The following is a 115,343-nucleotide window of genomic DNA, read 5'->3' as shown; positions in this document are numbered from 1 at the left end:
GCGGATAGCGAGGCTGTTTTCGCTCATAACGGCTCTTTAACGCGGAAGCATCCCTTCCGCAATTGAGCTGCAGCGCCGCGCGTCCTTTAGACGCGCAAAGGTCGCTGTAGCACTTTGAATTGCTGCTAATTTTAGCCTTGGATCGAATTCGATCTAAGGAATTATGCAGTGGTCAATCACGATCGCGTCAACGCATGTCGCACTTCTCAATCGGCCGAATGCCTGAGCGCGGCGGCTGCCGCGACCGGACCGATCACCGCGAAGAACAGGGTTATCGCCATCAATATCATGAAAGGCGGCAGAAACGGGGCGGGATCCTCGATCGCCGCATAAACCGCGCTGACGCCGAAGATCAGCACGGGGACGGCAAGCGGCAGAACAAGGATCGAGACGAGCAGGCCGCCGCGCGGTAAGGCGACCGCGACCGCCGCACCGACCGCGCCGATGAAGGTGATCGCGGGCGTTCCGGCGAGAAGCGTGAGCATGGTAGCGCCGATCGCCAGCTCGTTCATATTCATGAAAAGGCCGAGCAGCGGCGAGGCGATGACAAGCGGCAGGCCCGTCGCGGCCCAATGGGCCGCACACTTGACGAACACTGTCATGAGCAGCGGTGTTTCCTGCATCAGCAGGAGATCGAGTGAGCCGTCCTCGCGCTCCGCCTGGAAAAGACGATCGAGGCCGAGCAGCGAGGCCAGCAGCGCGCCGATCCAAAGCATCGCCGGGCCGATGCGCGACAGGAGATTGAGGTCCGGCCCGACCCCGAAAGGGACGACGGCAACGACCGTCATGTAGAACAGCACGCCGATCATGGTGCCGCCACCGGCACGCACGGAGAGTTTGAGGTCGCGGAAGAAGAGGGCGATCAATGCGTGAAACCCTTCATCTGCAAGCTCTGCGTCGACCCGAGCCCCAAAGGCTGATGGGTCGCGGCAATGATGATCCCGCCACGTTCAAGATGAGCCGTCACGAGCGCGGCGAACAGCCTGTCCGCCCCCGCATCGAGCGCGGCGGTCGGCTCGTCGAGCAACCAGATCGGCCGGTAGGCGACGAGAAGCTTGGCCATGGCCATCCGCCGCTGCTGGCCGGCAGAAAGATAGCCGAATGGCAGGTGCGTGATGCCGGCAAGCCCGACGGCTTCGGCGGCGGCGTTGACGTCGATGCCGGAGCCTCCGGGCGAATCGCCCATGAAGCGCTGCCAGAAGGAAAGATTTTCCCGGACGGTCAGCTCCTGCTTCATTGCGTTGCGATGGCCGAGATAATGGCTGAGCTCGTAGGGATGAGCGAATTCCGCCGGCCCTCCCTCGATTCTGAGCCTGCCCGATTCGGCCCGCAACAGGCCCGCCAGAACCCGGAGCAGGGTCGACTTGCCGGCGCCATTCGGCCCGGTCACCACAAGGGCCTCACCGGCGCCGAGCGCGAAGGAAATATCGTTAAAAATCAGGTCCTCGCCGCGCCTCGCACTCAAACCTTCAGCCAGCAGGCGCATGTAATTTCAGCTTCCCTTGACGCTCGTTGCCGCACAGCAAAAAAAGTTCCGATTGAACCTTGGTTGGTCTGGTACCATCGGGAGAAATTATCTATAACGCGGCCAACACGCCAGCGGTCGGCGTGAATTTCATCCAAGCGCCGAACATGGAATGACATTCCACGTACGGACAGCGGAAATGGCCGCACCCGCATCCCAATTCGCGCTTCCTGCGCTCGGGCGTTCGTACGTCAGTTTTTGGCGATCAGACGGAACGGGGTATTATCCAGTGTCCAAATCCCTCGACAGCTTCAATTGTCGCTCCACGCTTACCGTCAATGGCGTGGATTATGTCTATTACAGCCTTCCAAAGGCGGAAGCGAACGGCCTTGCCGGCGTTTCGAAGCTTCCCTATTCGATGAAGGTGCTGCTGGAAAACCTGCTGCGCAATGAGGATGACCGCTCGGTCACCAAGAAGGACATCGAGAACGTCGCCGCATGGCTCAGCGACAAGGGCACCGCGGAAAACGAAATCGCCTACCGGCCGGCGCGCGTGCTGATGCAGGACTTCACCGGCGTTCCGGCCGTCGTCGACCTCGCGGCTATGCGCGACGCCATGGTCTCGCTCGGCGGCGACCCGGAGAAGATCAACCCGCTCGTCCCCGTCGACCTCGTCATCGACCACTCGGTCATTGTCGACGAATTCGGCACGCCTCAGGCCTTTGCCCGCAACGTCGAACTGGAATACCAGCGCAATGGTGAGCGCTACCGCTTCCTGAAATGGGGCCAGCAGGCCTTCAAGAACTTCCGCGTCGTGCCGCCCGGCACCGGCATCTGTCACCAGGTCAATCTGGAGTATCTCGGCCAGACGGTCTGGACCCGCGAAGAGAACGGCGAAGTCACCGCCTATCCGGACACCTGCGTCGGCACCGACAGCCACACCACCATGATCAACGGCCTCGGCGTGCTCGGTTGGGGTGTCGGTGGTATCGAAGCGGAAGCCGCGATGCTCGGCCAGCCGGTCTCCATGCTTCTGCCGGAAGTCATCGGCTTCAAGCTCACCGGTAAGCTCAAGGAAGGCGTCACCGCGACCGACCTGGTGCTGACGGTCGTCCAGATGCTGCGCAAGAAGGGCGTGGTCTCGAAGTTCGTCGAATTCTTCGGCCGCGGTCTCGATAACATGACGCTCGCCGACCGTGCGACGATCGGCAACATGGGCCCGGAATACGGCGCGACCTGCGGCTTCTTCCCGGTCGACCGCGAGACGATCAATTATCTCACCATGTCCGGCCGTGAAGAGAGCCGCATCGCGCTGGTCGAGGCCTATTCGAAGGCTCAAGGGATGTGGCGCGAAGGCGACGGCTCAGATCTCGTCTTCACCGACACGCTGGAACTCGACCTCGGTGACGTCGTGCCGTCGATGGCCGGCCCCAAGCGCCCGGAAGGCCGCATCTCGCTGGAAGACATCGCCTCCGGCTTCGCGACCGCCCTCGAAGGCGACTACAAGAAGCCCGGCCAGCTTTCTAACCGCTACGCGGTCGAAGGCTCGGACTTCGACCTTGGCCACGGCGACGTTGCGATCGCGGCCATCACCTCCTGCACCAACACCTCGAACCCGTCGGTACTGATCGCCGCCGGGCTGCTCGCCCGCAATGCGGTCGCCAAGGGCCTGAAGACCAAGCCGTGGGTTAAGACCTCGCTCGCGCCCGGATCGCAGGTCGTTGCCGAATATCTGGCGAAGTCCGGCCTGCAGACCGACCTCGACAAGCTCGGCTTCAACCTGGTCGGCTTCGGCTGCACCACCTGCATCGGCAACTCCGGACCGTTGCGGGGCCCGATCTCGAAGACGATCAACGACAAGGGCCTGATCGTCGCCGGCGTTCTCTCCGGCAACCGCAACTTCGAGGGCCGCATCTCGCCGGACGTCCAGGCGAACTACCTCGCCTCGCCGCCGCTCGTCGTCGCCTATGCGCTCGCCGGCACGGTCCAGAAGGACCTGACCAAGGAGCCGATCGGCGAGGACAAGGACGGCAAGCCGGTCTATTTGAAGGACATCTGGCCGACCTCGCAGGAGATCCAGGACTTCATCTTCAAGTACGTCACCCGCGAACTCTACGCGACGAAATATGCGGACGTGTTCAAGGGCGACGCCAACTGGCAGGCGGTTCAGGTGCCGGCCGGGCAGACCTATGCCTGGGACGAGGCTTCCACCTATGTCCAGAACCCGCCTTACTTCGTCGGGATGGGCAAGAAGGGCGCCGGCATTTCCGACATCAAGGGCGCCCGCGTCCTCGGCCTCTTCGGTGACAAGATCACCACCGACCACATTTCTCCGGCCGGTTCGATCAAGGCCCAGTCGCCGGCGGGCTCTTACCTGCTCGGCCATGGCGTCGGCGTCGCCGACTTCAACCAGTACGGTACGCGTCGCGGCAACCATGAGGTGATGATGCGCGGCACCTTCGCCAACATCCGCATCCGCAACCACATGCTCGGCCCGAACGGCAAGGAAGGCGGCTACACCATCCACTATCCGTCGAAGGAGGAGATGTCGATCTACGACGCCGCCATGAAGTACAAGGAAGAGGGCGTTCCGCTCGTCATCTTCGCCGGCGTCGAATACGGCAACGGTTCCTCGCGCGACTGGGCGGCCAAGGGCACCAACCTGCTCGGCGTCAAGGCGGTGATCGCCCAGTCCTTCGAGCGTATCCACCGTTCGAACCTCGTCGGCATGGGCGTCATCCCGTTCGTCTTCGAGGAGGGCATGACCTGGGAATCGCTGGGCTTGAAGGGCGACGAGGTCGTGACGATCGACAATCTCGTCAACGTCCAGCCGCGCGAGAGGCGCGTAGCCCGGATCACCTATGGCGACGGCTCGGTCAAGGAAGTTCCGCTGATCTGCCGCATCGACACGCTTGACGAAGTCACCTACGTCAACAACGGCGGCATCCTGCAGACGGTTCTGCGCGACCTCGCAGCCTGAGCCTGCTGACCATAGACCGCTTGCGAGCCGGGGCATCGAAGGTGCCCCGGCTTTTTCACGTCCCCGTACCGGTAAGCGGCGAAATACTCACTCCAACGTGACTTTCCGTTGAAGAACGCCCGTCGTATGTATGAATTCCAGCATTCGAGCCTGCCTATCATAAAGTGACGCCATGACATTCGCCTATAAGACAACCATCCGGCGTCTCGCCCTGACGATAGCGATTCTGGGAGCAGGCTGCGGAGCGGTTGCGGCGGACGACGGGAAGACAATCAAAGGCGTGGTCGAGCTCTTCACCAGCCAAGGTTGCTCCTCCTGTCCGCCGGCGGATGCTGCGCTCAAGAAGCTCGTCGATGAGGGTGACGTCGTCGCGCTCGCCTATCACGTCGACTACTGGAACTATCTCGGCTGGGCAGACACGCTCGCTTCCAAGGAAAATACCGAACGGCAATATGCCTATGCCCGCATGCTCGGCCGCAACGGCGTCTATACGCCCCAGGCTGTCCTCAACGGTCGCGATCATCTCAACGGCGCCAATCTGCAGGCGATCAGGAGCCGGCTGGACGCGATGAACGCGGAGGGCCGGGGACTGGCTGTTCCGGTCCACGCGGCGATTGGCGACGATGGAATCTCGATCAAGGTCGGGGCTGGAGAGGGCAAGGCAAATGTCGTCGTCGTCTATTTCGAACGGGCCAAGGTCGTCGATGTCGAGAAAGGCGAAAACAGCGGCAAGCAGATCGCCTACTGGCACGCCGTGCGCGACATACAGACGATCGGCATATGGGATGGCAAGCCGGCCGAATTCACCTTGCCCGCCTCCGTCCTGATCGAGGGAAATGGCAACAGTGGCTGCGCCGTCCTGCTGCAATCGATGAAGGACGCGGAAACGCCGGGGGCCATCGTCGGAGCGGCAGCCGTTCTTGCCGGCCCGCAGGGCAAGCTTTGACCCGGTGATTTCTGACACAGGGGATTTTCTGAGTCGGGGGTGGTTCGGCCCGGCAGCATCGAGGGGCTGGGGCTGAGGGTTCGAAGTTACCGGACCGAACCGGTCATGTCTGCGTTCGTAATCTCCCGCAGCATGACGACCTGTCCGGACATACGGTGGCAACGACTCTGTCCGGCAGCGGTGGAAGTCTTGCCGTGAATTGGGGCGGCGATTTGACTGAATTGCGGCAACGGAAAGAATTGCGGGCATTGTTCACCGGCTTCCGACTTGCTTTTCCGCTCCTGTCAGGCACACTGTCGTAGTCCTGTCACATCAGAAGGCCGAAATACTGATGACTGATCAACCGGATTTACCGGAAGGCGAGACGCGTCGCCAGGGCCAGACCACATCGCAAGTGGTCGACTTTCACGAATACAAGAGCGCCAGGAATCCCCCTCCCGTTACATTTCATCGCCGCGAGCTGGACCAGATTTTGCGGGTCTATGGCCGCATGGTCGGCGAAGGCGAATGGCGCGACTATGCGATCGACCACACGAAGGATCGAGCCGTATTCTCCGTGTTCAAGCGATCGGGGGAAACGCCGCTCTACCGGATCGAGAAAAACCCGAAGCTTGCGGCAAAGCAGGGTGCCTATAGCGTGCTCAACGCCCATGGCACGATATTGAAGCGTGGCCATGAGCTTGCCCTGGTGCTCAAGGTGTTCGACAAGGTCCTGAAACTCGTCGAGACCTAACGCGATATTTCCGTTGGAATTGCCCCTCATCCGCCTGCCGGCACCGTCTCCCCGCAGGCGGGCGAAGGGTGATGCCGCGCCTTCAGTCCGCTCTCCGTGCGAACGGAAAGAGGGGCGAGGGGCAAGCCACCACTCCAAGAGGACCTACAGCGACGCGCGTCTTATCCAAACGCGTAAAGGACGCTGCAGCACTTTGAATTGCTGCATGTTTCAATCGAGTACAATTTAAGAAAATGCAGTGACTCAGCTTCGGTAGAGGGTATCGGGGTAGACGCCTTCGACCGGGTCTGTGGCCGTTCCGTCTCCGAGCGCGAGCTGCATGATCGCCGTGTCGAGCCAGCGGCCGTGCTTGAAACCGGTCGCCTTCATCAACCCCTGATGCTCGAAGCCGAGCGCGCGATGCAGCGCGATTGATGACGGGTGCGCGCCGCCGATCACCGCCACCATCTGGCGGAAGCCAAGCGCGGTGCATCGCTTGATCAGCTCCGCGAGCAAGGCCCTGCCGACGCCTTTGCCTCGGGCCTCCGGCGCGAGGTAGATGGAATCCTCCACCAGGAACCGATAGGCCGTTCGCGTGCGGAACGCGGAAGCATAGGCGTAGCCGATGATCGCTCTGCCGTGGTTCTCTTGTGCCACGATGTAGGGATAGCCGTTGCCGGTTATCGTCGAAAACCGCATTGCCATCTCCGCCTCGGAAGGCGGCGTTATCTCGTAGGTCGCCACGCCGTTTAAAACGGACTCGCGATAGATTTCGGTAATTGCTGGAAGATCGGCAGCGACGGCGTCGCGTATAGTGACAGGCATTGGACTTCGTGATGTTGGCTTATCCCGATCAAATCGCATGGATCGGAAGGGGCGATCAAGGCCGTTCTACTTAGGCTTCTTTGAATCGGAGTCGACTTGGCATCAATTCCCGTAGCGATTCAAAGGTCTTACAGCGACCTTTGCGCCCGAAGAGACGCCGACGCTGTGGCAACAAAAAAGGCGGCCGAAGCCGCCTTTTCCGTGAATGCGCGTCTGACTACTCGTTCCTGTTGCCCAGGAACTGCAGCAGGAACATGAACAGGTTGATGAAGTCGAGATAGAGCGTCAGCGCGCCCATGATGGCCTTGCGGCCAGCAACCGCGACGTCATCGGCCTCGAAGTACATTTCCTTGATCTTCTGCGTGTCGTAGGCGGTAAGGCCGGCGAAGACCAGCACGCCGATGACCGAGATCGCGAAGGCGAACGCCGAAGACGCCAGGAAGATGTTGACGATCGACGCGATGATCAGGCCGAAGAGGCCCATGATCAGGAACGTGCCGAAGCCCGACAGATCCTTTTTCGTCGTGTAGCCGTAGAGCGACAGGGCGCCGAAGGAGGCGGCCGTGACGAAGAACGTCTGCACGATGCTCTGGCCGGTGAAGACCAGGAAGATCGAGGACAGCGAGAGCCCCATCAAGGCGGCGTAGATCCAGAACGTCGTCTGCGCTGCGGAGACGCTCATCGAATTGATGCGGAAGCTCATGAAGAACACCAGCGCCAGCGGCGCCAGCATCACGACCCACTTCAGGGGCGAAACGTAGATGAGCTGGGCGAATGCCGGATTGGAGGCGGCAAGCGCATAGGTGCCATAAGCTGCTACACCTGTTATCGCCAGCCCGAGAGCCATCAGGTTGTAGACCTTCAGCATGTAAGCGCGAAGGCCTTCATCGATCACGGCACCCGCCTGAGCGCCGGCGGGCGACATTCGGGTTTGGTAGTTTCTCAGATCAGCCATTGTTTCCTCATTTAAGCCCCGGTTGAATTGACGGTGTCGGGCGGTAAGTGCTTGTCGTTCAAGCGCCCAGGCGCCGCTGCGGGGCTCCAGCATGCCTGCCGACAAATATGATGTCGAAAGCCTTCGCGCACAAGACCCGGAAGGCCCGGAATCGCGCAAAGCCAGGCCCCGGGCCATCAAACAAGGGTGATTTACGGTTAAATTGCCGTCCTTACAATTCGCGCAGCACCGGAGCGGCTTTCTGGCCGAGAATACGCCAGGTCCCGGCAAGTCCGATGCCGACGGTCATGACGAGCGCGACGACGATGGTGGCAACCGCGACATCCGGAAGGAAGTCGGACGGCAGCGTCATCACGCGGCTGACGACGAACCAGGCGGAGACACCCCCGGCGAACAGCGCGAACACGGCGGTTGCGAAGCCGAGAATGATGTATTCGTAGCTGAAGGCGCGGATCAGCGTGCCGCGCGTGGCACCCAGTGTCTTCAACACCACCGCATCGTGAATGCGCGCACGGTTGCCAGCGGCAAGCGCCCCAGCAAGAACGAGAACCGACGCGATGAGGGCGACGGCGGCGGCGGCCCGGACGGCTGTGGCAAGCTGCGCCAGAAGCGTATTGACGATATCGAGCGCATCCTTGACGCGCACGCTAGTGATCGTGGGATAGGTATTGGTGACCGACTTCAAGACCGCCGCTTCCTCCGTGGCCGTGGCATCCGGATCGATGACGGTTGCGAGCCAGGCATGCGGCGCGCCGGCAAAGGTATTCGGCGAGAAGACCATGACGAAGTTGATCGACAGTGATTCCCATTCGACGTTGCGGAAATTGACGATCTTCGCGGTGATGTTGCGGCCGAGCACGTTGACGGTCACCGTGTCGCCGAGTTTCAGGCCGAGATCGCGGGCTTCCTCCGCCGAGAATGAGACCAGCGGTTCACCCTGGTAGTCCTCGGGCCACCAGCTGCCTTCGGTGAGCGTCGAGTTTTCCGGCCGATTTTTGGCATAGGTGATGCCACGGTCGCCGCGCAGCACCCATTGCCCGCCGGGCGGTACGTTGCGGCTGTTCACGTCCTCGCCGTTGAACGCCACGATGCGCCCGCGCAGCATCGGCACTTCAACGACCTTGCCCTTCGGCATCGCCTGGGAAAGCAGCGACCGGAACCCTTCGATCTCGCTGCCCTGGATGTCGACGAAGAAGAAGTTCGGCGCCCGCTCGGCCATGTCGCCGGTGAGTTCGCGCCGGAGATTGCCGTCGATGAGCGCCAGTGTCACGAGCAAGGCGAGACCGAGACCTAGCGACAGCACCACTGACGGCGTCAGGGCGCCCGGGCGATGGATATTGCCGATCGCCAATCTCAGTGCCGGCGAATTCACCCGCGGGCTGCGCCGCGCCAGCCAAGAAATGAGCCAGGACACGCCGCGCAGCAGGATGAAGGCAAAGGCAATTGCGCCGAGGAAGATCAGCGAAATGCTGCGATCATAGGCCGTCCAGACGGCAAGTCCGGCGAGCGCCGCTAGGCAGGCGAGCGCCCCTGCGAGATAGGGCCAGGCCGGAAAGCCGGTCGGTTCGAACCCCTGTTGCCGGAAAAGCGCCGTTGCCGGCACCCGGCGCGCGCGGCCGAGCGGCAGGATGGCGAAGGCGAGCGCCGTCAGCAGGCCGAAAAGCGCCGCTAGGCCGAGCGCCGACGGGTAAAGCTGGAACGACGTCGGAACGGGCAGCACATCGGCGAGGAACTGGGCCGCGACAAAGGGGATCAGCGCGCCGAAAACGAGGCCGATGCCGATGCCTATCAGCGCAATCATCAGGATCTGCGCGAGATAGACCATGGCGACCAGTGTGGCCGGAGCGCCGAGGCATTTGAAGGTTGCAATGACGCTGCGCTTGCCATCGAGATAGGCGCGCACGGCGTTGGCGACGCCCACTCCACCGACGATCAGCGCCGTCAGGCCGACGAGGGTCAGGAACTGCGAGAAACGCGTGATATTGGCGTTGAGCGACGGCGCCGCATTGCGGCTTGTCCGGATCGACCAGCCGGCCGACGGGAACTGCTTCTCCGCCTCGGAGCGAGCCGATGCGACACGCTGAGGATCGGCAAGCCTGACCTTGTAGCCATGCTCGACGAGGCTGCCGGTCTGCACGAGCCCGGAGGCAGCGAGCGCGTCGGCCGAGACCATCAGCCGCGGCGCAAAACCGAACCCGTCGGAAAGCGCGTCCGGCTCCCGCACGATCGTAGCGTTGATCCGAACCCGCGCATTGCCGATCAGGATTTCGTCGCCGGGTCTGATACCCAGACGCTCCAGCAGCAGCGGCGCGGCGACCGCACCGAACGCCTCCCCCTGTTTGGACAGGAGTTCGCCGAGCGACCTGGCCGGCTCGCTTTCGAAAGTGCCGTAGAGGGGATAGGCACTGTCGACGGCCTTCAATTCGACGAGCGCCTGGTTGGAACCATCGGGGAGGCGCGCCATGGAGCGCAGGCCCGAGGAAACGGAGACGCTGCCGAGACTGTCGAGAAAGGCGCGCTCCTTAGCCGTCGCCACGCGATTGTTGAGTTCGAAGCGGATATCGCCGGCAAGGAGCTCTTGCCCTTGCGACGCGATCGTCGCGCTGATCGACTGCGAAAGCGAATTGACGCCGGCGATCGCCGCCGTGCCAAGCGCAATGCAGGCAAGAAAGATGTAGAAGCCCTTGAGCCCGCCGCGCATTTCGCGCAGCGCCAGTCTAAGGGCGAGAAACGGGCGAAAGCGATTGATGACGCCCGTCTCGCTCATGCCGAAGCCGCCTCGTGCTGAACGGCAGCGGCACTCGGTTCGGCATGCCCGCCCGAGACGATCTCGCCGGAGCGCACCTGCACCTGCCGCCCGCAGCGCCCGGCGAGCGCGGCATCATGCGTAACGAGAACCAGCGTCATGCCGCGTTCGCGCTGTTCCGCAAAGAGAAGATCAGCGATCTGCCGGCCGGTCTCGGCGTCGAGATTGCCGGTCGGTTCGTCGGCGATCAGTAGCTTCGGTGACGGCGCCAGAGCACGGGCGATCGCGACGCGCTGCTGCTCGCCGCCTGAAAGCTGCCCCGGATAGTGCGTCAGCCGGTCGCCGAGGCCGACCGCGACAAGTTCCTGGCGCGCGACGTCGAAGGCGTTGCGGACGTTCGCAAGCTCAAGCGGCACCGCGACGTTCTCCAGTGCGGTCATGTTGGGGATGAGGTGAAAGGACTGGAAGACGATACCGACGTTGCGACCCCGGAAATCCGCAAGCCCATCCTCGCTCATGCCGTGCAAGGGTGTCCCGTCGATGACGATCTCGCCGCTGTCCAGCCGCTCCAGGCCGGCGAGCACCATCAGCAGCGTCGATTTTCCCGATCCGGACGGGCCGACGATACCGACGGATTCTCCGGCGTCGACTGTGAGGCTCACGGCCTTCAGCACATGGACTGCGGCCGCGGCCTCGCCCAGCGTCAGGTCGGCATTTTTCAGCTCGATGATGGTTCTTGCCACGCGGAAACAGCCCTATATGAAAACCAGACTTGATGACGAAACGATTGCCCTCGGGGATTTAGGAACGAGCCTATGGCATTAAAAGATTTTCTGCGCTTTTTCTTGAGCCTGGCAATGACAATTGCGTTATCGTCGGCGGTGCGCGCCGAGAGTGTGAGCCTCGTCGGCTTCGGCGACAGCCTGATGGCCGGCTATCAGCTCCCGCCTGAGGACGCCTTTCCTGTTCGCCTCGAAAAGGCTTTGAAGGACAAGGGCTTCGACGTTACGGTCGCCAATGCCGGCGTTTCCGGAGACACGACTTCCGGCGGCCTTGCCCGCATCGACTGGTCGGTGCCGGATGGAACGAAGGGCGTGATCCTCGAACTTGGCGCGAACGACGCGTTGCGCGGCATTCCGCCGGAAGAGTCGCGGAAAAATCTCGAGGCGATGATCGCCCGGCTGAAGGAGCGCGGCATCGCCGTGCTGCTCGCTGGCATGATGGCGCCGCCCAACATGGGAACCGACTATGCCGCCCGCTTCAACCCGATCTACCCGGAGCTGGCGGCGAAATACGATCTCGAATTCTATCCGTTTTTCCTCGACGGCGTGGCGATTGACGGCGCGCTGAAGCTCGAGGACGGAATGCATCCGAACAGCCGGGGCGTCGGCGAGATGGTCGAACGCTTCCTGCCTGTCGCCGAGCGATTCATTGCCAAGCTTGCGAAAGGAGACTGATCAATCGGTCCACAGTTAAGAGAAAGTTAACGCTCTGTCGCGCTAAATAACAGTTGCGTGCAGACTCGATGCGTGATTCGCTAAGACATCTGCAAGAGATTCGGGGAGCTCGCCATGCCGAGACTATTCACCGCCCTCGAAATTCCGCGCAATGCAGCAATGAGCCTTTCTTTGCTGCGCGGAGGTCTTCCCGGAGCTCGATGGATTGATGTGGAGAACTATCACATCACTCTGCGTTTCATCGGCGATGTCGACGGACGTACCGCCGACGAGATCGTCGAAAGGCTCGACCGGATCGAACGCCCCGAATTCCAGCTGCAATTGACGGGCACTGGTGCCTTCGGCTCGAAAAAACCGCATTCGGTCTGGGCCGGCGTCAGCAACGAGCCGGAAATGTTCGCGCTCCAGGCGGAAATCGAACGCATCTGCCAGCGCCTCGGCCTGTCGTCGGATCCGCGCAAGTTCACGCCTCACGTGACGCTCGCGAGGCTGCGTTCCTCGCGCGTCGAGGATGTGGTGAATTATCTCTCCGGTCGCGGCGATTTCCTCACCTCACCCTTCACGGTCTCCCGCTTCGTTCTCCTGTCGTCGCGCGATTCTGTCGGCGGCGGCCCTTACCTGACCGAAGAGGTTTTTCCACTTCACGAGGCGCGTTCCTCAAGCCTTGCCAGCAAGGACAAGCATCCCGCCTCCAGCATCTGGTAGAGCGCTTCGAAGACGTCCGCCGTTTCGTAATAGGGATCCGGAACGTCTCCCGCGTGACCCGTGGCATAACGCATGAAAAGATGCACCTTGCCCGCCATTGCCGCAGGCGCAAGCGCGCTGAGGTCGCGGACATTACTCATATCCATGCCGAGGATCAGGTCGAAGGCCGCAAAATCCGCCGCGCTGATCTGGCGCCCGCGCAGGCCCGTAATATCGATGCCGTGCGCCTTCGCCACCGAAATCGACCGCTGATCCGGCGGAGCACCCACATGCCATGCGCCGATGCCGGCGGAATCGATCGAGACCGCGTGCCCGTGGCCGGCCTTGTGCACGATATCCCGCATGACGCCCTCGGCCAGCGGCGAACGGCAAATATTGCCAAGACAAACGAAGAGAATTCTGACCGGCTTCATATTATCCAGTTGGTCGAGAGTTGTGCGGCATGGCATCGACGGAGTTTATCCGCGGCGACGGCGCCGCGTGTCTCACACGGATAAAGGCGGCTGTAGCACCTTTGAATTGCAGCATGTTTTTATCCTTAAGTCGGAACCGATTTAAGGATAAAAACTTGTTCTAGTCCGTTGTTAAGCACGAAAGATCACAGGGAGAAACAGCATGAGGCCGGAAAAACTGGACGCCGAGGCTGTCGCCGAACATTTGCACAAGATGGAAGGCTGGGTTCTCGCCGAAGATGGCGCATCGATCTGGAAAGCCTTTCGCTTCAAGAATTTTGCGGAGGCGTTCAGCTTCATGACGCAATGCGCGCTTGCCGCCGAAAAACTCGACCACCACCCCGAATGGTTCAACGTCTACAACAGGGTCGACGTCACGCTTTCGACGCATGATGCGAACGGGCTGACGGAGCTCGATTTCAAGCTGGCGGCGAAAATGGACCGTGCGGCGGCCGGCCGGATGCCCGACCATTTGAAATAGCCCGTGCCCTTCCCATATCAGGCTACTGCATGTCTCCTTAAATCGTAGCCGATTTAAGGATAAGAAGTGCTACAGCGACCTTTGCGCGCCTGAATAAGACGCGCAGCGCAATCAATCGGAAACGGACGCGATGGACGATATCAAGATCGGTGAAATTCTCCTTCCCGGCGAGGAATCCGAACAGGAGCGCCGGGAGCGCAAGGTTCGTCGCCGGTTCTGGCCGACCTTTCGCCGCGCAGCCCGCCAGATTCCCTTCAGCCGTGATGTCGTCGCCGCCTATTATTGTGCGGTGGATCCGAAGACTCCGACGCGTACGCGCGGCATTCTGCTCGCAGCCCTTGCCTACTTCGTCCTGCCACTCGATCTCGTACCGGACATGCTGGCCGTCGTCGGCTTTTCCGACGACATCGCCGTGTTGACGGCTGCCTTCGCCGCGATCAGCGGCCAGATCAAGGAAGCACATTACGACAAGGCCGACGAAGCCCTACACGACAGGCCGGATGAGGAATGATCGCTACAGCGCCGCGCGTCTAATCAGACGCGCAAAGGTTGCTGTAGAGCTTCGAGTTTCTGCAGAATGCGGGACTGCCGCATTTCTGCCGGAAAGACAAACTCTTGCCTGATTCTTTATGACATAGATTCCGCAAACGCAGCGGCTGTGGGCGAATAGGTTGCAGGACAGTGTGTTGCGCGAGATTTGAGACAGGGGACTCCTACCGGCCACGGCCCTCCAGAATTGACGATCGACCGCACCGACAAATCCGCAGGCATGAAGAGCGGCCGAACAGGCGGCCCATCTCCGACTGATCGGATGTGTCGCTGGCCTGTTTCGGGGCGGAAACGAGCGGATTGCAGTGATCGTTGACGGTTTAGTAACCTGAATTAAGTCAAAATAAATCAAATCGTGACTATGCGTTGTCCGTCCCACCTGTTTCGGGCGATCGCAAGCAAGACAAGCGGCAGGACCTCATGTTTGTAAGAAAGATCGCAACTGCAATCGCACTCGTACTGGTAGCAGCAGGCGTTGCTTCCGCTCAATCTCCGACACGGATCCAGCAGTTCAATGCCTGGGGCGCCTATTCCTACCAGGCCGGCCCCGGCAAGGTCTGCTACGTCCTATCGGTTCCGAAGGAGAAGAGCCCTGCCGGTGTCGACCATGGCGATATCTTCTTCCTCGTCTCGCAGCGCCCGGGGCAGAACATCAGCTACGAGCCTCAGGCGATGATGGGCTATCCGCTGCAGGACAATTCCAAGGTCAATGTGGTCATCGACGGCAAGACCTTCGTGATGTTTACCAAGGGTAATTCCGCCTGGGTAGAAAACGCTGCGGAAGAACCGGCACTGGTGGCGGCGATGAAGTCGGGCAAGGACATGTCGGTCAACGCGAAATCCCGCAAGGGGACCGCGACTACCTATTCCTATTCTCTCTCCGGCATTTCCGCCGCGCTGAAGCAGATCGAAGCCTGCAAGTAACCCCTACAGCGCCGCGCGTCTAACCAGACGCGCAAAGGTCGCTGTAGCACTTTGAATTCCTGTATGATTTTGTCCTTAAATCGATTCCGATTTAAGGAATCATGCAGTTAGCATCGCGCAACCGATGCTGAGGCCGGCCATCGCGCCGGCCTTTTTGCATTGGAGCCGCGGCGTCATGTCGACTCGCAGCGAAAAGAATGCTAAAGCGCCGCCAAATTCAGAGCCCCGCGCCCCATTGCCGCGCTCGAAGGCTCGCCAGTTTTCAATTCGAGCATCGGAACATGATCCGGAACCTTCTCCGGACGGGCCTTCGCTGTATGACAGGACATCACAAGCATGGCAGCCACTGAGATCTTGAACAGGGTGGACATCGTCAAGGCGCCGCAGGTGCGCCTTATGCCGCAAACCGAAAAGCCATCGCTGATCGGCCTTGCGCGCGAAGACATGGCCAAGCTGCTCGTCGAAAGAGGCGTGCCCGAGCGCCAGGTCAAGATGCGCGTGAGCCAGCTTTGGCACTGGCTTTATGTCCGCGGCGTTTCCGATTTCGATCAGATGTCGAATGTCTCCAAGGACATGCGCGAGATGCTCAAGGAGCATTTCACCATTGCCCGGCCGGAGATCGTCGAGGAACAGATTTCCAACGATGGCACGCGCAAGTGGCTGCTGCGCTTCCCGCCGCGCGGCGCCGGCCGGCCGGTCGAGATCGAGACCGTCTACATCCCGGAGGAAGGCCGCGGCACGCTCTGCATCTCGAGCCAGGTCGGCTGCACGCTCACCTGCTCCTTCTGTCATACCGGCACCCAGAAGCTGGTGCGCAACCTGACGGCCGAGGAAATCCTCGCCCAGTTGCTGCTCGCCCGCGACCGGCTCGGCGACTTCCCCGAACGCGATACGCCGCAAGGCGCCATCGTGCCTGCGGAAGGCCGCAAGATCACCAATATCGTGATGATGGGCATGGGTGAGCCGCTCTATAATTTCGAGGCCGTCAAGACCGCGCTCCTGATCGCGTCCGACGGCGACGGTCTTTCGCTCTCCAAGCGCCGCATCACACTCTCGACCTCCGGCATCGTGCCCGAGATCTACCGGACCGGCGAGGAGATCGGCGTCATGCTGGCAATCTCGCTGCATGCGGTGCGCGACGACCTGCGCGACATGCTAGTGCCGATCAACAAGAAGTATCCGCTGAAGGAACTGATGGAGGCCTGCCGCGCCTATCCGGGCCTGTCGAATGCACGCCGCATCACCTTCGAATATGTGATGCTGAAGGATGTCAACGACAGCCTCGAGGACGCCAAGGAACTGGTGAAGCTCTTGAAGGGCATCCCGGCAAAGATCAACCTCATCCCCTTCAATCCCTGGCCAGGCACCAACTACCAGTGCTCAGACTGGGAGCAGATCGAGGCTTTCGCCGATTTCATCAACCAGGCCGGCTACGCCTCGCCGATCCGCACCCCGCGCGGCCGCGATATCCTCGCCGCCTGCGGCCAGCTCAAGTCGGAATCCGAACGCATGCGCAAGGTCGACCGCCTTGCCTTCGAGGCGATGATGATTGCCAATCACGGCGAGGACTGAGGACCGGACGAAGCGGTCTGCCGCACCGCCTGAGTCCCCTCTCCCCGCCCGTGAAGAGATGGCTAGGGGTGGGGGCAATCCTGATCCCAAGGTGAAGGGCAACGCTCGATCGATGAAGAAGTTTGATGGATGAAGCTCTTTCCATCGATTGATTTCATCGCTTCGCTTTCCTAAGAAGGCGGCGAATTCATCTGGAGCGGGATGAGAAACATGCGAAGCGGTTCATCCGCCGGCATCCCGTTCGCCAAACGGAGGACATCCATGCGCCCACTTCTCATAGCTCTTGCCGCGACCGTGGCGCTTTCGCTGCCGGCGCGCGCCGACGAGGTTACCGTTGCCGTGACTGCGATCGTCGAGCATCCCGCACTCGATGCCGCCCGCGACGGCGTCAAGGACGCGCTCGCTGCCGCCGGCTACAAGGAAGGCGAGAACCTCAAGTTCATCTACGAGTCGGCGCAGGGCAACCCGGCGACCGCGGCGCAGATCGCGCGCCAGTTCGCCGGCGAAGCGCCGAGCGTCATCGTGCCGATCTCCACGCCCTCGGCGCAGGCGGTGGTTTCCTCGACCCGCGACATCCCCGTGGTCTTCACCGCCGTGTCCGATCCGCTCGGCGCGCAGCTCGTCAGGGACATGGAAAAGCCCGGCGGCAACGTAACCGGTCTTTCCGACATGTCGCCGGTTGCCGAGCACGTGGCGCTGATCAAGGAGATCCTGCCGAACGTCAAGTCGATCGGCTATCTCTACAACTCCGGTGAAGCGAACTCCGTCTCGCTGCTTGCTGCCCTCAAGGCCGAAGCCGAAAAGGCAGGCCTGACCGTGGTCGAGTCCGCCGCAACGAAATCGGCCGAAGTCCAGGGTGCAGCCCGCGCCCTCGTCGGCCGCGCCGACGCGATCTACGTTCCGACCGACAACACGATCATCTCCGCGCTCGAAGGTGCTGTCGCCGTGGCCGAGGAAAGCAAGCTGCCGCTCTTTACCGCCGATACCGATTCCGTTTCCCGCGGCTCCGTCGCGGCCCTCGGCTTCAACTACTACGACGTCGGCAAGCAGACCGGCGACGTCGTCGTTCGTATTCTGAAGGGTGAAAACCCGGGCGACATCGCGGTCAAGGTCGCCGCCGGCACCGACCTCGTCATCAACAAGGCTGCCGCCACCAAGATGGGTGTGACCCTGCCGGAAAGCGTGGTCAAGCGCGCAACCCGCACGATCGAGTAACAATCCCGATACGTCCGGACCGGAATTGTTGCCTTTTTGCCGCCCTCGTTCCATACGGGGGCGGTTCGCTTATAGAGCAGATGAGAAAGCCCGCGCGGCATTCCGCCCATCGCCCTGAAATTGGAACAGCAGTTTTCGCGTGCGTTGCGGTGAGCCCGCGGAACATCGAAGAAAAGGACTAGCGACGTTGAGTCAAATCGCTTTTTGGGGAGCCGTGGAACTAGGGCTCGTCTATGCCTTTGTCGCCGTCGGCGTCTTCCTTGCCTTCCGCGTGCTCGACTTTCCTGACCTGACGGTCGACGGGTCGTTTCCGCTCGGCGCGGCGGTCACCGCGGTCCTGATCATTGCGGGCGTCAATCCGTGGCTCGCCGCAGCCGTCGCGATGGTCGCCGGTGCCGCCGCCGGCATCGTCACGGCGCTCCTCAACGTGCGCTTCCGCATTCTCAATCTACTCGCCTCGATCCTGACGATGATCGCGCTCTTCTCGGTGAACCTGCGCGTCATGGGCAAACCGAACGTCGCGCTGATCAATGCCGACACCATGCTTTCGCCATTCTACGGGCTGGGCGTCAGGGACTTCTACGTTCGCCCGCTCTTCGTCGGCATTCTTGTGCTTGTGGCCGTCCTCATCGTCTGGCGCTTTCTTGAGAGCGACGCCGGCCTCGCCATGCGAGCGACCGGCGCCAATGCCCGCATGGCCCGCGCCCAGGGGGTCGATACCAGCCGCCAGATCTATCTCGGCATGGCGATCTCCAACGCGCTCGTTGCCTTCGGCGGCGCGCTTTTCGCCCAGACCAACGGCTTTGCCGACGTGACCTCGGGCGTCGGCACGATCGTCGTCGGGCTCGCGGCCGTCATCATCGGCGAAACGCTGTTCGGCGCCCGCGGCATCCTGATCGCACTCGCCGGCTGCGTGCTCGGCTCGATCCTCTACCGCATCGCCATCCAACTCGCGCTCTCGACGGACATGCTCGGTCTGCAGGCCTCGGACCTCAACTTCGTGACCGCGGCTCTCGTCACCGTAGCGCTCGTCCTTCCTCGTCTGCGTCGCGGAGGTGCCGCATGATCAGCGTCAAGAACATCAAGGTCGTTTTCGGCAAGGGCACACCCTTGCAGAAGCAGGCGCTGAACGGCGTAAACCTGACGATCGAGCAGGGTTCCTTCGTCACCGTGATCGGCTCGAACGGAGCCGGCAAATCGACCCTGCTCGGCGTGCTCGCCGGAGACGTCCTGCCGAGCGAAGGCGAGGTGACGATCGGGCACGCGGACGTCACCCGCAAGGGAACAGCGGCGCGCGCCGGCCTCGTTGCGCGCGTGTTCCAGGATCCGCTCGCCGGCAGTTGCGGCGCGCTTTCGATCGAGGAGAACCTGGCGCTTGCCGCCAGGCGTGGTGAAAGCCGCGGTCTGACGCCGGCACTTGGCGCGAAACGCCGCGAGCATTTCCGCGAGCGGATCGCCGAGCTCAATCTCGGCCTCGAGAACCGCCTGGGCGACCGCATGGATCTCCTGTCAGGCGGCCAGAGGCAGGCCGTCTCGCTGGTGATGGCCACACTTGCCGGATCGGAAGTTCTGCTTCTCGATGAGCACACCGCGGCACTCGATCCGGGCATGGCGGAATTCGTCATGAGCCTCACCCAAAAGATCGTCACGGAGCGCAAGCTGACGACGATGATGGTCACCCATTCGATGCGCCAAGCGCTCGACTACGGCCACCGCACGATCATGCTTCACGGCGGCGAGATCGTGCTCGATGTCGCCGGCGACAGCCGCAAGACGCTGCAGGTCGAGGACCTTATCGCCATGTTCCGCCGCATCCGCGGCCAGACGCTGGATGACGATGCACTGCTGATTGGTTGAAGAGCCGATCGGCTCACCGCGCCTGCGTCAGGAAGATCTTGACTGCAAAGACCGAGAAGACGCCGGCAAAGCTGAAGTCGAGGGCGCGCATGAAGCGCTTGTTCTTCTGCAGCCAGGCGGCAAGCCAATCGGCGGCAAGCACCACCATCGCGTTCACCGGCATGCCGATGACGATGAAGAAGAAGCCGAGGAACAGGAGCTTGCCTGTCACCGACGGATCGTTTGCGCTGACGAACTGCGGCAGGAAGGTCATGAAGAAGATCACGACCTTCGGGTTGAGAATGTTCACCCAGAAGCCGGTCGCGACGTTCGAGACGGCCGTTCCCTTCGCTCCCTCGATCTTCTTCACCGAGAGCGTCGAGCCGTGGCGTATTGCCTGGACGGCGAGCCAGAATAGATAGGCAGCACCACCTGTCTTCAGCACCATGAAGGCGGTCGGCGACGCGGTGATGAGCGCTGAAATGCCAAAGGCGACGAGCATCGTGTGCACGACGATGCCGAGGCCGGTGCCGAGCACGACGAAGAGCGCGGCTTTCCTTCCCTGCGCCAGGGACCGGCTGATCGAAAGCGTCATGTCCGGTCCGGGCGTTGCCGCCAGAAGCAGGCTGGCGGCGGCAAAGGCGAGCAGCGTCGGCAGGCTGGGCACGAAATCCATGGCGAATTCCTCAATGAGATGACTGCCGGTGATACCGCCGGACACGCTTTTTTACCAGCGGATTCGCGTGTCGGCTAGCGACACAGGCTGTTGCTGCGTACCGTGGCGTGTCAATTTTCGCCGGGCGCCGCTGTAATGCTTGTATCCCTTCAAGTTCTGGCTAAAGTGCCGCAGATTTTGCACGCGGCATTGCCGCTTCCCAGAGCAGACGGACAGACATCATGGCATCGCACAAAGACGTGAAGAAGGTCGTTCTCGCCTATTCCGGCGGTCTCGACACCTCGATCATCCTCAAGTGGCTGCAGACGGAACTGGGCGCCGAAGTGGTGACCTTCACCGCCGACCTCGGTCAGGGCGAAGAGCTGGAACCGGCGCGCAAGAAGGCCGAAATGCTCGGCATCAAGGAAATCTATATCGAGGACGTGCGCGAAGAGTTCGTCAGGGACTTCGTGTTCCCGATGTTCCGCGCCAATGCCGTCTATGAAGGCGTCTACCTACTCGGCACCTCGATCGCCCGCCCGCTGATCTCCAAGCACCTGATCGATATCGCCAAGAAGACCGGCGCCGATGCGATCGCTCATGGCGCGACCGGCAAGGGCAACGACCAGGTCCGCTTCGAGCTATCCGCCTATGCCTTGAACCCGGACATCAAGATCATCGCGCCCTGGCGCGACTGGTCGTTCAAGAGCCGCACGGAACTCCTCGAATTCGCCGAAAAGCACCAGATCCCGGTCGCCAAGGACAAGAAGGGTGAAGCGCCCTTCTCCGTCGACGCCAACCTCTTGCACTCCTCCTCCGAGGGCAAGGTGCTGGAAGACCCGGCCCAGGAAGCGCCGGAATACGTGCATATGCGCACGATCTCGCCGGAAGCCGCACCGGACAAGGCCACCGTCATCAAGATCGGCTTCGAGCGCGGCGACGCGGTTTCGATCAACGGCGTGCGCATGTCGCCTGCGACGCTGCTCGCCAAGCTCAATGAATATGGCCGCGACAACGGCATCGGCCGCATCGACCTCGTCGAAAACCGCTTCGTCGGCATGAAATCGCGCGGCGTCTACGAAACGCCCGGCGGCACCATCCTGCTTGCGGCGCATCGCGCGATCGAAAGCATCACGCTCGACCGCGGCGCCGCGCACTTGAAGGACGAGCTGATGCCGCGCTATGCCGAGCTCATCTACTACGGCTTCTGGTTCTCGCCGGAACGCGAGATGCTGCAGGCGGCGATCGACAAGAGCCAGGAGCACGTTGAAGGCGAAGTGACGCTGAAGCTCTACAAGGGCAACGTCATGGTCACCGGCCGCGAGAGCGCGAAGTCGCTCTATTCCGACAAGCTCGTCACCTTCGAGGACGACCAGGGCGCCTACGACCAGAAGGACGCGGCCGGTTTCATCAAGCTCAATGCGCTGCGCCTGCGCACGCTTGCGGCGCGTAACCGTTAAGAACCGGCATTTCGGACGAAACCCGCGGCGGAGCCATCTGCCGCGGGTTTTTCGTGGCTACTGCGCCGCGCGCTATTCCGCCGCTTTGCGAAATGGCGCTTCCGCGGCCGTCGGCGCGATGAGCGGCCTCAAGCGCACGGTCCTTCGATACCAGAAATAGCTCGCTATCGAGATGAGACCGAAACCCGGAATGATCGTGCCGAGCGCCAGCGCCGGGGCGCCGACGAGAGCGGCGAGCGCCCCACCGATGAGCCCCGAACTCATCTGGATGAAGCCCATCATGGCCGATGCCGTGCCGACGATATGCGGGAAGGGCACCATGCAGGCTGTCATCATGTAGGGCATCACAAAAGCAATGCCGAAAGCGTAGATGCCGACCGGCGCCATCACCGAGAGGAAGGTCGGCTCGAGCGCATGCATGGCGAAGGAGAGGACAAGGCTGGCCATACCGATGAAGGCGAGGCCAGCAGGCACGAGCGCCTGCGGCGTAAAACGCCGCATCAGGAGCCGCACCGTGACCGTGCCGGAGAAGAAGAGGCCGGATTGCATGAGCATGCCGACCCCGAATTCGGTCGGCGTCAGGCCCACCTGCCCAATCAGCACGAAGGGCAGCATCGTCGCCCATGCGTAAAGCGCGCCGACAGCACCGGCGATCACGAACGTCGAGGACAGGAAGCGACTGTCCGTCAGCAATTCGCCATAAGCCCTGAGGATCGGCCGCAAGCGCCCCTTGCTGCGGTCCGGCGTCACCGTTTCCACCATGAAGAACTGCACGGTGAAGCAAGCCATCAAGGCGAAGCCGACCATCAGGAAGAAAATTGACTGCCAACCGAAGAGGCCGAGCGCGATGCCGCCTAGCGTCGGCGAGACCGCCGGACCGAGCGCCAGCATCATGCCGATCATGTTCATGATCCGGGCGGCAGGCGTGCCGGTGAACTGGTCGCGCACGATGGCGCGCGCCACCGTCATGCCCACGGAGGCGCCGATCCCCTGCACCAGACGTCCGGCCAGCAAGACGCCGACCGACGGAGCGAAGGCCGCCATCAGGCTGCCAACGAGATAGATCGCCATGAAGATCAGTGTCGACGAGCGGCGGCCGATAACGTCGGAGAGCGTGCCCGAGACGAGCTGGGCGAAGGCAAAGCCGCCGAAATAGAGCGACAGCGTCATCTTGATCGCCGCTTCGCTGGTGGCGAAGGCGCGGACGAGCTCCGGCATCGCCGGCGTATAGAGCGCCATCGAAACCGGGCCGAGTGCCACCAGGAACGCGCCGATGATGCTCGTGCGCCGCTCGCTCATCCTGAGCGTCATTCGGATGCCCCTTTTTCCCCACCGGTTTCTTTGCCGGCAAGGCAGGGATCGAGCCGGCGAAGGTTGTCGCGCAGGATCCGGAGGTTGCCACGCAACAGTTCCAGCCCCCCCTCGCCCAGTCCCTCGGTATAGGCGCCCATCATCTCGCACAGGCCCGCCATCATCTCGTCAATGAGCGGATCGGCCCGGTCGCTGACGACGACGTTCTTGGCGCGCCGGTCGGCCGGGTCCGGCACCCGCGCGACGAGCCCCAGCGCTTCCAGGCGATCGAGATAGGCCGAGAGCGTCATCGGCTCGATACCCATGCGGGTGGCGATTTCTGCCTGCTTGATGCCTTCCGTCGTGGCGACCTGGATCAGCGTGCGCGCCTCGCCGGGCGTGATCCCGAGCTGCATCGCGTTGATCTTGCGATCGAAGGCGGCGCGGAGCAGCCGGGAGACGTCGTTGAGAAGCAACCCGATCGTTTCGGATTCAAGTTTTCTCGGCATTTCAATCGTTCACAGGATATAGTAAGTTTTACTTATCATATACCTTGGGCACGTTCAACGTGGAGGATGAGCAAACGGAAGGCTGAAGCCGCGATCAAGGCCCCTCTCGTGACACAGGCGCCTCAGCCTTCGAGCTCTTCGCGCAGCATCTCCAGTTCCAGCCATTCCTCTTCCATCCGCGCGAGCCCTTCCTTGAGCTTTTCCAGTTCGGCGGCGATTTTAGCGAAGCCGTTCGGATCCTTCGAAAACAGATTGGGATCGTGCATCTTCTCTTCGCGCCTGGCGATCTCGGCTTCGGCCTTGGCGATCTCCTTCGGCAGGTTTTCCAGCGCGAACTTCTGCTTGTAGGAGAGCTTGCCCTTGGCCCTCGGCGCTTCGGATGCAGCCGCCGGAGTTTCGCCCGCTTTGGCCTTCTCCGACTTTTCGGCCTTCCGCCTGTCTTCGATCGCGCCCTTGCGCTGCGCCATCATGTCGGAATAACCGCCGGCATATTCGATCCAGCGGCCGTCCGGCGCCTCTGGATTGGCCGGCGCGATGGTCGAGGTTACCGTGCGGTCGAGAAAATCGCGGTCGTGGCTGACGAGAATGACTGTGCCGGCGAACCCGGCGACGATCTCCTGTAGCAGGTCGAGCGTTTCGATGTCGAGATCATTGGTCGGCTCGTCGAGGATCAGGAGATTGGTGGCGCGCGCCAGGATGCGCGCCAGCATCAGCCGCGCGCGCTCGCCGCCCGAAAGCTCGCGGATCGGTGTGCGGGCCTGCTCCGGTTGAAAGAGAAAATCCTTCATATAGCCGGTAACGTGGCGCTGCTCGCCATTGACGAGGAGGTTGTCGCCGCGGCCATCGGTCAGGTAGTGCGCCAGCGTCTCGTCAAGATTCAGACCCTCGCGCTTCTGGTCGAGCGTCGCCATCTCGAGATTGGTTCCGAGCTTGACAGCTCCGGAGTCCGGCTCGATCTGGCCTGTCAGAAGCTTGAGCAGCGTCGTCTTGCCGGCGCCGTTCGGGCCGACGAGACCGATCCGGTCGCCGCGATGCACGCGGATCGAGAAGGGCGCGACGATCGTGCGATCGCCGTATGCCTTGGTGATCTTTTCCGCCTCGATCACCAGCTTGCCGGATTCCTTGGCGTCGGCGGCCGTCGCCTGCACCGTACCTTGCGGCCCCTTGTGGCCGCGATAGCGCGTCCGCATGTCTTGCAACTCACCAAGACGGCGCATGTTGCGCTTGCGCCTTGCGGTCACGCCATAGCGCAGCCAGTGCTCCTCGCGCTCGATCGCCCTGCCGAGCTTGTGCTGCTCCAGTTCCTCGGCCTCGAGCACCTCGTCGCGCCAGGCCTCGAAATGGGCAAAGCCGCGATCGAGCCGGCGCGACTGGCCGCGATCGAGCCATACTGTCGCCGTTGAAACCTTCTCAAGGAAGCGCCGGTCGTGCGAGATGAGCACGAGCGCGGAGCGGCTGCGGACGAGCTCGTCTTCCAGCCATTCGATCGTCGGAAGGTCGAGATGGTTGGTCGGCTCGTCGAGAAGCAGGATGTCTGGCTCCGGCGCCAGCACGCGGGCAAGTGCCGCGCGCCGCGCCTCGCCGCCCGAAAGCCGCTGCGGATCCTCTCGTCCCGTCAGCCCCAGATGCTGCAGCAGATAGTCGACGCGATAGGGATCGTCGCTCGGGCCAAGCCCCGCTTCCGCATAGGCCTGGGCCGTGTCAAAACCCTCGAAATCCGGCGCCTGGTGCAGGTAGCGCACCGTCGCCGAGGGATGACGGAAGATTTCCCCCGATTGCGGCTCGACGAGGCCGGCGGCCATCTTCATCAGCGTTGACTTGCCCGAGCCGTTGCGGCCGACAAGGCAGATGCGGTCGCCGGGCTCGACCTGCAGGTTGGCGCCGGCGAGCAGCGGCGCGCCGCCGAAGGTCAGAAAGATGTCATCGAGCTTCAGAATGGGTGGCGCCAAGATTTCAGGCTCCGGAAAGATCATAGGGACGGGCGAGAATGACCCCCCGGCCGGATTTCAAGGAAAAGCGGACCGGCCCCTCCGCAACGTTGGAAATGGTCCGGGACGAGCCGAAGGGCAAGGCGAAGCCGTCGAGCGGATAGCGCGCGTTTTCGATGGAAAGTCCGGAAAGCGCGTTGAGTCCGAGGATAGAGAAAAGGCTGCCTTTGGGAAGGTCGATCTCCTCAGAGCCCGGCAGCAAGGGATAGGCCTCCTCCTCGCCGGAGGTCATCAGCACCGGCAACCCCTCTTCGGCGATTGCCACGGCGCGCAGCAGATGCAGGAAGGCATGGTCGCTTCTGGTGCCGCCGAGGGCACCGGCGAAGATCAGCGATGTTGCACCCCGCGCGAGCGCCGCCTCGACCCCGATCTCGCCGTCGGTCGCGTTCTTGGCCGCCGGATGGCGCTCGCGCGGCACCTCGGCGAATGCGGCCAACAAAGCGTCGTCGGTCGAATCGAAGTCGCCGACCCAGAGCTCGGGAACGACACCGAGCGCCTTCGCATGGCGCATACCGCCGTCAGCCGCGATGAAGCGACTGCCGGAAAGCTGGCTCGCAAGCCGCTCGGTGCGGGTGAGCGTGCCGCCGAGAAGTATGGTGAAGGTCTGTTGGGCCATGGCAGAAGCCCATAGCGCAAAGGGACGACCAGATCACGATGATTTTCGGTCGAATCGACCCAAAATCATAACCGCGATCGATTCTAATGGGTTAGAGCGGGATGCGGGCGGAAAACCGCGCGCACTCATCCCGCTCTAAGGAAAAGGCCGAAAGCCATATTGCGGCAGCAAGGGTTGCGCTCTTCGGCGGCCCGATCGCTCGCGATCAGCTTTCCGACGGAGCTTCGCCGGGAAAAAGCATACCGGCATAAACGCCGGGCGTCGAATCCGCTATCTCCACTGCGCCGACGGTGCGGGCGTAAAAATCCGCAGGCCCGACGCCGCCGATGACAGCGTAGCCGTAACCAGCGGCGCGCATCGCGAGCAGGCTTTCGATAAGCAGTGCCTCGCCGATCCCCTGACCGCGCATAGCCTCGTCGACGCCTGTCGGCCCGAAGAAACCAAGCGCCGTCACGTCGTGGCAGGCGAAGCCGACGATCCGGTCCTCGTGAACGGCGACATGGATCCTGGTCGGCGTCGACGAGAAGGCGGCCTCCGCTTCCGCCGCCCAACCGGCGCCGAACCGTTCTTCGATCCAGCCGAGCACGATCCTGCGTTCCGCAGCCATCGCCCGGCGAATGCTGATGCCAGGATCGAGCCGGGAAGCACGCCTTTCAGGCAGGGCGTAGAGACGAACGAGCATGTCTGGCATGAGAATACCTCCCGCTACGGCGCCGCGTTCAATCAGACGCGCGGTGTCGCACTTTGAATTGCTGCATGTCTCCATCCTCAAATCAGCCAAGACTGAGGAAGCATGCGGTAGGCGAACAAACGTCGCCGACAATCGTTTGGACTAATAGCGCAGATGGCTTGGACGGCAAATGTTTCCGCCGAAACTCGGCTTGCCAGACCTGCCGCCGAAAGCTAAATCTTTTGCTGCTCTAACGGGGTGCCTTCGGTCCGATTGCGGAACCAAGGCTGAGAGGCTCACGCCAACCCGCGGAACCTGATCCGGCTCATACCGGCGGAGGGATTAGAAGCGATCGGACCGATGCGCCCTTTTCCCGCAACATCAACAAGAGGGGGAGAGAGGTGCCCGTCATGCCCATTTACACCAAATTGTTTCGCCGGCTGGCGATTACCGCGATTGTCGCAGCTTTGCCGTTCGGCGCCAGTGCCGCCGAAAAGACGCTGACGATCTACACCTATGAGAGTTTCATCAGTGAATGGGGGCCGGGCGCGAAAGTCGCCGAGGCTTTCGAGAAAACCTGCAGCTGCGACGTCAATTACGTCGGCGTCGCCGACGGCGTCGAACTCCTGACGCGACTGAAGCTCGAAGGCGAGCAGTCGAAGGCGGACATCGTGCTCGGCCTCGACACCAACCTCGTCGCGGAAGCCAAGGCGACGGGCTTCTTCGCCCCGCACGGTCTCGACACCGCGGCCTTGAAGGTCCCGGGCGGCTTCTCCGACGACACATTCGTTCCCTATGATTACGGCCATTTCGCCGTGATCTACGACACCGAGACGCTGCAGAACCCGCCGAAGAGCCTGAAGGAACTGGTCGAGGGCGATCCTTCGCAAAAGATCGTCATCGAGGATCCGCGCACCTCGACACCCGGCCTCGGGCTGCTGCTCTGGGTCAAATCGGTCTACGGCGATGAGGCGGCCGCCGCCTGGGCCAAGCTCAAGGACCGGGTGCTGACAGTGACCCCCGGCTGGTCGGAAGCCTACGGCCTCTTTACCAAGGGCGAAGCGCCGATGGTGCTGTCCTACACCACCTCTCCGGCCTACCACATGGTGTCGGAAAACACCGAACGCTATCAGGCCGCTCCCTTCGCCGAGGGCCACTACATCCAGATCGAAGTGGCCGGCGCAACAAAGAACGCCAAGGACCGGGAGCTTGCCAAGACGTTTCTGGCTTTCATGACCGGCCCGGAATTCCAGTCGATCATTCCGACGACCAACTGGATGATGCCGGTCGCGGCAACCAAGGAACCCCTGCCGGACGCTTTCGGCAAGCTCGTCACCCCGGAAAAGACATTCCTGATGTCTTCCGAGGAGGTCGCCGCCAACCGCAAGGCCTGGATCGACGAATGGCTGGCGGCCATGAGCAAGAACTGAGGCAGGCTTGTCCGGTGCGGTCGAAAGACGGATGACGATTGCCGCCGGGGCTTTCAGCCTCGGCGGCATTCTGCTGTTCGTCGCCCTCGCCATCGTCGCCCTCCTTGCCCAGTCTGGCGGCGGTTATGCCGGCGCCCCGTTCGACGCCTATGTCTGGCGCGTCACCCGCTTCACGCTCGTTCAGGCGAGCCTCTCGACCATCCTCTCCATTCTGTTCGCAGTGCCTGTGGCGCGTGCGCTCGCCCGTCAGGCAAGCTTTCCCGGCCGCATCTGGTTGCTTCGGCTGATGGCGCTGCCGCTCGGCCTGCCCGCGCTCGTCGCAGCGCTCGGCCTCATAGAGGTCTGGGGCCGGCAGGGCCTTCTCAATAGCGTTCTCGTCGCGATCGGGCTCAACGACCCGATCAGCATCTATGGGCTCTTCGGCATTCTTCTCGCGCACGTCTTCTTCAACATGCCACTGGCGGCGCGGCTGATGCTTGCCGGGATCGAGCGGATTCCGGGGGAATACTGGCGCACCGTCGCCAACCTCGGCATGCCCTCGGCCGCAATCTTCCGCTTCATCGAATGGCCGGCGATCCGCGGACTATTGCCGGGCATCGCCGGTCTCATCTTCATGCTCTGCGCCACCAGTTTCACCCTCGTGCTGACGCTCGGCGGCGGACCAGCGGCAAGCACGATCGAAGTGGCTATCTATCAGGCGCTGCGCTTCGATTTCGACCCGCCACGCGCGATCGCTCTCTCCGCCCTCCAGATCGCGCTCACGGGCGCTCTGCTTCTCGTTCTGAAGATCGTGGCGCCGCCACCGCCGGAAAGCGAGACAACCGGCAAGGCAGTGAGGCGGTTCGACGGGGTGAGCGCACGGTCACGCCTCACCGACGGGCTCTGGCTCATTCTTGCGCTCGTCTTCGTCGGACTGCCGTTCGCCGCTATCGCCTATTCCGGCCTGCAGGCGGATCTGCCAAGGCTCGCCCGCGATGCTGCCGTCCACCATGCGTTCGCCACCAGTGCTGCGATTGCCCTTCTTTCGGCCGCGATATCCGTTGGGGCGACCGCCGTGATGATCCGCGCGCAGCAGGTTACCTTGAGGCGACGGCAGGCGGGAGCCGCCGCCCACGGGCTTGCCGGCATGATCAGCGCCAGCACCTCCCTCGTCCTGCTGGTGCCGCCGGTCGTTCTCGGTGCAGGCTGGTTCCTGCTGTTGCGTCCCTTCGGCGATGTGGCGCGTTTTGCGCCGGCCGTCGTCATCGCCATCAATGCGCTGATGGCGCTTCCCTTCGTCCACCGCGTGCTCGCTCCGGCAATGGTCACCCATGCGGCACGCACGGATCGACTGGCGGCGAGCCTCGGTATCGCGGGCTTTCATCGTCTGCGATGGATCGACTGGCCGCCGCTGCGCAAGCCCTTCCTCATGGCCTTCTCTTTCGCCATGGCCCTGTCCCTCGGCGATCTTGGAGCGGTAGCCCTGTTCGGATCGCAGGACATGACGACCTTGCCGTGGCTGCTCTACAGCCGCATGGGAAGCTACCGCACCGCCGACGCTGCGGGACTTGCATTGCTGCTCGGCCTCATCTGCCTGGTCCTCACCGTGCTCGGCACGGCGGGAGAGGACGGCGCGCGCGAAGGAAGAGACGCATGAATTCGCCAGCCTCCGTTTCCGCGGCCGTTTCACTCAAGGGCGTCGAAGTCCGTTTCGAAACGACGACGCTCCTGTTCGACTGCGTGATTCCAGCCGGTCAGATCGTTGCGGTCGTGGGTGCGTCTGGGTCGGGGAAATCGACACTGTTCAACGTCATCGCCGGATTTGAAGAGCCGGAGCAAGGCGCGGTGCATATACTCGGCGAAGACATGGCGGGCCGCCTGCCGGCCGAGCGCCCGGTGTCGGTCATCTTCCAGGAGCACAACCTCTTTGCCCATCTCGATGCCGCAACCAATGTCGGTTTCGGCATCAGCCCGGCCTTGCGCCTGTCCGCCGTCGACCGCGCCAAGGTGGCCGATGCGTTGAAGCGTGTCGGCCTCGACGGCTTCGGCGGAAGATTGCCGCCGACGCTTTCCGGCGGTGAGCGTCAGAGAGTCGCACTTGCCCGCGCTCTCGTCCGTCACCGTCCGCTGCTCTTGCTTGACGAACCCTTTGCCGCTCTCGACCCGGGCATGAGAGCGGAAATGCGCGAACTTTTGCGCGACCTCCACGACGAGGAGGGCAATACCATCCTGATGATCACGCATCATCCCGATGACGTGAGACTACTCGCCGACAGCGTGCTTTTTCTCGACCGAGGGCGTATCATCGCTCACGACCCTGTCGATCGTTTTGTCGAACGGCGCGACATCACGGCGATCAACCGCTTCCTCGGCCGCGAATGAGGCTTGCCGTCGGCCGGCCACCGCAACAATTCAAGCGCTGCGACGACCTTGCGCGTCTGAAAACACGCATGGGGGGCGGAGAGAATTTTTCGCCAAATTGCCGTTCGCCACAATTTGACCGCCGCGCTATGCGACGCGCGGGATATCCGACGGTGGACGCGATGTTCGCGCATCCGTTGCTGTGATACCACGGGGCAACTATTTCTACCGGGATCAGCTAGGCAGACGGCGCTGAAATCGATACAGCACAATGATGGCTGACAACCCAGACCGGAACGCTGTATCCGGCTGAAAAAGTAGGATTTTTCAACGTCGGCGCTCGAGTTGTGGCACGCGCCGGCGTAGGGGAACGGGCTGAGGCATGGTTAGGCATACAGTCATCGACGGCCGGATTCGGACGCGACGCGGCGGCAGGAATGCACGATTAATGGTTGCATTCCTGGCAGCCACGTTCCTGTCCGCCTGCCAATCGATGATCGAACAGACCTATGAGCCGACCGTTTCCCCCTCGTCAAATCCGCAGATCGTCGAGGAAGTGCAGAAGAACGACCCGCGTGCCCAACTCGGCGCACGTGAACACCCGCGGATCGTTGCGAGCTACGGTGGCGAATACAAGGACGCCAAGACCGAACGGTTGGTGGCGCGCATCACCGGCGCGCTGACGGCGGTTTCGGAAAATCCGCAGCAGTCCTATCGCATCACCATCTTGAATTCACCGGCGATCAACGCCTTTGCGCTGCCGGGCGGCTATCTCTACGTCACGCGCGGCCTTTTGGCGCTTGCCAACGATGCCTCGGAGGTCGCGGCCGTGCTCTCGCACGAGATGGCGCACGTCACCGCAAACCACGGCATCGAGCGCCAGCAGCGCGAAGAGGCCGAGGTGATCGCGAGCCGGGTCGTCTCCGAAGTGCTTGCCTCCAATCTGGCCGGGAAACAGGCGCTTGCCCGCGGCAAGCTGCGGCTCGCCGCCTTCTCCCGCAATCAGGAACTGCAGGCCGACGTGATCGGCGTGCGCATGCTCGGCGAGGCCGGATACGACCCTTATGCCGCCGCCCGCTTCCTGGATTCGATGGCGGCCTACGCCCGCTTCACGGCGGTCGATCCGGAATCCGACCAGAGCCTCGACTTCCTGTCGAGTCATCCCAATGCGCCGCAGCGCGTCGATCTGGCGCGCCGGCACGCGCGCGCTTTCGGTCCTGAAGGCACAAGCGGCGACAGAGGGCGGGACTACTATCTGGCCGGTATCGATGGCATTCTCTATGGCGACAGCCCGCAGGAAGGTTACGTCCGCGGCCAGACATTCCTGCACGGCCAGCTCGGCATCCGCTTCGACGTCCCGGTCGGCTTCCAGATCGACAACAAGGCCGAGGCGGTGCTTGCGACCGGCCCGGGTGACATCGCGATCCGCTTCGACGGTGTGGCCGATACGGCAGGGCGCAACCTCACTGACTACATCGCCAGCGGTTGGGTTACGGGCTTGCAGCCGGATACAATCCGTCCGATTTCCGTCGACGGCCTCGAGGCAGCCACGGCGCGGGCGTCCGCCGATCGTTGGGACTTCGACGTCACCGTGATCCGCATCGACAACCGCATCTACCGTTTCCTGACCGCCGTACCCAAGGGATCGAGCGCGCTCGAAGGCACGGCGAGCCAGTTGCGCGGCTCCTTCCGGCGGATGACGCAGGCGGAGGTGCAATCGTTGAAGCCGCTGCGCATTCGCGTAGTCACCGTGAGATCCGGCGACACGATGGCGACGCTCGCCGCCCGGATGATGGGAACGGATCGCAAGCTCGATCTCTTCCGCTTGATCAATGCGATGCAGATCACCTCCACCGTCAAGCCCGGCGACAAGGTGAAGATCATTGCGGAGTAGTCTGCGGTAGTCCTGGCTGCGTGATTCTTTGATGGTTTGGCTTAAGCGATGCCGGTCGCGGTCAGTGCATGCCGGCAGTCAGTGCCGGCGCCTTGGCGGCGAGCGCGGCGCGCAGCTTTTCCAGCGCCCGGGTCTCGATCTGCCTGACGCGCTCCTTCGAGATGCCGAGGTCGACGCCAAGCTCCTCCAACGTCGCGCCGTCTTCCGACAAACGCCGGGCGCGGATGATCTTCATCTCGCGCTCGCTCAACTCCCCAAGCGCGATATGAAGCCAGCGACGAGCACGTTCGCCGTCAATCATGTCGCTGACTTGCTCATCGGGCAGCGGCGCTTCGCTCGCCAGGAAGTCGAGTCGCTCGCCGCCGTCCGAATCTCCGTGGCCGACAGGCGCCTGTAGCGAAGCGTCGCTTCCGGACAGGCGCGCATCCATCGTCTGCACGTCGGCAAGGCTGACGCCCAGCGCCGCGGCAATCTCCTCATGCATCGCCTGCGAGGTCAGTTGCCGGTCGCCTTGCGCAAGACGCGCACGTAACCTCCTGAGATTGAAGAACAGCGCCTTTTGCGCCGAGCTTGTCCCCCCGCGCACGATCGACCAGTTGCGCAGGACGTAGTCCTGCATCGATGCGCGGATCCACCAGGTGGCATAGGTCGAGAAGCGAACGTCCCGGCTTGGCTCGAAGCGTGCCGCCGCCTCCAGCAGGCCGACATGCCCCTCCTGGACGAGATCGCTCATAGGCAAACCGAAGCTGCGGAATTTCGCCGCCATGGCGATCACGAGGCGCATATGCGCCATGGCAATCTTGTTGCGCGCCTCCTGATCATTGTTGTCCCTCCAGGCCTGCGCCAGGGCATGCTCTTCGTCGCGCGCGAGATAGGGCGCGTCCATGGCAATCTTGATCATGCGCCTGTCTGCTGTAAGGGTCTTCATCGATCGCTCCGTAGCTGGCGCCGGGCGCCGTTAACGATTGAACACGAAGGGCCAAACGCTTGTCGGAGCATCCGGCGACAGGAAACGGCGAGCGCCAGGATCATACTTGAAGAACCGGTGCAGCGCCCTAAATCGAAGACACGAACCTGAAACGGTGAAAAATCACAGAACCAAGTCGTCCGGGCAGCAAAGGTGAATACCTTCGTACCGGCCAATCCAAACGCGTGCCAGCGCAAAAGGTTCCCCTGCCTGCAATGATTCCGGGATGATTGTTTCTGCATGTCGCCAAAGCATGCGGGTGCTGCTACAGCGCCGCGCGCGTCTTATCAGACTCGCAAAGGCCGCCGTCGCACTTTGAATTGCTGCATGTTTTTATCCTTAGAGCCCTTCAGGGTTAAATGGAAACAGTTCTGTTGGCTCAAACGGAGTCGGATGGTCGACCGGCCGGCGCGCGGCGTAGCCAAAGCATACGGCCAAGCCGGCCGGTCGATCAGGCGGCCCGTTTCAGCCAACCCGAAGGGCCGGGCATCTTTCCGCCAGGCTCAGAGGCGATCGGCTCGGACGTACATCCGGGTACGCCCCTTCGCCGATCGCCTCTGCCCTGACGAAAACCTGCTCCGGCAGAACTGCTTCCATCTAACCCTGAAGGGCTCTTAATCGAGTACGGTTTAAGGAAACATGCAGGAGCCATGCGAGCAAAGAAAAAGCCCGGCGCGAGGGCCGGGCTTTTGGGTCGTGGCTTTCGGGTTGTCTCTACAGTGCCGCGCGTCTTATCAGACGCGCAAAGGACGCTGTCGCACTTTGAATTGCTGCACGTTTTTGTCCTTGGATCGGCTCCGATTTAAGGAAACATGCAGTGGGACTGCGGCTCAAGCGGCCTCGTCCTGGGTATCCTCTTCTTCGATGGCCTTGCCGCGCTTCGGCCCCTTGTTCAGGTTGGCTTCGACGAGACGGACCGCCTCCGTTTCCGACATCTTGTTGACGGCAGCGATTTCGCGCGCCATGCGATCAAGGGCGGCCTCATAAAGCTGGCGTTCGGAATAGGACTGTTCAGGCTGGTTTTCCGCGCGATAGAGATCGCGCACCACTTCCGCGATGGAGATGAGATCGCCGGAATTGATCTTGGCATCATATTCCTGGGCACGGCGGGACCACATGGTCCGCTTCACGCGTGCCTTGCCCTGCACGACCTTCAGCGCACGATCGACGAAATCGGTTTCGGACAGCTTGCGCATGCCGATCGTGACGGCTTTCGCCACCGGCACCTTGAGACGCATCTTGTCCTTCTCGAAATCGATGACAAAAAGCTCGAGCTTCATGCCAGCGACTTCCTGCTCCTCAATCGCAACGATCTGGCCAACACCATGAGCCGGATATACGATCGATTCACCGGTCTTGAAGCCTTGGCGCGTTGAAGATTTTTTCTGCTGGGTCGTCATTCGTTTCAAAAACTCCCTATTTCGCACCCGGCCTCTCAAAGGCCGGGGCCGGGTCGGTCAGGCCCGGGATAGACGGGGATACCGCCGGGTGGGGTCAATCCTGGTCCGTCCAACGGAACGCATACGGCCTCATATATCGCGGTCGCAAGCAACGGAACGTTGCGTATTTGGGAAGAGCCGCGCCGTGGAGATCGTTTGCTTTCGTGATGGTTTTCGGGCGCGCAAAAGCACCCTCGGTGGATCAGTGTCAGAAACCTATCACAAAAAATTGCGCAAATCAATAATTTGCTGCACGGCAGCGATCAAGCTGCCACGCTCGCAAGTGTGAAGCCGAGGCCGGATTTCCCCAGATTTCGGCCCTCGCTTTGTATCCGTTCGTCAGCGTCGGCGAACCAAGCACAGGACGAATGCGTCAGTCGCCCTGTCCCGGCTCGTCAGAGAAATACTTCTCATATTTTCCCTCGATGCCGTCCATCTCCTTGGCCTCCGGCAAAGGATCCCGCTTCACCGTGATATTCGGCCACTTCGTCGCAAAATCAGCGTTCAATTTCAACCACATGTCGAGGCCCGGCTCGGTATCCGGCTTGATCGCCCCGGCGGGACATTCCGGCTCGCACACCCCGCAATCGATACACTCGTCGGGGTGAATGACGAGGAAATTCTCCCCTTCATAGAAGCAGTCCACCGGGCAGACTTCCACGCAGTCCGTATACTTGCAGCGAATGCAATTGTCGGTCACGACATACGTCATGAGGTACTCCAGCCAAAGCTCACATTTGATGGCAAACGGCAATCAATGGTGATGCCCATCGTCCGTGCATGCTAGGAATGTCCGACGCGCATAGCTGCCGAAGCAGACCCGAATGCCACCTAACTTGGCTTGTCACGTAAAGGCTTTGGGCGCCCTTTGCAAGGATAAACCATGCGCGTTTTGTGGCGAAACGGGCAGAGTTTTCCAGCGTTGCTCCGGTCAGGGATCGAAGCGTGCAAAATGTGCCGCGAAGCCCTGCGACGCGAGCGTGGCGACAGCGAAGACGGAGTGCGCGTTCGGCGGCGCCCGCTCAAATCCCTCGCCCCACCTGCGGGCGGCGTATTGCTGGGAGGAGGGTCAGGCGCGCGGCCCGTTAATCCCGTCCCCCCGCCTGCGGGCTAGAGCCCTTCAGGATTAAATGGAAACAGTTCTGTTGGCTCAAACGGAGTCGGATGGTCGACCCGGCCGGCGCGCGGCGTAGCCAAAGCATACGGCCAAGCCGGCCGGCCGATCAGGCGGCCCGTTTCAGCCAACCCGCAGGGCCGGGCATCTTTCCGCCAGGCTCAGAGGCGATCGGCTCGGACGTACATCCGGGTACGCCCCTTCGCCAATCGCCTCTGCCCTGACGAAAACCTGCTCCGGCAGAACTGCTTCCATTTAACCCTGAAGGGCTCTAGGTAGGGGCAAACGCCGCATTTGAATTAATCGTCATCATTGAGACCGGGCTTCAAGCGATCCGTGTCGCGCCGCTCCCGTTTCGTCGGTCGCCCTGCGCCCCGTTCACGCGTCGCCTGCTCGAAGGCCGTGAGCCTCTGGGAGGAGGCCGGCGGGGTCAGATCCTCGTAGAGCAGGCGGGCCTCCTCGTAGGGACCCCGCCGTGCGCCGGGTAAGAGCACGCGAACGACGAAGTCACGTCGCTCCAGCGACAGTTCGAGCGTATCGCCTGCCTTTACCTGAGCGGAGGATTGCGTCACCCGCGCGCCGTTGACCGCGACATGGCCAGCCTCGATCGCCTTCTGGGCAAGCGAGCGCGATTTGATCAGCCGAGCGAAGAACAGCCACTTGTCGAGCCGCTGACGAGGTGCAGGCGCAGACGTTGGCTGTTTCTCCATTGCCTTCCTACTTTTTCAGCTGCTCCTTGAGAGCGGCAAGTTTCGCAAAGGGCGAATCCGGATCCAGCGGCTTTTCTTTGCGCGGCGGGCGCCCTTCGAACTTCGGACCGCCCGGCTTGCCGCCCCGATCGTGGCGATCGGGCCGATCCTTGCGCTGGCCGCCGCCACCCGGCCTGTTCTCCTGTGCCTTGCCGCGCATGGGCGCTCCGCCCTTGCGGCCGCCCTCCCTGCCTTCGCCCTGACCATGCCGCTGGCCACCACGGCGATGATCGCCCTGGTGGCGGCCGGCCTGGCGCTGGTTGTCCTGGCGCGTCCCAGGACGCCAGAGGAGGACGGGCCTGGCTTCGGTAGGCTCTTCCGCCGGGCTTGCTTCAGCCGGCGCGTCGTTGGTTGCTTCGGCTGCGGGCGCTTCCGTCTGCGTCACGCCGGCCGGCTCGCTCTCGGCCTTCGCATCCGCATCGACGTTCTCGGCCGCGGCACTTTCGACCGGCGTCTCCGCCGGGGTCGCATCTCCGCCCTGGCTTGCGAGGAAGGCTGCCGCCTCTTCGGCGGTCACGCTGTCGGCGCGATAGCCGAGCCCCTTCAGGATTTCCTCCATGTCGTCGGGCGTTGCGCCGAGAATGGACAGCATCGCTGTCGTCGCCATGAAGCGGCGGCCGTCGTATGCGCCGTCCGGACGCGGCTCTGCGCCCGGCTTCCACTGCAGAAGCGGACGGATGAGATCGGCGAGCCGCTCAAGGATGTCGATCCGCACGGCTCGCTTGCCGAGGAAACGGAAGCCCGCAAGCTTGTAGAATGTCCGCTCGAACGACGGATCGGTGACGACAGAGGTACGGCCGGCAGCAAGCATCGGAATGAGTTCGCCATAGCCGGGCTTGTCGAGTCCGTCGTTCTTCAGTGCCCAGAGCAGCGTGATGAGCTCCGCTGGCGCCGGTTTCAGGAGAGCCGGCAGGAAGATGTGATAGGCGCCGAAGCGAACACCGTATTTGCGGATAGACGCGCGACCGTCCTGGTCGAGCGACTTCACCTCCTCGGCGACGTCACGGCGGAATAGCACACCGAGATTCTCGACGAGCTGGAAAGCCAGGCCCTTGGCGAGACCTTCGAGGTCCTCCGCACGGGAGATGTCGTCAAGCGGCTTCAAGATCGTGCCGATATGGTGGTTCACGAATCGTTCGATCCGGGCCAGCACATGGTCGCGGGCATTGGCCTGGAGCTGCTCGTCGGCGAGCAGGATGACGCGGGGACGCATGACGTGATCGCTCGCAGCAAGCCGCGCCACGGGATCACCGAGCCAGCGCACGAGGCCATCCGACGAAAGCGCAAGATCACCGTTGCCGGCCGCATGCAGGCGTGCGGCACGCGCCTCGAATTCCAACGCAAGCGCCTTCTGGGCAGCACCTTGCACCGCCTTCGCATCCGACCCTTCGCCACCGGCTGCCAAAGTGAACCGGAAACCGGCTAATTGGCCTACGTGGTGCCCCTCAACGAAGACATCACCATTCACACTGATTTCAGCTTCCAGCATCGCATTCTCTCTCAGGCGCTTCATGAGCACAGATGTCCTGCGATCAACAAAGCGTTTCGTCAACCTTTCATGTAGCGCGTCGGACAATCGATCTTCGATTTCCCGCGTCTTTTCTTGCCAGTGTGTCGGATCGGCAAGCCATCCGGGCCTATTGGACACATAGGTCCAGGTCCTGATCTGCGCAATTCGCGCCGAAAGTGTGTCAATCTCGCCATCGGTGTGATCCGCGCGGCGAACCTGCTCGGCCATGAAGTCTTCGTTGACCGTGCCGTCGCGAACGAGATCGGCGTAGATCGTCGAAATCAGGTCCGCGTGTTGCGCCGGCGTTATGCGCCGGTAGTCGGGTAGGGCGCAGGCCTCCCACAGCGTCTCGACCCGCTCGGACGTGGTCGCAACGTCCACGATTTCGGGATAGCGCATCAGGTGCTCCAGCGCCTGCTGATCGACAGCCGGAAGGGCACGCGTCAGGCCGGCAACGGCCGGCGCTGCCTCGAGGCTTTTCTTGAGCGCCTTCAGCGAGGAATAATCGACCGCCTTGGACCGCCATTGCAAGACCCTGACGGCATCGAATTCGTGCGACTCCATGCGATGCACGAGTTCGTTGTCGAAGGGATCGACGCGCCCGGTGACACCGAATGTTCCGTCCCGCACATGCCGGCCCGCCCGTCCCGCGACCTGGGCGAGCTCCGCGGGGTTGAGATTGCGGTACTGGTAGCCATCGAACTTGCGGTCCTGCGCGAAGGCGACATGATCGACGTCGAGATTGAGGCCCATGCCGATGGCATCGGTCGCCACAAGATATTCGACGTCGCCCTCCTGGTAGAGCGCGACCTGGGCATTACGGGTACGCGGCGACAGTGCCCCGAGCACGACGGCGGCGCCGCCGCGCTGCCGCCGGATGAGCTCGGCGATGGCATAGACCTCGTCGGCCGAAAAAGCGACGATTGCGGAACGATGCGGGAGCCGGGTGATCTTCTTTGATCCCGCATAGAGAAGCTGCGAGAGGCGCGGACGCTCGTTGAAGGTGATCCCCGGCAGGAGCTGGTGGAGAATGGGCCGCATCGTCGCGGCGCCGAGCAGCAGCGTTTCGTCGCGGCCGCGCAGATGCAGCAGCCTGTCGGTGAAGATATGGCCACGCTCGAGGTCGGCGGCGAGCTGCACCTCGTCGATCGCTACGAACGACGCCGTCGTTTCGCGCGGCATGGCTTCGACGGTGCAGACCGAATAGCGCGCCCGATGCGGCGTGATCTTTTCCTCACCCGTGATCAGCGCGACGTTGCGGTGGCCCACCTTCTCGACCAGACGCGTATAGACCTCGCGCGCAAGCAGCCGCAGCGGCAGGCCGATGACACCGCTGTCATGCGCAACCATGCGCTCGATCGCGTAGTGGGTCTTGCCGGTATTGGTTGGCCCGAGCACCGCGGTCACACCGCGACCGCTCAGGATCATGGATTGAAAGGACACGTCATCGATCCTGGCATTCTCAACGAGCCGGCGCGGTTTCGCGAGCCGGCTGGGAACACATGCCCACGCGCCGGGCCAAACGCAAGGGGTGCGGGCAATTAAAACCGCCTGCGGCCTCCTCCCCGAGCCACATTTGGTGCCTCCAACATTAACATTCGGAACAGCGGTGGAACGAATCAGCGACGAATCGCTGACTCGCGTCGATTCACTGTATGTTCACGGCTATATCTAGACTGCCGTAGAAAGACTCGCACCACATGCTGAATCTGCCGGAACATCGCGCAAACGAATGCCGTCAGCCCCGTTAACTTTCCTTTCCGGAGCGTTAATTGTGATCAAGGATTCGGAATCCAAGACTCTGGAAAGTTTGGAAAATTTTAACCCAGATTCGTCTTGGGACTCGGCGAATCAAGGAATATGAATCGTCGCATTAACCTTTCGATCAAAGCCGGAACGAATCGGCGACGAATCGCTGACACGATAGTTTTCTCGTTTTGTTCACCACAACATATAGTGGCTCCGGTGCTTACGGATCAATAGAATCGCGGTTGGATTTTTCGCAACCGGTGCACTGAAAGGCTGTGTCGTTAACCATTGCATCGAGCGATGAATTCCACTTCCGCAACAAAAGCGGCGCCCAGGAAGGCGCCGCGAGAGATGACATTGTCTTGGAGTTTGGGTCTTGGCGTTTGGCGGGTTCAGACGAAGAACTGGCCACCATTGGCCGAAATCGTCGAGCCAGTGATGAAGCCTGCGTCGTCGGACGCCAGGAACACGACGCAACGCGCAACTTCTTCCGGTTCACCGAGACGCCCGACCGGAATCTGCGGAATGATCCGTTCGTTGAGCACCTTTTCCGGCACAGCCCTTACCATCTCCGTGCCGATATAACCCGGGCAGATCGCGTTGACGGTGATGCCTTTTGCCGCCCCTTCCTGGGCGAGTGCCTTTGTGAAGCCGAGATCGCCGGCCTTGGCGGCGGAATAATTCGCCTGGCCCATCTGCCCTTTCTGACCGTTGATCGAGGAGATGTTGATGACACGCCCGAAGCCGCGGTCGCGCATGCCCGACCAGAGTGGATGCGTCATGTTGAAGACGCCGGTCAGATTGGTGCTGATCACTTCACCCCATTGTTCCGGCGTCATCTTGTGAAACATCGCATCACGCGTGATGCCGGCATTGTTGACAAGAACGTCCACCGGCCCGAGATCCGCCTCCACCTTGGCAATGCCCTCGGCACAGGCCTGGTAATTGGAGACATCCCACTTGTAGACGGGGATGCCGGTTTCCTGCTTGAAGGCCTGGGCCTTCTCGTCGTTGCCGGCATAGTTTGCGGCCACCTTGTAGCCTGCCGCTTTCAGAGCCACCGAAATGGCTGCACCGATGCCGCGGGATCCACCCGTAACCAACGCTACCCTGCTCATGCTCGCCTCCCACAAGATTGATTTCAATGTTGCATAGGTGATCGGCATGCGGCCCGGCATAGACGGGCCACATGTGCTTGATCAATTTCGCCGATGTCACATAGGGACAGCAGGCCAGCAGACCGGCAAATGCACCGGAAAACTGTTCGGCCGGCCTGCTGCATAGGATCCGGCCGGCTACAGGCGCTCGACGCACATGGCGACGCCCATGCCGCCGCCGATGCACAAGGTGGCCAGCCCCTTGGAAACGCCGCGCCGCTTCATCTCGAAGAGCAAGGTGTTGAGGACGCGGGCACCGGAAGCGCCGATCGGATGGCCGATCGCGATCGCACCGCCGTTGACGTTGACGATCGACGGATCCCAGCCGAGATCCTTGTTGACGGCACAGGCCTGTGCCGCGAAGGCTTCGTTCGCCTCCACGAGCTGCACATCGCCGACCGACCAGCCGGCCTTCTCCAGTGCCTTGCGGGAAGCTGGGATCGGCCCGGTCCCCATGATCTGCGGATCGACGCCGGCCGTCGCCCAGGAAACGATGCGGGCAATCGGCTGAATGCCGCGCTTTTCCGCCTGCGCTTCGGTCATCAAAAGCGTCGCGGCCGCACCGTCGTTCAGCCCCGATGCGTTTCCGGCGGTCACGGTTCCCTCCTTGTCGAAGGCCGGGCGCAGCTTCGCCATGGAATCGAGCGTCGCACCGTGGCGGATATATTCGTCCTGGTCGACGGTCACGTCGCCCTTACGGGTCTTCACGATGAAAGGAACGATCTCGTCGGCGAAACGGCCGGCCTTCTGCGCAGCTTCAGCCTTATTCTGCGAAGCGAGCGCGAATTCGTCCTGCTCTTCGCGGGTAAGCTGCCACTTGCGGGCGACGTTCTCGGCGGTGATGCCCATGTGGTAGCCGTAGAAGGCATCCATCAGGCCATCCTTGATCATCGTGTCGATCATCTTGTAGTCGCCCATCTTCACGCCGCCGCGGAGATGCGCGCAGTGCGGTGCCATCGACATCGATTCCATGCCGCCGGCCACGATGATATCCGCATCACCGGTGACGATCTGCTGCATGCCGAGCGCCACGGCGCGCAGACCCGAACCGCACAGCTGGTTCATGCCCCAAGCCGTCTTTTCCTGCGGGAGGCCTGCCTTCATCGCTGCCTGACGGGCCGGATTCTGCCCTTCACCGGCGGGAAGAACCTGGCCGAGGATCACCTCGTCCACCTCTCCCGCGTCGACGCCCGCCCGCTCGAGTACCGCCTTGATGACGCTCGCGCCCAACTCGTGCGCGGGGGTGTTGCCGAAGGCACCGTTAAAGGATCCGACGGCGGTGCGAGCCGCGCTGGCGATCACGACGGAGGGATTGCTCATGGGACGTTACCTCATATTTCGTTTGCCTGATGTAGCCAGACTGGCAAAGCCTTGAGCGCAAGTCAAACGCCTTGATGCGCTGCCGCAAAAGCTTCACGTTTCGCCCGGTGACCATATTTCGCACCTGCGTCGCCGCATTGCACAAAGAGATTGTCAGAGCCTCGATTTTGCGGATACTCTGAAAAATACAATAAAGACGGGATGATGGGTAAGAGGAGACCCTGATGGCGAAGAACGAAGGCCAGATCGTTATCAAGAAATATGCGAACCGGCGCCTCTACAATACCGGGACCAGCACCTACGTGACCCTCGACGACCTGGCCGTGATGGTAAAGAAGGGTGAAGAATTCGTGGTGCAGGACGCAAAGTCCGGCGAAGACATCACCCACTCCGTATTGACGCAGATCATCTTCGAGCAGGAATCCAAGACCGGCAACACGCTTTTGCCGATTTCATTTCTGCGCCAGCTGATCTCCTTCTATGGCGACCAGATGCAGATGGTGGTGCCGAGCTACCTCGAGCATTCCATGCAGGCCTTCACCGAACAGCAGGCCCAGATGCGCGAGCAGATCAACAAGGCATTTGGCGACACGCCGCTTGGCAAGAACCTGCAGGTGCCGCTGCAACTGGTCGAGGAGCAGGTGCGGCGCAACACCGAAATGTTCCATCAGGCCATGCAGATGTTCTCGCCCTTCATGGCCGCGCCCCCGGCCAAGGAAACGAGGAAGGCCGAGGCCAAGGATATCGACGAGCTCAAGGAACAGTTGCGCGCGCTTCAGACGAAGCTCGACAATCTCGGCTGAGCCCCCGGCCCCATATCATTCAGGAGATCGAGGGCGGAATGAGGTTTGCCCTCAACTCCGGCCCTCTCCCCGCAAGCGGAGCGAGGGGGATTTGCGAGGGCGCGTCTTCACGGGCGGGCGGTGCCGGCAGGCGGATGAGGGGCAGCCGGCCCGGCGATTCGGACGGCAAAGTCCAACGCATCAAAGAAAAAGGGCCGGCAAAGCCGGCCCTCAAACTTCATCCGTAGACAGGAACGCTTATGCGTTTTCCTTCGGCGTCAGAACCTGGCGACCGCGGTACATGCCGGTCTTCAGGTCGATGTGGTGCGGACGGCGCAGTTCGCCGGAGTTCTTGTCTTCGATGTAGGTCGGAGCCTTGAGGGCGTCAGCGGAACGGCGCATGCCACGCTTGGACGGGCTCGTTTTTCTTTTCGGTACAGCCATTTCATTCTCCACTTATCGGGCAAAACACTGTTCAGCAGCCGAAAATGGCCGGGTCAAACAGATGTCGATCTCGGAATTTCGCGCGCTTATACATGGCCAACCGCAGTTTGACCAGTCCCCGCACACAAATTTTCGATTCGAGACGGGAACCGAGCGCCCGCCCGCTCTTCGTCAGTGTCAGGCTTCGTCCTCCGGCACGATCCAGGGTTCGGCCCTTGCCGCTTCCTCCCATTTGCGGAAGGCGGGGTGCGTCTTGACGGCATCCATATAGGCGAGCGTGGCAGGGTCTGTCACCAGCTCGTAGACATCGAAACGGTTGACGACGGGCGCAAACATCGCATCCGCCGCACTGAAGCGGCGGCCGAAGAGAAACGGTCCGCCGGAGCGGGCGATCGATTCCCGCCAGATCTCTTCGATGCGAGCGACGTCGGACTGGACATCGTCCGGCAGCGCAATTGCCCGGCGCGGTCGGCGTATGTTCATCGGGCAGGCGCCGCGCAGGGCACGGAAGCCGGACAGCATCTCCATCGAATAGCTGCGGGCGCGGGCGCGATCCTCGCGGTTTTCGGGCCAAAGTCCGGCCTCGGGGAAAAGCTCTGCCACATATTCGATGATCGCCAAGGATTCCCAGACACGGACATCTCCATGATGGAGCACCGGCACCCGTCCGGTCGGCGAAATCTCGCGGAAGCGCGGATTTCCAGCAGGGAAATCGAAGGGAATGACGACATCCTCGAATGGAACCCCGCAGGCTTCGAGCGCCAGCCACGGCCGAAGAGACCAGGACGAGTAATTCTTGTTGCCGACATAAAGAACGAGTTTGTCCACGATGCTGCCTCCGCCTGGTTCGTCGTGCGGCAGACTTGCCATATCAACGGCTGCAAGACCAATGAATTGGCTTCATCCTAGTCATAAAGGCATGTGATGTAACCGCCGGAGCGGCTGGCGCGCCGCTCGATGAGCGATGCAAGCCGCCTTAAGCCCCGTGCGGGCTTGCCGGCATTGCGGTCGATCGGATTGGGCAGCGATACGGCGAGCAAAGCAGCCTGGCGGCGCGAAAGCCTGGCGGCCGAAACGCCGAAGTGGTGCTGCGCGGCCGCCTCGACGCCGTAGATGCCGTCGCCCCATTCGGCGACGTTCAGATAGATCTCCATCATCCGGCGCTTGCTCCAAACGAAATCGGCCGCTATCGCGAGCGGCAGTTCCAGCGCTTTGCGGACAAAGGAGCGGCCGTTCCAGAGAAACAGGTTCTTGACCGTCTGCATCGGGATCGTGCTTGCGCCGCGCGTCTGTCCGCCATCCAGCGCATCCTCGACGACGCCGCGCATCTGGTTCCAGTCGATACCGGCATGCGAGCAGAACTGGCCATCCTCCGACATCATCACCGATTGGACGAGCACCGGGGCGATGTCGTCGAACTCGACCCATTGCCGGTCAAAGCCACGCAAGAGCACGAGGTCGCGCAGCATCAATGTCGAGATCGGGCGAACGAAGTCCAGGGAATAGAAGACGATCAGCACATAGGGCAGCACGAAGAGGGTGAGGACGGCAAGAAGGATGCGGCGGAACCTCGCCCGCCATGTGGCGGACCAGCGATTGGCGGACATCTCCCCCTCCTCCAACGCTTCCGGAACGACGTCCACGCTCTGACTGTCCACCTCTTTGTCCATCCGCCTCTCTTATTTCATGGGTGAGCAAAGTTGAATGGCGTTTCTTACAAAAGGCAAGACGCTTGCACGCTCATCCCACGTAAAGCATCAATCGGACGCACTAAGGTCGCTGTAGCACTTTGAAATGCTGCATGATTTTGTCCTTAAATCGATTCCGATTTAAGGAATCATGCAGTAGCCTGCGACGCGAATGCCCGTTGAAAGCCGTTCTCCCGCATGCCAAAGAGCGCTGCATGAAAGAGACGTCATCCTTTTCCGCACACCTGAAGGCCAATGCGCTTGCAGTGGAAGAACTGCTTTCTGACCTTCTGGGGCCAGTCGTCGGCGCAGATGAAATTGCGCGGCCTCCAAATCTGCTCGCCGCGATGCGCCATGGCGTGCTCAACGGCGGCAAACGCCTGCGCCCCTTTCTCGTGAGCGAATGCACCGCGCTTCTCGATGGCGACGCCGATGCGGCACTCAGGATCGGCGCCGCGCTCGAATGCGTGCATTGCTACTCGCTCGTCCACGACGACCTGCCGGCGATGGATGATGACGATTTGAGACGCGGGCAGCCGACAGTGCACATCGCCTTCGACGAGGCAACCGCCATTCTGGCCGGTGACAGCCTGCTGACCTTCGCCTTCGACATCATCGCCGCACCGGAAACGCCGCTTTCCGACCGGCAAAAGACGGCGCTGATATCGGCGCTTGCGCGTGCCTCCGGACACGGCGGCATGGCTGGCGGGCAGGCGCTCGACCTCGCCGCCGAGAGAACGGCGCCCGGCGAGGCCGGCATTGTCACGCTGCAGGCGATGAAGACCGGGGCACTCATTCGTTTCGCCTGCGAGGCGGGCGCAATCATCGCCGATGCGTCGGACGAGGATCGGCGGCGGCTACGCGCCTTCGGCGAAAAGATCGGTCTCGCCTTCCAGCTCGCCGACGATCTGCTCGATCTGACAGCGGATGCGGAAGCGATGGGCAAAGCCACCGGCAAGGATGCCGCACGCGGCAAGGGCACGCTCGTGGCCCTTCACGGGCAAGCCTGGGCCGAGCGCGAACTCGAGGAACTCGTGGCGCAGGCGGAAAATCTACTTGCGCCCTATGGCGCGCGATCGGCCATCCTCGTCGAGACCGCCCGCTTCATCGCCAACCGCAGGAGTTAGAGCCTTTCATGTCTAAATGGAAGCAATTCTGTTGGCTCAAGCGGAGCGGAATGTTTGCCCGGCTGGCGCGCGGCGTAGCCAAAGCATACGGCCAAGCCAGCCGGGCAAACAGGCCGCCCGCTTCAGCCAACCCGAAGGGCCGGGCATCTTTCCGTCGGGATAATAGGCGATCGCCTCGGCCGTACGTCCGTGTACGCCACTCGACGATCGCCTATTATCCTGACGGAAACCTGCTCCGGCAGAATGCTCCCATTTAGACATGAAAGGCTCTAGCCCGTGAGCAAATACTGGTCGCCGATCGTCTCCGCGCTGAAACCCTATGTCCCGGGCGAACAGCCGCGCATGGCGAACCTCGTCAAGCTGAACACCAACGAAAACCCCTACGCCCCTTCCGACAAGGTGATCGAGGCGATCCGGGCTGCGGCAAGCGCCGATCTCAGGCTCTATCCGGATCCGCTCGCGATCGACCTGCGGAAAGCGATCGCCACGAGATATGGCGTCGGACCGGAGGAGGTCTTCGTCGGCAACGGCTCCGACGAAGTGCTGGCGCACAGCTTCGCTGCGCTGTTGAAACACGATCGGCCGCTGCTCTATCCGGATATCTCCTACAGCTTCTATCCGACCTATGCGGGCCTTTTCGGCATCGACGCGATAGAGGTGCCGCTCAATGACGCCTTCGGCATCGACATCGTCGATTACCGTCGCCCCGCCGGCGCGATCATTCTTCCCAACCCGAATGCACCCACCGGCATCGGCCTGCCGCTCGCCGACATCGAGGCGCTGGTCGCCGAACACCCCGACCAGCCGGTGGTGATCGACGAGGCCTATATCGATTTCGGCGGCGAATCCGCGACGGCCCTGGTTCCGAAATACGAAAACCTGCTCGTCGTGCAGACTTTTTCGAAATCGAGGGCGCTTGCCGGATTGCGGGTCGGCTTCGCGATCGGCCGGCGGCCGCTGATCGAGGCTTTGGAGCGCGTCAAGGACAGCTTCAACTCCTATCCGCTCGGACGGGCGGCCCAGGCAGGCGCCATCGCCGCGATCAAGGACGAGGCCTGGTTCGAGACGACGCGCGGCAAGATCATTGCTTCGCGGGAGAAGCTGGCAGGCGAGCTCGAAGCGCGCGGATTCGAGGTCCTGCCATCGCAGGCGAACTTCGTCTTCGCCCGGCATCCGAAACATGCGGGCCAAGCGCTGGCGGCGAAGCTGAGGGAGAGAGCCGTGATCGTCCGCCACTTCGCCAAGCCGCGGATATCCGATTTCTTGCGCATCACCATCGGTACCGACGAGGAATGTGCGAGACTGGTCGAAGCCCTCGACAAGATTCTTTGAGGCTAACGCCCGGACGGCGCCAACCTTGCCTTGCCCCTCACCCTAACCCTCTCCCCGCAAGCGGGGCGAGGGGACCGGGCCGCCGGAGTGCCCTTTTCCATCTAGATGCCCGTAGGGGGAGAGGGATTGGCGTGATTGCCACTTGCGCCTTCGCCTCGCTTGCGGGGAGAAGGTGGCCGGCAGGCCGGATGAGGGACCGATGGCACAGCGCCCCTTTTTCCCGCCCGCAGCCCGAGCGGTAGGGGCGAAGCGGTTTGAGACCCGCATGCCGCCTCCCATTGGCATCCACAGAGGCCTCGGCTACTGTTTGCACGAACCAAAGACGGACGCCGCACCATGCTTGACCTCACGCCCTATCTGCCGCAGCTTCTCGTCGCCTGGACCGCCTATATCATCGCGGTCGCGTCGCCGGGGCCGGCGGTTCTGGCGATCATTGCAACGTCTGTCAGCCAGGGGCGAAAGGCCGGTCTCGCGCTTGCGTTCGGCGTGCTGAGCGGCAGCTACACCTGGGCGATGCTGACGGCATCGGGTCTCTCGGCGCTGATCCAGACCTATGGACAGGCGATCATCGTCCTGAAGATCGCCGGCGCCTGTTATCTCTTCTGGCTTGCCTACAACGCGCTCAGGGCGGCGATGCGCGGTCAGTCACAGGCATCGCTTCGCGTTCCGCTGGAGATGTCGTTGAAGAAGCTCTACCTCAAGGGACTCGGCATCCACTTGACCAATCCCAAGGCGATCTTTGCCTGGATCATGCTGGTCTCGCTCGGCATGCCGGAAGGGGCGCCGGTCGGCGTTACCGCCGCTTTCATCGGCGGCTGCATGCTGATCGGGCTCATGACCTTCTGCGGCTTCGCGATCGTCTTCTCGCTGTCGCCGGTCCACCGCGCCTATCTCAAATCGCGGCGCGTGATCGAAAGCCTGATGGCAGGCTTCTTTGCATTCGCCGGTCTGAAACTGCTGACGGCGAGACTCTGACTGTTCCGAGCTATTCCGCGGCCGCCTGGCCGCGACCGTAACGCTTCTCGATATAGTCGGCGACGAGAAGCTGGAACTCCTCGGCGATCTTCGGTCCGCGCAACGTCATCGCCTTCTGGCCATCGATGAAGACGGGTGCTGCCGGCGTCTCGCCGGTTCCGGGAAGCGAAATGCCGATATCGGCATGCTTGCTTTCGCCCGGGCCATTGACGATGCAACCCATGACGGCAACCTTCAGCGCCTCGACGCCCGGATATTTCTCGCGCCAAACCGGCATGCTGGCGCGGATATCCTCCTGGATCTTCTGGGCGAGTTCCTGGAAGACCGTCGATGTCGTGCGGCCGCAGCCGGGACAGGCGGCAACCACAGGAATGAACTGGCGGAACCCCATGACCTGCAGCAATTCCTGCGCCACCTGCACCTCGCGGGTGCGGTCGCCGCCCGGTTCAGGCGTCAGCGAAATGCGGATCGTGTCGCCGATGCCCTGCTGCATCAGGATGCCGAGCGAGGCGGAGGACGCGACGATGCCCTTCGTTCCCATGCCGGCTTCGGTAAGCCCGAGATGCAACGCATGATCGGAACGGGCGGCGAGCATCGCATAGACGGCGATCAGGTCCTGCACGCCCGAAACCTTGGCGGAAAGGATGATGCGGTTGCGCGGCAGGCCGAGCTCTTCGGCCAGCTCCGCCGAGAGCAGTGCCGACTGCACGATCGTCTCGCGCGTCACCTGCTGCGCCGTCAGCGGCGAGCCCTTGGCCTGATTCTCGTCCATCAGCCGGGTCAGCAGTTCCTGATCGAGCGAACCCCAGTTGACGCCGATGCGCACCGGCTTGTCGTAGCGCATCGCCATCTCGATGATCTCGGCGAACTGCTTGTCCTTCTTGTCCTTGAAGCCGACGTTGCCCGGGTTGATGCGATATTTCGCCAGCGCTTCGGCGCAAGCCGGGTGATCGGCCAAGAGCTTGTGGCCGATATAGTGGAAGTCGCCGACAAGCGGAACGTCGATGCCGATGCGCAAAAGCCGCTCGCGAATCTTCGGTACCGCCGCGGCACTTTGGTCGCGATCGACCGTGATCCGCACCAGTTCGGACCCCGCCTTGTGAAGTGCCGCCACCTGGGCGACGGTCGCGTCGACATCGGCCGTATCCGTATTCGTCATCGACTGGACGACGACGGGAGCGCCGCCGCCGACGATCACGCCGCCGACATCGACGGCGACCGAGGCGCGGCGTGGCTGTGGCTCGAAATCGAAGGCAGAAGACATGAAGGCCTCTTCTTGGGTCCCGTTTCGCCCGAGCGGCATGCCGGCCGCACCGAGCTTTCGCCTTTCAGGTGGCGGAGGAAAGCTTGCTTGTCAACGGCAACATCACGCGCTGACGGCGAATTGATGGCAGGCGACCGTCTGGGCAGGCGATTGGCCCCTCAACCCGTCTGCCGGCGCCCGGCGACACGCCCCTTCTCCCTGCTTGCGGGGGAAGGTTGCGGCAGCGGGATGAAGGGCCTTTCTCGCACTGTTGAGCGGGCAAGAAAACGTGCGTGTCCGCACCCCGCGCAATCCTAATGTCCTTTCCCGTGATCCGCATGGACGGCGTGATGCGAGAGCAGGAGCACGACGATGAAGAGCGCGGGAACGGACATGAAGATGATCGCAAAGCCCGAATGCTCGGCCACGAAGCCGATCAGTGACGGCGCGAAGAGCATGCCGGAATAGCCCATGAACGTCGCGACCGAGAGCCCGATGCCGGGCTGCAGCCCCGGCATGTTGCCAGCGGCTGAAAAGGCGATCGGCACCATATTGGAGATACCGATCCCGGCGATTGCGAAGCCGAGAATTGCCACCAACGCATTTGGCGCGAGGCCCGCAAGCACAATGCCGACGAGCGCCGTCACCGTGCAGATACGCAAGGTCCGCTTCGCCCCGAGCAGATCTCGGACATGGTCCCCGGCAAAACGCATCGCGGCCATCGTTGCCGAGAAGGCGGCGAAACCAAAGCCCGAGAGTTCGACGGAAGCGCCGAGCTCGTTGCGCAGATAGAGTGCGCCCCAATCGAGCACCGTGCCTTCCGGCACCATCGAGAACAGGGCCATGATGCCGATCAGCCAGGGAAGGGGCGTGAGCGGCAGGCGCAGCTTCTCCCTCGTCGCTGACGGATGAGGCTGGTCGGCGAGGATCATCGGCCAGGCGACGGCGAGAAATGCCAGAGAAAGGACCGTGACGACTAGCACGTGCGGCAGCACGCCGAAGCGCGCCATCAGGAAGCCGCCGATGCCGGCGCCGATCAACCCGCCGAGGCTCCAATAGGCGTGGCAGGAGGACATGATCGCGCGGCGCATCGACCTTTCGACCTCGACCGCATTGGCGTTCATCGCCACATCCATGGCGCCGACGAAGCCGCCAAGCAGGAACATGCCGATCGCCGCCGTCCAGACATTCGGGGCCAGTGTCAGGAGCAGCAGCAGCGGCGACAGAATGATCGCCGTCACCTTCACCACCTTCTGCGAGCCGACGCGGGCAATGAAGCCGCCGGCGATCGGCATCAGCACCAGCGAGCCGATGCCGAAGACCAGGATCAGGAGGCCGAGCACGCTCTCGCCGATGCCGAGCCGGTCCTTGAACTCCGGAATCTTCGGCGCCCAACTGCCGGTGACGAAGCCGTTCATCAGGAACAGGAGCGATACGGCAAGCCGGTTCTTCGACATGTAACGGTGCCGGACATGGCCCTGAGAGGCGGTTTGCTTGCGCTGATCCGTTCGCTGATCCATGAGTAACCTTCCCGCGGCCGGAACCGTCCGGCTCAAATGGTGATTTCGATGCGATTGCCGTCGGGATCTCGGATCACGGCCTCGTAGAAGCCGTCACCCGTCCAACGGGCTTTCGAAACGAGAATGCCCTTTCTCTCAGCCCGGTCCGCCATGTCGTCCACCGCCTCGCCGCTGCCCAGCGAAAGGGCGAGATGCGCATAGCCGGCGCGTTCCACCGCCGCCGCGTCATGAGGAGCAAGCCACGGCCCCTCCATCACCTCGATCGATGGCCCGCCGCCAAGCGTCAGGAAACGCGAGCGGAAACCGGGACGGCGGCTGCTTTCATAGATCTCGCCGACTCTGGCGTCGAAGAGATCGGTCCAGAAGGCGGCGATCCGGTCGATATCCTTCGTCCAGAGAGCGATATGCGCGACATTCATCGGGCCGGCCCCTTCGCCAGGACGACATCGGCTCCGCGCGCGCGGAGGGCGGCGATCGCGGCTTCGGGCGCATCGGCCTCGAGAACCAACGTCGTCACTCCCTCGATGCCGATGACCGCATGTGGCGCGGCGGTCCCGAGCTTGTCGCTTGTAATGGCGGCGAGGACCGAGCGGCTTCGCGAGGCGATGAGACGTTTGAACGCCGCGTCCTCGAAATGGAAGGCTGTCAGTCCCGCTTCCGGGTCGGCGCCGCAGGCACCGAGAACACAAAGGTCGGGGCGGAGAAGCTCGGCATCGCGTTGCGCCCGCGCGCCGACGGCTGCGCCGACCGCGCGGTCGAGCGGCCCGCCGACAAGGATGAGTTCCACGCCCGCCTTGTCCATCAGGGCAGCCGCAATGAGCGGCGTGTTGGTGACGATCGTCACCGAAAGGTCCGGCTCGATCGCCTCGGCAATCGCCAGATTGGCCGAACCGGCGTCGAGGAAAACCGTCATGCCTTCACGGATGAAGCCGACCGCGGCCCGCGCAAGCGCCGCCTTGCGCTCCGGGGCGAGCGAGGCGCGCTGGCTGAGCGAACCGGCCATCGGCGCGAGCGGCAAGGCTCCGCCATAAACGCGCTCACACAGGCCCGCGGCAGCCATCTCGCGCAGGTCGCGACGAATCGTGTCTTCCGAGACGCCTAATTCACGCGCTAGATCGGCGGCCAGCACACGGCCGTCGGTTTTCAGCCGTTCCTGGATCAGGAATTTTCTCTCGCGCAGCAGCAGGTCCGTGGCCATATTTCAAATCGTGCATAAACGTGCATGAATCGGTTGAAACGTGAATACCAGTCTTTCGTGGAGAATTCAATTGCTACCGCGCGAGGAACTTCACCCGCTCCTGGAACTTCGATTGAACCAGCACATTCACCAACGGAGTGTTTTCGATGAGATTTCGGTCTGTTTGGGAAAAAATCTTCATCGAAAGCCGGATGAATTGGTGTTTTATGCGCTCAGATGCGCCCGGTTTTATGCGAATCTCGCCGCAATCCGGACGACGGGCCGGAGAACAAAAGATGGAAAACAAGACAATGAAATTCCTTCCGACGCTTTTCGCCGCCGCCCTGCTGCAAATCGCCGCCTTCGCTCCCGCCCATGCGGAATCGAACCTCGATCAGATCAAGTCTGCCGGCGTTCTGAAAATCGGCACCGAGGGCACCTATGCCCCCTTCACCTATCACGATGCCAGCGGCGCGCTGGTGGGCTTTGATGTCGAAATCGGCCAGGAAGTTGCCAAGCGCCTCGGCGTCAAGGCCGAATTCCTTGAAGGCAAGTGGGACGGACTGATCGCCGGCCTCGACGCCAACCGCTACGACACGGTCATCAACCAGGTCGGCATCACCGAAGAGCGCAAGAAGAAGTACGATTTCTCGGAACCCTATATCGCCTCCAAGGCCGTGCTGATCGTCAAGGGCGACAACGAGGAGATCAAGGGCTTCGCCGATCTCAAGGGCAAGAAATCCGCCCAGTCGCTGACCAGCAATTTCGGCAAGCTCGCTCAAGCCTCGGGCGCCGAGCTCGTCGGCACCGACGGTTTCGACCAGTCGATCCAGCTCGTGCTGACGGGCCGCGCCGACGCGACGATCAACGACAGCCTGTCCTTCCTCGACTTCAAGAAGCAGAAGCCGGACGCGAACGTGAAGATCGCCGCCGAACAGGCCGACGCGGATTATTCCGGCATCATCATCCGCAAGAACGAGCCAGAGCTGCTGGCCGCGATCAACAAGGCGCTTGCCGAGATCAAGGCTGACGGCACCTACGACAAGATCTCGCAGAAATATTTCGGCGCCGACGTCTCCAAGTAAGTTCGCCCAAAAGGCAGGCCGATCGGTTTTTCTATCGGCCTTTCTCGGCTATGAATCGCGATCCGTTCCGCCCCCCCGGAGCGGATCGCGCTTTTTGAAAGGCTTCCCCTTGCCCAACTGGCTTCACCTGATGGCGGAATCGCTGCCGACCCTGCTTTGGGCCGGGCTGATCTTCACGGTCCCGCTGACGCTGCTTTCCTTCGCCCTCGGGATTTTGCTGGGACTTGTCACCGCACTCGTCCGTCTCTTCGCACCGGCTCCCTTCGTCGCCGTGGCGCGGTTCTATGTCTGGGTGATCCGCGGAACGCCGCTCCTCGTCCAGCTCTTCGTCATTTTCTATGGCCTGCCGAGCATGAACATATTGCTCGATGCATTTCCCGCTGCGTTGATCGGCTTCACGCTCAACATCGGTGCCTATACATCTGAAATCATCCGCGCCACGATCTCCTCCGTGCCGCGCGGCCAGTGGGAAGCGGCCTATTCGATCGGCATGAGCTGGAGCCAGGTCATGCGACGGACTATCCTGCCGCAGGCGACCCGGGTCGCAATCCCGCCGCTCTCGAACACGTTCATTTCGCTGGTGAAGGACACTTCGCTCGCCGCAGCCATCACCGTGCCCGAGCTCTTTCAGACGGCGCAGCGCATCGTCGCAACCACTTATGAACCACTGATCCTTTATATCGAGGCGGCGCTGATCTACCTTGCCATGAGCTCCGTACTATCGGCCCTCCAGGTGAAGCTGGAGCGCCGCTTCGCCCGCTATGGCGGTTTCCTGGAGGCGCGCGCATGATCGAACTCACCGACATCGAAAAGCGCTTCGGCACCAATTTGGTGCTCAAGGGAATCAGTGTGACGATGGCCGAAGGCACGGTAACGGCGCTGGTCGGCCCATCCGGCGGCGGCAAGAGCACGCTGCTCAGATGCGTGAACCTGCTGGAGATCCCGACACACGGGGCGATCCGGCTTGGCGACGAGCGACTGGAGTTCGCCCCTCACCGCACGGTCGGCTGGAGGGCGATACAAAAGCTGCGCCGGCAAACCGGCATGGTGTTCCAGAATTTTCAGCTCTTTCCCCATCAGACCGCGCTCGGCAACGTGATGGAGGGTCTTGTCACGGTTCTCAAATGGCCGGCCGACCGCGCCCGCGCCCGTGCACTCGAACTCCTGGAAAAGGTCGGCATGGCGCACAAGGCGGATGCCTGGCCGTCGACACTTTCCGGCGGCCAGCAGCAGCGCGTGGCGATCGCCCGGGCGCTCGCGCCGTCCCCGCGCGTCCTTCTCTGCGACGAGCCGACTTCCGCGCTCGACCCGGAGCTCGCCGAGGAAGTGGTCGAAGTCCTAAGCCGGCTTGCCCGCGAGGGCACGACGATGATCATGGCGACCCACGACCTTCGCCTCGCCTCGCGCGTCGCCGATCACGTGATTTTCCTCGACGGCGGCGTCATCGTCGAAAGCGGCCCGCCGCGCAAGATCTTTTCGACGCCCGAGCGCGAGCGCACGAAGAAGTTCATTGCGTCACTGAGTGCACCGATGAGCTATGATATTTGAGCGAGGCTCGAATAAGCGGACTGCCAGTTGCGCTGCTACGCACGCCACGCCCCCTCTCCACCGTCATCCTCGGGCTTCCCGAGGATCCAGACGCAAGGATGCCGCTCCCGCGGCGTTGTTATTTGCGGAGGGGCGCGCCTGTCCTCCCAGGGGTCAAGCCCGAGGATGACGACGCGAGCGGGAAGAGACTGACAGGAGCAAACGTCGTCAGACAGGTGCAGAGTAACGGCCGGTGCGCTCCCGCCCTTGCTTCCCTCAAGCTGGCTTAGCGGCTTCCCGGCGCTCGTCCCAACGATCAAACAGCAGTCCAAAGTGCTCCGGATTGCCCGGATATTGAAGGCACTCGCTGTTTATTCCGCTCCAAGGCTGCGCGCTGTCTAGCCAGATATGGGCCACGGGAGCCAGGGACGAGGTGTCGTCGAGCGTTCCGGGCTTGATGCTGATCATATCGGGCCGGTTCTCCTGGCGGTGGAAGAGGCGAGTGCCGCATTCAGGGCAGAACTCACACATCATGTGCCGGCCGCTCGGGGTCTCGCGTGTCCATGAAGCGAGCTTGCCGGACAGAAGTGTGATTTCAGAGTGTTGAATCCATAGCGCCATGCCAAAGGCGCTGCCCGACTGCCTCTGGCATTCGCGGCAATGGCAGGCAAACAGCGATAACGATTTTCCCGCGATGCGGTAACGGCAATGCCCACATTGGCAGCCGCCCTCGAATACCTCACTCATGCGGTACCTCGGCTCAGGTTAGGCGGATCGGCCCCTTTTGTGAGGAGCCGGTCGGCGTTGCTATGCCTGTAACTGAGTCAACCACCAAACACGATCAGCAAATCCTTCGCATCGATCTGGTCGCCGGCGCGGACCAGGACTTCGGCGATCACCCCGTCCTTCTCGGCATGCAGCGCCGTTTCCATCTTCATCGCCTCGATCGACAAGAGCACGTCGCCGGCTTTGACCGGCTGGCCGGTTACGACCGCGACTGTCGAGATGACACCCGGCATGGGCGCGCCGAGATGGGCGGCATTGCCGGCTTCCGCCTTGCGCCGGATGGCCGCGGAGGCGCCGCGGTTGCGGTCCGGCACCTTGATCGAGCGCGGCTGGCCGTTCAGTTCGAAGAACATCTTGACCATGCCCTTCTCGTCGATCTCGCCCTGCGCCTGGTTGAGGATGACCAGCGTCTTGCCCTTCTCGATGTCGGCGAAGAGCTCCTCGCCCGGCGTCATGCCGTAGAAATAGGCGGGCGTCGGCAGCACGCTAACCGGGCCGTAGGTCTCGGCGGCGAGCGCGTAGTCGGTGAAGACCTTGGGATACATGAGGTAAGAGGCGAATTCGAAGTCGGTGACCTCGCGGCCGAGCTTCTCTTCGATGCTCTTGCGCTCCGCGTCGAGATCGGCTGGCGGCAGCAACGAGCCCGGCACGGCCGTATAGGGCGCTTCGCCCTTCAGCGCCTTCTTCTGTAGGGCTTCCGGCCAGCCGCCCGGCGGCTGGCCGAGGTCGCCCTTGAGCATCGAAACGACCGATTCCGGGAAGGCGATGTCCTTCGCCGGGTTCTCGACGTCGGCCACCGTCAGGTCCTGGGAAACCATCATCAGCGCCATGTCGCCGACCACCTTGGAGGACGGCGTCACCTTGACGATGTCGCCGAACATCTGGTTGGCGTCCGCATAGGCCTGCGCCACCTCGTGCCAGCGGGTCTCGAGCCCGAGCGAGCGGGCCTGCTCTTTCAAGTTGGTGAACTGGCCGCCCGGCATTTCATGCAGGTAGACTTCCGAGGCCGGCCCCTTGAGGTCGCTTTCGAACGCCGCATATTGATGACGCACCGCCTCCCAATAGAAGGAGATGCGCCGGATCCATTCCGGATTGAGGCCCGGATCACGCTCGGTGCCGGATAGCGCCTCGACGATCGAGCCGAGGCAGGGCTGCGAGGTGTTGCCGGAAAGCGCATCCATCGCCGCGTCGACGATATCGACGCCGGATTCGACCGCAGCAAGAACGGTCGCGGCGGCGATGCCCGACGTGTCGTGCGTGTGGAAGTGGATCGGCAGGTCGGTCGCTTCCTTCAGCGCCTTGAACAGCACGCGGGCCGCTGCCGGCTTCAAAAGGCCTGCCATGTCCTTGACGGCGATGATATGGGCGCCGGCCCTCTCCAGTTCGGCGGCAAGCGCCGTGTAGTACTTCAGATCGTACTTCGGCCGGGCAGAATTCAGGATGTCGCCGGTATAGCAGATCGCCGCCTCGCAGATCTTGTTCTCTGCGGCGACCGCGTCCATTGCGACGCGCATGTTCTCCACCCAGTTCAGGCAGTCGAAGACGCGGAAGACGTCGATGCCACCCTTGGCCGCTTGGGCGACGAAGTATTTTACGACATTGTCGGGATAGTTCTTGTAGCCGACGCCGTTGGCGCCGCGCAGAAGCATCTGCAGGAGCAGGTTCGGCGCACCCTCGCGTACCATTGCCAGCCGCTCCCACGGATCCTCGGTGAGGAAGCGCATCGACACGTCGAAGGTCGCGCCGCCCCAGCATTCGAGCGAGAAGAGGTTCGGCAGCGCCCGGGCATAGGTGCCGGCGATGCGGGCGATATCATAGGTGCGCATGCGGGTGGCGAGCAGCGACTGATGGCCGTCGCGCATCGTCGTGTCGGTCAGCAGCACCTGCGGCTGCGCCTTGACCCATTCGGCGAATTTCTTCGGTCCGAGCTCATCGAGGAGCTGCTTGGTGCCTGGCTTCGCCTCGCCATTGATGAACGGCACCACGGGAGCGGCGATGTCGTCGCTGGGCTTCGGCCGGCCCTTGGCCTCCGGATGGCCGTTGACCGTGACGTCGGCAAGATAGGTCAAGAGCTTGGTGGCGCGGTCCTGGCGCTTGACCTGCTGGAACAGTTCCGGCGTCGTGTCGATGAAGCGGGTGGTGTAGCAGTTGTCCTGAAAGGACGGGTGGCTGATGATCGCTTCCAGGAAGGTGAGGTTGGTCGCGACGCCGCGGATGCGGAACTCTCTCAGCGCACGGATCATGCGCTTTATCGCCTCGTCCGGGTTCGGCGCCCAGGCCGTTACCTTTTCGAGCAGCGGATCGTAGTAGCGGGTGATCACCGCGCCGGAATAGGCCGTGCCGCCATCAAGCCGGATACCGAAACCGGTTGCGCCGCGATAGGCGGTGATGCGGCCGTAGTCGGGGATGAAGTTCTGCTCCGGATCTTCGGTGGTGATGCGGCACTGCAGCGCATGGCCGTTGAGGCGAATGTCCTCCTGTTTCGGAACGCCCGATTCCGGCGTGCCGATGGCAAAGCCGTCGAGGATGTGGATCTGCGCCTTGACGATGTCGATGCCGGTGACGACTTCCGTCACCGTGTGCTCGACCTGGATGCGCGGATTGACCTCGATGAAGTAGAAGTTGCCGGTGTCGGCATCCATCAGATACTCGACGGTGCCGGCGCCGATATAGTTTGTCGCCTCGGCGATCCGCTTCGAGTAGGCGGCAAGCTCCTGGCGTTGCGCGGCGGTAAGATAAGGCGCCGGCGCACGCTCGACTACCTTCTGGTTGCGCCGCTGGATCGAGCAGTCGCGCTCGAAGAGGTGAACGACGTTGCCGTGGGTGTCGCCGAGAATCTGACTTTCGACGTGGCGGGCGCGCTCGACCAGCTTTTCGAGATAGACCTCGTCCTTGCCGAAGGCGGCCTTCGCCTCGCGCTTCGCCTCGGTCACCTCGCGGATCAGGTCCTTCGGATCGCGGATCGCCCGCATTCCACGGCCGCCGCCGCCCCAGGAGGCCTTCAGCATCACCGGATAGCCGATTTCCTCGGCGAGCCGCTTGATCTCGGCCGGGTCGTCCGGCAGCGGATCGGTCGCCGGCACGACCGGCACGCCGATCGAGATCGCCAGGTTGCGCGCCGCCACCTTGTTGCCGAGCTGGCGCATCGTCTCCGGCTTCGGGCCGATGAAGGTGATGCCGTTGGCCGCGCAGGCTTCCGCAAATTCCGGGCTTTCGGACAACAGGCCGTAGCCCGGATGAATGGCGTCGGCGCCGGATAGCTTGGCGACGCGGATCACCTCGTCGATCGACAGATAGCTTTCGATCGGGCCGAGATCGCGGGCCAGATGCGGGCCGCGCCCGACCTGGTAGCTCTCGTCCGCCTTGAAGCGGTGCAGCGCCAGTTTGTCCTCCTCAGCCCATATCGCGACCGTTTTAAGTCCCAGTTCGTTGGCAGCGCGGAACACGCGGATGGCAATTTCGGAACGGTTGGCAACAAGGATCTTAGAGATGGGCAAGTCGGACTCCTCAAGACTTGAAAACGCGGGAATGCTGCACCCGCGAAATGAAGTTTTAGCGAGTCAATGAATGAAGTGCAATTTCAGATGCGACACTACAGCGCCGCGCGTCCAATCAGACGCGCAAAGAAAAGTGTAAGCGGCTTTCCGCGCGCGCACCGCTCTTACCTTTAAGAATTGATCGGGAACGGATTCCGTTCAGGAAATAAGGCCAAGACGGAAGGCGATGGCGACGACGTGATGGCGGTTCTTCGCCTTCAGCTTTTCCTGAATGCCGTTCATGTACCAGTCGACCGTGTGGCTCGATATGTCGAGGACCTTGCCGATGTCGTTCGATGTCATGCCGTCGGCAAGGTAGTTCAGCGCCTCCATTTCACGCCGCGTCATCTGCACTTCGACGCGCGAGATGAGCTCGGCCATGATCTCCGGATCGGTGAGCTCCAGCAGCTTCCAGAAGAGCCTCTTGGCGATCGCGTCGAAGAGGCTCAATTCGACCGGGCTGAGGTCCACCACGCGGCCACCGACAGTGAGGTTGCCCATCAGCCCGCGCCGGCCGTGCACCGGGAAAATATAACCGTCGAAGAGGCCGTGATTGCGCGCCTCGACCATCATGCTTTCCATGCGCTTGCGATGTGGATCCGAGCGGAAGGCCGCAAGCGTGTCGCGCCAGCGGAATCCGCGCTGGGCATGGCCGAGATAGCGGATCGTCGGATCGATGACGACATATTTTTTGCGGATGTAGATTTGCGGCCAGCCGTCCGGCCAGCGGCCGGCAAGGAGCAGCCTCAGAGGGTTCTCATTGGGCTTCGGCTGGCGCACGACACCGTAGAAGTCGAAACCGCAACGATCGAGCAGCCGTTCAAACTCGGGCAGTATCTCCTCGCGCGTCTTCATCTCCTCCAGGAGCGCCAGAAACTGTACGAGCAACGTGATATTCATGGAACACCTTCAGGTCGAGAATGCGACGGGCGCAGCGCTTGAGATCCTCACATGAACGCTCCGTTCAGAAGCCATTCATGTTGCAACCGCGATAATTCTTCTTATCACGCCCGGTCTTGCACGAAACCTGCAAAATATCGGAGTGGAGGCATAAAGATAGCGGACTATGGATTATCCCCGCCAATCCTCCCTTGGCACCGGATCTTCCCGCAGTCGGCAGGGTTTAGCCTCCACGTTTTCGGCAGCGATTTCACAAGGCCGCCCAGTGGGGCTTTGACGGCCCGGCACGGTGGCAAGAATTCCGCCACCCCGGATCGCCAGAGGCGCAAATGCACTGCCGCATCGAAGCATTGCTGCGGCGCAACATCCGATGCCCAGAAGGGGTGAGACAGTGTCTTTGTTCCAAGTGTATACAAGAGCCCTTCAGTATCTTACCGTTCACAAATTCCGCGTCGGGGCGATCGTCATCGCCAACATCGTGCTCGCCATCATCACGATTGCCGAGCCGATTCTCTTTGGCCGCATCATCGACGCGATCTCGTCGCAGAAGGACGTCGCGCCGATGCTCTTCCTGTGGGCGGCCTTCGGCGTCTTCAACACGATCGCCTTCGTGCTGGTCTCCCGCGAGGCCGACCGGCTTGCGCATGGCCGCCGGGCGACGCTCCTGACCGAAGCCTTCGGACGGATCGTCTCCATGCCGCTTTCCTGGCATAGCCAGCGCGGCACCTCCAACGCGTTGCACACCCTGCTGCGCGCCTGCGAGACGCTCTTCGGCCTCTGGCTCGAATTCATGCGGCAGCACCTGTCGACGGCCGTGGCGCTCGTCCTGCTTGTGCCGACCGCCTTCGTGATGGACCTCCGCCTGTCGCTCGTCCTCGTCGTTCTCGGCGCAGCCTATGTGGCGATCAGCAAGGTCGTGATGAACCGGACGAAGGATGGTCAGGCTACGGTCGAGAACCATTACCATACGGTCTTCTCCCACGTCTCCGACGCGATCAGCAACGTTTCGGTGGTGCACAGCTACAACCGCATCGAAGCCGAAACGCGCGAGCTGAAGAAGTTCACCGATCGTCTCCTGTCGGCCCAGTACCCGGTGCTCGACTGGTGGGCACTGGCAAGCGCGCTCAACCGCATGGCCTCGACCATCTCGATGATGGCAGTCCTCGTCATCGGCACCATCCTCGTACAGCGCGGCGAACTCGGCGTCGGTGAGGTGGTCGCATTCATCGGCTTCGCCAACCTGCTGATCGGCCGTCTCGACCAGATGAAGGCCTTCGCCACGCAGATCTTCGAGGCGCGCGCCAAGCTCGAGGACTTCTACCAGCTCGAGGATTCGGTGCGCGAACGCGAGGAGCCGGCCGGCGCCAAGGAACTGACGGGCGTTGTCGGCGAGGTGGAATTCCGCGACATCTCCTTCGACTTCGCGAACTCCGCCCAGGGCGTGCGCAATGTCTCCTTTACGGCGAAGGCCGGCCAGACGGTCGCCATCGTCGGACCGACCGGCGCCGGCAAGACGACGCTCGTCAATCTGCTGCAGCGGGTCCATGAACCGAAGCACGGCCAGATCCTGATCGATGGGGTCGATATCTCGACGGTCACCCGCAAGTCGCTGCGCCGGTCGATCGCCACGGTCTTCCAGGATGCGGGCCTCATGAACCGCTCGATCGGCGACAACATTCGCCTCGGCCGCGAGGATGCCTCGATCGAGGAAATCATGGCCGCCGCGGAAGCGGCCGCCGCGAGCGACTTCATCGAAGACCGCCTCAATGGCTACGACACGATGGTCGGCGAACGCGGCAACCGGCTCTCGGGTGGAGAACGCCAGCGCGTCGCAATCGCCCGCGCGATCCTCAAGAACGCGCCGATCCTGGTGCTCGACGAGGCGACGAGCGCGCTCGATGTCGAGACCGAGGCCCGCGTGAAGGACGCGATCGATTCGCTGCGCAAGGATCGCACCACGTTCATCATCGCCCACCGCCTTTCGACGGTGCGCGAGGCCGACCTAGTGATCTTCATGGATCAGGGCCGGGTCGTTGAAATGGGCGGCTTTAACGAGCTCAGCCACAGCAACGGCCGCTTCGCCGCATTGCTGCGCGCCAGCGGGATCCTCACGGACGAGGATGTCCGCAAGAGCCTTACCGCAGCGTGACACTTACCGTCTTCCGCGAACAGATGCCCCGGACCTTTCCGGGGCATTTTCATTTGATGATCTTCCGGGGCGTGGGCCAAACAATGGGCCAAACAATGGGAAGGGTCACAAAAGACAGGAGCTGCTTTGCTCTCGGAAGTGAGAACTATATCCGGCCGCCGAATCAAGCCAGCAGGAACAACAATGAAGACGCTTAAATTGATGCCCGACTATCATTGCTTTCCCCTCTGGGAGAACGCCGGTGAAGCCGTTGGGAATGTTGATCCGGCGCTGCTTCCGATCCCGGAAGATTTGGTTCTTCGTCTAAATTCGTGGGCCGCAAAATTCGACGAGACACTCGACCTTGATGATCCGACCAAGTCCGGCTTTGAATCTGAGCCCGTAGAACAAGCGTTCCTCGATGAGGGGCGACATTTGTGTGAAGCTCTCCAATCTCAGCTTGGAGGCGGGTATCTGGTCACCCATGAAGGTAACGAGGCCGATTAAACGCGCTTGCGCTTCAGCGCGAAAACCCGCCTGCGCGCGATCGCGGAAAATCCGCCCCGTCATCCCACCCAATCCCCTCATCCGCCTGCCGGCTCTCCCCGCGCGGGGAGAGGGTTAGTGTGAGGGGCGCCCGCAAACTTCTCACGCGGCCCTGAGCGGCTTCGCGACCGCCACCTCCTTCAACCACTCGAGGTAATAGGCATAGACGAAGTGGAGCCCGATGCCGGCGATGACGAAGAGCGAGCCCATGATCGGGTCGCGGCCGGTGACGAAGAGAAGCACCTGGCACGCCATCGCAAGGATCGTTCCGAAGATGAAGACGGCCAGCGAATGCCGGCCGATCATCACCAGGGGATGGCTGTTCTCAAGCCGGGTCAACCGGTTGACGGCAGGGGTGATCGCCAGGAGATAGGCGAGTGCCAGCACATGCAGGAGCCGCGTCAGCGAAAGGAACGTCTTGTCGAAGCCGGTGAGCACCGCCGGCAGCCCGAAGGAGAAGTCGATGTTCCACCAGGAGAACAGGACCCAGAAGGCCGAGACGGTGAGATAGGCGGCGGAAACCCCGATCAGCAACCAGTGTCGTGGCAGGCGCCCGCCGGCGCGCACGTGGCTCATGGCGAGAATGCCGATGACGAAAAGGAACTGCCAGGACCAGGGGTTGAGGAACCAGTAGCCTTCGTCGAGGAAGTTGGACGGCACCAGCTTGAACCAGCCGGCGGCGAGCCACAGCGCGGCCGATAGCGCAAGCAGCAGCCATCGCCCCACCGCATTCAGCCACAGGATACCCGGCAGCATCAGGAACAGCGCCGCATAGAGGGACAGGATATTGTTGTAGCCGAGCTGATGGCCAAGCAGCACCATCGCGACGATGCCCTGCTCCGCCTGCTCGACGATCGGCCGGATGTTGATTTCGCCGATCAGGTCCTGGCGGCCGAAATAGAGCGCGCCGCCCGCGAAAATCGCCAGCGTCACGACGCTCGTCATGATATGCGCGACATAGAGCGTCAGCGCACGCCGCCACATCTTCAAGGTCAGGGCGAGCCTTGCGCCGGCGACGAATTTTCCGCCATAGGCGGCACCCACCGCCAGGCCCGAGATCAGTACGAAGGCCTCGGCAGAGTCCGAGAAGCCGATGTTCTTGTGCGTCAGATATTCGAGATATTGGCCTGGGACGTGGTTGATGAAGATCGTCAGCAGGCAGAGCGCGCGAAAGACGTCGAGGCGTGTATCGCGTTCGGTAACCGGCACAGGACGACGAACGCTGATCTTGGACTGGTTGGAGCCGGGATCGTCGTGATCCGAGCCGGCAGCCTTGATCGAGTCCTTGCCAAATGTCGTTTGCAGCATGCGGTCTGGTATCCGGGATTTGGCGCCCCGCCCCACCCCTGTTGAAAACAGGATGCCGAAAACGCGCTCTGGCGACCTCCGAGAGGCTTTCGGCACCGTCGATGAAGCGCGATCCTGAACACTGCATGTTTCCTTAGATCGTAGCCGATTTAAGGATGTGAACATGCAGCAATTCGAAGTGCTACAGCGTCCTTTGCGCGTCTGATAAGACGCGCGCCGCTGTAGGGGTCGCGGCTGAAACTGAGCGGCAAAAGAAAACCGGCCTTGCCCGTCTGGTACAAAGCCGGTTTCCTCCCATGCTCAATTCCGGCGGTTACAGCAAAATCCCTTCATGAGCGTTTTTTGTGACACTATTATTTACGCTGACGATCGGTTCACCAGTTTTTGAATCGCGGCCCACAGAAATCTGGTGTGTGGTGCCGTTCACCCGGACCTCGGCGGAATAGCCTGCCCAGTCCGCCGGAAGCACGGGCCGAATCACCAGCTTCTTACCCTTTAGGCGGATGCCGAGTATGCCCTCGACGCCCGCGCGGTAGAGCCAGCCGGCCGAGCCGGTGTACCAGGTCCAGCCGCCACGCCCCGCGAGTTCGCCCTCGCCATAGACATCGGCGGCGACGACATACGGCTCGACCCTGTAATGCTCGGCATCGTCGCGGCTGAGCGCATGCGATATGGGGTTGAGCATCTGGAACGTCCGCCACGCCTCTTCCGCCCGCCCCTGAGCGGCAAAGGCGAGCACGACCCAGGTGGCCGCATGCGTATACTGGCCGCCGTTTTCGCGCACGCCCGGCGGGTAGGCCTTGATGTAGCCCGGGTCCTGCTGCGTCTTTTCGAGCGGCGGCGTGAACAGTCGCACGATCCGTTTTTCCGGATCGACGAGTTCCGCCATCACCGCGTCCATTGCGTGCCTGGAGCGTTCCGCCTCGCCTTCACCGGAGAGCGCACTCCACGACTGGGCGATGGAATCGATCCGGCACTCGACGTTCTCGGCGGATCCGAGCGGCGTGCCGTCGTCGTAGTAGCCGCGGCGATAGTAATCGCCGTCCCAACCTGCACCGTCGAGCGCTTCCTTCAGCATCTCGAGATGCGACTCCCAAAGCTTGGCGCGCGGCTCATCCTTCCGCTTGCGAGCATAGGGCAGGAAGGCACGCAACGCACCGGCCAGGAACCAGCCGAGCCAGATGCTCGTGCCCTCCCCGGCAATACCGACCCGGTTCATGCCGTCGTTCCAGTCGCCGCCGAGAATGAGCGGCAGACCGTTCGCCCCGGTCCGCTTGATCGCGAGATCGAGTGCGCGGGCGCAATGCTCGTAGATATCGGCCGTCTCGTCCGCGCTCTCGGGCTTGAAGAAGCTGTCGTGCTGCCCCTCTTCGAGGGCGGGCCCGACAATGAACGGCACCTTCTCGCCGAGGATGTCCGTGGTGCCGGTAACGGCGCAATAATGCGCGACCGCGTGGGCGAGCCAGACGACATCGTCGGAAATCATGGTGCGGACGCCGGCACCGGTACCGGGCAGCCACCAGTGCTGCACGTCGCCCTCGACGAACTGCCGCGCGGCCGCGTTGAGGATCTGCTCCCGCGCGAGCTCCGGCCGATGAACGAGGAAGGCAAGCGTATCTTGCAACTGGTCGCGGAAGCCGTAGGCGCCGCTTGCCTGGTAGAAGGCCGAGCGCGCCATGATGCGGCAGCCCAGGCTCTGGTAGGGCAGCCAATGGTTGACCATGTGGTTGAAGGATCTGTCGGGCGTTTCAACCTTCACGACGCCGGTGAATTCGCTCCAGAATGCTTTCGCCGCCTTGAGCGTCGTGTCGAAGGCGGTTCCCCGCAATTCGGTAAGAATCGACTGCACCTGTTCGCCACTGTCAGCGTCGCCGAGGAAGAAGGTGATCTGCCGCTCGGCACCCGGTTCGATGACGAGATCGGACGAAAGGGCCGCGCAGGCGTCGCCGTCCGTCTCCGTGAAACCGGTCAATGCAGCACCCGCGATGACCGCTTGCGGCGCCAGAATTCCGCCGGCCTGGCCGAGGAACTCCCGCCGGCTCGCCGTATAGGAGGCGACCTGCGCGTCGATCGCGAGGAACGCCGAACGCCCGGCATAGTCGAGGCTGTACGGATTGGTCGCGACAAGCGCCTGGACATCGTCCTGCCATTCGGGCAGGACGAACGGAGCCATCCGGCCACGATTGTTGCCGAGGACCCATTCGGCATAGCCGTAGATCCGCACCTGCCGCGCCGAGGCACTGCGGTTGCGGATCGAGAGCCGCACCAATCTTGCCGGCAAGGTCCTGTGTACGGTGTGAACCGCCTCGATTTCGAGTTCGTCCTGGGTGCTCGCAAAGCTCGAATAGCCGAGCCCGTGCCGGGCTTCGAACACGACCGACTTGCGCCGCGAAAGCGCGGCATAAGGCGTCAGGACCGAGCCGCTCGCCATGTCGCGGACAAAGATCGCCTCGCCCGGCCGGTTGGTCACCGCATCGTTGGTCCACGGCGTCAGCTGGTAGTCGCGCGAATTGCGGCTCCAGGAAAACGCCGAGCCCTCGGCGGAAACGTGGAAGCCGAAGTGCTCGTTGGAAATGACGTTGATCCACGGATGCGGTGTCGCTTCGCCGCCGCGCAGCCGCACGACATATTCACGCCCTTCATCCGCGAAGCCGCCAAAGCCGTTCCAGAACTCCAGGCCGTCGCCACTGATTTCGGCTGCAGGACGCTCGCCCGCCTCCTGGATCACCGGCAGCAGCATCTGGGTGCTCTCGGTGGTTTTCGCGGCAGGCTTCGAATAAAGCGCCGTGGCGCGGGCGATCTGGTCGGAGATCGTGCCGTTGCGGGCATGGAAGACGGCGCGGGAGGCCGATAGCAGCGTCGACCAGGTCTCAGGCTCCATCAGATCGCGGCGCACGGCGAAAATGTGCTGCCGCGGACCGTCGGAAAGGCCGCGCAGCCGCAGGTTTTCGCACATTGAATCGAGCGTGTGCTGCAGATCCTGGGCATAGGAGGACGCCCGCTCGTTGATGACGACGAGATCCGCGGTGATGCCACGCGCCCTCAGATATTCCTGCGCACGCAGCGCCTCGCGCGCGATGCCGAGATCGCCGTCGTCGTTGATCCTCAGGCAGAAGATCGGAAAATCGCCGGAGATCGCCAGCGGCCACAGCGCCGCCTGCGAGGCCAGTCCCGACTTGACCGTCGCCGTATCGGCACGAAGTTGCATGTCCGGATAGACAAGGTAGCGGCCAAGCATCTGGAAGCTTGCCGCCTCCTGCGACGTCACCCCGACATGGCGCATCTGCACCTGGCTGCGCGTCCAGGCATGGATCAGTTCATGATTGAAGGTTTCCGGGTGCCGGTAGCGATCGATCGCCCGGTCGACCGCCTCGCGGTTCGGCGCGGCGATCGTCCAGAAGATGACGCTCACCTTCTTGCCTGCCGGAACGCGCACGACGCGACGAAGCGACATGATCGGATCGAGCGTGAAGCCTCCCGTTCCCGAAAGGGTAACGCCGGGATCGAAAGCCGCCGCCTCCGCGAGCGTGCGGCCCTGCCCCAGGAAGCGCCGACGGTCGGTTTCCACTTGGGTGTGGCGGTCGCTGCCAGCATTGTCGGTAATGAGATGCGCAACTTCCATGTCCGGATCGCCCGGGCCGCGCTTGTTGCGCGAGACACGGATGACATCGCCTTGCCGGCTGATCTCGGTGCGCACGAACATCTTGGAGAAGGCGAGATGCGCGCTGTCGGCATCGTCCGTCGCCAGCACCGGCTCCGCATAGGACGTGACTTCGATGAAGCGGTCCTCCGTGCCGGTGTTGAGCAGGATTACCCGGCGGCCTTCCGCATCGTGCTCGGTCGCGACGATGCATTCGACTTCGCTTGTGAGATCACCGACGGTCTTGACGAATTCCGCCTTGTCGTCGCCGAAACGGGTCATGGTCTTTTCGCCTGCCGCCCGGCGCGGTTCGGCCGTGGCGGACCACCAGTCGCCGGTGACGGTGTCGCGCAGGAAGATGAACGTACCCGTCCTGTCTTCGACCGGATCCGGCTTCCACCTCGTGACCGACTGGCCGTTCCAGCGCGCATAGCCGGCGCCGGTCGCGGTCAGCATGATCGAATAATGCCCGTTCGACAGGAACACCGTTTCGCGGTCCTGCGTCAGCGGATCCTCGATGACGCGGACTTCCGGTCTGAGGAGATCGGCCTGGCCCTTGCCGAGTGATTCCGGCTCGCGCCGGGCATTCATCACCGGAATATCGCGCGGTGCCTTCTCCTGCAGCAGCAGTTCGGCCGCCTCGATCACCGGATCGGCATGGAACCACTCGCGCAGTCGCCCATTGAACACCACGTTCGCGACCGCCGCGACCGACATGCCGTGATGGTGGGCATAGTAGTTGCGCACCACCGCGCATTTCTGCCCTTCGGGAACACGCGTCGGCGTGAAATCGACGGCGTCATGGAAGCCGTAGGCGCCGAGAGCACCAACCTCCCTGAGCCGCGCCAGATTGGCGAGGGCAGACTTCGGATCGTACATGCAGGCGAGGATCGACGCGTAGGGCGCGATCACCGCATTCTGGCCGAGGCCGCGCTTCAGGCCGAGCGTGGGCACGCCGAAGTTGGTGTACTGATAGGTCAGCTCATGGTCGCGCGCGTTGAAGGCGGCTTCCGAAATGCCCCACGGGGTCCCGAGGCGCCGGCCGTGATTGACCTGCTCCTGCACCACCAGATTGTTCGTCTGGTTCAGAATGCCGCCCTGCCGCTCCTGCATGACCAGCGGCGGCATCAGATATTCGAACATCGAACCGGACCAGGAGACGAGCGCGCCGCGCGCGCCGACCGGTACGATCGGGCGCCCGAGCTTGTACCAGTGCTCCGTCGGCAGATCGCCCTTGGCGATCGCAAAAAGGCTCGTCAACCGTGCTTCGGAGGCAAGCAGATCGTAGCAAGCCTCGTCGAGCTCGTTGGCGTTGACGCGGTAGCCGATGGAAAGCAACCGCCGCTCCGGCCGGAACAGGAAGCCGAAATCCATCGAGAAGGCGATATCGCGTGCGCGCTCCTTGAGCACCATGAGACGCTTGCGCAGTGCCTCGATCGCGCCGAGGTCGAAGACGCCGTCGGCGATATGCGCCTCGCAGGTGGAAACGAGCGAACCCGCCCATTTCTCCACCTCGGCGCTCTGGGCAGTGCGTACCTCGTGATCGAGGTTGGCGGCAAGCTTGTGCATGTCGCGCGCAAGCACTGCCAGGTTGATCACGCGGATCGATGCGAATTCATGCTCGCGCTTGACCGCGGCAAGCGCATTCTGGAAGCCTGTGATGCGCTCCTCGATCAGGCGGCGCAGCGGCCGCACGGTCTTGCGATCATCGGGCAGTTCGTTCAGCACCTCCGAGAGGATGGCGGCGACATCGCCGATGCCGTCGAGACTGCCCTGGACATGGGCGGAGGGCGCCTCGGCCCATTCGCGGCACATCGACGAAACCGCGATCAGGTGGCCGGCGAGGTTGCCGCTGTCGACCGACGAGACATAGCGCGGCTCCATCGTTTCGAGCGATCGCGTCCGGTACCAGTTGAAGAGATGGCCGCGGTATTTGGGCATACGGTCGATCGTCGCGATCGTCTGCTCCAGCCGCGTGATCGTGTCTTCGAAACCGATCCAGCCGAAATCGCGCGCGGACATCACCGAGAGGAGATAGACGCCGATATTGGTGGGCGACGTACGCTCCGCCAGCACCGGCTGCGGCGTTTCTTGGAAATTGTCCGGCGGCAGGTAGTTCTGCTCGGCGGTCACGAAAGTTTCGAAGTAGCGCCAGGTGCGCCGGGCGATCTTGCGCATCTCGCCGATCGCTTCATCCGACACGACCAGCTGGTCCTCGGTCTCGGCAGACTGGCTGACAAACCACGCAACCAGGGGCGAAGCTGCCCAAATGAGCGCGAAGGGGATGCCGATGAAGGGCAGTCCGGTATCGGACACCGCGGCAAGCGCCAATGAAATGACCGACAGGGCCGGCGCCGTCCACATCGCGCCGAAATAATCGCCGATCGAGCCGTGGCCGGCGCTCTGAACCTGCGCCGCGGTCCGCCACTCGAGCATCAGCTTGCGGCTGACGAAGGTGCGGTAGATTGAACGAACGATCGCATCCGCCATCATTGCGGCATTGTGGGCGATGAAGACGATGCGGAGCGCCACCTGGGCGTTGGCGGCGCGGATATCCGAGAGCACCGTATGCAGATGCGCCCGCGCGACGATGTCGTTGCGCCGCGGCATGATCCCGTTGATCAGCGAGAGCGTCGGTGCGACGAACAGGCTGAAGATCAGCACGATCTGCCAGATGAGCGCCTCGGTCGGCTCCATGTAGTACCAGCCCATGACCGAGGCGACGAGCCAGGCGACCGGGATGAGCGACCGGCGCAGGTTGTCGTACATCTTCCAGCGACCGAGCATAGACAGGCCGTTCGAGGGATTGAAGATATAGGGCAGCAGCTGCCAGTCACCACGCGCCCAGCGATGCTGGCGCGACATTTCCACCTCGTAGCGGGTCGGGAAGTCCTCGACGAGCTCGACATCGGTGACGAGCGCGCAACGCGCATAGGACCCTTCGAGCAGGTCATGGCTGAGCACGGCATTCTCTTCGATCCGGCTCTTCAGCGCCGCCTCGAAGGCATCGACATGATAGAGGCCCTTGCCGGTGAAGCTGCCTTCGCCGACGATGTCCTGATAGACGTCGGAGACCGTGAAGACATAGGGATCGATGCCGCGGTGGATCGAGAAGATGCGCTGGAAGGCGGAAGCCTCGCTGCCCGTGGTGAGCGACGGCGTCACGCGCGGCTGCAGCAGGCTGTAGCCGGTAAGCACTTCCTGCTTCTTGTTCACGACCGGCCGGTTGATCGGATGGTAGAGCTTGCCGACCAGCTTCGTCACCGCGTCGCGCATCAGGCGGGTGTCGGAATCGAGCGTCATCACGTACTGGACGCCGTCCGGAACCGTGTTGGCGCCCGGCAGGAACGAGGTGTCGCGGTCGCCGCGGAGCAGAAGGTTAAGCTCGTGGAGCTTGCCGCGCTTGCGCTCCCATCCCATCCAGACGCCCTCGGCCTCGTTGAAGAGCCGGCGGCGATGCAGCAAGAAGAAGCGCGTCTTGCCGTCATAGGCGTAGCGCGCCGAGAGCTCGGCGATTTCGCGCTTCGCATATTCGAGAACGTCCATGTCGGTGGGCGTTTCCTCGAACTTGCTGTCAGCCCAGTCGCTGAGCAGGGCGAAATAGATTTCGCCGCGCGGGTTGGCGAGATAGTGGACTTCCAGATTGCGCACCAGCTCGTCGACATGGTCGCGCTTGGCGATCAGGCAGGGGACGACGACAAGCGTGCGGGCATCCGCCGGGATACCGTCGAGGAACTCGTAGCCGACGAGCCGCGACGGTCTGACGACGAGCGTGACCAGCGTGTTGAACAGCCCCATCGCGCCTTCCGAGGCCGGCAGCGCGAAAAGCAGCAGCATGATCAGCTTGGCGCCGTTTGGAATTTCCATCGGGCTGACGAAGGCGTAGACGGCGACCATCGCGAGAATGGTCAGGAGAATGTTCGGTCCGGCGATCGCGAACCAGCCCAGCTTGCGGCCGAAGCGGATGATGTGCTGGAGCGGAGACGGCGAATAGCCGATCCTCTTCTCCAGCTCCTTGTACTGCATGCCGACCAGGAAGGAGCCGACATTCGGCTCCTGCAACGGCGCTTCGACAGCCGCGGCCGCCCTTGCTTCCTCGACCATCTCGATGGCGATCTGGGTGACTTCATGCTCGCTGTGACCGGAGCGGCGCGCCAGTTTCTCGATCGTGTCGCGGTACTTGTTGCGCGAGCCGAAATCGAGCGAGGCATAGTCGGAGCCTTCGCGAAGCGTCGCGTCGATCTTGCTGACGCTTTCGAACCAGACGGCCCAATCCGTATCGTCGATTTCGCGTAGGCTGCGGACGATGTTGCTCATCGTCGCGTTGCCGGACCCCAGGCGGTTCTGCTCGGCGACCAGCGCCTCCTCGACGTCTGTGCCGCGCCTTTCGAGCCGTTCCTCGATCCAGCCAATCACCGCGCCCGACGTCTGGGAGCCGTCGCGCATGCGATAGAGAAGTTGTGCGATGAACGTGTTGTCGGCGGAGAGCGACTCCGATTCCGCGAGCAGCGTCCGGCACCTTTCGGGATCGTTCAGGCGCACGATCTGGTCGGCGATCTCGTTCGCTTTCTGCCGCATGCCGCGCGAGCGCTCGACCCGGATGGCGATCCGGCGCAGGTTTTCGATCAGCACGAAACGCAGAATCGAGGGCAACGCCCACAACTCGCCGATCTTGAAGGTTTCATGCTGCTGGAAACCCTCGACCATCGCGGTGACGTTTTCCCGCGAAACCATGCTGTGGGTGTGGGCGACATAGAGCCAGGCCAGCGCCATCGTGCGCGGGATGACGACACCCGATACCGAAAGCGTCGGCAACTGGCGATAGAACCTGCGCGGAAAATCGCGCCGGACTTCCTGGATCGCCTCCTCGACGACATGGTGATTGTCGAGCAGCCACTCGGCCGCGGGCGTGATCGAGGCGCCGGCTTCGACGTCGGCCGCCGTCGCGCGATAGACACGGAGGATTTCCTTCTCGTTTTCGCGATGCCGCGCGCGGAAATCGAACGAAAAGAAACCGGGCAGCGACGAAGCGCCCTTCAGGGCGAGATTCTCACCGCATTGCCGAAGGTCGTCGATCGAGAAATAGGTCGAGCGAATCGAATCGTTATAATCGATTTGTTTCGCTTCGGGGTCGCGCGGTGAATGGGACGGCTTGTTCTGAAGGAGCATGGCTGCGGTTTCTGATTCCAACCGGGGTTGATCGGCCCGGCTTTCGTTGTTCGGCCAGGCCGATTGCGGCCCTGATGGTCCAAGCGGCGTCGGAGCGTTTCTAGACACGTTCATGTGTCCTCCCATCCGCCTTCATCCTCCCGAAGGCGGGAAGGCGCCGGAAGCGGCCGCCGCCTGGGACTTGGGCATCGGAGATCGCAAAGCCGACGGCGCGTTGGATTTCACGGCCGCGTGATGCATGAAAATGGCATTTTTTAGCCACAGTGTCAGCAGCTTGCAAGGATTGCGAGCGCAGGTTCAGACGAATTGGGCAAGCCCGGAACTGGAGAAAGCGGACCACCGCGCGCACTCCCGCCGGTTCGATGAACGTTCCTGTCAAGTCAGCCCCTTCCTGGTCGTGTTGCGGCATGGCGGCACGAAACGCGAAGCCGCCGAAAAAGGTCCCGCTTCAGGCGGTCCGCGTCGGGTCGAACTCAACCAACCTGTTCGACAATCCATTCCCTGAAGGCGAGGCTGATCGGGTTTTCACGTTTGCCCTCCGGAATGGCGAGATAATAGCTGTTTTCGGTCTGCATCGGTCGATCGAGAACGATCCGCAGCGTGCCTGCTGCGAGTTCTTGCTCGATCAGATAGCGAGGCAAAAGGGCAAAACCGAGACCTGCGGTTGCCGCTTCGATCACCATCGAGAACTGGTCGAACCGGTTGCCGCGGTAGGCGCCGTGTCCGTCCACCCCGTTTGTCTCGAACCAATGTGCCCACAGCTTGGGGCGCGTGGCGAGGTGGAGGAGTGGGCCGCCACCGATATCCTCCGGCGCCTCGACCGGATTGGCCGTGAGGAGTGATGGACTGGCAGCCGGAACGATGACTTCGCTGCAGAGGTAGCTGCAGGTTGCGCGCGCCCAGACCGGCTGGCCGTAGTGGATCGCCAGGTCGAAATTCTGCTCGTCGAAATCGAACGGCGCCGAGCGCGAGGCAATATTGATAACGGTGCCTGGATGACGCTTCAGGAAATCGGGCAGGCGCGGCACCAGCCAGCGGCTGCCGAAGGTCGGCAGCGATGCGATGGAGAGCGTCGAGTCGGCGCGCGCCGACGCCATAGCACGCACCATCAATTCCTCGGTCTGATTGAGCAGCCGCCGGACTTCCGGCAAAAACTTCTGCCCGGCGTCGGAAAGGATGACACGCTGACGCACGCGTTCGAAGAGCAAGACGCCGAGCTGGGTTTCGAGGTCCTTGATCTGTCGGCTGACGGCGCTTTGCGTGAGGTTGAGCTCGGCCGCGGCCTGAGTGAAGCTGCCGTGGCGCGCGGCGCATTCGAAGGCCTGCAGCGTCGTCACGTCAGGAACCAGTCGTCGGCTTAACTTCATTCCAGCCTCGCATCAACATAGTCAGAAGCAGCGCGATCCAACGCTGCTTCGTTCGGATATGATCAGAAATAAGAATGACCTTGTCCGTCACCCTTAGCGCGAGGCGAGCCACAGTGAAAGAAAATAGTTTCGTATCCGCCGACGAGATCCGCTCGGCTTTCTCCGCCGCCATGTCGGTCATGTACCGCGAAGAGGTGCCGGCCTATGGCACGCTCATGAAACTGGTGGCGAAGGTCAACACCGAAACGCTGGCGGCGGACACGATGTTGAGGGACCGCCTGGAAGCGACCGACTCGCTCGACCGCATCTCGGAGGAGCGCCACGGGGCGATCCGCCTTGGCACGCCGGCCGAACTCTCGATGATGCGCCGGGTCTTCGCCGTCATGGGCATGTATCCGGTCGGCTATTACGACCTTTCGACCGCCGGCGTGCCGGTCCATTCGACCGCTTTCCGGCCGGTCGGCGATGCCGCATTGAAGCGCAATCCCTTCCGCGTCTTCACCTCGCTGCTGAGGCTCGAGCTCATCGCCGACGAGGCCCTGCGCGCCGAGGCGGAAGCGATTCTGCGCGAGCGCCGGATCTTCACGGCAGGCGCGATCGAGCTCACCGAGAAGGCCGAGCGCGACGGCGGGCTCGACAAGGCCGATGCCGAACGTTTCGTCGCCGAGGTGCTCGAAACCTTCCGCTGGCACGACAAGGCCAACGTCAGCGGCGATATGTACAAGCGCCTGCACGACGCGCACCGGCTGATCGCCGACGTCGTCTCCTTCAAGGGGCCGCACATCAACCATCTGACGCCGCGCACGCTCGACATCGACAAGGTCCAGGCGCTGATGCCCGAATGCGGCATTGCCCCGAAGGCCGTGGTCGAAGGCCCGCCGACGCGCAAATGCGCGATCCTCCTTCGCCAGACGTCCTTCAAGGCTTTGGAAGAACCTGTCTCCTTCCGCGACGGCGAGGGCGCATGGAAGACCGGCTCGCACACCGCCCGCTTCGGCGAGATCGAACAGCGCGGCATCGCGCTGACGCCGAAGGGACGCAGCCTCTACGACCGGCTGCTCGACGGATCGCGCAAGATCGTGCGGCCTGCCGCCGACGGCTCCAACGCGAAGCAATACGAAGCAGCGCTTGCCCAGGCCTTCGGGGCCTTCCCCGACAGTTGGGCGGAAATCCGTGAGGCGGGACTCGGCTATTTCAGCTATTCTCTGACGAACAAGGGCCGGCAGACGAAGCTCGCCGGACGCCGCGACATCGACACGCTGATCGCCGACGGCCTCGTTGCGTTCGATCCGATCGTCTACGAGGACTTCCTTCCGGTCAGTGCCGCCGGTATCTTCCAGTCGAACCTCGGCGACGGCGCCCAGCAGGAGTTCGTTGCAAGTCCGAACCAGAAGCGCTTCGAGGCCGATCTGGGTGTCGCCGTCCTCAATGAGTTCGATCACTATGCCGGTATCGAACAGGCATCGATCGAAAGCTGCCTTCAGGCGCTCTCAGCGGCGATGGCAGCGGAATGATACGCCGACGATGATTGACGAGCACCATATCGAAGCGTTGACGAAGATCCTTGGCGACAAGGGCGTCGTCGCGCGTCCGGAAGACATGCAAGCCTATGAGACCGGCGCGCGCTATGACCAGGGCCGTGCTGCTGCCGTGCTGCGCCCGTCTACAACGGCGGAGGTCTCGGCCGCGGTCGCCTATTGCGTCCGCAACGGACTCGCGCTCATCCCGCAATCCGGCAATACCGGTCTCGTCTCGGGCTCGACGCCGGACGGCTCGGGCAAGGAAATCCTCCTCAGCCTCGACCGGCTGACCCGGCAGTTTGCGCTCGATACTGACAATCGCTCTGTGCGCGTCGATGCCGGCGTTCGGCTCTCCGAGCTCAACCGGCGGCTGGAGGAGCACGACCTGTTCTTCCCGATCGACCTCGGCGCCGATCCGAGGCTCGGCGGCATGGTCGCCACCAACACCGGCGGCTCGCGCTTTCTGAAATACGGCGACGTGCGCCGCAACACGCTGGGTTTGAAGGTGGTGCTCGCCGACGAGGACGGCACCGTTCTCGACCTCGCTTGCGACCTGCGCAAGAACAATACCGGCGTCGACTGGAAACAGATCTTCATCGGCACCTCCGGCGCCTTCGGCATCGTCACCGAATGCGTGCTCAATCTCGAGCGGGTGCCGAAACAGACGGCGACGGCTTTCCTGGTCCCGGCAAGCGGCGCCCATGTGCTGCCGCTGCTGAACGCCATGGAAGAGCGGCTTGGCGCCTACCTTTCGGCTTTCGAAGGCATGTCGAAGAACGCGATCGCCGCCACCTTCGCTCATGTGCCGTCGCTGAAGAATCCCTTCCAGGGCGGCAATGTCCCAGACTACGTGATCCTCGCCGAAATCTCCCGGACTTGGGCGCCGCGCGAGGGCGAGCAGTCGCTCGACGCCGTTCTCGAAAGCGTGCTCGCCGAAATCTGGGAATCGGAAGAGGCGCCGCTCGCCGACGCCTTCGTCGGTCCGCCGCACGAGATCTGGGCGCTTCGCCACGCGCTTCCCGAAGGCGTGAAGCATCTCGGCAAGTTGATCGCCTTCGATCTTTCCTTCCGCAGAGGTGATATCATGGCCTTCTGCGACCATATGAAGGCCGAGATGCCGGAGAAGTTCCCGGACGTCACCGTTTGCGATTTCGGCCATGTCGGCGACGGTGGCGTGCATTTCAACCTTGTCGTGGCAAAGGATAGCCCGCTGTTGACCGACGCCACCTTCGAACAGCGGTTGCGCGATTGGGTCTTCGCGGTGGCCGTCGAGCAATATCGCGGCAGCTTCAGCGCCGAGCATGCGATCGGCCGGCGCAACCAGGGCTACTACGATTTCTACACGCCGGAGAAACTGAAAGAGATGGCCGGCGGCCTGAAGACACTTACATCGCCGGGAAAGCTCGGCAGCGTGCGTTTTGGTTGAGCCCGCGGGATGAGGAAAAGTGTGAAGCGGTTTTCCGCCCGCATCCCGCGCAACCAATAAATGAGACAAAACGGGAGTCAGTTGAGATGAACATTGCAACCAAGAAAGTCGACGTCGCGAAGGAGGCCGCCGCCCTCCTCGACAAGATGGGCGTCGCCCGCGAACTCTATGTCGGCGGCGAAATGCCGTCCTACAGCCCGGTCACCGGCGAACAGATCGCCAGCCTCAAGACCGTCTCGGCCGCCGAAGCCGCGGCCCGGATCGAACGGGCCAACGAAGCTTTCCGCGCCTGGCGTCTCGTTCCGGCGCCGAAGCGCGGCGAGCTCGTCCGCCTGCTCGGCGAGGAACTGCGCGCCTTCAAGGCCGACCTCGGCCGTCTGGTCTCGCTCGAAGCCGGCAAGATCCCGTCGGAAGGCCTCGGCGAAGTGCAGGAGATGATCGACATCTGCGATTTCGCCGTCGGCCTCTCCCGCCAGCTTTATGGTCTTACCATCGCCACCGAACGCCCGGGCCACCGCATGATGGAAACCTGGCATCCGCTCGGAGTCGTCGGCATCATCTCCGCCTTCAACTTCCCGGTCGCCGTCTGGTCCTGGAACGCAGCGCTTGCGCTCGTCTGCGGCAACGCCGTCGTCTGGAAGCCGTCGGAAAAGACGCCGCTCACCGCGCTTGCATCGCAGGCGATCCTTGCACGCGCCCTCGCCCGCTTCGGCGATGCGCCCGAAGGCCTGTCGCAGGTGCTGATCGGCGACCGCGCGATCGGCGAAGTGCTCGTCGATCACCCAAAGGTCCCGCTCGTTTCGGCGACCGGCTCGACCCGCATGGGCCGTGAAGTCGGCCCGCGTCTTGCGAAGCGCTTTGCCCGCGCCATCCTCGAACTCGGCGGCAACAATGCCGGCATCGTCTGCCCGTCGGCCGATCTCGACATGGCGCTCCGCGCCATCGCCTTCGGCGCCATGGGCACCGCCGGCCAGCGCTGCACGACGCTGCGCCGCCTCTTTGTGCATGAAAGCGTCTACGATCAGCTCGTTCCGCGCCTGAAGAAGGCCTACCAGTCGGTTTCGGTCGGCAACCCGCTGGAAACGACTGCTCTCGTCGGTCCGCTCGTCGACAAGGCCGCCTTCGACAACATGCAGAAAGCGATCGCCGAGGCCAAGGCACAGGGCGGCGCGGTCACCGGCGGCGAGCGCGTCGAACTCGGCTACGAGAATGGCTACTACGTCAAGCCGGCCCTCGTCGAAATGCCGAAGCAGGACGGTCCGGTTCTCGAAGAGACCTTCGCGCCGATCCTCTATGTCATGAAGTACAGCGACTTCGACGCTGCGCTTGCGGACCACAATGCGGTCGCTGCCGGCCTTTCATCGTCGATCTTTACCCGCGACATGCAGGAATCCGAACGCTTCCTGGCCGCCGACGGCTCGGACTGCGGCATCGCCAACGTCAACATCGGCACGTCAGGCGCCGAAATCGGCGGCGCCTTCGGCGGCGAGAAGGAGACCGGCGGCGGCCGTGAATCGGGCTCCGACGCTTGGAAGGCCTATATGCGCCGGGCAACCAACACGATCAACTATTCGAAGGCTCTGCCGCTGGCGCAGGGCGTCTCGTTCGACATCGAATGATTGGCGACATCGAATAGGGATCGGCCATGACCATCAATGCAACGGTGAAGGAGGCGGGCTTTCTGCCCGCCTCGCGGATCGCCTCGATCGGCGTTTCCGAAATTCTGAAGATCGGCGCCCGCGCCAATGCCATGAAGCGCGAAGGCAAGCCCGTGATCATCCTCGGCGCCGGCGAGCCGGACTTCGACACGCCAGACCACGTCAAGCAGGCGGCCTGGGACGCGATCCAGCGCGGCGAGACGAAATATACCGCGCTCGACGGCACGCCGGAATTGAAGAAGGCGATCCGCGAGAAGTTCCAGCGCGAGAACGGTCTCGCCTATGAATTGGACGAGATCACGGTTGGGACCGGCGCCAAGCAGATCCTCTTCAACGCCATGATGGCGTCGATCAATCCCGGCGACGAAGTGATCATCCCGACGCCCTACTGGACCTCCTATTCGGACATCGTCCAGATCTGCGAAGGCAAGCCGGTCTTGATCGCATGCGATGCATCGTCGGGTTTCCGCCTCACCGCCGACAAACTCGAAGCGGCGATCACGCCGAAGACGCGCTGGGTGCTCTTGAACTCGCCCTCCAACCCGTCGGGCACCGCCTACAGCGCTAGCGACTACCGGCCGCTGCTCGAGGTGCTTCTCAAGCATCCGCATGTCTGGCTGCTCGTTGACGACATGTACGAGCATATTGTCTATGACGGCTTCCGCTTCGTTACACCGGCCCAGCTCGAGCCTCGGCTGAAAGAACGGACGCTGACGGTCAACGGCGTGTCGAAGGCCTATGCCATGACCGGCTGGCGGATCGGTTATGCCGGCGGCCCGCGCGCGCTCATCAAGGCGATGGCCGTCGTGCAGAGCCAGGCGACCTCCTGCCCGTCCTCGGTCAGCCAGGCGGCCTCCGTCGCGGCGCTCAACGGCCCGCAAGATTTCCTCAAAGAGCGTACCGCGAGCTTTGAGCACCGCCGCGACCTCGTCGTCAGCGGGCTGAACGCCATCGACGGTCTGGATTGCCGCGTCCCGGAAGGGGCCTTCTACACCTTCTCCGGCTGCGCCGGCATGCTCGGCAAGGTGACGCCATCGGGCAAGACGATCAAAACCGATACGGACTTCTGCGCCTATCTGCTTGACGACGCCCATGTCGCCGTCGTTCCGGGCTCCGCTTTCGGCCTTTCACCCTTCTTCCGCATCTCCTATGCGACCTCGGAAGCGGAGCTAAAGGAAGCGCTCACCCGCATCGCCACCGCCTGCGCGCGGCTGTCGTGATGGCGTAGGCTGGCCCTCACCTAACCTCAAATTGCCCCCACCCTAACCCTCTCCCCGCACGCGGGGAGAGGGGACTTCGACGGGGAGAAGGTGGCCGGCAGGCCGGATGAGGGGCGTTCCCACGCTCGTCCCCCATCAAAACGTCGGCGGCGTACAGGCGCTGATCACCTCGCATGGCACCGGCCCGACGCACCGAAAACGGTGCGGCCGGCGGCTTTCGAAATAGTACGCATCCCCCGGCCCGAGGATGCGCCGCTCGTCGTCGACGGTCACCTCCAGCCGCCCGGAAAGCACGATCCCGCCCTCCTCGCCTTCATGCACCAGCGGCACCTTGCCTGTGTCCGACCCCGGCTGATAGCACTCCTTGAGGATCTGCAGGCTGCGGCCGAAGAGATTGTCGCCGATCTGGCGATAGGAGATTGGCCCCTTGCCGATCTCCACCAGCTCCTCCGCCGCATAAAATGCCTTGCGCGGCTTTTCCGGCTCGAAGGAGAAGAACTCGGCGAGCCCGATCGGAATGCCGTCGAGAATGCGCTTCAGGGCGCCGACCGACGGGTTCGAGGCATTCGATTCGATCAGCGAGATGGTGGAGTTCGTCACCCCCGCCCGCTTCGCAAGTTCGCGCTGGGAGAGCTTGTGCATCAGCCGCACATGGCGGAGGCGGTTGCCGATATCGACAGTCATCGCAGATCCCGTGTTGATGTTGTTCGGAATATCGAAATTCTAGCAGGAAACCTCTATAAAATACAGTGGCTTAGCTGAGCGAAGAAAAGGACTTGTTCGGAAAATCAAATCATGGCGTCAATCCCACACCCGATAGGAGGATGCCATGGACGCCCACAACAAGCCCAACGCCCCGGTACTCGACAGCTACTGGATGCCTTTTACCGCCAACCGCCAATTCAAGGCCGCGCCCCGCCTGCTCGCCTCGGCCGAGGGCATGCACTATATCAGCGTCGACGGCCGGACGATCCTCGACGGCACCGCCGGCCTCTGGTGCGTCAATGCCGGCCATGGCCGCCGGCAGATTGCCGCTGCGGTCGAGCGGCAGCTTTCGACGATGGACTTTGCCCCCTCCTTCCAGATGGGCCACCCGATCGCCTTCGACTTCGCCGAGCGGCTGGCCGAGATCGCGCCCGGACCGGCTGGCGCCAAACTCGACCGGGTATTCTTCACCGGCTCGGGTTCGGAATCCGTCGACACGGCGCTGAAGATCGCGCTCGCCTATCAGAGGTCGATCGGCCAGGGCACGCGCACGCGGCTGATCGGCCGCGAGCGTGGCTATCATGGTGTCGGCTTCGGCGGCATTTCGGTCGGCGGCATCGTCAACAACCGCCGCGTTTTCCCGCAGCTCCCGGGCTCAGACCATCTGCGCCATACGCATGACCCGGCGAAAAACGCCTTCGTCAAGGGCCAGCCCGAGCATGGCGCGGAACTTGCCGACGATCTCGAAAGGCTTGTGGCACTGCACGGCGCGGAAACGATCGCCGCCTGCATCGTCGAGCCGGTTGCCGGCTCGACCGGCGTGCTGATCCCGCCGAAGGGCTATCTCGAGCGGCTGCGCGCCATCTGCGACAAGCACGGCATCCTCCTGATCTTCGACGAAGTGATCACCGGCTTCGGCCGCCTCGGCGCCACCTTCGCGACCGACTATTTCGGTGTCACCCCGGATCTCGTCACCACCGCCAAAGGCCTCACCAACGGCGCCATCCCGATGGGCGCGGTGTTTGCGAGCCGCAAGTTGCACGACGCGCTGATGCACGGCCCGGAAGGCCAGATCGAGCTTTTCCACGGCTACACCTATTCCGGCCACCCGGCCGCCTGCGCCGCCGGCATCGCCACGCTCGACATCTATCGCGACGAAGGCCTGATGACCCGCGCTGGCGATCTGCAGGAGGACTGGCACGAGGCGATGCATTCGCTGAATGGCCTGCCGCATGTCATCGACATCCGCACGATCGGCCTCATCGCCGGCATCGAACTCAAATCACGTGACAGCGCACCGGGCGCCCGCGCCTACGACGTCTTCGTCGATTGTTTCGAGAGGGGCCTCTTGATCCGCGTCACCGGCGACATCATCGCCTTCTCGCCACCGCTGATCGTCGAAAAAGAGCATATCGGCGAGATCGTCTCGACCCTCGCCGATGCACTGAAGCGAGTGAAGTAGCGGGCCGCTGTGGTGGATCAACCCCTCCCACCTGTGGGGAGGGGCATCAACGAGCACCCTTCCCATGTCGCCCCATGCCCTGAAGCGACTCAGCGCATCAATATCGCCCGAAAATCATTGACATTCGTCCCGGTCGGGCCGGGCACGAAGAGGTCACCGCTCGCCGCAAAAGCCGACCAGGCATCGTGGCGGGCGAGATGGGCGCGCGGATCGACACCTGCCGCGCGCATGCGGGCGACACTCGCTCCGTCGGCAAAGGCACCGGCATTGTCTTCCGAGCCGTCGATGCCGTCCGTATCGGCGGCAAGCGCATCGATGCCGGGAACGCCATCGATGTCGAGCGCCAGCGACAAGAGGAACTCGCTGTTGCGTCCGCCCTTGCCGTAGTTGTTTCCGGAAATCGTCACGGTCGTCTCGCCGCCGGAGAGCAGTACGACAGGCTTTTCGAAGGGTCGATTTCGCAACGCCACCTCACGGGCGAGCGCCGCATGCATGCGGCCGATGTCGCGCGCCTCGCCTTCGATCGCGTCCGACAGGATTGCGGCCTCGACGCCGATTTCCCGCGCCCGAGCAGCCGCAGCCTCCAATGAAACACTCGCCGAGGCGATCACGTGGACCTCGTTGCCGGCAAAGGCAGGGTCGTCGGGACCCGGAGCGCGCGCAGCATCCGATGCGAGATGCGCCATCACGCGCTCGGGCAAGCTCATGCCATAGCGCGCGACGATCTCCCGCGCCTCCTCAAGGCTCGACCAATCCGGCACTGTCGGGCCAGAGGCAACGAAGGCGGGATTGTCACCCGGCACATCCGAGACGACGAGGCTGACGACGCGGGCGGGAGACGCGGCAAGCGCCAGCCGGCCGCCCTTGATGCGCGACACATGTTTTCTGACGACATTCATCGCCGAGATCGGCGCGCCGGAGGCAAGCAGTGCCTTGTTGACGGCGATCTCGTCCGCGAGCGTCAGGCCAGCGGGCGGCGCCGGTAGCAGCGCCGAGCCGCCACCGGAGACGAGCGCGATCACCAGATCGTCCGCCGTCAAGCCTTCGACCAGCTTGAGGAGCGCGGACGAGGCGACGAGCCCGGCCTCATCAGGCACCGGATGGGCCGATTGCAGCACCTTAATCCGCTCGCACCTTTCGACCGGCCCGTGGCGGGCGACCACGGCGCCTTCGAATGGGCCGTCCCAGAGCCGTTCGAAGGCGGCCGCCATCTGGCTGGCGGCCTTGCCGGCGCCGACGACGATCGTGCGCCCCTTCGGCCTCTCGGGCAGGTGGGCACGGATGGCGGCGTAAGGATCGGCCGCCACTACGGCAGCCTCGAAGAGGGAGATCAGGAAGGAGCGTGGCTCGATCGATGCCATGGAATCAGTCCGGGATTTCGAGGTCGTAGACGAAGACACCTTGGACGCCACCTTGCGCCGCCGCAACGATTTTTGCGCCGGTCTTTTGATGTTCTGCGTCGTCGAGATAGGCGTCGCGCGCCGCCGCATCGGCGAAATCGACGATGAAGCCTTCGGCGTAGCCCTTGTCCATTGCGATCTCCGGGCTGACATTTGCGCCGATATGCGCAACGAGGAACCCCGGGAGGCGGTCCTTCAGCGCCGCAATCTCGGCGAAAATCGCCGCCTTCTCGGCATTCGTCACGTCCGGACGGAATCGGATGAAAACGCAGTGTCGGATCATCGCCACCCCCTTCAGCGAACCTCGGCGCGGGCGCGCGGGCGCGTGTCGTTGCGCTCGTGCTGGAAGATCGCGGGCGGTAGCGCCGGCAGGCCGCGGATGATGTCAGCCCCCTTCTCGCCCACCATGATCGTCGGTCCGTTGGTGTTGCAGGACGGCACGCGCGGCATCACCGAACTGTCGCAGACCCGCAAGCCGTCGAGCCCACGCACCTTGAGCTCCAGATCGACCACAGCCATCTGATCCGTGCCCATCTTGCAGGTGCCGACGGGATGATGATCGGTCTTGGCGTTGGCGCAGCCATATTCGAAGAGCTGCTCTTCCGTCCGGATATCGTTACCCGGCAAACGTTCAGCGAGCACATAGGGCTTGAGCGCCGGCTGCTGCATGATTTCGCGCGCGATCCGCAGGCCTTCGAGCGACATCTTGCGATCGTGCGGATCCTCCCAGTAGTTCGGGTCGATGAGCGGAGCGGCGGCCGGATCGGAAGAGGAAAGCCGGACAGTGCCGCGCGAGCGGGGATGCAGATAGGCGGAGTTCAGCGTCACCCCGGCATTCTTGAGGCGCGCGACGCCGGCCTCGATGCCGGAGCCGAGACCGAGATGGAACTGGATGTCCGGCGAGCGTGCATGCGGATCGGCATACCAGAAGCCGCCGGTCTCGAAGAGCGACGAGGCGACCGGGCCGCTGCGGAAGAGCACGTATTGCAGGCCCGCCCAGAGCGTGCGGTGCAGCTTGGCGACGTTGTCATAGGTGTGATCGCCGGTGCATTCCGATATGACGAAGAGATCGAGGTGGTCCTGAAGATTGCCGCCGACGCCCGGGAGATCGTGGCGAACCTCGACGCCGACCGCGCGCAGGTGGTCGGCCGGGCCGATACCCGATTGCAGCAGAAGCTTCGGCGATCCGATCGCGCCCGAAGAGATGAGCACCTCGCGGTCCGCGCGGATTGTCTCGCTCCCCTTGGCCGTCACCACCTCGACGCCGACCGCTCGGCTGCCTTCGAGCACGATGCGGGCGACGCGGGCGCCGGTGCGCACCGTCAGGTTCCGCCGGTCCTTGATCGGCGAGAGATAGGCAAGCGAGGCGGAAGAGCGGCGGCGGTTGCGCTGCGTCAGCTGATAGAAGCCGACGCCCGCCTGTTGCTTGCCGTTGAAGTCGTGATTGTAGGGAATGCCAAGCTCCTGGCCGGCGCGGATATAGGCGTCGCAGATTGGCAGCGCCGAGACCGGCATCGAAACGCCGAGCGGCCCGCCATAGGAATGATAATCGTCGGCAAAGCGCTGGTTGTCCTCGGCCCGCTTGAAATAGGGCAGCACGCTTCGATAGTCCCAGCCGGTGCAACCGTCTTCGCGCGCCCAGAGATCGTAGTCGACGGCGTTGCCGCGGGTATAGAGCTGCGCATTGATCGATGAGCCGCCGCCGATCACCTTCGCCTGGGTGTAGCGCAGAACCCTGCCCTTCATGTGCTTCTGCGGCACCGTGTGCCAGCCCCAGCTCGCAACGCCCTTGGTCATCCTGGCGAAGCCGGCCGGCATGTGGAACAGCGGATTCCAGTCACCGCCGCCAGCTTCGAGCAGAAGCACTTTGACCGTCGGATCCTCGCTCAGCCGGTTGGCAAGAACACAGCCTGCGGGGCCGGCGCCGGTGATGATGTAGTCGTATGTCATTCGCTATTTTCCTCCAGAGTTTGCGATTTGGATCGTTCCAAATCACAAACACAAAACGACTCCGATGCGCATCTCCGCCTACTCCTTCAAAGACGGCTGATCGACAGTCCCCCATCGGCCTGGATGATCGAGCCTGTGGCGAAACTGAACTGCCCGCCGGCGAGCCCGGCGACGATCTTGCCGATGTCGTCGGGCTCTCCCCACCGCCGCATCGGCACCAGCCCATCCGCAATCAACGCGTCGTATTTGCCGGAAACGGTTGCGGTCATGTCCGAACGAATAATGCCGGGTCGAACTTCGAAGACCGAGATACCGGTCTCGGCCAATCTCAGGGCCAGACCCTGGCTGAAGGCGGCAAGTCCCGCCTTGCTCATGCAATAGTCGAGCCGCTCCGGCGAGGTCATCGCCGCCGAGACCGAGGTGATGTTGACGACGGACCGCGGGCCGACCGCCTTTGTCCCGAGCATCGCCTTCAACACTGCCTGGGTGAAGAAAACCGTGCCGCGCAGGTTGATGCCGACGATCGTGTCGAAATTCTCAGGCCTCAAATCGAGGAAATCGCCGCGCACGACGGAAGCAATTCCGGCATTGTTGACGAGGCAATCGATCCTGCCGAACGCCTCGGTTACCGCGTCGACGGTTTCCTGGTGGGTGGCGAGGTCGGCAAGATCGGCCTGAAGAAAGATCGCACGGGCACCGAAACAGCCGAGTTCGGCGAGCACCGGCGCGACGCCAGCGGCATCACCGATGCCTGTAATGGCGATATCGAAACCGGCTGACGCCAGCGCCCGGGCAATGCCAAGCCCGATGCCGCGCCGGCCGCCGGTGACGATCGCGACGGGACGTGCTTTCTCCGTCATGACCGGAGATCCTCTTTAACGATGTGATCCGCGACGCGCAGCGCCTGCGCCGCAACCGTCAGCGCCGGGTTTACCGCTGCCGAGGTCGGCAGGAAGCCGGCGTCGACGACGAAAAGGTTCGGATGATCGAAGGTCCGGCAATAGACATCGAGCGGCGCCTCATTGGGGTCCTTGCCGATCCTGACGGTGCCGCACTGGTGCGACGGCGTCCGCTTGTCGAAAGCGCGCGCCAGCACGACCGGAAAGCCGGCCTTTCGCAGCACCGCCTTCAACTTGGCGACGAGATCGAGATGGGCCTGCCAGTTGGTGCGCACCCATTGAAGCACAATGCGATCGCCGTCGACCATGACTCGGCTGTCTGGCGAAGGCAGATCCTCGCTCATGGCGTAGAAGTCTATGCCGCGGGCTGAGATCTGGTTCAGCAGCCATTCCGGCACGGCCGGCATGTTCGCCTTCAGGATCGCGCCCGATACCCGGCCGAGAAGCTGGATGTTGCCGAGCGGCGGCCCGCCCCCCCCGTCCGAGAGATAGAAATCATTGAGCCCGAAAGTTTTCTGGTAGACAGAATCGTTGCGGTACCAAGGGCTGAGCGCAATCACCGCACTCGAATTGTGGTTCATGAAATTGCGGCCCACCTGGTCGGATCGGTTCGCGAGCCCTGCCGGATTGCGGTCGTCGGCCGAGCGCAACAGCAGGACAGCCGATTGAACGGCCCCAGCCGCGAGGATGACCAGCTTCGGCGACACGCTGTGCTCCGCCCCGTCCTTGATATAGTGAACGGTCTCGATCGCCTTGCCGTCGGGCGCGGTCGCAAGCCGCGTCACGCGCGAACCGGTTTGCAGCCGCACATTCGGATATTCGAGCGCCGCGGTCAGCGCCGCCGTTTCGGCGTCCATCTTGCCGTCGAAGCTGTTCGGATGCGCGTCCCACGGAGTCTCGCCCTTGGCAAGCCAGCGCTCGAGATCAACGCCGAGCGGCAGCGAATAGGGGTGGAGCCCGATCTCTGCCAGACGCTTGCGAACCTTGGCAACCGCCGGCTCGTCCGGGACGGGGCCGTAGGCGTAGTCGTTCGAGTGGGCAGGCTCGGTCGGGTCTTCGCCAAGGCGTCCGCGCACCTGATAGAGCGCTTCCGCCTTGGAATACCACGGCTCCAGCTCCTCGTAAGGAAACGGCCACGCCGGCGAAACGCCATCGAGATGCTGCATCTCCTCGAAATCCTCACGGCGGTACCGGGTCAGCACCGCGCCGTAGAATTTCGAGTTGCCTCCGACATTGTAGTAGTTGCCGGGATTGAAGCCCTTGCCGTCCGTTTCGTACCAGGTCTCTTTCGGCCGGAAATGGCCGCGCTGGAAGATCGCTCGCTGATCCCGGTTTTCCGGACGGTCCTCAATGTGAACGCCTGCCTCGAGGATCAGGATCTCGGCGCCCGACGGGGCGAGGCCCGCCGCTACGGTCGCGCCGCCGATTCCCGATCCGACGATGACGATATCCGGTTGGCTCGCCATGCTCATGCGATCCGCATCTGGCTCTCGGGATCGAAGAACACCGCCTTGTCGAGATTGAAGGCGAGCCGCGAGGTCTGGCCGGGGGCGATGCGTGCGTCGGCGCGCAGCCGGGCGACGATCTCCTTGCCGCCAAGGCGCGTCACCGCAAAGGTATCCGAGCCGGCTGGTTCCACCACTTCGATCAGGCAATCGCCTTCCGCGAGGTGCTTGGCATTGCGGTCGGCGCCATCGGGATCGGTCAGGGCTTCCGGACGAATGCCGAACACCACTTCCTTGCCGGCATAGGCGGAAAGCTTGCCGTTATGGGGCACGGCAAGCTTCAAGGGCTCGCCGTTCGGCCGCTCCAGCGTCACCGCGACGTCCGTTCCAGCGGTCTCGATCCGGGCCTTCAACAGGTTCATCGCCGGCGATCCCATGAAATCGGCAACGAACATGTTGGCGGGGTTGTTGTAGATTTCGGCCGGCGTTCCGAACTGCTGCAGCACGCCGTCACGCAGGACAGCGATCTTCGTGGCGAGCGTCATCGCCTCGATCTGGTCGTGCGTCACGTAGACGATCGTCGTCTTCATGCGGCTGTGCAGGCGCTTGATCTCGGTGCGCATGTCGACGCGGAGCTTCGCGTCGAGGTTCGACAGCGGCTCGTCGAAGAGGAAGACCTGCGGATTGCGCACCAGCGCGCGACCCATGGCGACGCGCTGGCGCTGGCCGCCGGAAAGCTGGCTCGGCTTGCGTTCGAGCAGATGGCCGATCTGCAGCATATCGGCGACCTGCTTGATCGCCTTCTGGCGCTCCTCCTTCGGTACGCCGCGGATCTCCATGCCGAAGGCGATGTTTCCGGCGACCGTCATGTTCGGGTAGAGCGCGTAAGACTGGAACACCATGGCGATGTCGCGCTTCGACGGGTGCAGTCCCGAGACGGACCGGCCGTTGATGGCGATGTCGCCCGAGGTGATCGGCTCCAGGCCCGCGATCGTGTTCAGGAGGGTCGACTTGCCGCAGCCGGACGGGCCGACGAGCACGAGAAACCCGCCCCTTTCGATCTCGATATTGATGTCCTTGAGAATCTCCAGTGAGCCGTAGGACTTGCGCAGGTTGCTGATTTTCAAGAATGACATGAGCTTATCCTTTCACGGCACCGGACATCAGCCCGCGGACGAAGTAGCGGCCGGACACGATGTAGACGATGAGCGTTGGCAGGGCGGCGAGAATCGCGCCCGCGAAGTGAACGTTGTATTCCTTGACGCCGGTCGACGAGCTCACAAGGTTGTTGAGCGCGACCGTCATCGGCGTCGAGAAGGGGCCTGAGAACGAGGCGCCGAACAGGAAGTCGTTCCAGATATTGGTGAACTGCCAGATGACCGAGACGACGATAATCGGGCCTGAAGACGGCAGCATGATCCGCCGGAAGATCTGGAAGAAGCTCGCGCCGTCGATCTGCGCCGCACGCACCAGTTCGGTCGGAAACGCCTCGTAGTAATTGCGGAAATAGAGCGTCGTGAAGCCGATGCCATAGACCACATGCACGAGGATCAGCCCCCAGATCGACCCGGCAATGCCCAAGACGCCGAGAATGCGCGCCATCGGGATCAGCACGATCTGGAACGGGATGAAGCAGGAGAGCAGCAGCATGCCGAAGAAGATATTGGCACCCGGAAAGCGCCATTTGGTCAGCACGTAGCCGTTAAGCGCGCCGACGATCGTCGAGATCGCGACGGCGGGAACCACCATCAGGATCGAGTTGATGAAGAACGGGCGAAGGCCTGTCGGCTGAACGCCGATCTGTGCCGTCGACCAGGCCGAAAGCCAGGGCTCGACCGTCCAGGTCTGCGGCAGGTTCAGCATGCCGCCCTGGCGGATCTCGTCGAGCGGCTTCAGCGAATTCACCACCATCACGTAGAGCGGCAGCAGCGAATAGAGCGCGAAGACGATCAGCGCCGTGTAGATCAATGCCCGCGTCAGGCGGTTGTGGGAGATGACATTGTCTGGACTGGGGGCGCGCATCAGCGTTTTCCTCCCCGGATTTCGGAATAGAGGTAGGGAATGATGATCGAGAAGATCATGACCAGCATGATGATCGCCGAGGATGCGCCGATGCCCATCTGGTTGCGGGTAAACGTGTAGGAATACATGAAGGTCGCCGGCAGTTCGGTCGCCTGCCCCGGCCCGCCGCCGGTCAAGGCGATGATCAGGTCGTAGGCCTTGATGGCGAGATGGGCGAGAACGACGAAGGCCGAAAGGAAGACGGGCCGCATCAGCGGAATAATGATCCGCCGATAGATCGTCATGGTCGTCGCCCCATCGATCTGCGCGGCCTTGATGATCTCGTTGTCGACGCCGCGCAGGCCTGCGAGGAACATCGCCATGATGAAGCCGGTCGACTGCCAGACTGCGGCGATGACGACGCAGTAGATCGCGTAGTTGCGGTCCTTGATCCAGTTGAAGGAAAAGCTCTCCCAACCCCAGAGATGCATGGTGTTCTCGAGACCGATGCCCGGATCGAGGAACCACTTCCACGCCGTACCCGTCACGATGAAGGAAAGCGCCATCGGATAGAGATAGATCGGCCGGAGGAACCCTTCCGCCCGGATCTTCTGATCGAGCAGAATGGCGAGTGCGAGGCCGAGTACCGAGCAGATGACGATATAGAGCGACGCGAAGATCGCCAGATTGCTGACCGCTCGCCACCAGTGCGGCAGGGCCCAGAGCCGGCTGTAATTCAACAGGCCGACGAAATTGTAGGACGGCAACATCTTGCTGTCCGTCATCGAGAGGAAGCCGGTATAGGCTATGAAGCCATAGACGAACACCAGGACGATGAGAAAGCTGGGGGCGAGCACGAGCTTGGGCAAAAGCTCCTGCAGCCGGGTGCGGCTATCCATGTTTGTTACCACCGTATCGTTCGTAAGGAGGGGCGAGCCCCTCATCCGCCTGCCGGCACCTTCTCCCACCTGCGGGGAGAAGGGATATACCGCAGCGCCTCCGTCCCCTCTCCCCGCCTGCAGGGAGAGGGTCAGGGTGAGGGGCTTTTTGCTCCCTCGTCCCTCCGCTTACTTCGCGGCCTCGACCGCAGCGGCAAGTTCCTTCACCGCGTCTTCCGAGCTGAGCTCGCCGTTGAACTGGCGGGTCACGACGTCGTAGATCGCGTTCTTGACAGAGGCCGGGTTGGCATGGCCGTGGGCCATGGAACCCATGAGCGTGCCGTTGGTGTTGGCCTCGGCGAGGTCCTTGATCCCCTTCTTGCCGCAAGCGTCGAAGTCGGTGTCCGGAACATCGGTACGAGCCGGAACGGATCCCTTGACGACGTTGAAGGCCGACTGGAAGGTCGGGCTTTCAATGGCGGAAGCCATCTGCAGCTGGGCCGGAACCTTGTCATCCGAGACCTTGAACATCGCGAACTGGTCGGAGTTGAAGGTGACGGAGCCCTGCGTTCCCGGGAAGCGGATGCAGACGAAATCGGTGCCCGGTACCTTCTTGGCTTTCAGGAATTCGCCCTTCGCCCAGTCACCCATGAACTGCAGGCCGGCTTTGTTTTCGATGACCATTGCCGAAGCAAGGTTCCAGTCGCGGCCGGAGAAGTTGTCGTCGACATAGGAGCGCAGCTTCGTCATGCGGTCGAAGGCTTCCTTCATCTTGTCGCCGCCGAGCGCTGCCGGGTCGAGGTCGATGAAGGCCTGCTTGTAGAAGTCGTTACCGAGCGAGAGAACGACGGCATCGAAGATCGTCGCATCCTGCCAGGGCTGGCCACCATGAGCGACCGGCGTGATGCCCTGCTCCTTGAACTTGTCGAGCAGCGCGATCAACTCATCCCAGTTTGCCGGCTCCTTGCCGCCGGCCTTGTCGAGGGCGGCCTTGTTGATCCAGACCCAGTTCGTCGAATGGACGTTGACCGGGGCGGCGATCCAGTGGCCGTCATATTTCGAGAATTGCTGCAGCGCGGACGGAACGACCTTGTCCCAGCCTTCCTTGGCGGCAATGTCGTCGAGGTTGCCGAGTGCGCCTTCCTTGGCCCAGTCGAGAATGTCGAAGCCGAGCATCTGCACCGCCGTCGGAGCGTTACCGGAGGTGACGCGGGCGCGAAGTACGGTCATGGCTTCCGTGCCGCCGCCGCCGGCGACCGGCATGTCGGTCCAGCCGATACCCTTGGCTTCCAGGTCCTTTTTCAGAACGTCGAGTGCCGCAGCTTCGCCACCGGACGTCCACCAGTGCAACACTTCCACGTTCTCTGCTGCGCGCACGGCCGTCGCCGCCAACATCAATGCTGCAACAGCCGTCGTCGTCATCAACTTGCGCATCGTTATCCTCCCGTTTGCAAGTTACCGAAGCGGAATCTCCTCCCGCCATTTTTGAATGCCGCCCTCTTCGCTGGACGGCAATGGGCCTGCGGCATGCGCCGCCCGGCCAATTTAAAACGTTACAAATACCATCAAGTCAAGCATAGGAGACCTTTCCGCAGTCTTGTCAGCTAAACCGCCTGAATTTGCTGAATTATACGGCATCGCCGACGTGGTGCAACGCAACGAATCCGTCCTCTTTTGACCATTTAAAACGTTTTCATCATACGATTGCGTATTGGTTCGCGTCACGTTACAAAACCGCTCCTGATCGTTCGCAGGAAGGAACCCTTGGCCTCTCGCTCCAAAACCGTCAGGTCTGGCACCGGCCCGGCAAACAGTCGCGGCAAGCCGACCCTGCGCACCATTGCCGATATCACTGGCCTTGCCGTCACGACGGTGTCGCGGGCGCTCGCCAACGCGCCGCAAATCTCGATCGAGACGCGCAACCGCGTTCGCCAGGTGGCACTCGATATCGGTTACTCGCCGGATCGCGCCGCCCAGCGCCTGAAAACCGGCCGCACCAACGTCATCGCGGTCCTGCTCGAACCGCACGAGGAAATCCTGGGTTACGGAACCTCCGTCATGGCCGGCATCGCCAAGGCGCTCCAAGGCACCTCGTACCACCTGATCGTCATGCCGAATTTCCTGAACGCGGCGAACATCGATGCGATCAACTACATCATCCGCAACAGCATGGCGGACGGCTTGATCTTCTCGCGCACCGAAGCGCTCGATCCCCGGGTCAGGCTGCTCTCCGAAACCGGCTTCCCTTTCGTCACGCATGGCCGCACCGAGCTCGCGACGGCGCATCCCTTCGTCGACTATGACAATTTCACCTTCGCCTACGAAGCGACGCGTCGGCTGATCGCCAAGGGACGGCGCAGGCTGGCACTGATCAGCGGACCCGCGGGCTACACCTTCGCCAGCCATATCCAGCACGGCTTCATGACCGCGGTGCGCGAGGCCGGCTGTGCCTATGAAATCCTTTCCGACATCGATCTCGACAGCCCGGCGGGCGCGATCCGCGACCGTATCCGCCGCCGCTACGCCGAGAAGGACCCGCCGGACGGCTTCACCTGCGGCGGCGAGGTTTGCGCGCTCGCGACGATTACCGGCATGACCGACTGCGGCCTGACACTTGGCGACGAATACGACATCGTCGCCAAGCAGACGTCGCAATTGCTGGGCGCGATCCAGCCGCGGGTCGACACGATCTACGAGGACCTGACCGCGACCGGCGAGCATATGGGCCGCATTCTCCTGCGCCGCATTGCCGGCAGCACGGACGTCAACGAACTGCAGTTGTTGCTGAGCCCCGATCTTCCCTTCGAGACGCAAGCGGTGAGCGTTGCAGACTGAGGCCGGCGCGACAGGCCGGCGGGCACGGGAGTGCGGAAATCGCCTCCCGATCCAGTCCGCACTTGCCGTCCGCGTCCACATGTTCCGTTCTCCTCCCATCCGGCCTCAGCGCGGCATCCACCAGTTGGTGCGCTGGCCGATATGCATGTTGAGCGTCTTGGTCTCTGTGTAGTCCTCGACCGCATGACGTCCGAGCTCGCGGCCAAGGCCGGATTGCCGGTAACCGCCGAAGGGCAGCTCCGATGCGCCGTCCATGAAGGTGTTCATCCAGATCGTGCCGGCACGCACGCGGCGACCGATGGTGAGACACGTGTCGAAATCGCGGCTCCAGACTCCGGCCGAGAGCCCGTAGTCGATGGAGTTGGCAATGCGGATCGCTTCTTCCGTCGTCTCGAAGGTGAGGACGGAGAGCACCGGGCCGAACACTTCTTCGCGGGCGACCGCCATGTCCGGTCTCACGGCTGAGAGGATGGTCGGCGCCATGAACTGACCCATGCCGAGATCGAGCGCCGCACCGCCATGGGCGACAGTCGCGCCATCGCTGGAGGCGGAAGAAACATAGCCGGCAATCTTTTCGAGATGCTGCGGCGTGATGATCGCCCCCACCTGCGTTTCGGGATCAAGCGGATCGCCGACCTTCACCTTGGCCGAGAGGCTAGCGATGCGCGCCGTCACCTCGTCGGCGATATCGCGGTGGAGGATCAGCCGCGAGCCGGCATTGCAGCATTCGCCGGCATTGAAATAGGCGCCGAAGACGGCGGCATCGATGAACTCATCGAGATTGGCGTCGGGAAAGACGATTTGCGGGTTCTTGCCGCCGAGTTCGAGCGAAACCTTCTTCAAGGTCTGTGCGGCATTCGCCATAGTGAGCCGGCCGACGCCGGTCGAGCCCGTGAAGGAAACCATGTCGACGGCCGGATGGCTCGTCAGCGGCGCACCGGCCTCCGGCCCCGTGCCGACGATGATATTGACGACGCCGGCCGGAACACCAGCGGCTTCGAGGATCTCGCCAAGTACGAGCGTCGAACCCGAAGTGAGCTCCGACGGCTTCACCACCGTCGTGCAGCCGGCAGCAAGCGCAAACGGCAGCTTCTGGCTGACGATCAGGAAAGGGAAATTCCACGGCGTGATGATCGACACGACGCCGATCGCTTCGCGCAGCACAACGCCGAGCGTGCCGTCCCCGAGCGTATTGTAGCTTTCGCCGGAAAGATCGCGGGCGAGTGCTGCGGCATAGCGCCAGATATCGGCGGCACCTGCCAATTCGGCCTTGGCCTGGCTGATGGGCTTGCCCGATTCGATCGCATCGAGAAACGCGAGCTCATCGGCGCGCGCGGCGATCATGTCGGCGGCGCGGAGCAGGGTCAGCGACCGCTCCGACGCGGTCATGCGCGGCCAGGGACCGTCGTCGAAGGCGCGCCTGGCCGCCGCGATCGCACGTTCGGCATCGATCTTCGTCGCCGCCTGGTAGCGGCTGACGGTCACGCCGTGACCTGGCGCCACCCGCTCGATCGTGCGGCCTTCGGCGCCATCGACCCACTTGCCGTCGATCAGCATTCGGAATTCGCGGATCTTGTAGTCGCCGAGTGCCTTGGGTCTCACCAGAACCGTCATCACCATTCTCCCTTGAAGCGCGCTTCGCGCTTTTCGCTGAAGGCTGCGACGCCCTCCTTGAGATCGCCGGTCTTGGCCACAAGGATCGAGCCGAGCGCCTCGACCGCCGCGCCATTGTCCTCCCCGTTCGCCGAAGCGATCATCAGTTTCGATATTTCGAGCGCCGCCGGCCCGCGTGTCGCGATGCGGGCGGCGTAGTCCCGGGCCGCGACCATGACCGTGCCGGTCTCGACCACGGCATCGACCAGCCCTTCTGCCCTCGCCTCCTCTGCGGAGAACATCTCGCCGCCGAGCACCATGCGCCGCACGATCTGCGCACCGAAGCGGGAGATCAGGCGCTGCGTGCCAGACCAGCCAGGCACCATGCCGAGGCTTGTTTCGGGGAGGCCGATCTTCGCCTGTTTTTCGGCGATGCGGATATCCGCGGCCGCCGCCAGTTCCAGCCCGCCGCCAAGCGCGTGGCCGTTGAGCGCCGCGATCACCGGCATGCGCAAGGTGGCAAGCCGCTCGAAGACACGGTGGCCGAAGCGCACCCATTCGTGGCCGAAAGCAGCGGCATCCATGCCGCCCCAGGCCCTGATGTCGCCGCCGGCGGAAAAGGCCTTGCCCTCACCGGTCAGGATCACGACGCGCACATTGCGGTTCGCCTCGACCGCATCGCAGGCGGCAGCGAGCGCCTTCAGCATATCGATGTCGAAGGCGTTGAGTTTTTCGGGCCTCGACACGGTCATGATCGCGACCGCGCCTTCGACCTCGATCCGAATGCGTTCGTCAGCCATGCGCGCCTCCCGCAATTTTCCGCGCGGCCTTCGCCGGCAGCGTCAGACCGAGCGGCGCCTCGTTGAACAGCGCGCTATCCATCTGCTTCAGCTGGTCGGAGACGATCAGCGGAAATTCCGACTGGTCGAGGATATGTTCCTGCAGGTCCGCGCCGGGGGCGATTTCGGTGAGCACGATGCCGTCGGGCGTCAGCTTCATCACTGAGCGCTCGGTCACATAGGTGATGTCCTGCCCCTGCTCGACCGCGCGGCGGCCGGAGAAGGTGACGTGCTCGACCGCATTGACGAGTTTCTTCAGCTTGCCTTCCCTTTCGATGACAAGCCTGCCGTCGGCAACCGAGAGTTTCGCGCCGGCGTTGAACATGCCCGAGAAGACGATCTTCTTCGCCCGCGCGGTGATGTCGACGAAGCCACCGGCGCCGGCCGTCACGTGCGGGCGGAAGCTGAGCTTCGACACGTTGACCGATCCGGTGCGGTCGATTTCCAGGAACGAGAGCAGCGAGGCATCGAAGCCCGCGCCCTGGAAATAGGTGAACTGGTAAGGAGACGGCATGAAGGCGTCGGCATTCGACGCGCAGCCAAAGGCGAAGTCGAGGAGCGGCACGCCGCCAACCGCCCCCTGCTCGATCACCCAGGTGACCGCGCCGTGCAGGCCTTCCTCCAGCAGGATGCGCGGTACGTTGGCGGAGATACCGAAGCCGAGATTGACCGCACTCCCCGTTTCGAGTTCCTGCGCGACGCGGCGGGCGATTACCTTCTGGATGCTGAATTCGGGAACGCGAAAGCTGTCGAGCGGGCGGAAGATCTCGCCAGAAATGGCGGGATCGTAAAGTGTTTGCGTCGTCTGCTTCTGGTCCGGATCGACGACCACATAGTCGACCAGCACGCCCGGCACGCGCACGTCATGGGGCTTCAGCGAGCCTTCCTTGGTGATGCGTTTGACCTGGGCAATGACGATACCGCCGTTGTTGCGGGCGGCGAGCGCCTGATCGAGCCCGCCGAGATAGGCGCCCTCATGTTCGTAGGTGAGGTTTCCGCGCTCGTCCGCCGTCGTCGCCCGGATGATCGCCACCTGAGGCGCGATCGCCTTGAAATAAAGCCAGTCCTCGCCCTCGAAGCTAATCTTCTTCACCACCGGCTCCGCCGCAGCGGACGCGTTCATGGCGCAGCCTTCGCGCGACGGGTCGACGAAGGTATCGAGCCCTACCTTGGTCATGACACCCGGGCGTTTCGCCGCCGCTTCGCGATGCATGTCGAAGAGAATGCCGGAAGGAATGTTGTAGGCCGCCACTTCGTTGGCCCCGATCAGCTGCCAGATCAGCGGCGGCTCGGCACTCGACGGGCCGGAGGGATAGGAGCCACCGATGATCCTTTTCAGCAGGCCCTTCTTGGCGATGTAGTCGACGCCCTTGATCCCACTCATGTCGCCGGCTGCGATCGGATGCAGCGTCGTCAGGTCACGCGGGTGGCCGGTCGCGTCGAAACGCTCGCCGATCGCCTTCAGCGTCAGGTCCGGGCAGCCGAGTCCGCTTGAGGAGGAGACCGAGACGACCGCGCCGTCCGGTATCAGGGCTGCCGCTTCCGCCGGTGAAATATGCTTGTTCATGGAATTCAAAGTCCCGTTTCGATTGCGGCGGCCGTGCCAGTCGCCGCCGCCTTGAGCACCGCGAGGCCGGTCGCCAGCGACCAAACGCCGTCTTCGCCGGTGGCGGAGGGGGCGCCCTTGCCTTCGATTGCCGCATGAAAAGCGGAAAGCGTCGTTTCGTAGAGATTGCTGTGGTCGAGCGGCAGTTCGCTCTCGCCCTCTTCGTTGCGCAGCACGACCGTGCCAACGGGCCGCTGCGTCATCACGTTGCGGCCGATCAGCGAGCCTTCGGTGCCGTGCACTTCGAGCCCGGTCTCGGCATATTTCGTCGTGAAAGCATCGTGGAACTGGGCAATGACACCCGAACGGAAGCGTAAGACCCCCATCACGCCGTCCTCAAGCCCCTCCTTGCCCATGCCCGCGCTATGGCTGATCGCCACTGCCTCGATCGGGTCGTCGTTCAAGATGAAGCGCAACGTATCGGCGTCGTGCACCGTGATGTCGAGGATGACGCCGCCGCCCGCTTCCGGCCTGTCAAGTCGCCAGCCCTGGAGATGGGGCGGCAGATAGACGGCATGAAAGACACGCGCCGCGATCGGTCGGCCGATCTTGCCTGCGGCTATTGCGTCGCGCATGGCCCGATGGGTCGCGGCATTGCGCAAGTGGTGGTTCGTGCCGAGCACGACACCAGCCTCGCACGCCGTCAGCACCATTTCACAGGCATCGTTGAGGTTCATCGCCAGCGGCTTCTCGCAGAGCACGTGTTTGCCGGCGCGGATCGCCGCAAGCGCCTGGTCGTGATGCAGTTCGTTGGTGGTGGAGATGTAGACGGCATCGACATCCGGATCGCCGACGAGGTCAGCGACGCTGGTGACGGCCTTGGCGATGCCGTTTTCCGCCGCATAGGCCTGGCCGCGCTCCTCGCTGGAGCTCATCACCGAGATGGCCTCTCCTCCAGCGGCGCGGATGGCGCCAATCACCCATTCGTGCGCGATCGTGCTCGCACCGATCAATCCCCAGCGAATCATGACGAAACCTCCTTCACTTTGCGCTCGACGGCGGCGCCACAGCTCTGGCGAATGACGAGCCGCACCGGACTGACAATTGCCTCCGGTTCCGCACGACCAGCCTTGATCTGCTTCAAGAGCAATTCCGCCGCACGCTCGCCCATGCCCTGCGGATCGACGGAGACGGTGGTGAGCGCCGGCACCGCCGTCTTCGCCTCGATGACGTCGTCGAAGCCGATCACGGCAAAATCCGCGCCCGGCTCCAGCCGCCGCGCCCTGAGGCCGTCGCAAACCCCGAAGGCGACGGCGTCGTTGAAGCAGAGCGCCGCGGTCGGCCGATCCTCCAGCATCATCGCTTGTTCGATCGCGGTCACGCCGCCGGCGCGCGACGGCGCGGAGCCGATGACGAGTTTATCTTCCGCGTGAAGGCCCGCCTCGCGGAGCGCGTCGCGGTAGCCGCGCATGCGCGCCTCGAAGACCGCGGTGTCGGCAAAGCCGCCGAGAAAGGCGATGCGGCGATGGCCGCGCGCGACCAGGTGGCGGACCGCCGCCAGCGCCCCGGCGCGATTATCCGAGATCAACGATGAAACGCCCGCCCCGGCAATGTCGCGCACGACGAGCACCACGGGAATGCCGCTCTCGACAAGCGGCGCGAGATCGGCGGCGTCCGTTCCGCGCGCCGGCGAGATGATGAGCCCTGACACGCCATGCTCGCGCATCGACGCGATGACCTCGCGCTGCCGCTCGCGCTTCTCCCCCGTGTTGGCAAGGAATTGGACGAAGCCCGCGGACTGCACGACCGCGTCGACGCCGACGGCGAGCTCCGCGAAGAAGCTGTTGGTCAGGTCATTGACGACGATCCCGATGATCTTCGACTTCGCCTGACGCAGGTTGGCGGCACTGCGATTGTAGACATAGCCGAGGTCGCGGATCACCGCGTTCACCTTGGCCCGCGTCGCCTCGTTGACGAGAGAGCTGCCCTGCAGGACGAGCGACACGGTCGACTTCGACACGCCGGCGGCGCGCGCAATGTCGATAACCGTCACCCGCTCCTTTGCCATTAATATCCTCCCGACCGCCATTTCATCTCTTTCGTTCTTAATAATTGGAACGTTCCAATTTCGTCAAGAGGCTTTCGTTCACTTTTTCAGCGACCCGCATCCGGCTCTCGAGAACCAGACAACGCGACAACAGACGGCAATATTGTCATCACTTCCGTGGTTTAAGCTGCGCGACAACCCTTCCGCGCGAATGGCGACGGATCCTTGGCGAGATCCAAACCAATCATAATCAGATACGACGGATGATTTTCGACCTTGATATTTGGAACGTTCTAAATTATCCCATGGCGCAAACCTGAGGAGGATACCCGCTCATGACCAGCCTGCTCCTGCCGCGCCAAGACGGCTCGCTCGAACACTACCGGCTCCAGGGAACGCCGATCGCCCGGCCAGGCACGGTGCCGACCTTCAACCGCATCGCCTACGCGGCCGCGCATGTCGTTTCCGATCCGCAGCGCGACAGCGATCCTTGGGGAAGGCCGGCAATCGACTGGGAAGCGACGATGGCCTTTCGCCATCACCTCTGGAGCCTCGGCTTCCGCATCGCCGAAGCGATGGACACTGCCCAGCGCGGCATGGGTCTTGCCTGGCCGGACGCGCAGGAGTTGATCCGCCGTTCGCTTGCCGAGGCCAAAAGCGTTGCGGGCGCCGATCTCGCCTGCGGCGCCGGCACCGACCATCTTTCTCCCGACGCGGCGCGCTTGATCGAGGACGTCATCGCCGCCTATGAGGAGCAGATCGGCTTCGTCGAGGCTGAGGGCGGCCGCGCGATCATGATGGCAAGCCGTGCTCTGGCCCGCGTTGCACGATCGGCCGACGACTACCGTCGTGTCTACGGCCATATCCTGCGCCAGGCCAAGGACAAGGTCGTGCTGCACTGGCTCGGCGACATGTTCGACCCGCAGCTAAGGGGATATTGGGGATCGGAGAATTTCGAGGAAGCGCTTGAAACGGTGCTGTCGATCATCTCCGACAACAGCGCCAAGGTCGAAGGCATCAAGATATCGTTGCTCGACAACGCCAAGGAAGTCGCGCTGCGCAACGGCCTTCCGGAGGGCGTGCTCTGCTTCACCGGCGACGATTTCAACTACGCGGAACTGATCGAAGGGGACGGCCAGAAGTACAGCCATGCGCTGCTCGGTATTTTCGACGCCGTGGCGCCCTCGGCTTCGAAGGCGCTTGCCGCCTTGACAGAGGGCGATGTCACCACCTTCCGCGGTGTGATCGAGCCGACCGTGCCCTTGTCGCGCAAGATCTTTGAGGCGCCGACGCAATACTACAAGGCCGGCGTCGTCTTCCTCGCCTGGCTGAACGGCCACCAGCGCCATTTCACCCTGCCGGCAGGCCTGCAGTCCGCCCGCGGACTTCTCCACTATGCCGACGTCTTCCGCCTCGCCGACCGGGCCAATGTGCTCGACAAGCCGGAACTGGCGGCTGCACGGATGCAGAATTTTCTCGCCGTCCTCGGCGTCGAACAGGCGGACTAGGGCGGGACGAGGAAAAGTGTAAGCGGTTTCCGCCCGCATCCCGCTCTAACTTATTAGAATCGTCCACGTTTATGATCGACCTAAAATCATCCTGATCTAAGTGGCAGGCGAGGGCGGCGCTACAGCCGCCAGTCCCTTCTTCTTCAGCATCGCATCCGGATTCGGCAGCTTGCCACGGAAGGCTTTGTAGGCGTCCTCCGGATCGACGGCACCGCCGACCGAATAGATGTTGTCCTTGAGCTTCCGCGCGGTCTCAAGATCGAACGGATTGCCGGTTTCCTCGAAGGCGGCGAAGGCGTCGGCGTCGAGCACCTCCGACCACATGTAGGAATAGTAGCCGGCGGAATAACCGTCGCCCGAAAAGACATGCAGGAAATGCGGGCTGCGGTGGCGCATGACGATCGATTTCGGCATGCCGATCTTTTCCAGCGTCGCCGCTTCCAGGGCCATCGGCTCGGCGATGGTTTCCGCGGTGTGATAGGCCATGTCGACCAGCGCCGAGGAGGTGAATTCGACGGTGGCGAAGCCGGAATTGAAGGTTCTCGCCGCCAGCACCTTGTCGAGCAAGGCCTGAGGCATGGGCTCGCCGCTCTGATAATGCACCGCGTAGGTCTTGAGAATGTCCGGCACGGTCAGCCAATGTTCAAAAAGCTGCGAAGGCAGCTCGACGAAATCACGCGAAACGCCGGTGCCCGCTACGGAAGGATAGGTGACGTTGGAGAGCATGCCGTGGAGGGCATGGCCGAATTCGTGGAACAGCGTGCGCGCATCGTCGATCGAGAGCAGGGCCGGCTTGCCGTCGGCGGGCTTTGCGAAGTTGCAGACATTGTAGACGATCGGAATTTCGCCGATGTCGCCATTCTTCAGTTTGAGCCTGTGCTGCGACTGGAAGGAACTCATCCAGGCGCCGGAACGCTTGGAGGAACGGGCGAAGTAGTCGCCGAGGAACAGCGCGACCAGCTTGCCGGACGCGTCGCGGATCTCGAAGACGCGGACATCGGGATGATAGGCGGGAACGCCTTTCTTCTCCGTGGCCGTCACGCCGAAGAGGCGACGGGCGACATCGAAGCAGGCATCGATGATCTTCTCAAGCTGGAGATAGGGCTTCAGCTCGCTTTCCGAGAAGCTGAACCTTTCGGCGCGCAGTTTTTCCGCATAGTGGCGCCAATCCCAGGGCATGACCTCGTGATTGCGGCCTTCAGCGGCGATCACTTTGGCAAGATCCGCCGCCTCCTCGCGGGCGCGAGCCACTGCCTTCTCCCAGACCTGCATCAAGAGGCCGTTCACAGCATCAGGGGTCTTTGCCATGGTGTCGTCGAGCTTCAAGGACGCGAAATTCTCGTATCCAAGCAGCTTTGCCTTCTCGGCCCGGAGCGCCAGCGTCTCGGCGATAATGCCGAGATTGTCGGTCTCACCGCCGTTTTCACCGCGGGCCGTCCAGGCCCTGAATGCCTGCTCGCGAAGCTCGCGATTGTCGGAGAAGGTCAGGAACGGCTCGATGATCGAGCGAGACAGGGTAACCGCGTATTTGCCCTCTTCGCCTCGGTCGCGGGCGGCGGCCGCCATGGCATCCTTGAGGAATTCCGGAAGACCGGCGAGTTCCTCGTCGCTCGTCAGCAACAGCGCCCAGTTCTTCTCGTCGGCAAGCACGTTCTGGCCGAACTTGGCGCCGAGGCCGGCAAGATTCTCGTTGATGGCGGCAAGCCGCTCCTGCTCAGGCTTGTCGAGCTTGGCGCCGGACTTGACGAAGCCCTTCCAGTGTCGTTCGAGGACGCGCGTCGCCTCAAGATCGAGGCCGAGCTCTTCGCGCTTCTCCCACAATGTGTCAATGCGGCTGAACAGGGCCGGATTCATGCCGATCTTCGAATAGTGCCGCGACATCTTCGGCGCGATCTCGCGCTCGAGCGCCTGGATCACGTCGTTGGTATGGGCGCCGGCCTTGTTCCAGAAAAGCGCCGAGACACGCGAAAGCTCGTCTCCAGCGATTTCGAGGGCGACGACCGTATTTTCGAAAGTCGGCGGTTCCGGATTTTGGGCGATCGCATCGATTTCGGCTTCGTGGGCTGCGAGCGCAGCGTCGAAGGCGGGTGCGAAATCTTCGTCCTTCACCGCATCGAAGCGCGGCAGGCCTTCGTGTCCGGTCCAGTTCACCAGGGCAGGGTTGAGCGAGGCGCTTGCAGTCATCGGGATTCCTTTCGCATGCAGGACCGGCGGACGCAGGAGAGCGTCGGCGTGCCGGCGGAGACGTTTGAAGTGGTTGGCAATCTGACCGACGTCAAGGCTTGCGCACGCCGAAAAGACCGGGCGCCGCATGCCATACCGCCTGCGCGGCGAAGCCGATGAACAGGAGGCCGGAGAGCCGGACAATGGCCAGCTCGTGACGGCGATAGAAGCGGCGAACGACGGACGCGCCAATGATCGCGATCAAAATCAGGTCGGCGACGAGGAACCCGACCAGCGACACGGCGAGCAGCATCGGCAACGCGTTGAACTCGAGCGCATTGGCGGAACCGGCAAGCAGCGCCGTGAACGTTGCCAGTGCCACCGGATAGCCTTTGGGATTGGTGAGCCCGAAAATCAGGCCGCGGCGCAGCGGTCGCTCCACCGTCAGCAGGGCGCGGTTCTCGCCCTTCGGCCGGGCCCGAAGGGCAGTCCAACCGATCCAGGCGAGGTAGCCGCCGCAGAAAAGGCCGAGAACATCGAAGATCGCCGTGCCGATCGATCGCGCACCGACGATCGCAACAAGCGCCAGTGTCGACCAGACAATGTCGCCGGCGAGATGCCCGCCCATGAACAGCGCGCCGGCCTTCCGGCCCTGGCCGGCACCGATGCCCAGCAGCGCCAGAAAGGCGGGGCCGGGGATCAGCGTATAGGAAAGCGCTGCGAGAAAGGCACCGACAAGAAGCGTCTCGGACATCTCGAATCCCCGGTTGCAATCCGGCCATTCGAGCGTCCGCGCGTGATTCCGTCAAGCGGAAACGGGAAGGGGTGGGTGAGCCGGCGCGCACAATTCTTTCGTCACAAAGATTTCCCTCGATACGAAGTTGCGCTAAGAACGCGCGCGAGTTTTCCCCTCGAGAAGGACTTTCCATGACTGTGCGCAATCTCTTCCTTCTGCCCGGCGACGGCATCGGCCCGGAAGCCATGGCGGAAGTCCGCAAAATCATCGCCTACATGAATGCCGAGCTTAATGCCGGTTTCGTGACGGATGAGGGCCTTGTGGGCGGCTCGGCCTATGACGCCCATGGCGCAGCGATTTCGGAAGGGGACATGGCGAAGGCGCTCGCCGCCGATGCCGTGCTCTTCGGCGCGGTCGGCGGACCGAAGTGGGATACGGTACCCTACGAGGTGCGCCCGGAAGCCGGCCTCCTGCGCCTGCGCAAGGATCTGGAGCTCTTCGCCAATCTGAGGCCCGCCATCTGCTATCCGGCGCTTGCCAACGCCTCGTCTTTGAAACCGGAGCTGGTCGAAGGCCTCGATATTCTGATCGTGCGCGAACTGACCGGCGGCGTCTATTTCGGCGAGCCGAAGGAGATCATCGACCTCGGCAACGGCCAGAAGCGCGGCATCGACACGCAGGTCTACGACACCTACGAGATCGAGCGCATCGCCGGCGTCGCCTTCGAGCTCGCCCGCACGCGCAATAACCGCGTCTGCTCGATGGAAAAGCGCAACGTGATGAAATCCGGCGTGCTCTGGAACCAGGTCGTCACCGAAACGCACAAGGCGAAATATGCCGACGTGCAGCTGGAGCACATGCTGGCAGATGCCGGCGGCATGCAGCTGGTGCGCCAGCCGAAGCAGTTCGACGTGATCGTCACCGACAACCTCTTCGGTGACATGTTGTCCGACGTCGCCGCCATGCTGACGGGCTCGCTCGGTATGCTGCCCTCCGCCTCGCTCGGCGCGCCTGATCCGAAGACCGGTAAGCGCAAGGCGCTCTACGAGCCCGTGCACGGCTCGGCACCGGACATTGCCGGCAATGGTATTGCCAACCCGATCGCCATGATTGCCTCCTTCGCCATGTGCCTGCGCTATTCCTTCAACCTCGTGAAGGAAGCCGATAACCTGGAAAGGGCGATCGCCAACGTGCTCGACAAAGGCATCCGCACCGGCGACATCATGGGCGAGGGCGCGCGCCAGGTCGGCACTGGCGAGATGGGCGACGCGATCCTCGCCGAGTTCAAGGCGCTTTCGGCCTGATCCGGCGGGCAGGGGCGAACGTCCATCGCAGCTGACGGTTTCCGTAGCAAACACCCCCGAAGAGCTCTTCGGGGGTGTTTTTCATTGCGGCATCTTGATTTCCTCCCGCTCGCCTTCACATGCGGAAGAAAAGGACGGAGCAAATATGAACCAGGCGCTTGCTTCCACCGGCTGGATCTTGCTGACCACGTTAATCCTCGTGCTGGCACTTGCGCCTCTCGATCCGCAACTGTCGCAATGGGCGCAGGGCCTGCCAGACGAGATCGTCGACTTCAACCGGACGATCACCGATATCGGTAGCGCCGCCTGGATGATCTACGCCTCGGCCTTCCTGCTGCTCATCGCCTTCATTGCCCGACGCGCCTCGAGCCAAGATGCGGTTCGGCACAAGGCCCGAACCGCGCGCAATCTGTCCGCCTATTTCCTGCTGACGGTCGGAACCGCGAGCACGGTCGTGCATGGGCTCAAATTTCTGATCGGCCGCGCACGCCCCGAACTCTTCGCCGATTACGGCGCCTACAGCCTCTCACCCTTCACCGGCGAGTGGTTGTTCGAAAGCTTCCCCTCCGGCCATTCGACCGCCGCTGGCGCGTTCTTCGGCGCTTTCGCGATGCTGGTGCCGCAGCTGCGGCCGTTGTTCCTCGTAATGGCGCTGGTGATCGGCATTTCGCGCGTGATCGTCGGCGCGCACTATCCGAGCGATGTCGCCGCCGGCCTCCTGCTCGGCCTCTGGGTCGCGGTTATGGTCGCCTTCGTTTTCGCCCGGCAAGGCTGGCTCTTCCGGCTGGACGCGGGTGGCTGGCCGGCGCCGAAAAACGCGAGTTCACAGCAAGGGGATAAATAAAAAGCCGGCGCGGAGGGCCGCGCCGGAGTCGGGAGAGTTCGTCGGCGGGATGAGGAAAGGTTCCACATCCCGCGTCGTGGTATTGGCTCGTCAGTCCATGGCGTGGATATCGCGGTCCTTGGTCTCCGGCAGGAACAAGAGGCCGATGACCAGCGTGATGCCGGCGAAGACGATCGGATACCAGAGGCCATAATAGATGTCGCCCTGGGCCGCGCTCATCGCAAAGGCCGTTGCCGGGAGCAGACCGCCGAACCAGCCGTTGCCGATGTGGTAAGGCAGCGACATGCCGGTGTAGCGGATGCGGGTCGGGAAGAGTTCAACCAGAAGCGCGGCGATCGGGCCGTAGACCATCGTCACGTAGATGACGAGCACGGTCAGCACGGCGATGATCGTCGTCCAGTTGACGCGGGCTGGGTCGGCCACCATCGAGAAAACACCACCCTTGTCGATCGAATAGACCGCCATTTCCGTGGTGCCGCCGACCTCTTCCTTGGTCAGCAGCTTGTCGGCAATCAGCTTGTCGGCCGGTACCATGGTCTTCTCGCCGGCGCGGACAGCAGCCGCGTCAAGCGCCAGTTCCGGATTGGCCGCGACGAAGGCGTCGAGCTTGGATTCCGGAACCTTCGCCGCTGCACGCACCAGCGGGTAGCCGGAAGCCTGAAGCGCCATGTTCACCTGCTTGCTGAAGGCTGCATCCTCGGACTTCGCCTTGTCGCCGGCAGCAACCGCATCGTAGCTGTTGATCGTCGTTTCGCCGATCTTGACGGTCGCCGGCGTTCCCGCCGCGGCCGTGGTCACAACGTCATAGGGAACGGAGTTCTTGGTCAGGAAGGCGGTCGCGATGTCGCACGAGGTGGTGAACTTCGCCGTTCCGGTCGGGTTGAACTGGAACTTGCAGTCGCCCGGTGCGGCGGTGACCGTCGCGCGGACGCTTTCCTGCGCTTCGGCAAGGGCAGGGTTACCGGCCCAGGTCAGTGCCTTGAACAGCGGGAAATAGGTCAGCATTGCAAGCAGCAGGCCGGCCATGATGATTGGCTTGCGACCGATCTTGTCGGAAAGCCAACCGAAGAAAACGAAGAAGCCGGTGCCGAGGAGCAGCGAGGCGGCAACCATCAGGTTCGCCGACTGACCGTCGACCTTGAGGACGCCCGTCAGGAAGAACAGAGCGTAGAACTGGCCCGAATACCAGACGACAGCCTGGCCGACCACGGCACCGAAAAGTGCCAGAAGCGCGATCTTGGCATTCTTCCACTGGCCGAAGGCTTCAGACAGCGGCGCTTTCGAGCCCTTGCCCTCCTCCTTCATCTTCTTGAAGGCAGGCGATTCGTTCATCTTCAGGCGGATCCAGACAGAAACACCAAGAAGCGCAACGGAGACCAGGAACGGAATGCGCCAGCCCCAGGCGGCAAACGCTTCCTTGCCGACGAGGAACTGGACGAGCAGGATGACCACCAGCGACAGGAACAGGCCAAGCGTTGCGGTGGTCTGAATCCACGAGGTGAAATAGCCGCGGCGCCCATGCGGCGCGTGTTCGGCCACGTAGGTCGCAGCACCGCCGTATTCGCCGCCGAGAGCCAGGCCCTGAAGCATACGCAGCACAAGCAGCAGAATCGGAGCGGCAATACCGATCGACGCGGCGCCCGGCAGGATACCGACGAGGAATGTCGAAAGACCCATGATCAGAATTGTAACGAGGAACGTATATTTGCGACCGACGAGGTCACCGAGACGTCCGAAAACGAGCGCGCCGAAGGGGCGCACCAGAAAACCGGCAGCAAAAGCAAGCAGGGCGAAGATGTTTCGCGTCGTTTCGGGGTACGAGCTGAAGAAGGTCGCACCGATATAAACGGCAAGCGAGCCATAAAGATAGAAGTCGTACCATTCGAAGACGGTACCAAGCGATGAAGCGAAGATGACCTTCTTCTCCTCGCCGGTCATAGGACGGGCTTTTGCGCCGTCCATTGTTGCGACATTCGCCATTTTGATGATCCTCCACTCCAAAATCGGCATATTGGAGCGCCCATTCCCCGACCGAATATTCCTCCCTGAACGCCCGGTCGTGGTGCGCCTGATGAGAGGATGTCAGAAAAGCGGCGACCGAGGCAGGGATGCTTTGGGCTTATGACTTTCGTCTAATGCGGCGATCGGGCGCGCCGCCGGAACGGGATCACGCGAAAGTGTGGCGCGGCTTTCGCTCTTTCGGCGATGACTGCCGGGAAGCGATCGCGGCAGGCACCGGCTGCGGCTTGACTCTTGCCGAAAACCGCGTATGAGCAGCGGCGAACGAGGAAACCGCCATGCGACCGAACGGTCCGTCCATCGCAGCGTCGATCTTGCCGGCACTTGCCGCCGCGCAGGCTCGCCATTTCTCGCTCGCTAGCAAAACAACGGCCAAAACGACGACGAAAACCGTCTGACGTCTCTGGCCCTCCGCTCTCTCCCCGGTACGGCCGGGGACAGGAAACCTAGCGGGCCTCCCGCGCGGTTTCCCCCTCCACCAGACGAGGAGAGACAGAAAGAGAGCTTAGATCATGGGTTTCAAGATTGCAGTCGCAGGCGCCACCGGCAATGTCGGCCGGGAGATGCTGAACATCCTTTCGGAACGCGGTTTTCCCGCCGATGAAGTCGTGGCGCTCGCCTCGTCGCGGTCCATCGGTACCGAAGTTTCCTATGGCGACAAGACGCTGAAGGTTTCCAACCTCGAAACTTATGATTTCTCTGACACCGATATCTGCCTGATGTCGGCCGGCGGCGCGGTTTCGCAGAAGTATTCGCCGAAGATCGGCCAGCAGGGCTGCGTCGTCATCGACAATTCCTCGGCCTGGCGTTACGACGCCGACGTTCCGCTGATCGTCCCGGAAGTCAACCCGGATGCAATCACGCTGTTTTCCAAGAAGAACATCATCGCCAACCCGAATTGCTCGACGGCCCAACTCGTCGTCGCGCTGAAGCCGCTGCATGACCGCGCCAAGATCAAGCGCGTCGTCGTTTCCACCTATCAGTCGGTTTCCGGCGCTGGCAAGGATGGCATGGACGAGCTCTTCAACCAGACCCGCGCCGTCTTTGTTGCCGATCCGATCGAGAGCAAGAAGTTCACCAAGCGCATCGCCTTCAACGTCATCCCGCACATCGACGTGTTCATGGAAGACGGCTACACCAAGGAAGAGTGGAAGGTTCTGGCGGAAACCAAGAAGATGCTCGATCCGAAGATCAAGGTGACCTGCACGGCCGTGCGCGTTCCCGTCTTCATCGGTCATTCGGAATCGGTCAATATCGAATTTGAGAACGAAATTACCGCTGACGAGGCACGCGAGATCCTGCGCGAGGCGCCGGGTTGCCTGGTGGTCGACAAGCATGAAAACGGCGGCTACGTGACGCCTTACGAATGCGCTGGCGAAGATGCGACCTATATTTCGCGCATCCGCGAGGACGCGACGGTCGAGAACGGCCTCAACATGTGGGTCGTCTCCGACAACCTGCGCAAGGGCGCCGCGCTCAACGCCATCCAGATCGCCGAGTTGCTCGTCAACCGCGGCCTCGTCAAGCCACGCAAGCAGGCCGCTTGATCGGCCCCGCTCGGGATTGAATTGAAGCCCCGCCCGGTCCGCCAAAGGACCCCGCGGGGCTTACCATTGGTTCTTCCGCCGATGTTGGGCGGATTCACGTGAAACATGACGTCCCGAACGGGACCAGTAGGCCGGCAGAAGCCGGCGTTTTTTGAAGACAAGTGATTGTTCGGGCAAATACGGGGTATTTCATGCACAGGGCAAAGTGCGTAGTGGCGGGGCTTGCGGCCCTGGTTTCAGCGGCGATCCTTCCCGCGACCGCGGCAGCGGCTCAATGCGGCAATGACGCCAGCGGCTTTCAAGCCTGGGTAGCCGAGTTCAAACAACAGGCCGCCGGCAATGGCATCAGCCCCGCGGTCATCGACCAAGCGCTCTCCGGTGTTGCCTATAACAGGGCGACGATCCGCGCCGACCGCGGCCAGAAGAGCTTCAAGCTCTCGCTCGACCAGTTCATGCAGAAGCGCGGCGGCCAGACGATCATCTCTCGTGGCAAAAAGATGCGCGCGCAGAACGTCAGGCTCTTCGACAGCATCGAGCAGCGCTTCGGCGTGCCGGCCGGTCCGCTGATCGCGATCTGGGGCATGGAGACCGGCTTCGGCACGTTCATGGGCAAGGAGCACACGCTCTCGGCCGTCTCGACGCTCGCCTATGACTGCCGGCGTTCGGACTATTTCACGAACCAGCTCTACGCGGCGCTCCAGCTCGTCGAGCGCGGCGATCTGAGCCCGGCTGCGCGGGGCGCGGCCCATGGCGAGATTGGACAGACCCAGTTCCTGCCAGTCAACGTCTTGAGATTTGGCGTCGACGGCGATGGCGACGGCCATATCGACATGGTCCGCTCCAAGGCGGATGCACTCGCCTCGACGGCAAACTTCCTGCGCGGTCACGGTTGGCAACCGGGCGGCGGCTATCAGCCCGGCGAAGTCAATTACGCTGCAATCCAGGGATGGAACGCGGCCAGCGTCTATCAGCAGGCAATCGCCATCATCGGCGCCGAGATTGACGGCTACTGATTGCGTCCAACAGAAAATCGAGCGAGCCCGGTTTGAAAGGACCGGGCTCTTATATGCCCGCCGCTTACATGCCCGCCGCTTACATGCCTGGTCGCGCAAAATCGCCGGTCTTGGCGTCCATCACCCAAAGCTCCCCGGTCGAGATGTCGAACCAGGCACCATGAAGCTGCAACTTGCCCTTTGCCTCCAGAATCTGGACACAGGGGAAGGTGCGCAGGTTGGCGAGCGAATTGCGGATCGACACCCGTTCGAGTGCCCGCTGACGTTCCGCCTGGGTCATGAATTCATTGCTCTGGATCTGTTCGGCGGCAGGCTTCAACAGGTTCATCCACCGTCCGATGAAATCGCCGGGGGACAAGGGTTCCGCATCCGGATCGAGCGCCGCCTTGATGCCGCCGCAGCGCCCATGTCCCATGACGACGATGTCGCTGACGCGCAAGGACTGAACCGCGAACTCGAGCGCGGCAGAGGTCGAGTGATAATGCCCATCCGGCTCGTATGGCGGCATCATATTGGCGACGTTGCGGACGACGAAGAGTTCTCCCGGACCACTGTCGAAGATCGTTTCGGGTGCGGCTCGAGAATCGCAACAGGCAATAACCATCGTCCTCGGCTTCTGGCCGCTCTCGGCAAGCGTCTTGTATCGTTGCTGCTGCTCGCTGAAACGACCGCTCATGAAATTGCGGTAGCCGGTCAGAAGATGTTCCGGAAAGCCCTGCTTATCCATCGATAACCCCGCCTCATTCACTCATTCATTGCTGCATCGCCCCTACTGCATGATCCCTTAAATCGGAATCGATTTAAGGGCAAAATCATGCAGCAATCCAAAGTGCTACAGCGACCTTTGCGCGTCTGAGTGAGACGCGCGGCGCTGTAGGGACCAATGAAGCGTCGAAGTGTTACAGCGACCGTCGCGGACCTGAAAGGGCGAAGTGCGCTTATGAGCCATTTCTTTTATATCCGCAGCTATTTCTTCCGCACCTGACTTGGATGCAAGAAGCGCCGCATCTGCACCATGGCCATGGGCGTTGCAAGGCTCGACGCGTCCTGCTCGAGCGTCAGTTCGTCGGCACCGCGCCGGGCAGTGCGCGCAATGATCTCGAACACGCTGGCGGTCGCCATCTGCAGCGCCCGCTCTTCGGGCAGCCCCTGGAGTAGCCGCGCCAGAAATACGGCGGCGAGCAGATCACCGGTGCCGTTCGGCGGATTGTCGACCAACCGGTGCTCGGCCAGCAGCGCATGGCTGCCGGACAGGTAGAGATTGCCCGTGCCGCCGGTCATCATGGGGATCGCCGACGTCACCAGCACCCGTGAAGGTCCGAGACCGAGTGCCGCGTCGAGGATCGCCGTATTCGTTTCAAGTGCCGCCCCGACGAGCCAGGAGAGCTCGAACCGGTTGGGGGTCGCAAGTGTCGCCAGCGGCAGCAGACGGTCGCGCACCGCGGCCGCGATCTCGGCCGAAATGTAAAGGCTGTTGTCATCGCCGATGACGGGATCGCAGGCGTAGAGAAGCTCGGGATTGCGCTGGCGCAACGCCGTCACCAGTTGCGCCACGCCGTCGACCTGGCCCGGCGAGCAGAGATAGCCCGATAGAACGGCGCTGACTTCACCGATCCAGCGTGCATCGATGAGATCATCGATGATCGACTGGAAGTCCGTGTCGGCGATCGCCACCCGTGTCGAGCGGCCGTGACCCGGATGCCACGGCAGGATCACCGTCGGCACGGCCCAGACGCGATGCCCGAGCGTCTCCAACGCGAAGACCGCGGCCCGATTGCCAACGGTGCCGCGAACCACATGGCTTGAAATGACGATGACGGCGCCGGGTGCAGGCATTTCGGGCATCGGGCAGTTCCATTTCTTCGAATCAAAGTGTGATCGCCCGACTGTTACAGGCCTGTCAACAGGGGGCTACAGACGGGGGCGAAACAGGACTTCGGCGTTTTCGTTCGTTTCTAAGGTTTTTCGAGCAATTTTTGCAAAATCGCCTTCGATTTAAATGGATTTAGGTCGAAATCGCGTGAATTTCTCCAAACTTTGGCTCGATTTTGCCGAAATCGAGCATAAAACGGTCGCCATTGGCCATGGTTCTGATAGGCTCGTCTATCACGAATGGGGAGAGAGTTCATGGGCGTGAAATACAATCCAAAGCGGGACAGGCATATCGACGCGGCAAAGGCGGCTGCAAGCAAGATCGGTGCCGAGGCGCTGGCGCCCGAGATCCTCTTCGGCGGGGCAAGCAACGATGACCTCGACCTTTACACCGCCGACATGCTGGCGCTGACCGCGGCGCATGCGCGCAAGGAACTCGCACGCTGGGACGGCGGCAAGCCGCAGGTTTCGGTCGAAACCGTGCCGGGGGTTGCTCCGGGCGGCACCGATGTCTCGATCATCGCTATCACCGAACGCAACATGCCATTCCTCTATGATTCGGTCATGGGCGAGGTGACGAGCACGCACCGCGACATCCACCTCGCGATCCATCCCATTCTGGTCATGGAACCGGGCAAACCCATCAAGCCGTTCGATCCGGACGAGGAAAGCGATCCGGCGCACCGGGTGAGCCATATCCAGATCCACTTGAACAAGCTCGCGCCGCTCGAAGCACGTTCGCTGAGCAAGCGCATTGCCGACGTGTTGGAGCAGGTCCATCAGGCCGTTCACGACTGGCCGGCGATGACGACATTGCTCAACCAGGCCATGCAGGATCTGGAGGACTACAATGCGTCGCGCAAGAAGAGTGATCGTGACGAGGCGCTCGCGTTCCTTCGCTGGCTAAGGGACAACAATTTCACCTTTCTCGGAATGCGGGAATACACCTATTCCGGCAAGGGCGATAACGCGACGGTCGAACGCGGCAAGGGCAGGGGCCTCGGCCTTCTCTCCAACCCGGACGTCCGCGTGCTGCGCCAGGGCAAGGATGCCGTGCTGACGACGCCGGAAATCATCGCCTTCCTTGAGGGACCCGAGTTCCTGATCGTCACCAAGGCCAATGTGAAATCCGTCGTCCACCGCCGCGCCTATATGGACTACATCGGCGTCAAGCGCTTCGACGCCTCCGGCAACGTGGTTGGGGAACTCCGCATTGTCGGCCTCTTCACCTCGACGGCCTATACTCGCCAGGCTTCGGAAATACCGTTGCTCCGGCACAAGATTGAAAAGATCATTGACTATTTCGGCTACGATCCCCAGAGCCATTCCGGCAAGATGCTGGCAAATACGCTGGAATCCTATCCGCGCGACGACCTTTTCCAGATCGACGTCGGCCTGCTCGCCGCCTTCTGCGAGCAGATCAACGAACTCAGCGACCGGCCGCGCATCAAGGTCTTACCGCGCATCGACCATTTCGATCGCTTCGTCTCGGTCCTCGTCTTCGTGCCGCGCGAGCAATACGACTCGGCTGTGCGCGAGAAGATCGGCAACTATCTAAAGACGGTCTATGACGGCCGCGTTTCCGCCTATTACCCGGCCTTCCCCGAAGGCGGGCTGGCGCGGGTTCATTTCATTATCGGCCGCTACGCCGGCAAGACGCCGCGTGTCCCGCAGACCAAGCTCGAGGAGGCGGTTCGCGGCATCGTCACCCGCTGGACCGATCGCTTCAACCTGCTTGCCCGCAAGGACGGCATCGAGATCTCGGTTGGCGAAGCCTATCAGGCGGCGTTCACGCCGGCGGAGGCCTATGACGACCTCCACGATATCGCCGCCTGCAAGGTCGATGACCCGATCCGCATCTCGTTCTATCATAAGCAGCAGGAAAGGCCGGACGCACTGGAGCTGAAGATCTTCCACGCGGAGGATCCGGTTTCGCTCTCGCGTCGCGTGCCGCTC

At 62.7% G+C, this 115,343-nt stretch carries 92 protein-coding genes and 1 riboswitch (2 of these 93 running past the window's edge); of the genes, 38 read left to right on the top strand and 54 right to left on the bottom strand.

What is annotated here, in order from left to right; all coding sequences use genetic code 11:
• From PZN02_RS06820 to ccmA, 3 genes are all read right to left on the bottom strand, one after another.
• Positions 1–27: the start of a heme ABC transporter permease gene (locus tag PZN02_RS06820; protein ID WP_280660839.1), read on the bottom strand. Its footprint begins 744 nt before the window's first position; only the first 27 of its 771 coding nucleotides appear in the window; the start codon lies at positions 25–27; its stop codon lies beyond the left edge, outside the window.
• Between the two features lie 179 nt (positions 28–206).
• A complete protein-coding gene (gene ccmB, locus PZN02_RS06815; RefSeq protein ID WP_280660838.1) occupies positions 207–866 on the bottom strand; it encodes a heme exporter protein CcmB in 660 nt (219 codons plus the stop codon).
• Positions 863–1,486 carry a heme ABC exporter ATP-binding protein CcmA gene (gene ccmA / locus PZN02_RS06810; protein WP_280660837.1) on the bottom strand — a complete coding sequence of 208 codons (624 nt, stop codon included), beginning with the start codon at positions 1,484–1,486 and terminating at the stop codon, positions 863–865. The genes ccmB and ccmA overlap by 4 nt, the downstream gene beginning before the upstream one ends.
• Positions 1,487–1,754: 268 nt before the next feature.
• Here ccmA and acnA point away from each other — a divergent pair, with 268 nt between their 5' ends.
• From acnA to PZN02_RS06795, 3 genes are all read left to right on the top strand, one after another.
• Positions 1,755–4,445, top strand: coding sequence for an aconitate hydratase AcnA (gene acnA / locus PZN02_RS06805; protein ID WP_280660836.1), 2,691 nt, complete (start codon positions 1,755–1,757; stop codon positions 4,443–4,445).
• A 172-nt stretch (positions 4,446–4,617) separates the two neighbouring features.
• Positions 4,618–5,391 (top strand): DUF1223 domain-containing protein, encoded by a 774-nt coding sequence (locus tag PZN02_RS06800; protein WP_280660835.1) that lies wholly within the window; start codon positions 4,618–4,620, stop codon positions 5,389–5,391.
• A gap of 331 nt (positions 5,392–5,722) precedes the next feature.
• Positions 5,723–6,124 carry a DUF2794 domain-containing protein gene (locus PZN02_RS06795; protein WP_280660834.1) on the top strand — a complete coding sequence of 134 codons (402 nt, stop codon included), beginning with the start codon at positions 5,723–5,725 and terminating at the stop codon, positions 6,122–6,124.
• A 243-nt stretch (positions 6,125–6,367) separates the two neighbouring features.
• On the opposite strand, the gene PZN02_RS06790 is transcribed toward PZN02_RS06795, so the two are convergent.
• The 4 genes from PZN02_RS06790 to PZN02_RS06775 all read right to left on the bottom strand — a co-directional run bounded on the left by PZN02_RS06790 (position 6,368) and on the right by PZN02_RS06775 (position 11,372).
• A complete protein-coding gene (locus tag PZN02_RS06790) occupies positions 6,368–6,928 on the bottom strand; it encodes a GNAT family N-acetyltransferase (RefSeq protein WP_280660833.1) in 561 nt (186 codons plus the stop codon).
• A gap of 217 nt (positions 6,929–7,145) precedes the next feature.
• On the bottom strand, positions 7,146–7,883 hold the full coding sequence (locus PZN02_RS06785) for a Bax inhibitor-1/YccA family protein (protein WP_280660832.1): 738 nt from the start codon (positions 7,881–7,883) through the stop codon (positions 7,146–7,148).
• Between the two features lie 211 nt (positions 7,884–8,094).
• Positions 8,095–10,650 carry an ABC transporter permease gene (locus PZN02_RS06780; protein ID WP_280660831.1) on the bottom strand — a complete coding sequence of 852 codons (2,556 nt, stop codon included), beginning with the start codon at positions 10,648–10,650 and terminating at the stop codon, positions 8,095–8,097.
• The gene (locus PZN02_RS06775) at positions 10,647–11,372 is read right to left on the bottom strand and encodes an ABC transporter ATP-binding protein (protein WP_280660830.1); all 726 of its coding nucleotides are present in this window, start codon (positions 11,370–11,372) and stop codon (positions 10,647–10,649) included. The genes PZN02_RS06780 and PZN02_RS06775 overlap by 4 nt, the downstream gene beginning before the upstream one ends.
• Positions 11,373–11,444: 72 nt before the next feature.
• Between PZN02_RS06775 and PZN02_RS06770 the strand changes: the two genes are divergently transcribed.
• Together PZN02_RS06770 and thpR are read left to right on the top strand one after the other, a co-directional pair.
• Positions 11,445–12,086, top strand: coding sequence for an arylesterase (locus PZN02_RS06770; protein ID WP_280660829.1), 642 nt, complete (start codon positions 11,445–11,447; stop codon positions 12,084–12,086).
• Between the two features lie 114 nt (positions 12,087–12,200).
• On the top strand, positions 12,201–12,791 hold the full coding sequence (thpR, locus tag PZN02_RS06765) for an RNA 2',3'-cyclic phosphodiesterase (protein ID WP_280660828.1): 591 nt from the start codon (positions 12,201–12,203) through the stop codon (positions 12,789–12,791).
• On the opposite strand, the gene PZN02_RS06760 is transcribed toward thpR, so the two are convergent.
• The gene (locus PZN02_RS06760; protein ID WP_280660827.1) at positions 12,728–13,204 is read right to left on the bottom strand and encodes a low molecular weight protein-tyrosine-phosphatase; all 477 of its coding nucleotides are present in this window, start codon (positions 13,202–13,204) and stop codon (positions 12,728–12,730) included. The genes thpR and PZN02_RS06760 overlap by 64 nt on opposite strands.
• A 202-nt stretch (positions 13,205–13,406) precedes the next feature.
• On the opposite strand from PZN02_RS06760, the gene PZN02_RS06755 reads away from it, so the two are divergent.
• From PZN02_RS06755 to PZN02_RS06725, 7 genes are all read left to right on the top strand, one after another.
• Positions 13,407–13,724 carry a 4a-hydroxytetrahydrobiopterin dehydratase gene (locus tag PZN02_RS06755; RefSeq protein WP_136505355.1) on the top strand — a complete coding sequence of 106 codons (318 nt, stop codon included), beginning with the start codon at positions 13,407–13,409 and terminating at the stop codon, positions 13,722–13,724.
• 130 nt (positions 13,725–13,854) lie between these two features.
• Positions 13,855–14,235 (top strand): YkvA family protein, encoded by a 381-nt coding sequence (locus PZN02_RS06750; protein WP_280660826.1) that lies wholly within the window; start codon positions 13,855–13,857, stop codon positions 14,233–14,235.
• A gap of 458 nt (positions 14,236–14,693) precedes the next feature.
• Positions 14,694–15,197, top strand: a complete 504-nt coding sequence (locus PZN02_RS06745) for an invasion associated locus B family protein (protein ID WP_280660825.1) — start codon at positions 14,694–14,696, stop codon at positions 15,195–15,197.
• Between the two features lie 396 nt (positions 15,198–15,593).
• Positions 15,594–16,769, top strand: a complete 1,176-nt coding sequence (rlmN, locus tag PZN02_RS06740; RefSeq protein WP_425336286.1) for a dual-specificity RNA methyltransferase RlmN — start codon at positions 15,594–15,596, stop codon at positions 16,767–16,769.
• 261 nt (positions 16,770–17,030) lie between these two features.
• On the top strand, positions 17,031–17,984 hold the full coding sequence (locus PZN02_RS06735; protein ID WP_280660823.1) for an ABC transporter substrate-binding protein: 954 nt from the start codon (positions 17,031–17,033) through the stop codon (positions 17,982–17,984).
• A 187-nt stretch (positions 17,985–18,171) separates the two neighbouring features.
• Positions 18,172–19,050, top strand: coding sequence for an ABC transporter permease (locus PZN02_RS06730; protein WP_280660822.1), 879 nt, complete (start codon positions 18,172–18,174; stop codon positions 19,048–19,050).
• The gene (locus tag PZN02_RS06725; RefSeq protein ID WP_280660821.1) at positions 19,047–19,841 is read left to right on the top strand and encodes an ABC transporter ATP-binding protein; all 795 of its coding nucleotides are present in this window, start codon (positions 19,047–19,049) and stop codon (positions 19,839–19,841) included. The genes PZN02_RS06730 and PZN02_RS06725 overlap by 4 nt, the downstream gene beginning before the upstream one ends.
• A gap of 13 nt (positions 19,842–19,854) precedes the next feature.
• Here PZN02_RS06725 and PZN02_RS06720 read toward each other — a convergent pair whose 3' ends face one another.
• Positions 19,855–20,496 (bottom strand): LysE family translocator, encoded by a 642-nt coding sequence (locus PZN02_RS06720; protein ID WP_280661408.1) that lies wholly within the window; start codon positions 20,494–20,496, stop codon positions 19,855–19,857.
• Positions 20,497–20,717: 221 nt separating this feature from the next.
• Between PZN02_RS06720 and PZN02_RS06715 the strand changes: the two genes are divergently transcribed.
• Positions 20,718–21,935 (top strand): argininosuccinate synthase, encoded by a 1,218-nt coding sequence (locus PZN02_RS06715; protein ID WP_225168101.1) that lies wholly within the window; start codon positions 20,718–20,720, stop codon positions 21,933–21,935.
• A 72-nt stretch (positions 21,936–22,007) separates the two neighbouring features.
• Here PZN02_RS06715 and PZN02_RS06710 read toward each other — a convergent pair whose 3' ends face one another.
• From PZN02_RS06710 to PZN02_RS06690, 5 genes are all read right to left on the bottom strand, one after another.
• On the bottom strand, positions 22,008–23,246 hold the full coding sequence (locus PZN02_RS06710) for a multidrug effflux MFS transporter (protein WP_280660820.1): 1,239 nt from the start codon (positions 23,244–23,246) through the stop codon (positions 22,008–22,010).
• Complete coding sequence (locus PZN02_RS06705; RefSeq protein ID WP_280660819.1) at positions 23,243–23,734, bottom strand: MarR family winged helix-turn-helix transcriptional regulator; 492 nt, start codon at positions 23,732–23,734, stop codon at positions 23,243–23,245. The genes PZN02_RS06710 and PZN02_RS06705 overlap by 4 nt, the downstream gene beginning before the upstream one ends.
• Before the next feature lie 122 nt (positions 23,735–23,856).
• On the bottom strand, positions 23,857–25,683 hold the full coding sequence (locus PZN02_RS06700; RefSeq protein ID WP_280660818.1) for an ABC-F family ATP-binding cassette domain-containing protein: 1,827 nt from the start codon (positions 25,681–25,683) through the stop codon (positions 23,857–23,859).
• Between the two features lie 4 nt (positions 25,684–25,687).
• Positions 25,688–26,338: a thiamine diphosphokinase gene (locus PZN02_RS06695; RefSeq protein ID WP_280660817.1), complete on the bottom strand. Its 651-nt coding sequence runs from the start codon at positions 26,336–26,338 to the stop codon at positions 25,688–25,690.
• Between the two features lie 205 nt (positions 26,339–26,543).
• Positions 26,544–27,029: a GNAT family N-acetyltransferase gene (locus PZN02_RS06690; protein ID WP_280660816.1), complete on the bottom strand. Its 486-nt coding sequence runs from the start codon at positions 27,027–27,029 to the stop codon at positions 26,544–26,546.
• Between the two features lie 223 nt (positions 27,030–27,252).
• Positions 27,253–27,367: riboswitch (TPP riboswitch) on the top strand.
• Between the two features lie 51 nt (positions 27,368–27,418).
• Here PZN02_RS06690 and thiB point away from each other — a divergent pair.
• The 4 genes from thiB (at position 27,419) to PZN02_RS06670 (ending at position 32,672) form a co-directional block, all read left to right on the top strand.
• Positions 27,419–28,438, top strand: a complete 1,020-nt coding sequence (gene thiB, locus PZN02_RS06685) for a thiamine ABC transporter substrate binding subunit (RefSeq protein ID WP_280660815.1) — start codon at positions 27,419–27,421, stop codon at positions 28,436–28,438.
• A 31-nt stretch (positions 28,439–28,469) separates the two neighbouring features.
• A complete protein-coding gene (thiP, locus tag PZN02_RS06680) occupies positions 28,470–30,074 on the top strand; it encodes a thiamine/thiamine pyrophosphate ABC transporter permease ThiP (RefSeq protein ID WP_280660814.1) in 1,605 nt (534 codons plus the stop codon).
• Entirely contained in the window at positions 30,071–30,799 is a 729-nt protein-coding gene (locus tag PZN02_RS06675) for a thiamine ABC transporter ATP-binding protein (protein WP_280660813.1), read from the top strand. Before thiP ends, PZN02_RS06675 begins: the two co-directional genes overlap by 4 nt.
• 361 nt (positions 30,800–31,160) lie before the next feature.
• Positions 31,161–32,672 (top strand): M48 family metalloprotease, encoded by a 1,512-nt coding sequence (locus PZN02_RS06670; RefSeq protein WP_425336274.1) that lies wholly within the window; start codon positions 31,161–31,163, stop codon positions 32,670–32,672.
• A gap of 61 nt (positions 32,673–32,733) precedes the next feature.
• Here PZN02_RS06670 and PZN02_RS06665 read toward each other — a convergent pair whose 3' ends face one another.
• From PZN02_RS06665 to PZN02_RS06635, 7 genes are all read right to left on the bottom strand, one after another.
• A complete protein-coding gene (locus tag PZN02_RS06665; RefSeq protein ID WP_280660811.1) occupies positions 32,734–33,600 on the bottom strand; it encodes an RNA polymerase factor sigma-32 in 867 nt (288 codons plus the stop codon).
• Between the two features lie 869 nt (positions 33,601–34,469).
• Entirely contained in the window at positions 34,470–35,039 is a 570-nt protein-coding gene (locus PZN02_RS06660; RefSeq protein ID WP_280660810.1) for a CarD family transcriptional regulator, read from the bottom strand.
• A 412-nt stretch (positions 35,040–35,451) separates the two neighbouring features.
• Positions 35,452–35,790 carry a ferredoxin FdxA gene (gene fdxA / locus PZN02_RS06655; RefSeq protein ID WP_280660809.1) on the bottom strand — a complete coding sequence of 113 codons (339 nt, stop codon included), beginning with the start codon at positions 35,788–35,790 and terminating at the stop codon, positions 35,452–35,454.
• 701 nt (positions 35,791–36,491) lie between these two features.
• The gene (locus PZN02_RS06650) at positions 36,492–36,902 is read right to left on the bottom strand and encodes an RNA-binding S4 domain-containing protein (RefSeq protein WP_280660808.1); all 411 of its coding nucleotides are present in this window, start codon (positions 36,900–36,902) and stop codon (positions 36,492–36,494) included.
• A 7-nt stretch (positions 36,903–36,909) separates the two neighbouring features.
• Positions 36,910–39,879: a helicase-related protein gene (locus tag PZN02_RS06645; RefSeq protein WP_280661407.1), complete on the bottom strand. Its 2,970-nt coding sequence runs from the start codon at positions 39,877–39,879 to the stop codon at positions 36,910–36,912.
• Between the two features lie 713 nt (positions 39,880–40,592).
• Entirely contained in the window at positions 40,593–41,318 is a 726-nt protein-coding gene (gene phbB, locus PZN02_RS06640) for a beta-ketoacyl-ACP reductase (RefSeq protein ID WP_280660807.1), read from the bottom strand.
• Positions 41,319–41,495: 177 nt separating this feature from the next.
• Entirely contained in the window at positions 41,496–42,677 is a 1,182-nt protein-coding gene (locus PZN02_RS06635) for an acetyl-CoA C-acetyltransferase (RefSeq protein WP_280660806.1), read from the bottom strand.
• A 224-nt stretch (positions 42,678–42,901) separates the two neighbouring features.
• Here PZN02_RS06635 and phaR point away from each other — a divergent pair, with 224 nt between their 5' ends.
• Complete coding sequence (gene phaR / locus PZN02_RS06630) at positions 42,902–43,480, top strand: polyhydroxyalkanoate synthesis repressor PhaR (protein ID WP_280660805.1); 579 nt, start codon at positions 42,902–42,904, stop codon at positions 43,478–43,480.
• A 237-nt stretch (positions 43,481–43,717) separates the two neighbouring features.
• Here phaR and rpmF read toward each other — a convergent pair whose 3' ends face one another.
• From rpmF to mtgA, 3 genes are all read right to left on the bottom strand, one after another.
• Entirely contained in the window at positions 43,718–43,903 is a 186-nt protein-coding gene (rpmF, locus tag PZN02_RS06625) for a 50S ribosomal protein L32 (RefSeq protein WP_003535764.1), read from the bottom strand.
• A 177-nt stretch (positions 43,904–44,080) separates the two neighbouring features.
• Positions 44,081–44,731, bottom strand: coding sequence for a glutathione S-transferase family protein (locus PZN02_RS06620; protein WP_280660804.1), 651 nt, complete (start codon positions 44,729–44,731; stop codon positions 44,081–44,083).
• Positions 44,732–44,808: 77 nt separating this feature from the next.
• On the bottom strand, positions 44,809–45,510 hold the full coding sequence (gene mtgA / locus PZN02_RS06615; RefSeq protein WP_280661406.1) for a monofunctional biosynthetic peptidoglycan transglycosylase: 702 nt from the start codon (positions 45,508–45,510) through the stop codon (positions 44,809–44,811).
• Positions 45,511–45,806: 296 nt separating this feature from the next.
• Here mtgA and PZN02_RS06610 point away from each other — a divergent pair, with 296 nt between their 5' ends.
• The 3 genes from PZN02_RS06610 (at position 45,807) to PZN02_RS06600 (ending at position 49,025) form a co-directional block, all read left to right on the top strand.
• Entirely contained in the window at positions 45,807–46,718 is a 912-nt protein-coding gene (locus PZN02_RS06610; RefSeq protein WP_280660803.1) for a polyprenyl synthetase family protein, read from the top strand.
• Positions 46,719–46,994: 276 nt separating this feature from the next.
• A complete protein-coding gene (gene hisC, locus PZN02_RS06605; protein ID WP_280660802.1) occupies positions 46,995–48,050 on the top strand; it encodes a histidinol-phosphate transaminase in 1,056 nt (351 codons plus the stop codon).
• Positions 48,051–48,386: 336 nt separating this feature from the next.
• The gene (locus tag PZN02_RS06600; RefSeq protein WP_280660801.1) at positions 48,387–49,025 is read left to right on the top strand and encodes a LysE family translocator; all 639 of its coding nucleotides are present in this window, start codon (positions 48,387–48,389) and stop codon (positions 49,023–49,025) included.
• A 10-nt stretch (positions 49,026–49,035) separates the two neighbouring features.
• Here the strand turns inward: PZN02_RS06600 and ispG are convergent, their stop codons facing one another.
• From ispG to PZN02_RS06580, 4 genes are all read right to left on the bottom strand, one after another.
• Positions 49,036–50,289 carry a flavodoxin-dependent (E)-4-hydroxy-3-methylbut-2-enyl-diphosphate synthase gene (gene ispG, locus PZN02_RS06595; RefSeq protein WP_280660800.1) on the bottom strand — a complete coding sequence of 418 codons (1,254 nt, stop codon included), beginning with the start codon at positions 50,287–50,289 and terminating at the stop codon, positions 49,036–49,038.
• Between the two features lie 293 nt (positions 50,290–50,582).
• A complete protein-coding gene (locus tag PZN02_RS06590) occupies positions 50,583–51,788 on the bottom strand; it encodes an MFS transporter (protein ID WP_280660799.1) in 1,206 nt (401 codons plus the stop codon).
• A 32-nt stretch (positions 51,789–51,820) separates the two neighbouring features.
• Positions 51,821–52,207 (bottom strand): VOC family protein, encoded by a 387-nt coding sequence (locus PZN02_RS06585; protein ID WP_280660798.1) that lies wholly within the window; start codon positions 52,205–52,207, stop codon positions 51,821–51,823.
• On the bottom strand, positions 52,204–52,986 hold the full coding sequence (locus tag PZN02_RS06580) for a DeoR/GlpR family DNA-binding transcription regulator (RefSeq protein WP_280660797.1): 783 nt from the start codon (positions 52,984–52,986) through the stop codon (positions 52,204–52,206). The genes PZN02_RS06585 and PZN02_RS06580 overlap by 4 nt, the downstream gene beginning before the upstream one ends.
• A 290-nt stretch (positions 52,987–53,276) precedes the next feature.
• On the opposite strand from PZN02_RS06580, the gene PZN02_RS06575 reads away from it, so the two are divergent.
• From PZN02_RS06575 to PZN02_RS06565, 3 genes are all read left to right on the top strand, one after another.
• Complete coding sequence (locus tag PZN02_RS06575; protein ID WP_280661405.1) at positions 53,277–54,050, top strand: amino acid ABC transporter substrate-binding protein; 774 nt, start codon at positions 53,277–53,279, stop codon at positions 54,048–54,050.
• A gap of 109 nt (positions 54,051–54,159) precedes the next feature.
• Entirely contained in the window at positions 54,160–54,840 is a 681-nt protein-coding gene (locus PZN02_RS06570; protein WP_280660796.1) for an amino acid ABC transporter permease, read from the top strand.
• Positions 54,837–55,598, top strand: coding sequence for an amino acid ABC transporter ATP-binding protein (locus PZN02_RS06565; protein ID WP_280660795.1), 762 nt, complete (start codon positions 54,837–54,839; stop codon positions 55,596–55,598). Before PZN02_RS06570 ends, PZN02_RS06565 begins: the two co-directional genes overlap by 4 nt.
• Positions 55,599–55,853: 255 nt before the next feature.
• Here the strand turns inward: PZN02_RS06565 and PZN02_RS06560 are convergent, their stop codons facing one another.
• From PZN02_RS06560 to PZN02_RS06550, 3 genes are all read right to left on the bottom strand, one after another.
• Positions 55,854–56,324, bottom strand: coding sequence for a GFA family protein (locus tag PZN02_RS06560; RefSeq protein ID WP_280660794.1), 471 nt, complete (start codon positions 56,322–56,324; stop codon positions 55,854–55,856).
• Positions 56,325–56,401: 77 nt separating this feature from the next.
• Positions 56,402–59,860 (bottom strand): pyruvate carboxylase, encoded by a 3,459-nt coding sequence (gene pyc / locus PZN02_RS06555; protein ID WP_280660793.1) that lies wholly within the window; start codon positions 59,858–59,860, stop codon positions 56,402–56,404.
• Between the two features lie 198 nt (positions 59,861–60,058).
• Positions 60,059–60,799 (bottom strand): helix-turn-helix transcriptional regulator, encoded by a 741-nt coding sequence (locus PZN02_RS06550; protein ID WP_280660792.1) that lies wholly within the window; start codon positions 60,797–60,799, stop codon positions 60,059–60,061.
• A gap of 391 nt (positions 60,800–61,190) precedes the next feature.
• Between PZN02_RS06550 and PZN02_RS06545 the strand changes: the two genes are divergently transcribed.
• Positions 61,191–62,948 (top strand): glucan ABC transporter ATP-binding protein/ permease, encoded by a 1,758-nt coding sequence (locus tag PZN02_RS06545; RefSeq protein WP_280660791.1) that lies wholly within the window; start codon positions 61,191–61,193, stop codon positions 62,946–62,948.
• A gap of 183 nt (positions 62,949–63,131) precedes the next feature.
• Positions 63,132–63,434: a hypothetical protein gene (locus tag PZN02_RS06540; protein WP_280660790.1), complete on the top strand. Its 303-nt coding sequence runs from the start codon at positions 63,132–63,134 to the stop codon at positions 63,432–63,434.
• A 141-nt stretch (positions 63,435–63,575) separates the two neighbouring features.
• Here the strand turns inward: PZN02_RS06540 and PZN02_RS06535 are convergent, their stop codons facing one another.
• From PZN02_RS06535 to PZN02_RS06525, 3 genes are all read right to left on the bottom strand, one after another.
• A complete protein-coding gene (locus PZN02_RS06535; protein WP_280660789.1) occupies positions 63,576–64,781 on the bottom strand; it encodes an OpgC family protein in 1,206 nt (401 codons plus the stop codon).
• A gap of 313 nt (positions 64,782–65,094) precedes the next feature.
• Positions 65,095–73,704, bottom strand: a complete 8,610-nt coding sequence (gene ndvB, locus PZN02_RS06530; RefSeq protein WP_280660788.1) for a cyclic beta-(1,2)-glucan synthase — start codon at positions 73,702–73,704, stop codon at positions 65,095–65,097.
• A 359-nt stretch (positions 73,705–74,063) separates the two neighbouring features.
• Positions 74,064–74,957, bottom strand: coding sequence for a LysR family transcriptional regulator (locus tag PZN02_RS06525; protein WP_280660787.1), 894 nt, complete (start codon positions 74,955–74,957; stop codon positions 74,064–74,066).
• 113 nt (positions 74,958–75,070) lie between these two features.
• On the opposite strand from PZN02_RS06525, the gene hglS reads away from it, so the two are divergent.
• The 4 genes from hglS (at position 75,071) to PZN02_RS06505 (ending at position 80,781) form a co-directional block, all read left to right on the top strand.
• Positions 75,071–76,471, top strand: a complete 1,401-nt coding sequence (hglS, locus tag PZN02_RS06520; RefSeq protein WP_280660786.1) for a 2-oxoadipate dioxygenase/decarboxylase HglS — start codon at positions 75,071–75,073, stop codon at positions 76,469–76,471.
• A gap of 10 nt (positions 76,472–76,481) precedes the next feature.
• Positions 76,482–77,903, top strand: coding sequence for an FAD-binding oxidoreductase (locus tag PZN02_RS06515; RefSeq protein ID WP_280660785.1), 1,422 nt, complete (start codon positions 76,482–76,484; stop codon positions 77,901–77,903).
• An 86-nt stretch (positions 77,904–77,989) separates the two neighbouring features.
• Positions 77,990–79,522: an L-piperidine-6-carboxylate dehydrogenase gene (gene amaB / locus PZN02_RS06510; protein WP_280660784.1), complete on the top strand. Its 1,533-nt coding sequence runs from the start codon at positions 77,990–77,992 to the stop codon at positions 79,520–79,522.
• A 26-nt stretch (positions 79,523–79,548) separates the two neighbouring features.
• Positions 79,549–80,781: a pyridoxal phosphate-dependent aminotransferase gene (locus tag PZN02_RS06505; RefSeq protein ID WP_280660783.1), complete on the top strand. Its 1,233-nt coding sequence runs from the start codon at positions 79,549–79,551 to the stop codon at positions 80,779–80,781.
• Between the two features lie 135 nt (positions 80,782–80,916).
• On the opposite strand, the gene PZN02_RS06500 is transcribed toward PZN02_RS06505, so the two are convergent.
• The gene (locus tag PZN02_RS06500) at positions 80,917–81,465 is read right to left on the bottom strand and encodes a cupin domain-containing protein (RefSeq protein ID WP_280660782.1); all 549 of its coding nucleotides are present in this window, start codon (positions 81,463–81,465) and stop codon (positions 80,917–80,919) included.
• Between the two features lie 145 nt (positions 81,466–81,610).
• On the opposite strand from PZN02_RS06500, the gene aptA reads away from it, so the two are divergent.
• The gene (gene aptA, locus PZN02_RS06495; RefSeq protein ID WP_280660781.1) at positions 81,611–82,948 is read left to right on the top strand and encodes an omega-aminotransferase AptA; all 1,338 of its coding nucleotides are present in this window, start codon (positions 81,611–81,613) and stop codon (positions 82,946–82,948) included.
• A gap of 89 nt (positions 82,949–83,037) precedes the next feature.
• Here aptA and PZN02_RS06490 read toward each other — a convergent pair whose 3' ends face one another.
• The 9 genes from PZN02_RS06490 to PZN02_RS06450 form a co-directional block, all read right to left on the bottom strand.
• Positions 83,038–84,309, bottom strand: coding sequence for a glycerate kinase type-2 family protein (locus PZN02_RS06490; protein WP_280660780.1), 1,272 nt, complete (start codon positions 84,307–84,309; stop codon positions 83,038–83,040).
• Positions 84,310–84,313: 4 nt separating this feature from the next.
• The gene (locus PZN02_RS06485; RefSeq protein WP_280660779.1) at positions 84,314–84,631 is read right to left on the bottom strand and encodes a Dabb family protein; all 318 of its coding nucleotides are present in this window, start codon (positions 84,629–84,631) and stop codon (positions 84,314–84,316) included.
• A gap of 11 nt (positions 84,632–84,642) precedes the next feature.
• Positions 84,643–86,298, bottom strand: a complete 1,656-nt coding sequence (locus PZN02_RS06480) for a GMC family oxidoreductase (protein ID WP_280660778.1) — start codon at positions 86,296–86,298, stop codon at positions 84,643–84,645.
• An 86-nt stretch (positions 86,299–86,384) separates the two neighbouring features.
• The gene (locus tag PZN02_RS06475; protein WP_280660777.1) at positions 86,385–87,158 is read right to left on the bottom strand and encodes a 3-ketoacyl-ACP reductase; all 774 of its coding nucleotides are present in this window, start codon (positions 87,156–87,158) and stop codon (positions 86,385–86,387) included.
• Positions 87,155–88,663, bottom strand: coding sequence for a GMC oxidoreductase (locus tag PZN02_RS06470; RefSeq protein WP_280660776.1), 1,509 nt, complete (start codon positions 88,661–88,663; stop codon positions 87,155–87,157). Before PZN02_RS06470 ends, PZN02_RS06475 begins: the two co-directional genes overlap by 4 nt.
• A 2-nt stretch (positions 88,664–88,665) precedes the next feature.
• Positions 88,666–89,778: an ABC transporter ATP-binding protein gene (locus PZN02_RS06465; protein ID WP_280660775.1), complete on the bottom strand. Its 1,113-nt coding sequence runs from the start codon at positions 89,776–89,778 to the stop codon at positions 88,666–88,668.
• Between the two features lie 4 nt (positions 89,779–89,782).
• Positions 89,783–90,664: a carbohydrate ABC transporter permease gene (locus tag PZN02_RS06460; RefSeq protein WP_280660774.1), complete on the bottom strand. Its 882-nt coding sequence runs from the start codon at positions 90,662–90,664 to the stop codon at positions 89,783–89,785.
• Positions 90,664–91,542, bottom strand: coding sequence for a carbohydrate ABC transporter permease (locus tag PZN02_RS06455; protein WP_280660773.1), 879 nt, complete (start codon positions 91,540–91,542; stop codon positions 90,664–90,666). Before PZN02_RS06455 ends, PZN02_RS06460 begins: the two co-directional genes overlap by 1 nt.
• Before the next feature lie 168 nt (positions 91,543–91,710).
• A complete protein-coding gene (locus PZN02_RS06450; RefSeq protein ID WP_425336273.1) occupies positions 91,711–92,955 on the bottom strand; it encodes an ABC transporter substrate-binding protein in 1,245 nt (414 codons plus the stop codon).
• Between the two features lie 330 nt (positions 92,956–93,285).
• Between PZN02_RS06450 and PZN02_RS06445 the strand changes: the two genes are divergently transcribed.
• Entirely contained in the window at positions 93,286–94,356 is a 1,071-nt protein-coding gene (locus tag PZN02_RS06445) for a LacI family transcriptional regulator (protein WP_280660772.1), read from the top strand.
• A gap of 105 nt (positions 94,357–94,461) precedes the next feature.
• On the opposite strand, the gene PZN02_RS06440 is transcribed toward PZN02_RS06445, so the two are convergent.
• Genes PZN02_RS06440 through PZN02_RS06420 form a run of 5 tightly spaced genes read right to left on the bottom strand, consistent with a single transcriptional unit; the run spans position 94,462 to position 100,402 of the window.
• A complete protein-coding gene (locus PZN02_RS06440) occupies positions 94,462–95,970 on the bottom strand; it encodes an aldehyde dehydrogenase family protein (protein WP_280660771.1) in 1,509 nt (502 codons plus the stop codon).
• Positions 95,970–96,749, bottom strand: coding sequence for an enoyl-CoA hydratase/isomerase family protein (locus PZN02_RS06435; RefSeq protein ID WP_280660770.1), 780 nt, complete (start codon positions 96,747–96,749; stop codon positions 95,970–95,972). The genes PZN02_RS06440 and PZN02_RS06435 overlap by 1 nt, the downstream gene beginning before the upstream one ends.
• Positions 96,742–98,355, bottom strand: coding sequence for an acyl CoA:acetate/3-ketoacid CoA transferase (locus PZN02_RS06430; protein WP_280660769.1), 1,614 nt, complete (start codon positions 98,353–98,355; stop codon positions 96,742–96,744). The genes PZN02_RS06435 and PZN02_RS06430 overlap by 8 nt, the downstream gene beginning before the upstream one ends.
• Positions 98,356–98,360: 5 nt before the next feature.
• Entirely contained in the window at positions 98,361–99,362 is a 1,002-nt protein-coding gene (locus PZN02_RS06425) for a Gfo/Idh/MocA family protein (protein WP_280660768.1), read from the bottom strand.
• Positions 99,359–100,402 (bottom strand): LacI family DNA-binding transcriptional regulator, encoded by a 1,044-nt coding sequence (locus PZN02_RS06420; RefSeq protein WP_280660767.1) that lies wholly within the window; start codon positions 100,400–100,402, stop codon positions 99,359–99,361. Before PZN02_RS06420 ends, PZN02_RS06425 begins: the two co-directional genes overlap by 4 nt.
• Positions 100,403–100,716: 314 nt before the next feature.
• Between PZN02_RS06420 and PZN02_RS06415 the strand changes: the two genes are divergently transcribed.
• Positions 100,717–101,889 (top strand): dihydrodipicolinate synthase family protein, encoded by a 1,173-nt coding sequence (locus PZN02_RS06415; protein ID WP_280660766.1) that lies wholly within the window; start codon positions 100,717–100,719, stop codon positions 101,887–101,889.
• A gap of 96 nt (positions 101,890–101,985) precedes the next feature.
• Here PZN02_RS06415 and PZN02_RS06410 read toward each other — a convergent pair whose 3' ends face one another.
• Together PZN02_RS06410 and PZN02_RS06405 are read right to left on the bottom strand one after the other, a co-directional pair.
• Complete coding sequence (locus tag PZN02_RS06410; RefSeq protein WP_280660765.1) at positions 101,986–104,073, bottom strand: M3 family metallopeptidase; 2,088 nt, start codon at positions 104,071–104,073, stop codon at positions 101,986–101,988.
• Positions 104,074–104,164: 91 nt separating this feature from the next.
• On the bottom strand, positions 104,165–104,806 hold the full coding sequence (locus PZN02_RS06405) for a LysE family translocator (RefSeq protein ID WP_280660764.1): 642 nt from the start codon (positions 104,804–104,806) through the stop codon (positions 104,165–104,167).
• Positions 104,807–104,979: 173 nt separating this feature from the next.
• Between PZN02_RS06405 and leuB the strand changes: the two genes are divergently transcribed.
• A complete protein-coding gene (gene leuB / locus PZN02_RS06400) occupies positions 104,980–106,092 on the top strand; it encodes a 3-isopropylmalate dehydrogenase (protein WP_280660763.1) in 1,113 nt (370 codons plus the stop codon).
• Between the two features lie 145 nt (positions 106,093–106,237).
• Positions 106,238–106,936, top strand: coding sequence for a phosphatase PAP2 family protein (locus PZN02_RS06395; RefSeq protein WP_280660762.1), 699 nt, complete (start codon positions 106,238–106,240; stop codon positions 106,934–106,936).
• Between the two features lie 90 nt (positions 106,937–107,026).
• Here PZN02_RS06395 and PZN02_RS06390 read toward each other — a convergent pair whose 3' ends face one another.
• Positions 107,027–108,916, bottom strand: a complete 1,890-nt coding sequence (locus PZN02_RS06390) for an MFS transporter (protein WP_280660761.1) — start codon at positions 108,914–108,916, stop codon at positions 107,027–107,029.
• 551 nt (positions 108,917–109,467) lie between these two features.
• Here PZN02_RS06390 and PZN02_RS06385 point away from each other — a divergent pair.
• Both PZN02_RS06385 and PZN02_RS06380 read left to right on the top strand, forming a co-directional pair.
• Positions 109,468–110,502: an aspartate-semialdehyde dehydrogenase gene (locus tag PZN02_RS06385; RefSeq protein WP_280660760.1), complete on the top strand. Its 1,035-nt coding sequence runs from the start codon at positions 109,468–109,470 to the stop codon at positions 110,500–110,502.
• 191 nt (positions 110,503–110,693) lie between these two features.
• Positions 110,694–111,515, top strand: coding sequence for a lytic murein transglycosylase (locus PZN02_RS06380; RefSeq protein ID WP_280660759.1), 822 nt, complete (start codon positions 110,694–110,696; stop codon positions 111,513–111,515).
• Between the two features lie 79 nt (positions 111,516–111,594).
• On the opposite strand, the gene PZN02_RS06375 is transcribed toward PZN02_RS06380, so the two are convergent.
• Together PZN02_RS06375 and pdxY are read right to left on the bottom strand one after the other, a co-directional pair.
• Positions 111,595–112,242 carry a carbonic anhydrase gene (locus tag PZN02_RS06375; protein WP_280660758.1) on the bottom strand — a complete coding sequence of 216 codons (648 nt, stop codon included), beginning with the start codon at positions 112,240–112,242 and terminating at the stop codon, positions 111,595–111,597.
• Positions 112,243–112,481: 239 nt separating this feature from the next.
• Complete coding sequence (pdxY, locus tag PZN02_RS06370; protein WP_280660757.1) at positions 112,482–113,360, bottom strand: pyridoxal kinase PdxY; 879 nt, start codon at positions 113,358–113,360, stop codon at positions 112,482–112,484.
• A gap of 282 nt (positions 113,361–113,642) precedes the next feature.
• Here pdxY and PZN02_RS06365 point away from each other — a divergent pair, with 282 nt between their 5' ends.
• Positions 113,643–115,343: the start of an NAD-glutamate dehydrogenase gene (locus PZN02_RS06365; protein WP_280660756.1), read on the top strand. The gene runs 3,081 nt beyond the window's last position; the window shows 1,701 of its 4,782 coding nt (coding positions 1–1,701); the start codon lies at positions 113,643–113,645; the stop codon falls past the right edge of the window.

This window comes from Sinorhizobium garamanticum (genome assembly GCF_029892065.1).
Taxonomy (GTDB): Bacteria; Pseudomonadota; Alphaproteobacteria; order Rhizobiales; family Rhizobiaceae; genus Sinorhizobium; species Sinorhizobium garamanticum.
This window is presented reverse-complemented; position numbering and strand designations above follow the sequence as displayed.

What these genes read in the sequence shown, in the direction of transcription:
- ccmA (WP_280660837.1), bottom strand. Translation starts at nt 1,486, where the DNA reads ATGCGCCTGCTGGCTGAAGGTTTGAGTGCGAGGCGCGGCGAGGACCTG.
- PZN02_RS06800 (WP_280660835.1), top strand. Translation starts at nt 4,618, where the DNA reads ATGACATTCGCCTATAAGACAACCATCCGGCGTCTCGCCCTGACGATA.
- PZN02_RS06795 (WP_280660834.1), top strand. Translation starts at nt 5,723, where the DNA reads ATGACTGATCAACCGGATTTACCGGAAGGCGAGACGCGTCGCCAGGGC.
- PZN02_RS06790 (WP_280660833.1), bottom strand. Translation starts at nt 6,928, where the DNA reads ATGCCTGTCACTATACGCGACGCCGTCGCTGCCGATCTTCCAGCAATT.
- PZN02_RS06785 (WP_280660832.1), bottom strand. Translation starts at nt 7,883, where the DNA reads ATGGCTGATCTGAGAAACTACCAAACCCGAATGTCGCCCGCCGGCGCT.
- PZN02_RS06780 (WP_280660831.1), bottom strand. Translation starts at nt 10,650, where the DNA reads ATGAGCGAGACGGGCGTCATCAATCGCTTTCGCCCGTTTCTCGCCCTT.
- PZN02_RS06770 (WP_280660829.1), top strand. Translation starts at nt 11,445, where the DNA reads ATGGCATTAAAAGATTTTCTGCGCTTTTTCTTGAGCCTGGCAATGACA.
- thpR (WP_280660828.1), top strand. Translation starts at nt 12,201, where the DNA reads ATGCCGAGACTATTCACCGCCCTCGAAATTCCGCGCAATGCAGCAATG.
- PZN02_RS06760 (WP_280660827.1), bottom strand. Translation starts at nt 13,204, where the DNA reads ATGAAGCCGGTCAGAATTCTCTTCGTTTGTCTTGGCAATATTTGCCGT.
- PZN02_RS06755 (WP_136505355.1), top strand. Translation starts at nt 13,407, where the DNA reads ATGAGGCCGGAAAAACTGGACGCCGAGGCTGTCGCCGAACATTTGCAC.
- PZN02_RS06750 (WP_280660826.1), top strand. Translation starts at nt 13,855, where the DNA reads ATGGACGATATCAAGATCGGTGAAATTCTCCTTCCCGGCGAGGAATCC.
- PZN02_RS06745 (WP_280660825.1), top strand. Translation starts at nt 14,694, where the DNA reads ATGTTTGTAAGAAAGATCGCAACTGCAATCGCACTCGTACTGGTAGCA.
- rlmN (WP_425336286.1), top strand. Translation starts at nt 15,594, where the DNA reads ATGCCGCAAACCGAAAAGCCATCGCTGATCGGCCTTGCGCGCGAAGAC.
- PZN02_RS06735 (WP_280660823.1), top strand. Translation starts at nt 17,031, where the DNA reads ATGCGCCCACTTCTCATAGCTCTTGCCGCGACCGTGGCGCTTTCGCTG.
- PZN02_RS06725 (WP_280660821.1), top strand. Translation starts at nt 19,047, where the DNA reads ATGATCAGCGTCAAGAACATCAAGGTCGTTTTCGGCAAGGGCACACCC.
- PZN02_RS06720 (WP_280661408.1), bottom strand. Translation starts at nt 20,496, where the DNA reads ATGGATTTCGTGCCCAGCCTGCCGACGCTGCTCGCCTTTGCCGCCGCC.
- PZN02_RS06715 (WP_225168101.1), top strand. Translation starts at nt 20,718, where the DNA reads ATGGCATCGCACAAAGACGTGAAGAAGGTCGTTCTCGCCTATTCCGGC.
- PZN02_RS06710 (WP_280660820.1), bottom strand. Translation starts at nt 23,246, where the DNA reads ATGACGCTCAGGATGAGCGAGCGGCGCACGAGCATCATCGGCGCGTTC.
- PZN02_RS06705 (WP_280660819.1), bottom strand. Translation starts at nt 23,734, where the DNA reads ATGCCGAGAAAACTTGAATCCGAAACGATCGGGTTGCTTCTCAACGAC.
- PZN02_RS06695 (WP_280660817.1), bottom strand. Translation starts at nt 26,338, where the DNA reads ATGGCCCAACAGACCTTCACCATACTTCTCGGCGGCACGCTCACCCGC.
- PZN02_RS06690 (WP_280660816.1), bottom strand. Translation starts at nt 27,029, where the DNA reads ATGCCAGACATGCTCGTTCGTCTCTACGCCCTGCCTGAAAGGCGTGCT.
- thiB (WP_280660815.1), top strand. Translation starts at nt 27,419, where the DNA reads ATGCCCATTTACACCAAATTGTTTCGCCGGCTGGCGATTACCGCGATT.
- thiP (WP_280660814.1), top strand. Translation starts at nt 28,470, where the DNA reads ATGACGATTGCCGCCGGGGCTTTCAGCCTCGGCGGCATTCTGCTGTTC.
- PZN02_RS06675 (WP_280660813.1), top strand. Translation starts at nt 30,071, where the DNA reads ATGAATTCGCCAGCCTCCGTTTCCGCGGCCGTTTCACTCAAGGGCGTC.
- PZN02_RS06670 (WP_425336274.1), top strand. Translation starts at nt 31,161, where the DNA reads ATGGTTAGGCATACAGTCATCGACGGCCGGATTCGGACGCGACGCGGC.
- PZN02_RS06665 (WP_280660811.1), bottom strand. Translation starts at nt 33,600, where the DNA reads ATGAAGACCCTTACAGCAGACAGGCGCATGATCAAGATTGCCATGGAC.
- PZN02_RS06660 (WP_280660810.1), bottom strand. Translation starts at nt 35,039, where the DNA reads ATGACGACCCAGCAGAAAAAATCTTCAACGCGCCAAGGCTTCAAGACC.
- fdxA (WP_280660809.1), bottom strand. Translation starts at nt 35,790, where the DNA reads ATGACGTATGTCGTGACCGACAATTGCATTCGCTGCAAGTATACGGAC.
- PZN02_RS06650 (WP_280660808.1), bottom strand. Translation starts at nt 36,902, where the DNA reads ATGGAGAAACAGCCAACGTCTGCGCCTGCACCTCGTCAGCGGCTCGAC.
- PZN02_RS06645 (WP_280661407.1), bottom strand. Translation starts at nt 39,879, where the DNA reads ATGATCCTGAGCGGTCGCGGTGTGACCGCGGTGCTCGGGCCAACCAAT.
- phbB (WP_280660807.1), bottom strand. Translation starts at nt 41,318, where the DNA reads ATGAGCAGGGTAGCGTTGGTTACGGGTGGATCCCGCGGCATCGGTGCA.
- PZN02_RS06635 (WP_280660806.1), bottom strand. Translation starts at nt 42,677, where the DNA reads ATGAGCAATCCCTCCGTCGTGATCGCCAGCGCGGCTCGCACCGCCGTC.
- phaR (WP_280660805.1), top strand. Translation starts at nt 42,902, where the DNA reads ATGGCGAAGAACGAAGGCCAGATCGTTATCAAGAAATATGCGAACCGG.
- rpmF (WP_003535764.1), bottom strand. Translation starts at nt 43,903, where the DNA reads ATGGCTGTACCGAAAAGAAAAACGAGCCCGTCCAAGCGTGGCATGCGC.
- mtgA (WP_280661406.1), bottom strand. Translation starts at nt 45,510, where the DNA reads ATGTCCGCCAATCGCTGGTCCGCCACATGGCGGGCGAGGTTCCGCCGC.
- PZN02_RS06610 (WP_280660803.1), top strand. Translation starts at nt 45,807, where the DNA reads ATGAAAGAGACGTCATCCTTTTCCGCACACCTGAAGGCCAATGCGCTT.
- PZN02_RS06600 (WP_280660801.1), top strand. Translation starts at nt 48,387, where the DNA reads ATGCTTGACCTCACGCCCTATCTGCCGCAGCTTCTCGTCGCCTGGACC.
- ispG (WP_280660800.1), bottom strand. Translation starts at nt 50,289, where the DNA reads ATGTCTTCTGCCTTCGATTTCGAGCCACAGCCACGCCGCGCCTCGGTC.
- PZN02_RS06590 (WP_280660799.1), bottom strand. Translation starts at nt 51,788, where the DNA reads ATGGATCAGCGAACGGATCAGCGCAAGCAAACCGCCTCTCAGGGCCAT.
- PZN02_RS06585 (WP_280660798.1), bottom strand. Translation starts at nt 52,207, where the DNA reads ATGAATGTCGCGCATATCGCTCTCTGGACGAAGGATATCGACCGGATC.
- PZN02_RS06580 (WP_280660797.1), bottom strand. Translation starts at nt 52,986, where the DNA reads ATGGCCACGGACCTGCTGCTGCGCGAGAGAAAATTCCTGATCCAGGAA.
- PZN02_RS06575 (WP_280661405.1), top strand. Translation starts at nt 53,277, where the DNA reads ATGAAATTCCTTCCGACGCTTTTCGCCGCCGCCCTGCTGCAAATCGCC.
- PZN02_RS06565 (WP_280660795.1), top strand. Translation starts at nt 54,837, where the DNA reads ATGATCGAACTCACCGACATCGAAAAGCGCTTCGGCACCAATTTGGTG.
- PZN02_RS06560 (WP_280660794.1), bottom strand. Translation starts at nt 56,324, where the DNA reads ATGAGTGAGGTATTCGAGGGCGGCTGCCAATGTGGGCATTGCCGTTAC.
- PZN02_RS06550 (WP_280660792.1), bottom strand. Translation starts at nt 60,799, where the DNA reads ATGAATATCACGTTGCTCGTACAGTTTCTGGCGCTCCTGGAGGAGATG.
- PZN02_RS06540 (WP_280660790.1), top strand. Translation starts at nt 63,132, where the DNA reads ATGAAGACGCTTAAATTGATGCCCGACTATCATTGCTTTCCCCTCTGG.
- PZN02_RS06535 (WP_280660789.1), bottom strand. Translation starts at nt 64,781, where the DNA reads ATGCTGCAAACGACATTTGGCAAGGACTCGATCAAGGCTGCCGGCTCG.
- ndvB (WP_280660788.1), bottom strand. Translation starts at nt 73,704, where the DNA reads ATGAACGTGTCTAGAAACGCTCCGACGCCGCTTGGACCATCAGGGCCG.
- PZN02_RS06525 (WP_280660787.1), bottom strand. Translation starts at nt 74,957, where the DNA reads ATGAAGTTAAGCCGACGACTGGTTCCTGACGTGACGACGCTGCAGGCC.
- PZN02_RS06515 (WP_280660785.1), top strand. Translation starts at nt 76,482, where the DNA reads ATGATTGACGAGCACCATATCGAAGCGTTGACGAAGATCCTTGGCGAC.
- amaB (WP_280660784.1), top strand. Translation starts at nt 77,990, where the DNA reads ATGAACATTGCAACCAAGAAAGTCGACGTCGCGAAGGAGGCCGCCGCC.
- PZN02_RS06505 (WP_280660783.1), top strand. Translation starts at nt 79,549, where the DNA reads ATGACCATCAATGCAACGGTGAAGGAGGCGGGCTTTCTGCCCGCCTCG.
- PZN02_RS06500 (WP_280660782.1), bottom strand. Translation starts at nt 81,465, where the DNA reads ATGACTGTCGATATCGGCAACCGCCTCCGCCATGTGCGGCTGATGCAC.
- aptA (WP_280660781.1), top strand. Translation starts at nt 81,611, where the DNA reads ATGGACGCCCACAACAAGCCCAACGCCCCGGTACTCGACAGCTACTGG.
- PZN02_RS06490 (WP_280660780.1), bottom strand. Translation starts at nt 84,309, where the DNA reads ATGGCATCGATCGAGCCACGCTCCTTCCTGATCTCCCTCTTCGAGGCT.
- PZN02_RS06485 (WP_280660779.1), bottom strand. Translation starts at nt 84,631, where the DNA reads ATGATCCGACACTGCGTTTTCATCCGATTCCGTCCGGACGTGACGAAT.
- PZN02_RS06480 (WP_280660778.1), bottom strand. Translation starts at nt 86,298, where the DNA reads ATGACATACGACTACATCATCACCGGCGCCGGCCCCGCAGGCTGTGTT.
- PZN02_RS06475 (WP_280660777.1), bottom strand. Translation starts at nt 87,158, where the DNA reads ATGACGGAGAAAGCACGTCCCGTCGCGATCGTCACCGGCGGCCGGCGC.
- PZN02_RS06470 (WP_280660776.1), bottom strand. Translation starts at nt 88,663, where the DNA reads ATGGCGAGCCAACCGGATATCGTCATCGTCGGATCGGGAATCGGCGGC.
- PZN02_RS06465 (WP_280660775.1), bottom strand. Translation starts at nt 89,778, where the DNA reads ATGTCATTCTTGAAAATCAGCAACCTGCGCAAGTCCTACGGCTCACTG.
- PZN02_RS06460 (WP_280660774.1), bottom strand. Translation starts at nt 90,664, where the DNA reads ATGCGCGCCCCCAGTCCAGACAATGTCATCTCCCACAACCGCCTGACG.
- PZN02_RS06455 (WP_280660773.1), bottom strand. Translation starts at nt 91,542, where the DNA reads ATGGATAGCCGCACCCGGCTGCAGGAGCTTTTGCCCAAGCTCGTGCTC.
- PZN02_RS06450 (WP_425336273.1), bottom strand. Translation starts at nt 92,955, where the DNA reads ATGCGCAAGTTGATGACGACGACGGCTGTTGCAGCATTGATGTTGGCG.
- PZN02_RS06440 (WP_280660771.1), bottom strand. Translation starts at nt 95,970, where the DNA reads ATGACGGTTCTGGTGAGACCCAAGGCACTCGGCGACTACAAGATCCGC.
- PZN02_RS06435 (WP_280660770.1), bottom strand. Translation starts at nt 96,749, where the DNA reads ATGGCTGACGAACGCATTCGGATCGAGGTCGAAGGCGCGGTCGCGATC.
- PZN02_RS06430 (WP_280660769.1), bottom strand. Translation starts at nt 98,355, where the DNA reads ATGAACAAGCATATTTCACCGGCGGAAGCGGCAGCCCTGATACCGGAC.
- PZN02_RS06425 (WP_280660768.1), bottom strand. Translation starts at nt 99,362, where the DNA reads ATGATTCGCTGGGGATTGATCGGTGCGAGCACGATCGCGCACGAATGG.
- PZN02_RS06420 (WP_280660767.1), bottom strand. Translation starts at nt 100,402, where the DNA reads ATGGCAAAGGAGCGGGTGACGGTTATCGACATTGCGCGCGCCGCCGGC.
- PZN02_RS06415 (WP_280660766.1), top strand. Translation starts at nt 100,717, where the DNA reads ATGACCAGCCTGCTCCTGCCGCGCCAAGACGGCTCGCTCGAACACTAC.
- PZN02_RS06410 (WP_280660765.1), bottom strand. Translation starts at nt 104,073, where the DNA reads ATGACTGCAAGCGCCTCGCTCAACCCTGCCCTGGTGAACTGGACCGGA.
- PZN02_RS06405 (WP_280660764.1), bottom strand. Translation starts at nt 104,806, where the DNA reads ATGTCCGAGACGCTTCTTGTCGGTGCCTTTCTCGCAGCGCTTTCCTAT.
- leuB (WP_280660763.1), top strand. Translation starts at nt 104,980, where the DNA reads ATGACTGTGCGCAATCTCTTCCTTCTGCCCGGCGACGGCATCGGCCCG.
- PZN02_RS06395 (WP_280660762.1), top strand. Translation starts at nt 106,238, where the DNA reads ATGAACCAGGCGCTTGCTTCCACCGGCTGGATCTTGCTGACCACGTTA.
- PZN02_RS06390 (WP_280660761.1), bottom strand. Translation starts at nt 108,916, where the DNA reads ATGGCGAATGTCGCAACAATGGACGGCGCAAAAGCCCGTCCTATGACC.
- PZN02_RS06385 (WP_280660760.1), top strand. Translation starts at nt 109,468, where the DNA reads ATGGGTTTCAAGATTGCAGTCGCAGGCGCCACCGGCAATGTCGGCCGG.
- PZN02_RS06380 (WP_280660759.1), top strand. Translation starts at nt 110,694, where the DNA reads ATGCACAGGGCAAAGTGCGTAGTGGCGGGGCTTGCGGCCCTGGTTTCA.
- PZN02_RS06375 (WP_280660758.1), bottom strand. Translation starts at nt 112,242, where the DNA reads ATGGATAAGCAGGGCTTTCCGGAACATCTTCTGACCGGCTACCGCAAT.
- pdxY (WP_280660757.1), bottom strand. Translation starts at nt 113,360, where the DNA reads ATGCCCGAAATGCCTGCACCCGGCGCCGTCATCGTCATTTCAAGCCAT.